The organism is Robertmurraya sp. DFI.2.37 (assembly GCF_029211245.1).
GTDB classification, from domain to species: domain Bacteria; phylum Bacillota; class Bacilli; order Bacillales; family Cytobacillaceae; genus Robertmurraya; species Robertmurraya methanolica_A.
In genome coordinates, this window is the sequence record NZ_JARGEJ010000015.1 from 1 (window position 1) to 102,198 (window position 102,198).

The window sequence follows — 102,198 nt, forward strand, 5'->3', positions numbered from 1 at the left end:
CTTCCCAATGTTGATGATGATCAAAAAAGATCTCTTTTAGAATATTTCTGTCCATAAATAAAAAATACCACAGCCCTAATGACTGCGGTAGACCTTAAATTTTTATACTTTCTTATCTTTTAAAAAAGGACAAGTTTTTCACTTGTCCTTGCAGCACACAGTATGATGAAAGATTTCATTGTAGATACCAGTTGCTTCCTCAAGAAAAAGGAACTAAAAGGACTCATAATTTGTGTGAAATGGCTCAAACTTATAAGACCCCTTCCTATAAAAAGTGCTAAATGGTGTAAAAAAACGCTCTTTTTTGCAAAGAGCGTTTTATATCAAAATTCATCCCGGTGAATTCAGATCAGATTTCTTTATAGCAACATTTTATTTTTTATCCAAAACCTGAAACATCCTCCAGATAATGCAGTACCCGAGTTAAAAACTTCCCATTTAGTTTATTTCTTTTTATTGAAGAAGGTTAAAATTCTATGAGACCTAAGCTTATTTGTAATGCTTCGTCCACTTTTTCCATCATCTCGTCATCAAGATGGGTAATCTTATCGGTTAATCGTTGTTTGTCAATCGTTCGAATTTGTTCCAACAGGATTACAGAATCTCTCTCAAACCCATATCGCTTCGCATCAATTTCAACATGTGTAGGCAGCTTTGCTTTTTGAATTTGTGCGGTAATTGCTGCAATAATGACTGTGGGACTAAAACGATTCCCGATGTCGTTCTGAATGACAAGGACTGGACGGACACCACCTTGTTCTGAGCCAACAACTGGGGAAAGGTCTGCAAAATAAACGTCTCCACGTTTAACAATCAAAGGATTATCCCCCGCTTACTAAACGTTCAACTGTGTGTTCTGCCTCATATTCTGCTTGAAAGCTTTCCGAAGCAATAGATAAATTGATTTTCGCCATTTCCATGTAACCACGTCTCATGGACTCACGAATTTGTCTCTTTTTCCGTTCGCGCAAATACATTTTTGTCGCCTGATAAATAAACTCACTTCTGTTAACATTTTCTTGTTTCACATAGCCATCCAATTCAGTTAAAAGATGCTGCGGTAACTTTACCAAGATTTCTGTTGTTGCGCTGGACTCAGACACAAACATACACCTCCACCATCACTACACACCATTTTTTGTACTGTACTACCTTGTCCGTGAGGTTTCCAGTTTTCTCTAAAAGCTCTAAATGAGAAAGTTGTTTCATTCTATCTATACCATATTTTATAATACCATCAATCCACCTAGATGCAAAGGCAATTCATGAATTCTTCTGTATTATCGACCAAAAAAAGCAATTTTTATGCATAAATCATGATAATTCATCAGCAAAAGGCATGTTAATGAAGAATAGCATTCTTCATATCGACCTGTTTGCCATCCTGTATATACACCCTAGGCACCCGATTAGTGATCATGCAGGGAATTTCATAATTAATCGTTTCTAGTTTTTCTGCAATCTCATCGATGGATATCATCTCCCCTTGGTTTACCCCAATTAATGTAACAATGGTTCCAACTGGTAACTCAAAGGGAAGCTTTATCATACATTGATCCATGCATATTCTGCCCACTATTGGCACTCTCATACCTTCAATGAGCACTTCCTGTCCTTGAAGTTTTCGTAACCACCCATCTGCGTATCCAATCGGAAGGGTGCCAATCCATTCTTCCCCCTTCGCTTCATACGTAGCACCGTAGCTGACCTTCTCACCAGGTAAAAGCTTCTTCACATGAACAAGCTTTGTCCACAACGAAAAAGCCGGCTTAAGCTGAAAAGGTAGCTCTTCCTTAATTTCTGGAGAAGGGGTTAAGCCGTACATTGCAATCCCAAAGCGAATACCCTTCAAATAAGGAGCGATGTTTCGCAGCGCTGCTGCACTATTGCTAACATGAAGCATCTTCGGTCTTGTTTGAAAGGCATTGACTAATTCCTCAAACCGTTGCAGTTGCAGCTTGAAATAATGTAAATCTGGGCTATCGGCCGTCGCAAAGTGGGTGAATACACCTTCTAGCTCCATTCTCTTATCATCCATAATAAGTGTCTCAATCGTTTGTACAGTTGGACATTCTCGAACGCCAATTCGACCCATTCCTGTATCCAATTTAAGATGAAGCTTAATTGTTACATCTTGAGCCAATTGAGCTTGTGCCTCTCTAACCCATTCTTCTTGAAAAAAAGTCAACGTAATATTGTTCTTTCCAGCGATATTAATATATTCAGCTCTTGTGGCGCCTAATACTAAAATCGGATCATTGATTCCTTTTTTTCTTAGTGCTAAAGCTTCATCAAGAAAGGCTACCGCTAAATAGGATGCACCACCCTCAATCGCCGCCTTTGCAATTTGGACATCCCCATGTCCATAGCCATTTGCTTTAACAACCGCCATTAACGCAACATCCTTTGGGAGCAAGGACTTCATTTGTCGCACGTTTTCTTTTATGCAATCTAAATCGATTTCTGCCCATGTATCCCGATAAAATTGATTGTGTTCCTCCACCTGTTCCACTTCCTTCGATTCTCCGTACATGCTATAAGACAAATTATTAAACTGAAAGGACAGAATGTCAAATAAGAAAAGCAATGGACCTTAAAAACGTAAACAAGAAGGAACATTCCTGCAAAACTTCCTTTTTCTTGCCGTAGTAGTGTTCGTTTAAGGAAAAAATGCTGCTCATTTTCAAAATCGACAAGGAGACATTTTCCATATCCTAGCTTATTAAAGTGGAAATGAAAAAGGCCCTTCATCACGGAAGAGCCTTTTCTTGAGAAGATTCTATTATTTCACCATGTCTCCCTGAACTTCAACAGACCGGGCAAGCATTAACATTTCTTCTTCTGATAAATCTTTAGATGCTAATGTATAATCCACACCCTGATAAGTCCAAGTTAATGAATTAGAGGACAATGCTCCAATTGTGAAACCGAGATCAACCGGTTCCCCACTTACCGTCGTAGCAGCCATTGTTGTTGGGACCACTGTTGCTTTTTCTTGAATGAGTGTAAAAGATTTTTCCCCATCATATGTTAAAATAACTCTTTTTCCATTCTCCGTATCCATTGGCTTTTCTTCAATAAGCGATACATCTGGAATTTCCGCAGTTGGATATTTAACAGTGAATTCCTTATCACCAAGGTCTGCCATTACTGGTACTTCTAATTGAGCACCTGTCATGTTTTTCGCCATGTCAAAGTCTTTTTTCTCAAAGGTTGCATTGAAATCAGCATTAGAAAACTCAACTGTGACGAGAGCATTTCGATCAGAGTCCATCACTTTTACGGATACTGGCGTTAAATCCTTTTTATTAAGCGTGATTTCCTGTAATGGGAGCATCTTATTATTTTGATAGCGTGTTTTTGTTTCAAATACATAATGCTCCTTAGTTGAAGTAAACTTCGCTTCCTTGTCCTCAATTATATCCTCAACCAGTGATTCATATAAATAAGCTTGACTACTGTTTTCAGGCCAATCACTTTGGAAACGGAAGCTCTTATTTAACGCTGGCGTCAATACAAAGACTCCATCATCATTGCGAAGAATCATTTGACTTTGATCCTTTTGAGCATTTTTCAAATCCACGCGATAGTAGGTAGGTTCCTTATGCCAAATTTCCACATCATAACTTTGAGGCTCAGTCCCCATCTGCAAAGTCATTTGCGCCTTAACTTTGTACCCTTTTAGTTGTTGAAGCTTTCCATTCAAATCCTTCACAACATCCTCCTGTGATTTTGTTCCACAGGCAGACAATACTAGCATTGCCATCAGCCCAGCGAGAAGCAGTACAACCCATTTCTTCATCCTTTCAACCCCTTTGTCTCATTTAAGCGTAGTTAGCTTCAGTGTTTGGAGAGAAAAAGACAGGCATTAGACATTGTAATGTTCTCGCCTACTTGTCTCCCCTATCGCACTATGAATATATGAGACAACCTTCGGGAATATGACGAGCCTTATGCGATGCTTATTAATTTTTTTCAATAACAACCTGTGCAACCACGTATTCTTCACTATGTGTGATAGATAAATGAACCCCTTCATCAAAAGGTTTTCGTATCATTGGTCTACCATTACCATCAGCAGTAACCTCTATATCAAGAAATGATAAATTTTTACCGATTCCTGTACCAACAGCTTTTGCAAAAGCTTCTTTTGCAGCAAATCTCCCTGCTAAAAACTCAATTTTCCGTTTCCCTTTAAGAGCCTCAAATCGTTCTCTTTCGAATGGCGTCAAAATTCGCTCGGAAAACCGCGGTTGTCTTTCAATTATTTTTCCTATTCTGCTTAATTCCACAATGTCAATTCCAATTCCAGTAATCATCAACATCTTCCTTCTCATTTTTATAACTGGACAAACATATGATGCTTATATAAAACTTTTGTTGAAAAGGAGGTCTACAGCGAGCTTCCTTCTCAGATAACGTATATAATGAACATGTATGTAAACGGGAATGATCAAACTATTTCCTAAAACTAAGGAGGTTTTATTTTGTTTGTCCGAACGGAAAGCTTCAAGGAGTTTATCCGCTACTATCCTGTCGTTTCTGTTATTATTTTCTTACACATTATGATTTACGTGCTCACCTCAATACCGGCTATCTTCCCATCAGCTTCGATCTTCGAAAGCTTAATGGGCGTTAATCTTTATATTGTTCAAGGAGAATATTGGCGACTCGTGACACCTATTTTTGTCCACAGCGGCATTGCTCATATGCTTTTTAACAGCTTTTCACTTGTTTTGTTCGGCCCTGGACTAGAAAGAATCCTCGGAAAAGCTCGTTTCATCCTTCTATATTTAGCAACAGGAGTGTTAGCCAATGTTGCCACGCTCATCTTGAAGCCCCTTACCTATACCCATGTCGGTTCAAGCGGCTCCATCTTCGGCTTATTTGGCATCTACCTTGCTATCGTCTTCTTAAGAAAGGAATTAATGTCACGCGAGAATTCTCAAGTAATTTTAACCATTGCGATCATTGGAGTCATTATGACCTTTCTCCAACCGAATATCAACATTACTGCCCATATTTTCGGTTTACTAACAGGCTTTATTTTAGGAGCCATTCAAATTGGTAGAGGCAGAGCATTGACAGAATCAATTCGAAATATTTCATTTCGGCGTTCCAGTTACTCTGCAGGCAGACGACAATTCAATGTAAAGCATCTAATTTGGATCGCTCTCACTTTACTTGCACTGCTCGGTTTGTTAGGAGGATTCTAGAAAAAAAGCGCCTGTTTATCCGGCGCTTTTTCCATCTCTTGAATACCAATGATAAATCGCTAACACATCTTCTTCCTCTAAGTCAACAACACTACCCCCAGCTCCAGAAAGTCCGGACATGACTGTGGCATTGATAGTAGCCAAGTCACTTTTTCGCTGAAAATAACTTTCCTTCATTGATAATGATTGTATTTTGTTTCTTTGCATAAGAACTGTATTCTTCACAATTGAACGATAAGACAGCTTTAATTGATTTCCTTCCTTGTGCCAGCCAGCGTCCCGATAACATAAGTATCCCCATAATGCCAAAAACGGAAGGAGCACAAGCGTTAATAATCCCCATAGTTGAAAAAAATAAAGACAGATAGGGACTACTGGAATCAATATGAGCGTTCCTCTGATGATATACCTTTTTAACGCCCTTCTTGGTGCTGGTGCTATTTCATTTGAGACAATATAGCCTGGAATATTCTCTTCAATGATGTCACGGATGCTCGCTTTTTTAATAAATGGAAGAATATTAGCTGAAGAACCTTCCGTATCTCCTACTGAACCGCCAGCACTTTCAATATAAACACTTGCATAGCCTAATGGCTGTCTAAGCCAATTTTCACTAATCCTGATCCCTTGGATGCGGTTAAGGGGAATGGTCAGCTGTCGCTTTTCTAACAGCCCTCTAGTTACAATTAAATCATTGTCCACCTTTTTTAATATGAAATTCCCATATTTAAGGATCATTCCTACAACAGCCACGATCCATGCGAAAACAAAACCAAGAAAAACAAGAATACTTACAAAAACAACACCGCTTGAAATAATCTCCTCTATCTCATGAAAAACCGTTTCATACGGAATAATCTCCTCGAACTGGAAGATAAATGCAAAAACAGCAGAAATCACTACCCCTACGCCACCTGATGTAGAAGCGAGCAACAGCAATTCCTTCATCGTAATTCTATATAAGATTTCCTCCTCTAGCTCAGGCGCATCTTCTGCTTCAAGGCTTAAATCTGTTCGTCCATTTGCTCGACTTTTTTGAAGAATATCTTGAATTTCATTTGCTTCGCTCTTTGTAATCGCCGTTAATACTGCCTCAGCCTCTAAACCGTTTGATCCGGCTGTTTCCACTTTAACTTTTACGAGACCGAACGGGCGATGCAGGAGCCCTTCTGAAAAATCCAAACTCTGAATGCGCTCGAAAGGAATGTATCTTTTTTTGCGCACAAATAGACCATACTCAATGCGCAGCTCATTTTCCTCAATTCTATATGTATAACGAAGCCAGCTAATGATTCCTGAAGCAATAATGATCAACAAGACCACCCCCACTCCAATGAGCGGAAGCCATCCCATACCTGAGCCTCTACTTCCAAAAACACCAATAAGTAGAAAAGGAATAATTAATTCTTTAAACATTTTAAGAACATTCAGCATTGCCGTTATCGGGTGCAGTCGTTTCGGCTCAAACATCCTCATCAGCCACCCTTGCCAGTTTAGAAATAAACACTCTTAATTCCTCTGCCTCATCAAGCTCTAATGCAGGGATTTCATGAACGGTTGCAGCGGTTGAAACCGTAACTGTCGCTAAATTATATTTTCTTAAGAGTGGTCCTTGCACAGTATCTACGTGCTGAACACGAATCATTGGTACCAATGTTCTTCGAGTAATGAGAATTCCCTGTTGCAGTTCAATTTCCTGTTCTCTTACTTCATAACGCCAACGGCGCCATCTTAACGTTGGCAATAAGAAGATCATTAAATATACAAAAATAATGAGTACAAGTGCAGCAACTGCGATAATCCATATTGGCCAATCAAAAATGAGGGTTAAACCCGTCGTGCCACCACATAGCAAAAGCATAAAGATGCTGTAGATCGCTCCTGTTATCCGCCAAACAGGTAACGCCCGTTCAGAAATTCGTTTTTGTGGCTCTAATAACATACATTATCCTCCTAAAACATAAATGCCTATACCCAGTTGTACTTAACAAGATGGCATTTTTAATGTAACACAAAAATATGATCATAATCTTTATACGAAGGAAGCAGGAATTTAGTTTCAGTTTTGTAGTGTTCTACCAGCTTGTCTAGAGATCATTGTACCATAGGCTTTTATTCATAGGCATTGTTTCAATTTAAATAAAGGAAAATAGCCAGTCTTTCTTGCCCTCGTCCTCCAATTCGAACAGGCCAGTTGTTAATTTTGAATAAAAACGATTGGACATAAAAAACTCCCCCTTAGGCAAAACAGATTTTTATTTTAATCTGTCAACCTAAGGAGGAGCTTATCGATTTAATTCGCTATTTCATGACTTTTGCCACAGCTTCGCCCGACTTACTTATAACTGTTTGATCTAGATTTATTATTGCTGCTTTGCCGTCTTCCACCTTGACCCTGACCTTGGCCTTGTCTTGGCTTGTAATTGCCACGCTTACGGTCACGCGAGTCAAACTTCCCTCTTCTATCGTTGTTTGGACGCTTATCTCTTCTTGATGGAAGCGGTTTTTCTTCCGTTAGCTTAACAGGTGTTGTATCCGGCTCTTTTGTTAACATTTTTAACACAGCTGCTACTACAGTAGTAGCATCCTGCTGCTCTAACAATTCCTCAGCAGCATGCTTGTAAAATTGAAGATTATTAGAATCGATCGATTGCAGAATTTTCTCCAATACAGCTTTTTGCTGTCCTTCTAAAGCCTCATCCAATGTTGGCGGCTTCATCTTATCCATTTTTCTCTTCGTCGTTCTTTCCACAACAGCTAGATAAGACTTTTCGCGCGGAGTGATGAACGTCATCGCCACGCCTTCTTTACCAGCACGACCTGTACGTCCAATGCGGTGAACATAGCTTTCAGGATCTTGTGGAATATCAAAATTATAAACGTGAGTAACACCGGAAATATCCAATCCACGTGCTGCTACATCAGTGGCAACGAGCACATCAATTGAACCTTCCTTAAACTTTCGCAAAACAGATAGACGCTTCGCCTGACTCAAGTCTCCATGGATTCCTTCAGCCATATATCCACGTAAGTTAAGTGCCTCTGATAATTCATCAACACGTCTTTTTGTCCGTCCAAATACAATCGCAAGCTCAGGTGTTTGAATATCCAAAAGCCTCGTTAAAATATCAAATTTGCTCTTTTCTTGTACTTCTAAATAATATTGTTCAATTAATGGCACTGTTACCTCTTTCGTCTTTACGCGAACTACTTGAGGGTCCTTCATAAACTTCTCAGCCATTCTTTGAATTGGCGCAGGCATCGTTGCAGAGAACAACAGCGTTTGGCGCTCTTCAGGTGTTTTTGAAAGGATCGCTTCAATATCTTCAATGAAGCCCATATTTAACATCTCATCAGCTTCGTCTAGAACAACTGTATGAATGTTTTCTAAGCGGATGGTTTTTCGATTAATATGGTCAAGAATACGTCCTGGTGTTCCTACAATAATATGTGGGTGATTTTTCAACGCTCTAATTTGGCGATTAATATCCTGACCCCCATAGATCGCAAGAACTCGCGCTCTTTTTCCATAGCCAATTTTATAAAGCTCTTCAGATACTTGAACAGCCAATTCACGAGTTGGAGCAATAACAATTCCTTGAATCACATTAGAATCCTTATCAATCTTATCAATCAAAGGAATTCCAAATGCTGCTGTTTTTCCTGTACCAGTTTGTGCTTGCCCGATCAAATCTTTATTTTCTAAACTTAATGGAATGGTTTCTGCCTGTACTGGAGTTGCCTCCTCAAACCCCATTCTTTTTAATGATCTCATCGTTGCCGGGCTAATACCTAAATCTTCAAACTTCGTCAATGTTTTTCATTCTCCTTCTTCTTTAGAAAACTGCTTAGCGCCTTCAAACTATTCTAACATCCTTCACGATAATTAGAAAAAATCAACCAGTCATCCAACTAATCGAGAGAAGCTAGGGACTTACGATGGGATGACAAGCCCTTCCCTTCTGTGGAGAATCTACATTTCACATAAATTTCCCCTTATCTCTCATAAATATCTATCCGAGATTCCAACCTGTTATCTAAATTCATTTAGAAACCAAAATGGAGCTAACAGTTTTCTTTATTTTAAAATTTAATTTTCGAATCAATTTCATCCTGTAAGCAAATGAAAAAGCGAGCTTTATATGATTATATCCAGTGGCACCAATCAATAATCCACCAAATTTTTTCATTCGCCGCCTTAAAAAATTGACCCCTTTTAAAAATTACATCCCGCTCTTATCTTTCACCAATAGAAAAAAACTTATTTCAGTATTCTCCATCAAATTTGTTCATAATCCCCCTATAAAAATTGAAATAGCAGATCTTCATTACGGGGTTTATTCAACATAACCATCTTTACAGTGGAGGCTTTGTTATATGCCGGTGTTGATTTTTGGCTCATTTTCCCCAGCTTTATAGCATAATGAAAGGCGTGCGAAACCAAGGTTTCACAAGAGATGTGCCATAAATCGTTTAATCAACAATCTGATTTAACAAAGCGAAAGTGAAAAAAAGACATTCTCCAAGTGGAGTATGTCCGAAATGAAATTCTCGATGACACTTTGAATCAATTTTAACACTTTAAAGAATTGAATGCAATGAAAGGAGAGGAAATAGAACACTAATATTTTATATTTCCCTTGTAAATAGTAGGAACTAATATGATTTGTTGGCGTCTTGAAGAAAATCAACAATTTCACAAAAGAGCTTATCCCGTTCGCTACAATGACAGATAAGATGCTTTGACTCTTTTAGGAAAATCAGCTTCTTTTCAGGAGTTGCAATGTTTTCATATAAATAATGTGCACTTCTAGGCGGGACGACGCCATCACTCTCCCCTTGAGCAATCAAAGTCGGGATGGTCACCCGATTGATCAAAGGTTTGATTGTAGCGACAAGCTTTCTAAATTGGAGGGTAGCGGCAATAGGCGTTTCCTTTAATTTTCTAGAATACCTAATGAATAGCTCATTCTCCTTTAAGCGCCCCTTTAATGTATCCTTTACCATTTCAGATACATCCACAAGCAATTGCTTTGGATTTACATAATAGGCAGCTGCACTAAGTAGAATTAATTTCTCAATAGGATAATGAACCGCTAAATAACTGGCAATTAAGCCTCCCATTGAAAAGCCTATTACATATACCTTATCACAGATTTTCAAGAGATTTTGCAGTTCTCGCTCCGCATGCTCAATCCATTGGTTATAACTTATCCCTTTAAGAGCTAGATGCTCACCATGTCCCGGTAAAGTCGGGACGACGATATGCCAATCCGTATTTTTTCTAATATGTGTAGCGAGAGGCTCTACCTCAGTAGGATCGCCCGTGAATCCGTGTATACATAAGCAGCCGATCAAGGAAAACACCACCTCATGATTAGAGTATCAATGGGGATCTACCTATATTCTACACCTTATTCAACAGTTGATACTAGTGATACACTTTTAAAGTGGATTTTAACTTTGAAACTTGCCTGTCAGCTCCATATTCAAGTGACTTAATTGTTCCGCCATAACAGCAATTTGATGAGATGACGCCGCTATTTCATCAAACGTCTTCTTAAATTCACGAATAAATCCGCTGAGATGATGAAGCCTACCGTCATTCGCAGTTACATTCTTAACTGAATCTTCCAGCATTTGAACAAGACTTCGATTTGTCTCGCGAAAGAGACTAGCTTCTTCAATCATTTGCAGAAAGCTGGTGTCAAACTTAACGATCGTTTCTTGAACAGTACCGATTTGCCCTTGGATATGATCCAATGCTTGCTCCGTCTCACTCGCCAGTTTCCTCACCTCTTGAGCAACGATCGAAAAACCTTTCCCATGCTCTCCTGCTCTCGCTGCCTCAATCGCTGCATTTAAAGATAAAATATTCGTTTGATTCGATATTCCTCGAATCGTCTTCACAATCTGGCCAATATTTTTCTGACTGTCACTCATTTCTTCGGTCAGTACTTTTGTCTTTTCTATCAAATCCACAACATTATCCATCTTCATTAAAGCTTCTGAAATGTCTTCTCTCCCTTTGTCCACAGTAGAAATAGTCATCTTAGACGATCTATTTATGCTTTCGATCTCCAGCAGCAGTTCATTTACCACTTCTTCTTTGTTAGCTATCGCTGATGTCGTTTCCTCCGCTGTGGTCGCCAAAGTTGCCGACGAGTCGTTCAATCGGTTTTGAAGTTCCTTTATCTCATTTAATTTCATCATCGATGACGTATATGCTTCAATATATGTTTGAATCCCTATTTGCATATCAAAGGAACAGAGTCTTTGAAAGGATAGATAATATTTCATCACCTCTTCCCATGAAGAGCATTCTTTTGTTAACAACAGCAGCATTTCATTTTGGATAAGGGTATAGGCGCCAATATACCATTCTGGAAACAGTCCAATATGATTATGAACCTTTCCTATTATTTTGCGGCGGCGGACATACTCCTCCCCAATTTGACCAGAGACCATGTCCAGCAAGTATTGCACTAAGGTTATTTTCAATTTTTCTATCGTTGAATGTTTATTAATAATCGCCATTAAATTTGGCATTTCCTGAAGCTTTCCGTAAAATGCTTCAACGATTAATGGCGCATACTTTTCTAAAATTGGCTTTAACTCAGCAAGATTTTTAATGTCATCATCACTAAGACCAACAAATTCAATTTGCCCGCCGACAGATTGCCCTTTTAACTTACTCAAACCTTGAGAAAACGTCGAAAATAACGGCTCTGTTGTTTCCTCTGCATAGGGCTTTCCTTTACCAAATAGTCGAATTGCTCCCTCCTGCCCTCCTAATATACGTTTGAATGGACATCCACCCATGTTCTTCCTCCTTACCATTCATAGAACTTTAGACCTACATGAAGCCAGTATATAGGAACAAACACGCCAGTTCACGATTACATCTTACAATATTATGACTATTATTTAGAGAATCTAAATAAAAAGGGACATTGCATCCATTTAAGAACTGCTTACAGAGCTTTTGTTCAATAAGAAAAGCGCAAAAAAGCAAGTGTCGAAAACCGAGCGGTTTGTCTTCACTTGCTTGTTCTGCTTTGGATCAGCTGTGCCAGCCTTCTCCACACTAGCTCTGCCAAAAATTATTGTTTTTGTAGTTTCTGTACGATCTCTTCCAGCTTCATGCCACGGGAGCCTTTTACTAAAATTAACGTTTGAGCATTTATTACTTTTTTTAACTCTTGCAGCAAAAGCTCCTTATCTAAGAAAGAAAGGGCTCGATTCCCAGGAAAGTGTTCTCTCGCTCCCTTTGCAATATACTCACCCAATTTTCCGTAGGTAAACAGATAATCAATTTGGCTAGCATCAATTTCTTGTCCAACACTATAATGAAATGATGTTTCTTCCGGTCCTAATTCAAGCATGTCACCGAGAACAAGAATTTTTTGTTCATATCCTGATAAGCTTGTCACCAATTCGATCGCCGCTTTCATAGAAGTCGGACTTGCATTGTAAGCATCATTAATTATTTTTTCCCCACTGCCGCCTTCTACAAGCTCCATTCGCATATTCGTGACCTTTAATGTTGAAAAAGCATCATTCATCTTTTCATAAGGAATACCGAAGTAATGGGCTACGAGCATAGCAGCTAATGCATTAAGAATATTATGTGTACCTAAAACCGGAAGTTCAAATTCATATGGCAAACCATTGACTTTGAAATAACTGCCCGTATCTGTCTGTTTAATATCCAATGGATACAAAGTATTGTAATCAAAGCGCCCAAATGTACTTTGTTTCGCATCCCCTTCAAAACTCTTCAACCTTTCAAACAGTAACGGCTCATCACCATGATAAACAATCAGACCATTTTCCATTAACCCTTTGACAATTTCTAGCTTGGCATCAGCAATTCTTTCCCGCGAACCTAAATCCTGAAGATGCGCTTCCCCAATGTTTGTAATGATCACAGCGGAAGGTCGTGCTAATTTCGTTAAAAACTCGATTTCACCAACACTGCTCATTCCCATTTCGAGAACAGCAATTTCCGTATCGGCTTCCAAACCAAGGATCGTTAACGGCAATCCAATATGATTGTTAAAATTCCCTTCTGTTTTTTGCACCTTATACTGCAATCCTAAAAGGGACGCTGCAATATCTTTCGTCGTTGTTTTGCCGTTACTACCGGTAATACCTACTACTTTTACATCCAGCTCTGAACGGTACTGGCGCGCCAGCTCTTGCAAAGCCTCGAGAGTGTTCTCGACAACCATTACCGGCAAATGAAAAGGTGGATTCGGTACGTCCTTCTGCCATAATGCTGCCGCCGCTCCTTTTTCTATCGCCTCTTCTACATAGCGGTGCCCATCAACCTGTTCACCTTTAAAAGGGACGAATAAATTTCCCTTTTCAATTTTTCTTGAATCAATCGTAACTCCGCTAATTTCAATATTAGCAAATTGTTCAAGAGCGTGATCTACCTGGATCATTTTGGCTATTTGTTTCATCGTTTTCTTGATCACCAAAGCAACCTCCAATAAGAAAAGCGCAAGCGCATCGCTACACAAACATGAAAGAGTCCGTCCGTTTGATCTTCCCGATAAACCGCCATCTACAAATGCGATCTTTACTAGAGGCTAATGTTTGCTTTGCGGATAGCAGCCTGCGCTAGACCATTCTCAAATTCTCATATTTATTTGTTGTAAAGAATTATAAAACATAAAAAAATATTACCTTAAAACTTAGAAGGAATATTTAATTTTTTGTTTTTCCTCATACCTTTCAAGCCCAAGCTCAACAAGACGTTCAATAAGCTCTGGATAGTCTACACCGGTATGCTTCCATAGTAGTGGAAACATACTAAAAGGAGTGAATCCAGGCATTGTATTTACTTCGTTAATGTACGCCTGCCCATCTTTCGTAAGGAAGAAATCCGCTCTTACCAAGCCAGAACAATCAAGAGCTTTAAACGCTCGCAAAGCCAGTTCCTGAAGGGTCGCATATTCACTTTCCGTAATTTCTGCTGGAATGATTAAAGCAGTATTGCCATCCTCATACTTTGCCTTATAATCATAAAATTCAACCTTTGGAATAATTTCGCCTGCAACCGAACATTGTGGTTTATCATTCCCTAAAACACCAAGCTCTATTTCTCTCGCCTCGATCCCTTGTTCAATAATGATCTTTCGATCGAACTGGAAAGCTTCCTCGAACGCCCCTGCCAGTTCTTCACGATTTGAACATTTACTGATCCCGACACTCGAACCTAGATTGGCTGGCTTCACAAAACAAGGATAGCCTAGCTCCTCTTCAACCACCCCATATGCTTTTTCCCGATTCTGTTCCCATTCACTGCGGATAAACCACACATAATTCACTTGTGGGAGTCCTGCTTGTGCAAAGATGTTCTTCATAATAACCTTATCCATTCCTGCTGAAGAAGCTAAAACACCGTTACCTACATACGGGAGATTTAAGAGCTCCAACAAACCTTGAACCGTTCCATCTTCTCCATTTGGTCCGTGCAGCAGTGGGAAAATAACATCAAATGAGCCTTCGCTTTGCTCAGCTTGAAAAAGCGTTGGTGCCAAAGCCGTTGGGGGTAGAGCTTCTCCGTGGGAAAATTGAAGTGAGGCCACACTCTCAACTTTTCCATTTAATAATGGTCCCTTAACCCACTCTCCATTCTCAGCAATATAGATAGGATGAATATCAAATTTATCATGGTCTAACGCATTTATAACTGCAAGTGCTGTTTGCAAGGAAACCTTATGCTCCGCTGATTTCCCGCCATACAATAACCCTAATTTTCTTTTCATCAGACGTTCCTCCATTTTTCAGCCGAGCACTACAACTCTAGCTATTCTTAACTTATACCTTCTTTCAAACCTTTCTCTATTTTATCACTTAATCAAAAAAGGACGAGGGTAAGAAGCAATATTTTTAAGTATTTTTTATCTTCATTCTCATATGTATGAAAGTAAATGCTTGCTTTACACCTATTATACAACCAATTTTGTTAAGGAAGCGAATAACAACGATAAGGAGGATTTTAAACAAAAGTAAATTATTTGAATAAATAGAATAATTTAATTTTACTGAAATAATTTTTCCCTCTTAACAGATAGAAAAAAAGAATGTATAATCAATCCATCATACAAAAACACCTGTTTTTCTTAGGAGGACATTATGAAAAAGATCGGATTACTTCCTCGCATTATTATTGCGATTGGACTCGGAATCATCATCGGTTATATCTCACCTGAATGGCTTATTAAAATATTTGCAACCTTTAACGGATTATTTGGGAATTTCCTCGGTTTTGCTATCCCATTAATAATAATTGGTTTCATTGCGCCTGGGATCGGTACGATGGGACGCGGGGCTGGAAAACTTCTAGGGGTAACAGCAGGACTTGCTTATGGTTCGACAATTATTGCCGGACTTGTAGCGTTTCTTGCTGCCAGTATACTCTACCCTGCTCTATTGAAAAATCAAAGCTTTGCCTCATTTGCAAATCCGGAAGAAGCTTTATTATCAGGTTATTTTCAAGTTGATATGCCGCCAATCATGGGAGTGATGACAGCTTTACTATTAGCCTTTACTTTAGGACTTGGCATGGCAGCATTAAAGAATAATGCTTTGCTTCACGTCATGAATGACTTTCGGGCCATTGTTGAAAAATTAATTGAAAAAGTGATTATCCCATTGCTTCCCATTCACATTTTCGGGATATTCTCCAATATGACCTTTGGCGGTCAGGTTGGCGACATCATGAGTGTATTTGCTAAAGTGTTCGTCATGATAATTGCACTCCATATTCTCTATTTGGTGCTGCAATATTCCATAGCAGGCACGGTCTCAAAGCGAAACCCTTTTCGCTTATTAAAAGATATGACACCAGCCTATTTTACAGCGCTTGGAACACAATCTTCTGCATCTACGATTCCAGTCACTTTAATGCACACCAAAAAGATAGGAGCACGTACAAAAACGGCGGATTTTTCAGTACCATTACTAGCTACGATTCACCTATCCGGTAGTACAATTACTCTTGTCAGCTGTGCGATTGCCGTGATGATGCTACAGGGGCAAACCATCACTTTCACTGCGATCCTTCCATTTATTTTAATGCTGGGCGTCACAATGATTGCTGCCCCAGGTGTACCTGGAGGTGCGGTGATGGCAGCACTTGGATTATTAGAAACAATGCTAAGCTTCGATTCCACGATGCTATCGCTGATGATCGCTTTATACTTGGCACAAGACAGCTTCGGAACTGCTTGTAACGTCACTGGTGATGGAGCTCTCACAGTCATTGCCGATAAAATATCTGGACAGGACGCTCCGCCAGAGCAAACCGAAATAGCTAGTTAAATAACTGTAGAAACATACTCTAAATGTTTTGCTCAAAAACGCAGGCATAAACGAGAATGATTGATCCTTTTCATCATACTCGTTTTCAAAGCCTGCGTTTTTTATTTGCTAACAACGACTTATGACTCATTCGAGTGAAACGAAGGTTTCACTCGCCTTTTAGTTATGTTGAAAGGGGAGAAAAGGGAATCAAAATCAACATCTACATATAACAAATCTATAGATACGGTCAAAATTCTTGAGAATAATGTTACATAAATATATAATAAAATAAGATTATGTTACATTAGATCAAAGCTATAGATGAGGTAAAAATAGGAATTCTCCACTTAACATACCAAAATTACTCGAAAGCCTGTTCTTCCCATAATGATTAGTGCCGACATCAAAAGCACAGAGTTGACTGTTCTTCGTGTTCGCGATGTTTGACAGATGAAGCATTGTTTGGCGGCTTCCTTTGTCTACTACTTTCGAAATCCCTCTCATCTGCTTTATTTAAACAGTCCGTGAAGCAGGCTTGACTACTTATATAAGACATAAAAAACAGCTTATTCTATTTTGAGGCAGAATAATAAATAAGACTGCGAAGCATTCTGGAATAGAAGAGGCTGTCAGTACGACTGTTAAAACAAGCTTTGATTATCGAAGAAGAACTCTCCCTCATTCATACAACCGTATTCGAGTAACGCTTTGATTAACGAAAAACATTCTATCCGGTGATGTTAAATACAAGCCATTAATGTTCTTCTTTAGTCAAGCAAACGCCCTATCCACATCGATCTTTTTAGAAAGAGAGCTGATTTTATGACAGTAACAGATTCTTTTATTCTTCTAGCAGCCACATTTTTGATAATTGGGGTATTAACAACAAAGTTCTCATCCCGCCTTGGCGTCCCCTCCCTCGTTCTCTTTATTATGGTTGGGATTATTATGGGCAGCGATGTTTTAGGAATTATTTATTTTGATAATGCACAGCTCGCCCAAACGATCGGGATATTAGCCCTCATTATCATCCTCTTTGAGGGTGGGATTCAAACAAGCTGGAAATCTGTTAAAAGTGTTATCGTTCCTTCCTTATCCCTCGCAACATTAGGGGTATTGCTTACATCAGGAGTAGTGGCTGTTGCTGCTAAATTCATTTTAGACATTGGCTGGTTAGAATCGATCCTCTTTGGCGCGATCGTCGGTTCAACCGATGCTGCTGCGGTGTTCGCTGTACTAAAAGGGCAAAATATAAAGCCGAAAATTGCTGCCACTCTAGAGGCAGAATCCGGTTCCAACGATCCGATGGCCGTATTACTAACGATTTCTGCCATTGAACTCATTTTAAATCCAACCGCAAGTATAATTAATATGATCGGCCTCTTTTTAGTGCAAATCATCGTTGGTCTGCTTCTCGGTTTACTTTTTGGAAAATTGGCTGTTTATGCCTTGAACCGAATTAATCTTGATTCAAGTGGGCTTTATCCGGTATTCGCCATTTCTTTTGCCCTGCTCACATATGGGATTACTGCATTTCTAAATGGAAGTGGACTACTTGCCGTTTACATTGCTGCCATCATCATCGGAAACGCGGAAACAATTGCGTACAAACACTCTATTTTTCGTTTTTCAGAGGGATTTGCTTGGATGATGCAAATCTTAATGTTTGTAATCTTAGGATTACTCGTTTTTCCATCACATCTTTTCACATGGGATATCCTCTCTAAAGGCTTAACAATGTCCCTTATTCTCATGCTGATTGCACGTCCGATCGCTGTATATCTTTCTACGTTAAAGATGGGATTCTCTCGAAACGAAATTATATTCCTTTCTTGGGCGGGGTTAAAAGGTGCGGTCCCAATTGTGCTCGCAACGTATCCACTCTTAGCAGAAGTTGAAGGAAGCAACCTCATCTTTAATGTCGTATTCTTCGTCGTGCTAACAAGCTGTCTTGTTCATGGATCGACCATTACGTTATTGGCCAATAAGCTTGGGCTGACTGGACCGAAAAAAACAACTCCGATGCATACATTGGAGCTAGTTTCACTCGGAAAAGCAGATGCCGAAATGTTAGAATATGAAATTGAAGACGATGCTGATGTGGTAGGTAAGACACTCATTGATATTCCTTTCCCAGAAGGAGCATTGGTCAATGCGATAATTCGTAATGAACAGCTTGTTACACCTACCGGGAACACCGTTATTGAAGCTGGAGATTTTCTCTACGTGTTAACTTCAAGAAAAAACACAAGTAAAATCAAAAAGTTATTAGAAAAGAAAAGCACAGCAAAAGTAGTTGATGACGCAGAAGTGATGTAAAATAACAAAAGCACAGTGCGCCTTCGAAGTAATGAAAGCTCGAAGGTGGCCTGCAGCAAGCTTCCTTCATGTCACCTAAGCACAGACAAAGAACGACGACTCTTGACTAAAGGCAGAAAAATCCCACAACCCCAATGCGATTTTTACTCAAATCCGCATTGGTTGTGGGATTTTAATAGTGAAAATTTCCATGACCTTCCTAAAACAAATGCTTCTCCTCTTTATGAGCGAGATCCCCTTCAAGGAGCAGCGTTCGCTTTCCATCCTTTATTGTGATAGTGGTTAAGCTGGTTCCTTCAATAAAAGGTGGCTCCCACACAAATTCCAAAGAACGACCCTTCAAAATCGTCTGGAGAACCTTAATAACAACCCCGTGGGTAACAACTAAGACATTTCCATTCTGATGTGTTTTTTCAAGATCCTTAAGAATAGAATCCACTCTCTGCTTTACATCAACAAAGCTTTCTCCAGTTCCCTTAAAAAGGTGAGGCTTCTCTTCATATAGAAAGTGCAAGTCTGGTTCAGTTTGTTTTATTTCCCCAGTCGTCCGCCCTTCCCATTCACCTAAATGAATTTCCATTAATCTTTCATCTGTTTTCAAAGGTAAAGCCCGATTGCCCATAATGAGCTTTGCTGTTTCTACAGCTCGCTTGCTTGGACTTGCATAGACCATGTCAAAGTCTGTGTTCTTCAGCCTTTCTCCTAACAGTTTTGCATCTCTGACACCGTTTGCTGTTAAATTGGAATTCAGCCGTCCCTGCAGTCTTTTTTCCACATTCCATTCCGTCTCCCCATGCCTTGTTACAAATAGCTTCAGCAACTGTCTCCCTCCTTACTTTAAAAAATGAAAATACTGCCCTGCAATACTAACAAGCTCACTCTCTTTTTCTTTCGGATACATTAATAAAAAGCTAGTCGCCGGACCTCCTGATTTAAAAAAGTCAATCCCATCAGATGTTTTGACGAAATTTAGCTTCTCCAGTTCATAGGCTATCCCTTTCGAACCAATTGGCCATACCGTCACGTCCTCTCTTAAACTAAGCTGATAAAAAAGAGATAGTGGTGCCACTTGATCGGCAAATTCCATTACTTCATTTCCTACTAACGGCAAACCAATAAGAGCAACTTCAGACGACTCTGGTAATCTATTTATTTCTGTTGCCATGCCAATAACATTCAGTCCAACGGCTGACTGCATAAGTGGAAAATTGCTTTCCGTGCTCCCTGTAATTTGTATGTCCCTTATCCCTAACTCTGACAAACCTTTTTCCACCCCCGCAACTAATTCCTCCCACTCGTCTTCACCGCAAAAATTGTGAATGGCCACAGCAAAAGGTTTCGCTCCCGCCGCTAAACACTCCATTACTGCTACTCGAAAAGAAAAATAGCCAACTATGTCGTAGGCTACCTTTACAAGATCATGTCCCTTCATGCCAATTCCACCACTATTATCTGTTGTGATTACGAGGGAATCTTGTTCACCGATGGGAATGACAAGGGCATTTCTCATCCCTTTACCGCCCCTTTATCATACACACCCTTAAAAAAAGAATGTAATCTTGGAATTAAAAGAAGAGCAACAACAGTATTCACTAACGAACCAATCAATAAAGAAGGTAACAGGGCACTATAGAAGGCCAAGCCATAGAAATAAATAAACGGAAGTGGGGCAAGAACCGCGTTTCCGAAAACAAAGAAAACGCTTGCCAGCCACTTTCTTTTCCACAAATACGCAAAACTAAATGCCAGAACTCCCATTTCTACTGCTACAATGAAGTGCAGGGGACCCATAGGCATTCCGCCTAAAAGTGCAGAAACAAAATGACCAAAGGCAGCCACAATTGCTCCTGGAGCACCGCCAAAAAAGACAGCTGCAAGTAAAGCCGGAAATGCATCTAACGCTACACTTCCAATGATCGCTGGAATTTTTATACTCGCACCAACAACAGAAAGGCCAATAAAAACAGCAAGGAGACTAATTTTCCTTCCGTTCATCTTTGCGCTTCCCTCCTCTAAACACATTCGCACTTCTTATATATTCAACGTCCTTGACATTCAAACGGAAATTAATGACACGTGCTAAGGCAAAGAAGTAATCGGAGAGCCGATTTAAATATTGGAGACAGACTGTAGGCGCAGTATCATCCGCTTTTATTAAACTAACCACTAATCGCTCAGCTCTTCTTGTAACCGTTCTGGCAATATGAATGGTCGCAGATGCCTTAGCTCCACCTGGCAGGATAAAGCGCTCTAATTCAGGTGCTTCAGCAATAAGTTCATCAATTTTTTCTTCTAAATAAGCAATTGCTTCTTCCGTTAGTTTTGGTTCGCGTTTTTTCGTAATATTTGCTAAGTCGCCGCCACAATCAAACAACTCATGCTGAATCTTTTCAAGATCCAAAAGAACATCCTTAAACAAGGTTGCATCCAATTCGGTTACAGCCTGACCGACAAAGCAATTCACCTCATCTACTGTTCCATACGCTTCAACACGAATATCATCTTTGTCAACTCTTCCGCCAATAATGCTTGTTTGTCCTTTGTCACCCGTTTTAGTGTACAATCTCATTTTGAATCCTCCTTAATCGTTTGGTTTATGCCATACCAAATCACATCGACCCGCTCACAAAGACCAGTTAAATCTTGATAGATCCAGCCTGTACGATCACGCCAATCTCGATCCGCTTTTTCCATTGGAACAATTCCTTTTGAAATATCTGTTCCAATAAAAATTACCTTACGGGATGCATCTTCTTGCTCCCACCTATGCCATATTGCAAATTGACTCAGCCATTCTTCACGAGAATTCGAGCTTGCCTTCACCCACTGCTCCAACCCCTCTAAAACAACATGAGCAACATGAACATTTTGAATAAACGGTTCTCCCTTATAAGCTGATATCCATTTTGCTTGCGGGAATCGAGCTTTTACCCATTTTGCTTTTCCATTAAAGGCACCTCCCGTAACGAAATGCATCGGTTCCCCCTCCTTAACTGCTCCACATCAAATAACAGCTCATAACCAGTGCCATGAACAATGCGCCAATCCCAAAACGGTTTCTGTATGGGGGCAAATCGACTTAATAAATATTTAATAACTCCACCATGGGTAACGATAAAGGGACGCGCTCCATCTTCCTCATGCACATATCGGCAGATTCGTTCCCAGCCTGCGTCAACTCGATTGGCAAATTGCTCGAAAGATTCTCCATTTGGTGGAGCATGAATAACTGAGTTCTCAAGCCACTTTTGATAGCTTATGTCATCCTTTAATTGTTCATAGGTCTTTCCTTGAAAATCGCCAAAGTGCATTTCTCTAAATTCCATAACGGTTTTCGGCTCCACTTTAGGAAATAACAGCTTTATTGTGTGTAAACAGCGATTTAAGTCGCTGCATACATACAAATCATAGGCTTGCTCATCTAGTTGATAGGAAGAAAGCTGTGTAATCGCCTCCATGCTTAAAGGTGAATCATTCCAGCCCATATATTGCTTCCTTCTATTTCCCTCTGTTAAACCATGGCGAAATAATGTAATAACCACAGTACCATCCATAACATGATTTCAGTCCCTTCCACTGAAGCTCCAAGTACATCCCCTGTAATGCCTCCGAACCATTTCACCACTTTGACACGAATCAAACCATAACAGAGAATGGCAACGCCAACGAGTATAATGAATGGAAGTATGATCCCACTCCAGCCGCTAATAAGGATAGCGGCAATTATGACAAAATAAACTGGATATCCAACTAACGAACGTTTATTTCCCGCTTCCTGAAAAAGAGCAGCCAAACCATCCTTTTTAGCTGAAGGAATCGTCACCAACACAATGCCCATTACACTTTTCCCAAGAAACGGGATAAGCATGATCAAAAAATAACTGGCATACGTCATTGAAGCTAGAATCTCATAAATAAATAAAAATCGACCGCTTAATAAAACAAGAACCGATAAAACGCCAAAAGCACCTGTTCTTGGGTCCTTCATAATCTCTAATCGCTTAGCCTGATCTTGATAGGAGAAGAACGCATCACTAGCATCCATCCACCCATCGAGATGGATGCCACCAGTCATCACGATAATCGCAAGCCAGAGTAAAAATGCAGTTGCTAAAAGCGAAAGTGGTGAATAATTGGTTAAAAAATACAGTAATGCACTATAAAAAATCCCTTGCAGTAAACCGACAAGCGGAAATGTTTTAATACTACTCTTTAAATGTTGATGATCGAGAGGGAGGGCGGTGCGAATCGGTATCGCAGTGAAAAATTGCAAATTCAATAGGAAGCCTTTTACAAATTTCACCCTTCTGTCCCCCAACTGCTTACGATTCTTTTAATTTTGTCCCAATCCATATAGTCCTTTAGCTTGAGAGCTAATTCATCGTATTTCAATTCCTTTAAGTCCTGGCGGTATAATATATTTTTTGTTGGAAGCTGCTTGCTTCGCCGAATTTCATTTAACCAAAAGTTTCTAAACTCATCATTGTGAAAAAGATGATGGACATACGTTCCAATTGTTTTTCCATCTTCACTATAGTAGCCCTCTTCTTTTCCATCCTCTAAAATTAAAAAGGGGCTCCCTTTCTCGATCGGTTCCGTTACGCCAAGATGAATTTCATAGCCTTCAATCGGCCGACTGCCTTTGACTTTTATTGATGGGGCATATCGCCCTTTAAAGCGCACTGTTTTTTTGTCTGCTGTAAATACCGTGGTACTCGGAATCATCTGAAGTCCCTTTAAACGATTGCCAACAACACCTGTGTCAGAACCTGCCACATCAACAATTTCTTGACCCAGCATCTGATATCCGCCACATAAGCCAACGATCCGACCACCATTTTCTACATATTCGGTCAAGCGCCCAGCTAGTCCTGACTCCAGCAAATACGTTAAATCATTGATTGTGCTTTTCGTTCCTGGAATGATAACCGCATCAGGCCGACCAAATTGGGACAGATTCTTAATAAAGCGCACACTCACATCCTCTTCATCATAAAACGGCTCAATATCACTGTAATTAGAGATGTAAGGTAGATGAATAACAGCGATATCAATATCGCCATTCCCATTTCGATTCGTTTGAATCGACAGAGAATCCTCCCCGTCAATCATGTGATTGTGAACATAGGGCAATACCCCTAAAACCGGCACCCCTGTTCTGTCCTCTAGCCACTTCACTCCATCCTCAAAAAGGCTCATATCTCCACGGAATTTATTAATAAAAATTCCTCTTACTCGCTTTCGCTCGTCTGGGGCAAGCAATTCCAATGTTCCAACCACATTCGCAAATACTCCACCTCGATCAATATCCGCAACAAGGATGACTGGGACGTCGGCAAGCTCCGCCACTTTCATATTGACAATTTCCCGATCCTTTAAATTGATTTCAGCCGGACTTCCCGCTCCTTCAATGACCAATACATCAAAGCTTTCCCCTAAGTGCCCGAGAGCCTTTTTAATAACCTTTATTCCTTCTTCGTAAAAATGAGCACGGTACCCTTTGCCCGATAAAGTTTGTACCGCTTTTCCTAGCAAGACAACCTCTGACTGCATATCCGATCTTGGCTTCAGCAAAATGGGATTCATCCATACAGTCGCTTCCGTTTTCGCCGCCTCGGCTTGAATGCCTTGGGCCCGTCCAATTTCTTTACCATCCACTGTCACATATGAGTTATTGGACATATTTTGAGACTTAAAAGGAGCAACCTTTACTCCTTCGAGGGCAAAGAGCCGGCAAAGAGCCGTCACAACAAGACTCTTTCCTACATCCGAAGCTGTACCTTGAATCATCACACCTTTCATACCATTTCCTCCTTCATTACAATAGGAATTCCAGCTTCCACTAAATAAGCCTTTTCGGACCGGGCAACAAGCGTTTGATGCAAATTCCCGATCATTCTACTATATTCCAAAACAAGCTTATTCCCATGGTTAATCCCTTCCCACAATACTTCATTGCTCACTAAAATCAGCTCAGCACAGTGGTCTTGGATCTTTTCTATCCCTTGCAGTAATCTCGTTAATACTTGCGGATTCCATTCTTGTTGAGAAAACAATTCATTGTTTAACAGCGTCGTTACACAATCAAGAAGAACAATATCTTTACTAGTGAAAAATTCAGCTACCACTTCAATCCCTGTTGACTGTTCCCATGTTCTCCACGGCCATTCACTCTCTTCTCTTTCCTGCTGATGCCTTGCAATTCTCTTTGCCATTTCCTGATCACTTGCTACACCAGTCGCAAGATAATGAAGAGTACCACCTAGCTTCCGTGCCTTTTCCTTTGCAAGTTGCTCTGCAAAAGAACTTTTTCCACTTCTGACTCCACCTGTAATAAATATCATTTTCTCCATCCCTTTAACGCCGCAAGTAATTGGTTATTTTCGGCTTTGCTCTTAATGGCAGCCCGAAGCCAATGACCCTCTATTCCCGGAAAATTCATCGTATGCCGAAGAACGATCCCCTCCTGCAATAAATACGCAAACAGCGGCAGCTGTGATTCGATATAGGGCCATCTCAAAAGGTAAAAGTTCGTTTGCGATGGAGAGAACTCATATCCTTCCTTTTGAAAAAAAGCAAAAAGTCTCTTTCTTTCATTCTCAACGTAATCGCGTGTCTGCTCAATAAACACTTCTTCTTTGAGACATGCCTCCCCCGCACGAATGGCAATGCCATTAACACTCCAATGAGATTTATAGTTTTTTAGACTAGCGATTATATGCTTATCAGCCAGTATGTACCCCAGTCGCAAACTAGGAATTGCAAACATTTTCGTCATTGAACGAAGAAGAATAACATTGGCATAGTGCTGCAAAAACGGAACAAGAGAGCGGTATCCTTTGTAAAAATCATAGAATGCTTCATCTATTACTAAATAAGCTTCATGTTCTTTACACCGTTTGGCTAATGACAGCATTTGCTCAAACGAAAAACAAACACCTGTAGGATTATTAGGATTACATAAAAAGACAGCCTCAACTTCATTTAATGGCAACTCGTTCAAAGAAAACTGCCAGTTTTCGTCTAAAAAGTGATAGATAATTTCACAATGATTCGCCCGACAGGCCTGTTCATATTCTGAAAAGGTTGGCTGGATAATGAGGATCTTTTTACGCGCAAATAATCTCCCTAGCAATGCAATAAGCTCTGCTCCACCGTTTGCGACCATAACCATTTCTTCCTCTAGCTTTTCCTTAGAGGCAATCATCTCCCTCAAAGAGGCTGCTTCTGGATCAGGGTACTCAGCAATGTCCGAAAACAAATCAGACCAAATTTCTTTTAAAATTTGCGGTGGTCCTAACGGATTAATATTCGCGCTCAAATCAATGATTTCTTCCGGAATGGGCAGATTCATAGCTTTATAAATATAACGCGGATTTGCTCCATGTGCTGGCCAATTCAATTGCAATTCCTCCAATCCAAAGTAGAAGGATAAATAGTATAGTCGTACTTGTTAAAATGCGATTTGTTAATAGAATATGGGCTTTTTTCAACGGCGTGTAAGCTTCACCCATGCGAGCCCGGTTGGATACCAGCCCCTTATAATAATTCACGCCACCTAGCTGAACTCCCAAAAGAACTGCCACCGCTGCCTCAAGCCACCCGCTGTTCGGACTGGGATGTTTTCTTGCATCCCGCAGAAATATCCGCCAAGCATCCGTTCTTTTTAGCAATAATGGTTTGTGAGCGATTAACATCATATAACCAGAAAGACGACTAGGCAGCCAATTAACGAGATCATCAAGCTTTGCAGAGGCCCAGCCAAATTGGAGAAAGCGTTCATTTTTGTAGCCGACCATGGAATCACATGTGTTAATCGCACGATACACCATCGCTAATGGGGCACCGCCAATAAAAGCCCAAAACAAGGGAGCAGTCACCCCATCACTTGTATTTTCAGCTACGGTCTCTACCGTTCCTCTGACTAATTCGCTTTCATCAAGCCTCTCCGTGTCCCTGCCCACAATATAGGACAACTTTACACGCGCTTCTTGCAAATCACCTTTTTGCAGTGGTTTGTATACTTCAAGAGCAGCTTCCTGCAGGCTTTTTCGAGCAATTGTTGTCGCAATGAATAGACTTTCCACTAAAATCCCTGCAACCACATGTATTTGATAACTCAGCCACACAACACTAGCTGTTGCCAATAATACAGTGAGCACGATCAACAGCACCATTACGGCTCCTTTTACCCGCGGTGAATCCTTTTTATTCAAACGCTTTTCTAGGAAGGAGATAAAAGCGCCCATCCACTTCACAGGGTGGGGCCATTTTGGCGGATCTCCAACAATGGCGTCTATGACAACGGCAATCGTTAACGCAATCAAATGATTGATCATAGCTGTTGCTTCCTTTTGCGACTGTTTTCAACGGCTTCTGTTGTACATTGAAAAACACCTTGACTAATAAGCTTTCCAAGTGGAGTAATCGTTCCAGCAAACTCTAGCTCTTTCCCTGTTTGCGTTGCTGCAATAAGAATACTATCCGTTGACGTTCCAGTGGCGATCGTACCCGTAACCATATCCACTACCTTTTGATTCTCCATTGCCTTTACCTTTGCTTCTGTAGCCGTCATGACGCTTTGGATAAAAGCCTCCTCCGTCAGCTTCCCATTAATAAATATCCATGTATTAATTGTTCCAGGGATGAGTTCAAAAGAGTGCTCAACACTTTTCGAAGCATCGACTGCATTGCCAACTCCTGCCGTCACAATCACAAGTACAGAGAAATCATCTACCTTTAACAATTTATAGGCAACATCCTCAACATGAACCGCCGTCATCATCCCGATTGTCTCCGACGGTTCAAAGCCCCGTTCCCTTAAAAATTGCCCCATTTCTTGACGATGATCGGCGCAATCATAGCTTTTATCCACATGACGATTAACAAAGGTATGGTGCCAGCCCAACCCTGAACCTACCACTCCCGACGACATGGTGCGCAACGGGATTGGCGATTGAAGAGAAATATACTCCTTATTGATTTGCATATAACTTGGTTCAATAACAACATTTGCTTCATTCGCTCCATACTTTGGCAACAATACCATTTGCGGTACAGGAATGCTGGGATGGGGATGCTTTTCAACATCGGTATGATAGACCTCTTTTATTTTTTCCACCTTCACTACTTCATTCGGAATATCATTTGAATGCACACCGCCATTTTCAAGGAGCAAAAGGCGATCACAATAAAGGCTTGCTAGATTCAGGTCATGGAAAATCGAAACTACGGTCAATCCCTTTTCTCTTGTCCATTTCTTTAATAAATCCAGCAATTCCTTTTGGTAGGAAAGATCAAGATGATTCGTCGGTTCATCTAACAGAAGAATTTCTGGCTCCTGAACGAGAGCTTGTGCCAAAAAAACCCGTTGTCTCTCACCCCCGGAAAGGTCTTGAATGCTTTTATGCTGAAATGAGGCTATTCCCGTTTGCCCCATTGCTTCTTGGACGATTCGTTCATCCTCATCACTCCAAGAGCGAAACCACCCATCTTGGTGGGCATAGCGACCGAGGGAGACCGTCTCTTTCACCGTATAGGAAAAAGCTTGTGAAGAATGCTGGGACAAAACCGCAATCATCTTTGCTAGTTCCTTCATCGTGTAGCTTTTAATGGACTGACCCTTTATCGTGATCCTTCCTTGCTGGAAAGGCAATATGCCCGAAATCATTTTCAGCAAAGTCGTCTTACCGCTGCCATTTGGTCCAAGCACTCCAAATAGCTCCCCTTCTCCAACTCGAAATGAGACATTCTTCACTATCAATTCTCTTGCGTATCCACCTGAAAGCTGTTCTACCTTAAGCATCTGATCCACTTCTTTCCGCACTTCGTCTTTTCATTAAAATAATTCCGAAAGCTGGAGCGCCAATTAACGCGGTTATCACTCCGATCGGGAGTTCAATTGGAGAAATGATCGTTCGTGAGACTAAATCAGCCAGTATAAGAAATCCGCTCCCTGTTAAAATGGATAACGGGAGTAAATGGGTATGGTCTGGCCCCCATAACGTTCTTGTTAAATGAGGAATCACAAGACCAACAAAACCAATCGTTCCCGAAACAGCTACCGCTGCACCAGTCAAAATGGAGCCAGCAATTAAAATAATCATCTTCCTTCTCTGTACATTCACACCTAAATGCTGGGCGCGCTCTTCTCCAAAAGACATCGCATTAAGTTCTTTGCTATTGGCAATGAGGATAATGGAGCCTAAAATAAAAAACGGGAGAATAATTTGTATATAACTCCAGCCTCTCATCGACACACTTCCAAGAAGCCAACCAATAATCTGCCGCAGCTCTTCTCCTGTCAAAGCGATTAATAAGGAAATAAATGCCCCTAGGAAAGAACTGAATATAATTCCAGTTAAAATAATCGTTTCAACTTTCATCGCTCTATCAATTTTCCGAGCAAATCCCAACACTACAAATATCGTTAAAAACGCAAAAAGGATACTGAGTAAAGGTAAAGTAAAAGCTCCTACAAACGGGAGCGAAAACTGAAAAAACAAAGTGAGAACAGCACCTACTGAAGCCCCCGAAGAGACTCCTAATGTATAGGGATCTGCCAGTGGATTCCGCAAAAGACCTTGAAAGGCCGCTCCTGCAATTGCGAGAGCCGCCCCCACTAGTCCTGCCAAAATAACTCTTGGTAAACGAATACTTAATACGATATTCGTTTGCATCGGATCAATATGATCAATAGAAATAAAACGGAAAATTTCAGCACCGATGATCTGTATGATATTTCCAATCGGAACAGAAACCGTCCCGATGGAAATACCTAATAATATCGCAATAAGCAAGAAAGCGATCGCGATTATATATGCAAAAGCTCGTTGACCCCTTCTTTTCATGGTTTTCTCTCCAAACTAAGTAGGATTACTCAAATACTTCTGGATAGATCGCTTTTGCCAGCTCCTCAAGCCCCTCTGCAAGCCTTGGACCAGAACGAGTTACAAGATCTGAATGCACATCATACACCTGCTTATTTTTCACCGCAGCTACATCCTGCCAGCCCTCTCTTGAAAGCAATAAATCGACAGCATTTTCTGTATAATATCCATAAGTTGTAATCATGACGTCCGGATTGCGCTCAATGACAGCTTCCTCGTCCAAATTTACCCAGCCTTCTAAATCTCCAGCACCGTTTTCTGCATGAATAAGGGTGAGCATCTCATCCATAAAAGTATTTTTCCCAACAACAAAAATGTCTGGAGCAGGGTTGACCTCAACAATAACTGATTTTGTCTCAGTGATTTCAGCAGCTTTTTCCTCTATTTCTGCAATCTTTGTTTTCATGTCATTGACAATTTCTTCTGCTTTCTCCTGTTCACCTGTAGCAGTTCCAATCATTTCAATCGACTCATATATTTCATTAATCGTGGCAGCATCATTTACAACAAGAACTTTAATGCCTGCATCACGCAATTGCTGTAAGCCCTCCGTCGAATTATGAGCATTTGATGCGTGGGCCAAGACTAAATTCGGTTCAAGGGAAATAATCTTCTCAACATTCATTTCCATACCGCCGATTATTTCCTTTTCATATACTTCCTCAGGAAAGTTATCGTGCTCAGAAACCCCGACAATTTCGTTTCCAAGACCAAGAGCAAAGGCAATTTCCGTATTGCTTGGAATTAACGATACAATTTTCTCTGGCTTAGACTCAATTACGACCTCCTCACCAATCGCATCTGTGATCGTTACAGGAAACGCTTCTTCATTGACATTTTCCGCGCTTCCCTCTGTTTCCTCGACTGCATTGTTTTCCTCTACTGGTGTTTCAGACTCTCCGCAACCTGCTAAGATTCCTATTGATAACATGAGTAATAATAAAATTGAGTACCATTTCTTCATCTGTTTTTCCTCCAAAATTAAGTAGTCTGTTGGTGAGCATAAAAAAACATCTCCACTATAAAGAAATGGAGATGTTGGATTTGCAGCATTGACAATAAATGGCTTCCAAACACCTCCCTATCCTCGTAGGTTTATGGTGCAGTTGAAATAGGCAGGTCTCCTGGCTCATGGTCATAGCAAAACTGCTCCTTCCCATACCGATGTACAGTGGTATTTGCAGCATGCTCCCATTAACAGTGGCGGGACCGCGTTGGATTTTCACCAACTTCCCTTTTAAGTCTAAGAGAAAATTGCCATTTTTCACATCTGGAGTCAAAACTGACACCTAAACAAGCTTTATTTCCCTTAAAGACACCTATTACTGTAAACGAGTTATTTTCAATCTTGTTTAAATGAAAATACACTCAAAAAGTATGAAATTTTCCGTTGCTTAAATTATACACTATTTTGCTTCAAGAAAAGTTAACAAATTGCGAACTATTCCAATACAACCGGAATAGCATTCCCTAATTCAATCCCATTAACAGTGATGTGACAGCAGCGTGCGTAAAGCTTCACTCCAGCAGATTTAGCTTCGTTCAGAGCTTCAGCAAATTTTGGATCAATATGCTTCGCAGCGGTCATATAGGAAAGATCGTTGCGCTGAACGATGAAAAGGATAGCCGTTTCATAATGTTTCGAGAGCTGTGTAAGCTCACGCACATGCTTCGTTCCTCTTGCAGTGACGGCATCCGGAAACATTCCTTTCTCTCCTTCTGCTAACGTTACACTCTTAACCTCTAAAAGAAGTTCTTTTCCTTCTTTACTTTCTAACAGGAAATCCCAGCGAGAATCACTCAGCTTATATTCCGCTCTTTTATAAAACCAGCCGGCAAACTCATTTAACCCCCCCGATTTAAGACCATTCTCAACAAGCTTGTTCGGGAGAGCCGTATGAAGGGAAACAAGGCTTGTATGTGTTTCATTTTCACATAGCATCGCTGTCCACTTCGTTTTTCTCGCAGGATTTTCATGATCCATAAGCCATACTGTTTTCCCTGGTAGTAAAAGTTCCTTCAATCTTCCAGGGTCAGCCAAGTGAGCCACGGCTAGTTCGTCTGTTTCAGGCAATTGGCAGTGGAGAATAAAGCGATTCGGTCTTTCAATAAATGTTGCCTTTGTCAGCGCTCTGGGGAATGGCAGCCATAAGCTTTCTTTTTTCTTTTGCATTTCCTCAGCGCCTCCTAGCTTGCATACATTTTCCATTCACGTGTTTTTTTATCAAAAACAAGCTTTGCATCCGGCTTTCCTTTTGCCATTTTTTCGTACTCTTCGTACATATCATCCATGTTATCAAAATCACCGAGCACCCAGATAGGAATCTCTATCGCCGTTCTTGTTTGAACATTGTCATGAATAGAGATAAGAATTCCCTCTTTCATCATGATCTTCATATTTAGGATTAGCTCCATATGAATCGGAGGAAATGGCCGTTTCTTTTTAATGCCAAGGATACTCTTGGCAAGCTTGCTATCAGTCATTTTCGCTGCTAATACTTCTCCAAGCATATGGTAGAAATCTTTCATATTGCGATAATAGACTTTATTCCACCAACCATCATCGTGGGCTAAATAAACAAAGCGATTGCGCAATTGCTGATAAAAGGGGGTTCGCAAAGCATCTTTCATATGACCAAGGTACAGAAGCTCCGCCAATTCCTGACCTGACAATTCGTTCAGTGCATCTTCTTCCTCAAAATCAACCCAGCAGAAGTCCCCATACCCATAGACATCATCCTTTATTAGCTTTTCCACTTGCTCATGAGGAACATATTCAAATAGCGTATGCAAATTGAACTCTCCATCATCAAAATGATGCTTTAAAAGGAGGACGTTGTTCATGAGGTCTTTAAGCGAGCGGGCAAATTCTCCAAATTCTATCCCATACGATAGGACGTAATGCTTTGTTTCATTCAAATGAACATATACAAGTTCCCGTTGATTGCCATTATGTTTTTTCAAAAGAATAACCTCCGAACCTTTTGATAAGACTGATGATGATTCACGAAACAGACAATGAAGTCCTGTTTATATGGTTTAGAATTATATAACTAGATTTTAACAAACTTTTCGGATAAAATCTTATTTTATCCACGTAATTCTCATTTAGTGAAAATATTCCCTTTTCAACTTAATCATTAGAAAATTATTTGAACGAAGGTTTTAAGCGTTTATTTAGTGGTACAACTAATAAGACAGCCGCTTTAAACGTTCTTGTCGTTTAATTGAACTCAACTTGGCAGGATGCACGAACTCAGGAGAAAAACCCATTTTGTTGAACCACGAAAGACGCAAAAGTATTACCAACTATGTAAATTTTTCACGTTCAATACCTTGACAATAAAAAAATAATTTTACCGTATCAATTCTTCTTATCTTTTTCTATAATAATCACGAGAGTTGATAGCACACTTTGTATTGATAACCTATATCACAAACAAAATTCCTATCAAAAAATGGATCCAAGTAAGTACTATCTTCACTCAGCATTTTCCGGTAAAGGAGCGTGATCTCATGATTCAGAATATGACAGAAGATCAAATCACCCTATATGTAATCAAGGCATTAAAAGAGAATAAACGCAAAGAATTCGAAGCAATCATCGATGAACTTCAACCATATGATATTGCTCAAATTTATGAGGATTTGCCGGAAAAACATCGAACACGCTTTTTATTTTTCCTAAATATTAATGTACTTGCAGATTTAATCCAAGAATTAAACAGTGAAGAACAACTCGACGTCCTCAACCGCCTTGGGATTGAGAAATCTGGTAAGGTACTCGACATGATGGATAATGACGACCTTGCCTCCCTTCTTGAAGATCTCTCTCCTGAAAAAATCGCATCACTGCTATCAGGAATGAAAAAAGAAGAATCGCAAATTGTTCAGGATATTATGAATTATCCGCCGGAAACTGCCGGCCGATTAATGACCAATCGCTTTGTTTGGATTCGCGATTATTATACTGTCAGGGAAGCGGTAGATAAACTGAAGTCTTTTGCCGAACTCGCTGAGACGATTAACTATTTATATGTCATCGACCAAAACCGAAAGCTGGTCGGAGTTGTGTCATATCGCGACTTATTAATTGCTGAAATGCAGGAAAAAATCCGCGATATCATGTATGAGCGCGTTATATATGCATTAGAGGACACCGACCAGGAAGAGGTGGCTCGCCTGATTGAACGCTACGATTTTCTTGCCATTCCCGTCGTTGACAAGGATCATGTCTTAATCGGGATTATTACAGTTGATGATATTATTGATGTCGTCATCCGCGAAGCCAATGAAGATATCGAAAAGCTTTCTGCTTCCGGTAAATCCATTGATTTTGAAACAAAATCGTTTGTTGCTGCTTATCGACGTCTGCCATGGCTTATCCTTCTTTTATTTATCGGCCTCATTTCAGGAAGCATTATAAGCTCCTATGAGGAAACTCTTGAAAAGGTTGTAGCCCTCGCCTTTTTTATGCCGATGATTTCAGGCATGACCGGAAATACAGGAACGCAGTCATTAGCCGTTGTCGTCAGGGGGCTTGTATCAAATGATATTGATAAAAGAGTCATTACAAAGCTTATTTTAAGGGAATTAAGTGTTGGAGTCATTATCGGAATTACATGCGGAATTCTCATTTCAGTTATCGCCCTCATTTGGCAAGGAAACTTTATTCTCGGTCTCGTCGTCGGCAGTTCACTGTTGCTTACCCTTATTATTGGAACATTAGCAGGTACGATTATTCCGTTAATTCTTTATCGTTTAAAGGTTGACCCTGCAATCGCATCAGGTCCACTTATTACAACCTTAAATGACATTTTTTCCTTGATCACTTATTTTGGCATTGCTACCATGTTTCTCAATTATTTATTATAAATCCGTATTGCGGTCGTGCTGAAAATATTAAACGTAGAAACGCTACTTTAACCCTTTTGTAGTACGTATATAGATACTCTGCATCATAGACGTTAGATGGAAAATGCCGATAAAAATCACGAAGATCTCGCTCTTCGTGATTTTTATTGAAAAATTAGAAACCATTCACCCTGTAAATACGTCTTATTACGTGTGGCTATTTCGAGGTTATCTCTGTTAATATTAAAGAATAGATATAGAAGTATAGGGAGATTAAGAGAGACTAGGTGTTGGAACAATGGATAAAAAGAATAAGGTTGCTGAAAAGTTTGACTGGACATTAAGCTTTATTTTGCTATTGTTCTTTCTTACTAGCTGCGCAGCCATTTATAGCGCTCAAACAACGGAACAATATAATGAAAATTATTTTTTGCGGCAAATTATATATTATGCTATCGGGGCCATCATCATCGCAATCGTGATGTTTTTTGATAGCTATCAATATCGAAAGCTAAGCTGGTATTTATACGGATTTGGAATTTTACTATTAGTTGTACTATACCTGTTACCTCCATCAGACTTTACACCGATTAGAAACGGGGCAAAGAGTTGGTTTGTTATACCTGGATTCGGATCAATCCAGCCTTCGGAATTCATGAAAGTCTTTTTAATTCTGACATTAAGTAAGTTGATTGCTGATCACCATGAAAAAAACCCACTTAAAACGACTAGAACCGATTTTATTTTGCTCGTTAAACTTGGGTTGGCGACATTACCGCCACTCGTCCTTATTGCAGAACAAGATTTAGGAACTGCATTAGTAATTATTGCGATTTTCGTAGGAATGATTCTTATTTCTGGAATGACATGGAAAATTCTCTTACCTGTTTTTTCAGCAGGGGCCGCTCTGGTGGCAGCAATTTTTTATATCGTCATCCATTATCCAGAACTATTGGAAAAACATATTGATACCTATCAATATAATCGGATCTACTCTTGGCTTGATCCGGAAAGCTACCAAGGCGGGGCTGGCTACCATCTGTATAAATCACTGCAAGCAATTGGCTCCGGTTTAATTACCGGGAAGGGCTTCGGAGAAAGAGTTGTCTACATTCCCGAAAGCCATACCGATTTCATCTTTAGCGTTATTGGGGAAGAATACGGTTTTGCAGGGGCAAGCATCGTGATCGGACTGTTTTTTATTCTCATTTATCACCTGACTAAGACGGCACTTGATACGAACGATCCCTTTAATACCTATATTTGTGTCGGGATTATCAGTATGATTGCCTTCCATGTTTTTCAAAATATTGGAATGACCATTCAAGTCTTACCAATTACTGGAATCCCACTTCCATTCATAAGCTCTGGAGGTAGCTCCCTTATGGCGAATATGTTTGCGATGGGACTCATTTACAGTATAAGGTATCACCATAAATCATATATGTTTGGCTCAACAAAATGAACTTCATTAGGACGGAATAGAAGCGAAAATTTTAGCCGCTATTTAATTAACAATTAATCACAACATACAACACACTAAAGGAGTTTAATCATGTCAGAATTGATTCATACAATTGAAGAATGGCTTATGGAATATGGGTTATGGGGGCTCGCACTCGTTTCATTTGCAGATTCTTCTTTTTTCCCCATTCCACCCGACGTCTTGCTCATTCCCATGGGGATTGCAAATCCAGACAGCGTTCTATTTTACGCCTTTATTACCACCCTAACATCTGTAATAGGGGCCTTATTAGGATGGTATATTGGTAAAAAACTCGGGAGACCCGTGTTAACTTATCTATTCAAAGAGGATAAAGTTCAAAAGGTAGAACATTATTTTATAAAGTATGGCCCGATGGCGATCCTTATGGCAGCATTAACACCTGTCCCTTATAAGATCTTTACCATTTTTGCTGGGGTCTCTCGTATTCGTCTCCGCACACTCGTCATATGGTCGATAATCGGAAGAGGTGCCCGTTTCTTTGCTGAAGCTTTGCTCATCCTGTTCCTCGGGGCGCAAGCAAAAACCTTCATCGATGAAAATTTTGCCATGATCACGATCGTAGGAGCGCTTGCGATTATAGCCGTGTATTTCATTTTTCTTTACCTCAAAAAACGTAACAATGCAAAAACCCTTAAGTAGACACTTAAGGGTTTTATTTATAATTATTATAATTAAAAAATTATTATAAATAAGTATTGATTTTAATTTAATATTTGTTATAATTAGTTTATAAAAGAAATAGGAGGAATGTTAAAATGAATTTACAAACCGCTTTAAATGTACAAATTTCTAACTGGAGCATCTTATACACAAAGCTTCATCGCTACCACTGGTATGTAAAAGGGCCCCTATTCTTTACACTACATGAAAAATTTGAAGAGCTATACAACGAAGCTGCCTTAACTGTTGATGAAATTGCTGAGCGCTTACTTGCTATCGGCGGACAACCTGTTGCTACGATGAAAGAATACTTAGAAACTGGAACATTACCAGAAACAGGAGATGAAGAAAAGGCAAGTGAAATGGTTGCTGCCCTAGTTTCTGATTACAAAGCGATTAAAGAACAATTAGTCGAACTAGCATCTTTAGCTGAAGCGCAAAATGACGTCAATACAAACGACTTAGCTGTTGGACTAATCGAAAAAATCGACACACATATTTGGATGCTTAACGCTTACTTAGGAGAATAACGCAATCCAGAAAAAGAGTCAGTGAGTTAAATCACCGACTCTTTTATTTTTTCCTCTGTTACACCTTATTGTAGATACAACGATTTTGGACACACTTCTTGCAAAATCAAGGCTTCACAAGCCTTTCCTAGTACTGAAAGGCCTGTGATATGGGAGAAAAGCTTATTTTCCTATCGCTCCATGGATAAAACTAAAAGCAAAAAGACCACCTAGACATTTATATTTAATGGTTTTCCCTTTCCACCCCATTGTAAATCAATCGTTCGTATACTGCGGACATAAGAATCATAAAAACATGAATAATGACATTCAAATATGGAATAGAAAAATTCTTTTTGACCACCCCCGAACGAAAAAGAATGGAATCAACTGTTAGCGAAAACACCAAAATGCCTAATTTCCCCATCCACCTACCTTTACGAATTGACCATGCTGAAAATAAAGAAAGCACGATACTATATAATGGGGCATAGATAAAATGCTCCTCGAGCCGATGTACCCTCCCCTTTCCAAAACGGAAATTCCCCGTCAATGCGGCAAGGTAAATAATATTGGTACCTGTCCCCATAATGGCAAAAAATAAAGAAATAAAAAGGATAAGCGGATTTTGTCGCTGCAGTTGTTCATACCATTTATCACTTAGAAAAAAAAAGATCGGGAGCAAAGAGGACGTATGAAACGGATTCCACCATCTCGTCTTATAAATTTTCAGCCTCATAAACAGCTGCTCAACGAGATGAAAATAGAAAATAAATGCCGATTTTATTTTCCAATTCAGCTTGAATGCCGTTAAGAATACTCCTGTAAACGGAATATAGATCGCTTGTGATAAAATGGCTCCGAAAAAATTATCGAAATAGCGATTTTTTAAGATTTTTGGCTTGTAGCGATAAGCGCGAAATAAATGGAGTACAAAATACTCAAAAATATAGGCCATTCCCATATTCGCCATTAGCAATACACTTAACGTCTTACGATCTTTCTTTTTTATAAAAGAGTAGAGCAGGAGAGATGAATGGATGATAAATAAAAAAATAAACGGATATTTATTTCTGCTGTTTCGTTTCATTCATATCCCTCCTCTTTAGTACTCCTTATTTTTCGAAGAAGACGGGACATTATTCAACATTCACGCCAGATTATACGAACTTTCTTCGTTCAAGCCTTTGTTCTTAAGATAAGCCTTGTTCCTGACGGATCGATTAACTTGATTTCCTCTCCTTCTACCTGAATTGAATCATGTTGATTGCTCAGTCGTGTTATCGTTTGCAACATCTCTTCTTTATTTGGATAAATCAATGTAAAATACTCGAGACCTGCGCTCTTTTCTGAAGGTGGTTGCGCTCCTCTGCCATTCCATGTATTTAAGCCGATATGATGGTGATAGTTTCCACTTGAAATAAAAAGGGCTTGTTCACCATAGCGAGCAACAATATCAAATCCTAGTCCATCACAATAAAACTGTTGGGCAGCGTGCAAATCTGCAACATGCAAATGAATGTGACCAATAATCGTCTCTTTTGGAAGCCCTCGCCAAGCTTCTCCATTCGACTGTTGGAATAACCCCTCCACATCTAAAGGGGCAGTATCCATCTGGACCATTCCCTCCGACCATTGCCACTTATCCGATGGTCGATCTGCATAAACTTCAATTCCGTTTCCATCTGGATCTGCCAAATAGATCGCTTCACTTACGAAATGATCTGAAGCCCCTTGCAGCGGATAACCGCTTTCCAATAAATGTTTTAAACAAGCCGCCAAATCTGCTCGCGATGGAAGTAACAGAGCAAAATGGTATAAACCTGTTCTCCGCGCCTCTTTTGCTGTAACCTGCTCCGGTTCCAAAATCGTCAATATCGGTGTCTTTCCATCAACGGTAAAAACAACCGTTGTTCGGTATTCCTTTAAAACCTGCAGACCTAAAATCTCCTGATAAAACGATGAAGCCCTTTCTTTATTTGTTACTTTTAAATGCACCTGTTCCACATACACATTTGGTGATTGATGAAAATTCATTGTAATTTACCCCTTTAACATTTTTCTTTAACTTCCATTGCTGTAGTTCTTATAAATTTAGTATACTAGGTACTAACAAAAGTAAGGAGTGATCTGTTTTGTCAAAATCAAAAGCCCGTAAATATCGTGAAAAAATTGCTCGCGAGGGACAAAGAAACCCAGAATGGAATAGGAGTCCTTTTGTCTTTGCCGATATGCGTACACGAAAAACAAAAACAAAGAAGGATTATTTGTATAAGACTAAACACAAGAACCAATCATTTATAGATAAAAATGATGGTTCTTTTTATTATTCGCTTTTTAAAAGAAATTGTCTTTGGCTCATTTCGTATGAAAGCAAAAATCAACACTAACATAGAACAAGCTCTATTATTCCTTTTTTGTACTACATAATAAATTTCAGCGCACAAATAAAACAAAATATGATTATGTCCCTTATTTCCTTAGTTTAACTTCCGAATAAATATTATATCAAAATAATTATTTACTCGTATTATTCATCCTACTTGAGGGAAATGAATCGATTAAATATCGCCAAAACCCATATCACTATTTGTATCCGCTTTCATAATAAAAATTCAAAGTTTGTTCAATATTTCACAAACTATTATTTAAATAGTATGGTATTCTACATGTAGATAAACAAATAAGGAGTGAAGACAATGATCATTTGTGAGTGGAGAGCTTTTTCTACAGATACTGAAACCTATACTCAAGCAGATTTTGAAAAGCTGGTTGGTGATGATTTTGAAGCAATGATGTTTAAAGATGACGATCCCATTCCTGCCTATATTTGGACAAAAAATTACGTCTTTCATATCAGAAAAAACTCTAAAATTTTAACTGATATTTCTTTTGAGAAAATTCCAAGAAATCCAGATTGTGTAAAATCATAATCTTTTTTTTAATAAATCTTTGTGAAATATTTCACAATATATCAGGAGGAGATTTAAATGGCTGTTAAAGAAAAGGAGTTACCAAAAGTGCAAACTGTCGCTGAAATGGTTGATCAATTAGTTCAAAACGGGCGCCGTGCTTTACAAGAATTTCGAAATTTCGATCAAGAAATGATTGATGAAATTGTGAAGCAAATGGCACTGGCAGGTTTAGATCATCATATGCCGCTGGCAAAGCTTGCCGTAGAAGAAACAGGACGTGGCGTGTATGAGGATAAAATTATCAAAAATATATTTTCCACAGAATACATTTACCACAATATTAAATACGATAAAACCGTTGGAATTATAAATGAAAACGACCATGAAGGGATCGTGGAGATTGCTGAACCTGTAGGAGTCATCGCTGGCGTGACGCCTGTTACAAACCCGACATCCACTACGATGTTCAAAGCGCTTATTGCGATTAAAACGCGAAATCCAATTATTTTCGCCTTCCACCCTTCAGCTCAAAAGTGCAGCAGTGAAGCCGCAAGAGCTTTGCGTGACGCCGCTGTTCTTGCCGGTGCGCCGGAGCATTGTATTCAATGGATTGAGAAGCCATCTTTAGATGCAACACAGCTATTAATGAACCACTCAGAAGTGTCGCTGATCTTGGCCACTGGCGGATCAGGGATGGTGAAATCAGCTTACAGTTCCGGAAAGCCAGCTCTTGGTGTCGGCCCAGGAAACGTTCCTTGCTATATTGAAAAATCGGCCGATGTCTATCGAGCTGTTAACGACCTCATTTTGTCGAAGACATTTGACAACGGCATGATTTGTGCCTCAGAACAAGCCGTTATTCTTGATCAAGAAATATACGATGCTGCGAAAGAAGAACTACGCGCACACGGCTGCTACTTTTTAAACGAAGCCGAAAAAAATAAAATTGAAAAATTAGTTATTCGCGAGCCACACGGAACGATTAACCCCGATATTGTCGGAAGACCTGCAGCTAAAATTGCCAAAATGGCTGGGGTAAATGTTCCGCTCGATACAAAAATTCTAATTGCCGAGTTAGAAGGTGTCGGTCCACAATACCCACTTTCAAGAGAGAAATTAAGTCCAATTCTCGCCTGCTATAAAGTGCAAAATCTTGAAGAGGGCTTAACTAGATGCGAACAAATGCTAGAATTTGGAGGGCTGGGACACTCCGCCGTTCTCCATTCAACAAATGAAGAAGTCATGAGAAAATTTGGTTTAAGAATGAAGGCTGGACGAATTATCGTTAATGCCCCATCTTCACAGGGAGCAATCGGAGATATTTATAATGCATACATTCCTTCCCTTACGCTTGGATGCGGTACTTATGGAGGAAATTCAGTATCAACTAACGTCGGAACGATGCATTTAATCAACATTAAAAAAGTAGCGAGAAGGAATGTCAATATGCAATGGTTTAAAGTTCCACCAAAAATTTATTTCGAGAAAAACTCCATTCAATATTTAGCAAAAATGCCCAATATTTCAAAGGCTTTAATCGTTACAGATCCAGGAATGGTGAAACTCGGATATGTGGATAAAATTCTCTATTATTTAAGAAAACGACCTGACTATGTTCATTGCGAGATTTTCTCCGATGTCGAGCCAGACCCATCCATTGAAACGGTTATGAAAGGAGCAGAATTGATGGCTTCCTTCCAACCAGATGTCATCATTGCCCTTGGCGGTGGATCTGCAATGGACGCTGCAAAAGGAATGTGGCTATTTTACGAGCACCCTGAAACAGACTTTTTTGGACTAAAACAAAAGTTTCTTGATATTCGCAAGCGGATTGTTAAATATCCAAAGCTCGGTGAAAAAGCACAATTTGTTGCCATTCCAACTACATCTGGGACCGGGTCTGAAGTAACATCTTTCTCCGTTATTACGGATAAAAGAGCAAATATTAAATACCCGCTTGCCGATTATGAATTAACACCGGATGTGGCTATTGTCGATCCACAGTTTGTCATGACTGTTCCAAAGCATGTTACAGCTGATACTGGAATGGATGTGTTAACCCATGCGATTGAGGCATACGTATCCGTTATGGCAAATGATTACACTGACGGTCTCGCCATTAAAGCCATTCAACTAGTTTTTGAATATTTACCGAGAGCATATCGCAATGGCAATGATGCCCTTGCCCGTGAAAAAATGCATAATGCGTCAACGATAGCAGGAATGGCATTTGCCAACGCCTTCCTAGGAATCAATCACAGTCTTGCGCATAAGCTAGGCGGTGAATTCCACATTGCTCACGGTCGAGCTAATGCCATTTTATTGCCGCATGTCATTCGTTATAATGCGACAAAGCCGAAGAAATTTGCATCGTTCCCTAAATATGAAAAGTTTATCGCCGACAAACGCTATGCAGAAATTGCGATGGCACTGGGACTTCCGGCCCGCACTACTGAAGAAGGAGTGGAAAGCTTAATTCAAGCAATTATTAAGCTCGCTGAAGAATTGTACATTCCACTAAAAATAAGAGATAACGGCGTCAATAAGAAGGAGTTCGAGAGCAAAGTCGAATTTCTTGCAGAAAAAGCTTTCGAGGATCAATGTACAACTGCTAATCCTAAGCTGCCATTAGTCTCTGAATTAGCTGAAATATATAAGAAAGCTTGGTAATTCGAAAAAAGGCATACAAGATTGCTACTGACTGAGAGAGGACGCCCATTACATGGGAAAGAGTCCTCTCTTTTTTTCTAATTCTTTGATGCTATTTGCTTCAAGCAAATATTGGGTTATTTTTCAAAAAATTTGTTAAAATGATCGATGAAGAAGATTACAAAAATGAGGATAGCAAACGCTAGAGCATGTTATTCGGCTTAACTAAAACTGAGGAGGAATTCGCAGATGTATGATGTAGTAATTATCGGAGCAGGCCCTGCTGGAGCAAGTGCAGGAATTTTCACAGCAAAAGCCGGCAAGAAAACAATTATTTTGGATAATGAAAAAAGCGTGACAAAGCGTGCGTGGTTAGAAAATCACTATGGTGCTCCTGCCATTTCTGGTCCTGATTTAGTCGAAACGGGTAAAGAACAGGCAAAAAAACACGGTGCTGAACTTGTCGAAGTTGAAGCAACTGAAATTAAAAAGAATGGTTCACAACTAACTGTCGTTACAGAAAGTGGTGAATACGAAGCACAGCATGTAATTTTAGCTACAGGCATGGCAGTTGATCTTGGCGAAAAATCAGGTGTTTCAACAAAACCTGGTACAGAACCGAGAATTAAAGCAATCTTTGATGTTGACCCATCTGGAAAAACAAACGTTGAAGGGATTTGGGCTGCTGGAACATGCGCAGGGGTAAGCATGCATACGATTATCACTGCTGGTGACGGAGCTAAAGTAGCGATTAATATTGTTAGTGAATTAAATGGCGAACGCTACGTAGACCACGATATTATGAAGTAAATCTATAAAAAAGAACATCAGAAAAGAGAAGTAGTTCCGTTACTATGGAGCTAAAAATAGCAGGATAAATTACAGTTTCGTAATGGCCATATCAAATGTTTAAAAAGCTTAGAACGTTTGCTCTAAGCTTTTTAAACATGTCATTTTACTCTATTAAAGCTACTATTGTTAAATAAACCTCTTATCAAATTTCATTTTAAAATAGTAGCGTTCGAGGCTCGCATCCATAAGAAAATGGAATACGTAATTAAAATAGCAATGATGACATAACTAAAGATTGAAGAACCTTGGTCTTGACCCATTAATTGTAAAGAGTTATTTAAACCGTGGAAAGCTATAGCCATGATAATGGATTGATTATTAATAATGAGTAACGATAAGACCATCCCTACAACAAATGCATATATAATTTGTAACAAGGTGTCTTCTAATGATTGCCCTCCGAGAAGCTGTAAAGAATGGGTAATAGCGAACAGGGAACTTGAAATCATAACAGCTTTTTTATACCCTTTCGATAATAGAGTAGCATAAAGCCTCTAAAAAAAATTTCTTCGATAAAAGCAACAACAAAAAGTTGTATCATAAATATTAGGAATACATCCAATAGAGAGGAAGTATTTATTCCTTTATTTCCAATAAAAACAAGCAGTAAAACCAATAGCAATGGAACACCGAAAAGAAACGTCTTTTTTATTGGTTTTAATTTCTTTACTGAAAAATAATTATTCCACTTTCCCTTTATGACTAAATAAATGTAAGTACCTACCGCCAAAGGTAAAAGTCCAATAAACTGTAATGCTGGACTAGTGGGCATTGTTATGGTTACAAACGCTCCGTTTACTGTGAAAAACAAGATTAGTAGCAATTCTAAACCAACTATTTTCAATAAAACTCTTTTGTTGACCTTTAATTTATGCTCTCCCTTCTATGTCTTTATATCTTAGCATAAATTTCCTATTTATTCTTAAGCTTGCTTTTATCAGGCTTAAATCACAAAATGAACTTGCACCTTGCCCACATACAATCACTCTGCTGAGTGCTACGCTATTTGGAGGGCGATTTAAACCTCCCAAAACCCACTTAACCTTATATAAAATAGTCTTTGTTAAATAGAATTGTTGTTAAAATGATTTTGGGCTCATTTCATGTGAAACCAAAGTTTCATATGCCTTTAAGTATAACTGAAAGGTCAGAGAGAGAATGAGCCAAAAATCAACACCGACATATAACAGAGCCATAATAAAAAAATCGAGTACGGAACCTTTGCGATTTCACACTCGATTTTCTAAACTATTAAAATTGTATCTCCTCATTATTCGAGATTCTCAAGAAAAATGCTAGATTATTGCTAACCGTTGCTATCATTCTGTTAGCTAGCTTCTAGCTACTTTATGATCACGTGCTACTAACTGCTTGCTTAACTGTTACAACTTCATATTTCCCGCCTTCTGTACCGACAATATAGTCAGGTTTCGGTTGTCCGAGGTTTGCTTTATGACCAGCAATGTGAGCGTCACTCTTCTCCCAATTCTTCCAATCTTCTTCTGACTCCCAGCGAACTTGCACAAGGACCTCTTCATCACCCCGACGTACTTTTTTAACCATTACCGTTAAATCTATAAAACCTGGTTGTTTTTCAATAATTCCTTCCTTACTGAAACGTTCCACTACTTTATCCGCATTGCCTTCAGTAACGATTGTTTTCCTCATTTGCACAAACATATTTAAGCTCTCCTTTCTACGATCCAACATTAGAAACTATAATTCCATTATAAATGATAATCATTTTCAACTACAACTAATAACACTAGCTACAAAATTGATTGAGACCTGACACAGAAAACATCAAAATTTTAAACCATGCTTTCAGCTATATCCTTCTTTTAGTCAAAAAAGCCTTTATTCTGTATGCTAAGCAATAATAGCGTTCTTCTTAACTTATTTTTATTGGATATATTTAAGAAAAAATACAATGGCATATTTCGGCTAGACAAGCATATGTATCATTTTAGGACAAAAAAATTGGAAAGGGAGTCACCATGACAGGGTTAATTTTCATTTTACTATTAGTGCTTTTTCTTCCTTTTTCGGTAAAAATGATTGAGAAAAATCTTGAGTTTTTTTTATTTTTTATGGGAATCAGTGCCGTGTGGGTAAGCGGAATATGGGAGCCTTCGTTAATCATGAAAGCAATCAAGGATCCAGTAAAAATTACCACCGCTGTTTTTATTGCTGGACTCCTGTTCAAATGGCTAAAGAATCCATTAGAAAAAATGATTAAAAAAGTAAGCGAATCGATGCCCTATCCGTTATTTTTTGCTCTTGTTGTCATTGTACTCGGCCTTCTCTCTAGCATCATTACAGCCATAATCGCTTCTCTCGTACTTGTTATCATCGTGTCTGTGCTCCGTTTACAGAGAACATCTGAAGTGAAACTAGTAATTATTACCTGCTTTTCAATCGGCCTTGGAGCTGCCCTAACGCCAATTGGAGAACCATTATCCACGATTATTGTTAGTAAATTAAATGAGGATATGTTCTTTCTATCGAAATTAATCGGCAGAGAAGTGATTCTCGGTATTATCATGATGGGGATAATTGCCGCTCTTTTTGTCCATCCACAATTTAAAAAAACTCGACTCGTCTCTGACAATCCGGAAACGTATCGAGAAATTTTCATTCGAACTGGAAAGATATACGTATTCGTCATGGGTTTGACCTTGCTAGGTGCAGGGTTTCAACCTTTAATTGATGCCTATATTCTAGGACTTCACGAAAACGTTCTGTATTGGATCAACATCATCTCATCTGTTTTAGATAACGCTACATTAGCCGCAGCAGAAATCAGTCCATCAATGAGTCATCAAACGATTAAAGCCATTCTTCTTGGTCTCATTATTAGCGGTGGGATGCTAATCCCGGGTAATATCCCAAATATCATCTCATCTGGGAAGCTTAAGATTACGAGTTCAGAATGGGCAAAATTTGGCTTGCCTTTCGGGCTTATTACGATGGCGATCTATTTTTTTGCCCTCCTCGGAGACAAGCATTTTTAAACCTTAATAGGGGGAGTTGTTCTCCCCCTATTTTTCATTTCAAGTTCGGAAATCTCCCTGGCCCCGACAGTAATTCCAATCTTAATACCCATTTAAAATAGGCCAACAAAATGAAAAAAAGGATAGGGTCCACTGCTGCCGAATGCCACAATGTCCACCAGCCATTGTAAAAATAACCCCATGGCTCAGGTAATAGCGTCAATGCTTCATAACATAAAATGGCCACTGTCCATAAAAAGATATAACGCACTTGCTCCACTCGTTTCTTCCTAAAAGGAAAAAAGCTAAGAAAGAGCATATTTACTGGGGGAATCAGGATTGTATGCGCCAATACCCCTCTCCATTCAACCTCTTTTGAAAAATACCAGTAACCATGATATTTATACTCAATCAGCATATCAAACAATCCTTGAAAGGCAATCGTGAAACTCCAAATATGCAGCGTTTGATTTTGAGTTAAACGGTTGTACTTAAATCCCAAATAATTAAAAATGACAATTGCTATCAATAATCCGATCACGGTCAACAAAACCTTTACTCTTTATTTACAGTTCTTATCCTTACTGTCTTAATATTGGCAAAGTACAGCAACGAAAAGAGCCTCCAAACTTAATCATTTCCATGAAATCCACTTCAATAACTTCATAACCTCGCAGATTCAGTTCTTTGTTTATATTTTTATTTATCGGAAGGCTAATGATCTTCTTATTTCCTAATGAAAGAATATTTGTTGCAAGCGTCGCCTGCTCCTCCTCTGAAACAGCAATTAAATCATAGCGTTTTTTCAAATCTTTTATCTTCTCCCCATGTATTTCCTCTGGATAAATGATTGCCTCGTTAGAAGAGAGAATATTAAAAACACAGTCTAAGTGGAGATAAGCATCGGAAAACGGCACTTCAATGATGTTAAAATTAGGAAGAAAGCTCTGCAATTGTCTAGCTGCTTCCGTGTTCGTTCGATTGCTTATCCCTACATACACGGTTTCTCCATCTATCATTACATCTCCGCCTTCAATTTTACCTTTCGCAATGGTTTGATAAGGAATAGCTGCTTCTGTAAGCTGCTCCTTTAAATAGTTTTCTTCCCCTTGGCGAATATAATTTTCGATGTTTGCTACAAAAAAGTCTTCTCCTAAAACAAAGCCTGTATCACGTGTAAAAACTTGCTCTGGAAACTGCTTGACTGCCGGCAATGAAATGACTTCTATGCCGCAAGTCTTCAATGTTGACACAAAGTGATGATGCTCCTTTATCGCCAGATCGATACTTACGTTCATTGACTCCGGCTGCATGAGAAACTTTGGCTCGCACACAAGAACTTTTTTTAACGGATCATACTCATTAAAACAGCTAATTTTCGACATAAAAAAACTCCTTTTATCGTTCGTGCTACTAATGTAACCAAACTTCAAAGGAGTTATTAGAAGATTTTAGGTAAAAATTAATTTGAGCTTTCTTTTTGTGACGTGGAAAAAGGTTGACTGCTGCTACTCTCAGAATCAACATACAATTTTCTACTTGGGATTGAAAGCAGTACTGATTCTTCTTCAAGAATTTCCAATATAGAAAAGTTAATTTCTTCTTTAACAGCAAGAAACTCTCCCCAAATAGTCGTGTTTGTAAAGAAATATAAAAATATCCCCAACCCATTTTCAGTAAACTGATCGAATTTCACAAAAATCGTTTCTTTATGAACACCCTTATGGTTTTCCAAATACGCTTCAATTTTGTCAACCACTGCTTGAAGCCTTTCTTTTGGGGTATCATGCATAACCCGTAACTGGAACGTAATTTGCCGTTTCCCCATTTCACTCCAGTTCGTAATATTTTCATTTGCCAACGTAGCATTCGGAACAGTTACTACCGCTTGAGCAAAGGTTCGCACACGAGTGCTTCGAAAAGTAATTTCCTCAACCGTTCCTTCGACACTTGGCGTCATAATCCAATCACCAATCGAAAAGGGCTTCTCTGTAATAATCACGATTCCCCCAAATAGGTTGGCAAGAGCATCTTTGGCCGCTAGTGAGAAGGCTAATCCCCCTAATCCTAAACCAGCCACTAAGCCACTCACCTCGTATTCAAACACTTGAGCAATCATGCTGAAGCTTATAACGACAACTACTACTCGTATTGCTTTCGATAAAAATGGGATTAAAATTTCATCTATTTCCATATTGAATTGTTTATTCATTTTTGTAAGTAACAGGGATGAACTTGAGGAGAGATTATACAATCCCCAGCTAAAGAAAAAAATGATCGATGCTTTAAAAATTTTTAGAAAAAGACCTTGATCCGCTTTTAAATATGGAAAAACATCAATAGCTATATATGCTCCCAAAACGAGAAATAACCACTGTATCGGTTTCTCAAACGAAAGGAATACACGGGAGAGAAATTCTGTTGGTGCCTTTTTACTCATTTTCATTAGAAGAGAAAACACATATTTCGCGAATAGTTTTCTAAAGATTAAAAAGAGCAGAAAGATCCCTATGGAAATGCCTACATCCAATAGAAAATCATATTCCAACAATTGTTTCCAACGTATCATACATCAACTTCCTTGTCATACTTCTGTTCATCCCATTATTTTAACGTAAACCATCATTGTTGTCGAAAAATAGATCACTTCCACTCGTCAATGGAGATCAACTCCGTTGTTGAATCGGCTTCTATCTCAAGATCTGGCGGAATACGTACTAACAAAATCGGACCGTCTATTTGGAATTCAGAATTGTACTTTTTATTTCCAGTAAATTGCTCGATCGTAAATTCATTCATGACAATAGACGTTTTCAATTTTTGATATTCCGGATAGACAATCGTAAGCGTCCCATCTTTCAGTTGAACAGCTGGTAAAACAATTTCTTCTGCAACATCTAGCTTTGCGATCGAAAAGCTACCATACGCAAGAACATCCATTTTCTGATCATCTTCCGTTTTTCTTTCAATATAAACAGAGGAACTTTCATCACCGTAGGAAGAAGTTACTCTTACCTTCTCTCCTTCTATCGGAAAACTATCTTCCTTAAGAAGGAGGTTCGAGCCTTTAGCGTAAATTTCTCCACTGTATAGCATCTCATATAGATCATCTCTCGGTCTGTCCGTTATCTCCGGTTCATCTGATTTAATAAAGAAGGCAGCAACAACAGATAGAAGTAGTACCCCGATATATACAACTAAAAGCCAATGGGTTACTTTCTTTTTAACCCGAACGATAAAAAAGAGCAGCGGTAGTGCAACTATGACAGCCATTGGGATAAGTGCAGCGAAAGTCATCGTCTTACCTCCATTCGATTGAGAATAGCAATTGATGCAAAGAAGAGTACCGCAGTCGTAATCAACGTCTTAATCGCAAACAGGACCATCGATGACTCTAAAAAATAAAATTGAAACAGTATCCAGCAGCATGGCATCTCTTTGCATAAATCCATCATAAAACAAGGAACCAATTACAATAACAGGGATTAATAAAGCGAAGCCTTTATGAATTTGAACTAACGTACCGACGAAATAGCCGATCGAGCTAATCCAAAAAACATAGAGTAAGCTCACTGTTATCCCGATCATCATTTCACTCGTCATAACGGAAGCAATATATAAATCTTCTTTTAAAAGAAAATAGGCGACGGTTTGGATTAAAAAGCGCGATAGAACGGCAGTAAACGCCCCTAACAAGCTCGCAGAGAGTAAAAAAAGGATGTTGGAGAGACTGCTGCTCATACGATTCGTCACAAATGTGAAATCTTGATTTCGATAAGGCTTTGTTGTAATCGTAATCGCCGTTACAAAAATCCAAATAAACGTAAAAATAATCACAAGGTCAGCAGAGTAAAACTTCAATTCAAAGTGATACCCATCTGAGGTCCCCATTGAAGATGAACCACCGCCAAGAGAAAATAAAAACGCAATAAATTGGATGCCAACGAGGGAACTAAATGCATCTATATAAGCTTTCATTTTAAAAGCGTACTGTTTTTTCACCGTTTCCACTAAACTAACGTTCGAAGACATCATCGATTCCCCCTTTCGTATCATTCGTGAGATAGACGCATAGATCGCTAGCCTTTACAGGTATAAATTCTACTCCGCCTCTTAGCGCCTCCTCTTTATTCTCTTTTGTAAAATCATCTCTGACAACAGCGTACAATGTGTCTTTTCCTACTTGGCGCTGAAAGATACAGTTGCGCTCTACAAGCCACTTTTGCACGACAGTAGAAGCTCCTTGAAGAGCAATTGCCCATTCTTTTAAGTCGGAAATAGACTCATGTAGCAGTGTTTTCCCATTTTTAATAAGCAGCACGTCCTCAAGAATATCCTCAATTTCATTTAAATGGTGACTGGAAATTAAAATGGTTCGCGGGTGAGCAAGATAATCCTTCATAAGAGCACGGTAGAAATCCTTTCTTACTGCCTCATCCATTCCTGTTGTAGGCTCATCTAATATCGTCACTGAACATCTGGAAGCCAGGCCAATGATCATATTAAACGTGCTTGTTCTCCCTTTTGAGAGTGTCTGGTGATAATGACTCGGATCAAAACTGAAATATTGTAAAAGACGTTGCGCAAGTTCCATATCCCAATTTGGGTAGAAGCTTTGGGCCACCTCTAGTAATTCATGAAGCTGTAGAGCAGGCGGGAAAAACATTTGGTCGTCAACTAAGATGGTGTTTGCTGACGTGTAAAGATTATTAAATGGATGCTGTTCGAATACTCTCACTTCACCGGATGTTTCTTTAATTAAACCAGCAAGTATTTTCACAAGGGTTGTTTTTCCGACCCCATTTCGACCAATCAGCCCTGTAATCTTATTTTCCTCAATGGTAAATGTAAGTCCGTTAAGGACATTTTTGCGAAAATATGCTTTTGTTAAACCGTTGCATTCAATCACATTCATTGACTTCCCTCCTTCTTTCGTGCGGCCTTAATCATCTCTAGTAATTCAGATTCCTTTATACTCAAGCGTTCAGCTTCGAGAACTAGCTCCTGAATAAGCTGCTTTAGCGTACCACTTCTCCGTTTATGCACAATCGCTTCCTTCGCATTCGTTGCTACAAACATGCCTAACCCCCTCTTTTTATAAAGAATTTGCTCATCTGCTAAAAGGTTGAGCCCTTTTGCTGCCGTAGCTGGATTAATCGTGAACATCTCTGCTAGCTGATATTGAGAATACACCTTCTCATCACTTTGAAAGTGACCGTTTAAGATTTCAGTTTCAATCCATTCGGCAATTTGGACGTATATTGGCTTTGTATCATCTGGGTTTAAAATCATGGCCTCCTCCTTTCTAAATTAGTACATTACTGATGTAATGTACTATATTATAATTAGCTCATTATTTCAAGTGTTTAACGAAAACTAATGATATCTCCTAGTAAGACTGCAAAAATAAACGAGCATCAGATTGGTAAATTTTTTCCTAATGGCTCAATGAATCATTTAATGGTACAGTTAGAGGAATACTTAAAAACAAGTAGGTGGACATATGATCGAAGTTAAAACATCGCCGCTCAGCAATGGAGAATTCAATAGAGGAGTTTTTGCGACAAGAGATATAAAAAAAGGTACGCTTCTTCATGAAGCACCCGTTATTTCATACCCAAATGATCAGCATGAGCATATCGAAAAAACGCTTCTTGCCGATTACGCTTTTGAGTATGGAAAAAACCATTCAGCCATTCTGTTAGGTTATGGAATGCTTTTCAATCATTCTTATGAACCGAATGCCATTTATGAGATTAATTTTGAAAATCACACTTTTGAGTTCTTTGCTTTTAAAGACATCAAAGCTGGAGATGAAATATTAATTAATTACAACGGTGATGTCGATGACAAAGAACGATTATGGTTTGATCAAGGCTAAAATCTAAAGGAGTAAGTATGACTAAACGATGGACAATTACTGAAATTGATAAATTTGTACAAAATCATTCGGAAAGTACACTACTTTCGACCGAGTACCATGGTTTTTCACAAAAGTTGCAATTTAAATGTGCCTGTGGCAGCCATTTCGAAAAAACATTTACAAAGTTTAAAAACAATCATCAGCGGAAATGTGAAATATGCCAACCGCCAAAACCTTCACGCTAACAAAAGAATGGAGTTGATTCTATGAGCAAAGGAAAAGGTGGAACAGGTCGCGGAACAGGGAAAAAGGGCTGGACTCGCTGGCAGGCTAGTGCAAACAAAACAAAAAGTGCGAAGCCTTATAAAAGTAAAGGAACGAAGATTCGAAAGGAAAACTCAGAGTAAACCGTTATCACATAAAAGACAAATTCCGTTTGACATCAATTCAAAAATCAATTATTTTTAAAGTACTAATAACGAGAGGGTGACCCAATAAACATGAAGTTCTAATCCTATTTTTCGAAAAGACGAATTGAAGGTTTCAAAAAACACAGCTGACTCGGCTGCTTTTTGTGTTGTCTTCAATTTAGATTTTCAGAATAGGATTGGTTTTCCTGTTGTTGTCCTCACAACGACAACTTCTTTGCGCAGCCATGCGCCTCCTATTCTGAATATAGGAGGCGTTTTTTGTCTCCTCATACTTTTGCAATGGAGATGATCGTATGCTTTTAGAAGCGATTGGCATAAAGTTTTATATCAAGGATCAACTACTATTAGATATTGAGCGCATTCAAGTTAATCAAGGCGAGCGCATCGGCCTAATTGGCAAAAACGGAACTGGGAAGACCACTTTATTAGAGGTGATCGCAGGAAAAAAACAGGCTGATGAAGGAATGATCCAACTGAATAGCACATGTGAGCTTTTACCTCAGCTCAAACGTTCTAACACCACTAAAAGTGGTGGTGAAGTGACGCAAGAATATATTATTGAGGCACTGGCGAGTAATCCGGAAATATTATTAGCAGATGAACCGACTACCCATTTAGATACAGAGCATATTGAATGGTTAGAAAAAAAGTTGAGAGACTGGCAAGGCGCCATCCTCTTGGTATCCCATGACAGAGCCTTTTTAGATACCCTTTGCACCTCGATTTGGGAGCTTGAAAATGGTCGCATTAAAGTGTATAACGGCAATTACTCTGACTATTTGGAGCAGAAGGAGCTTGAATTGCGGAGCCATGCGGCAGCTTATGAAAAATTTGAACAAAAGAAAAAACAATTGGAAGAAGCATTGATTTTAAAAGAAAAGAAGGCAGCTCGCGCAACAAAAGCACCGAAAAAAGGAATTGAATCGAAAAAGGCAAAGCCGTATTTTGCCAAAAAACAAAAAAAGTTGCAAGCAGTTGCGAAATCAATTGAAACGAGATTGGAAAAACTTGAAAAGGTGGAAAAAATCAAGGAAACTCCCCCCATACAGATGGCATTGCCTAACGAAGAAGCGTTCACTGGCAGAACGATCCTCCGTGTCCTCAATGTAGCAGGAGGGTTTGCCAACCGTGTTCTCTGGAAAAAGGCGAGCTTTGAGGTGCGCGGCGGTGACAAACTAGCCATCGTTGGAGCAAATGGAAGCGGGAAAACGACGTTGCTGAAGAAAATCATTGAACAAGACGTCGGAATCACGCTTTCACCCGCTGTAAAATATGGTTATTTCAGTCAAACAATCGATCTCTTAGATTCTGAAAAGTCGATTTTGGAAAATGTGCAAATTTCATCTGAGCAAACAGAGACCTTCATCCGTATCGTTTTAGCACGGCTCCATTTTTTCCGGGAGGATGTTTACAAGCAAGTTAAAGTTCTTAGTGGCGGGGAACGTGTCAAAGTCGCCCTCGCCAAATTATTCGTCAGTAATATTAATACACTAATTCTGGACGAACCAACTAACTTTCTTGACATCGAGGCCGTTGAAGCTTTGGAGTCTTTGCTGATGGAATATAGAGGAACGATTATTTTCGTCTCCCACGACCGCCGCTTTATTGAAAAAATTGCAACAAGAATATTGACGATAGAAAATGAAGAGCTCCATGTATTCGAAGGCACTTATCAGCAATACAAAAATTATGAGCCACGCTCAGAAGAAGAAGATAATCTTCTCCTTCTGGAAACGAAAATCACTGAGGTATTGAGCAGGTTAAGCATTGAACCGAGCGCTGAACTCGAACAAGAATTTCAAAGATTGCTAGCTATTAAAAGAAAAGCGTTAGAGAAGTAAAAACAACAGCACAGGGCAAAAAACGCCCCTGCGATGATAAGGAAAATCGCTCTCCTTCATGCTCTTCGTTGTCTGAACAATTATTGACTGTCTTTCGGCAACTTACGGTGCAATCCACTTATGGATGCTTCAGGTAATTAATCGATGAATCACCTTAACTTATAACAAAAACAAAGGTGATCGGGAAATCCGTCCGATCACCTTTATTTGACCAAAAGTCTATTATTCATGATATTGCTACCGCTGATTCATCCGTCCAGCCTTTACAGACATCAACCCAATCCTCTGCTCCTGCGTATTCTTGAATTTCTTCACACGAAAGTTCAATCGCTGAATTTATGCTCCCGCATGCTGGAAATAAGGTGTCAAAGCGTTTCATCGAAACATCGAGATAAACATCCAAATTATTCGCTAAACCGAAAGGACAAACTCCACCGATCTTATGTCCAGTTTGTGCAAATACTTCGTCAGGAGAGAGCATCCGAGCCTTAAAACCAAAAGTCTGGCGAAACTTTTTGTTGTCTATTTTCGCATCTCCAGCAGCGACCACAAGAATCGCTTGCTTCCCTTCACCTCGAAAGGAAATGGTTTTGGCAATCCTAGCTGGAATGACTCCAATGGCTTCCGCAGCCATATCAACAGTTGCACTCGATTGTTCAAAAATTTGCACATCTTTGTCCCTATTCCATTTCTTAAAATGTTCTAATACACTTTCTAATGACATCGAGTTCCCTCCCAGCTTTTTACCATATAATAACACGCTTTAACGCAGTGAAGCAATCGTTATCAACCATTATTGCTTAACGGCCAAACAATCTACTCCAAAATCCCCTTTTCACTTGCGTGTCAGCTTTTTCACTTAATAACGGCTCTTGCTCTTCCTCTTTTTCTATTAATACTCCTTTTTCCTTTGCTTCCTTAATCCAACTCGGAAATTCATTCAGAAGCATATCGTAGAGCTGTTCATCAGAGATGGCATCGACATCTTCAATATGAATAAAGTTCGCATTATCCACAAATCGACCTTCGAGTGTATCTATTTTTCGTAAAAAATCAAAATTCCCATTACCAATCCCAACAAATTGCCAAAATAGTGGTTTAATAGATGTCCCTTCAATGATTGGTTTAATCGATCTTTTACATCCACCATCATTAATAAAAACGATAAAGGCAGGGTCATCACTTATCTCTTCCTTCGTATATTTCTTGACAACATCCTTCATCACAGGTGGTTCATCGTTTCTACCAAATTTATGTATCAGCTCATTCTCTAGAATGTACCGATTGACATATCCTTCGAAATCTCTTTCCGTTACCGGGTTCAATCTCGAAAACTCGTTATCATACACCCATACATCCAAAGCACCATCATCATCAAATTGTGACGCAACCGCAAGTATGCGCTCCACCACTTTTTGAACCGTACCATTATTGTATAAAGTTCGCATTGAACCTGTAATATCCAGAACCAATCCGACTCGAGCTCTCACTGTCGTCAGTTTCTTTTTTTCCAAAATGATTTTTACCGTTTTCTTTTGCAAGTCAATTGTCGCCATTTTACTCCTCCTCCCATATTTCTTCTATCATAGCGCAAAGTAAAATAAAGGGATTTAAGTAGTGATAATTTGATGCTTTTTTCCTAGAAAAATTATAACCAGCTTTCTGGAGTTAAAAATACTACGACAACAACACAAATAAATATAAACGCAAGCAAGATTAATAGTTTCATTAGCCCTTTTTTACTCAGGCCATTATTTTCAGTCGATTCTTTTCGCGTGATCATTAGTCCAATGATGATTCCAATGATGACAATCGCTAGCAGAAAGTAACCTCCCATGACATAAATCCCTCCAATCTAGTAGATTCTTGAATAAACAACGAATGAGATAAATATTGTACAGATAATTAATGCCGTTAAAATATGCAGTAATTCATTAGCAGCCAATATAAAAAATTCTATTTGCAAACCTAAATTAAAAATAATTAAGTACACTATTAAAGCAATTACAGAAAAGAACATCCCTTTTTCTCTTATCAGCTTCATCCGCTCATCTTTCTGCAAAAAATGTGGTGAGAGATAGCTTAAGCAAAAGCACATTACTGCGAGCGCAAACATTAATAAAAAGCTTGTATTAAACGGTTCATCTGCCACAAGATTGGTAACTATTAGCAAACCTCCAATGGCAATAAAGAACAGACCGAGAATTAAAAATAAGATTCTATTGTTTCGCATCTTTTTTCCCCCTTTTCTCTTCTTCAAAAACAAATAATTCCTCAATTGTAGTATTAAACGTTTTAGCAAGCAGAAATGCAAGTGGAAGCGAAGGCGAGTATTTCCCCTTTTCAATCGAAATAATCGTCTGTCTTGAAACCCCTAATTTTTCAGCTAAACGATCTTGGGACAAGCCAAATTTTTTTCGATATTCAACTACATGATTTTTCAATAACAACCACCTACCCTACTTTTAGTATAAATGTAAAAGAAACTTTACGTCAAGTTCCCTTTACATTCAATCAAAAAAAAGTTCAGAGCTTTGACAACTCTAAACTCAAGAATATCCGGGGTAATCAAGGTTTTCTTATAACAATTCCTTTATACGTTTCATGACTGAATGAATCGTTAACCGATGAAATGAAATGAGCTCGCCTTTAAATACAACTGCGAAAATCCCATAAGGAGTTGGCGACAGCTCCATTAACTCAGCCCTATCTTTAAAATCGATCATTTCCACATCTAGTCCTAATTTTTGCGCTCCTATTTTTATATTTTCGGTCGCAACCTCAACATAAGGACATTGAAAAGAGCGTAATATCGTAAGATCAGTGAATTTCTTTAACCTCTCATCCCAATTGGTTGGGAAGACTGGCAGTGGTGCGTGATCAGCAAACTGATATACGAGTAACTCAAAGTTATAAGGAGCTGTGTCCACTAATGTGAAACCATTTTTCAAAAAAATGTCCTTGCTTGGTGTCCAGGAAGTGTGGGAGTTGGTCACTACAACTACACCATATTTAGACTCTTTTTTGGCATCTTCAAGGCATCTATGAAGCAATTTACTGCCGTAGCCTTTACCTGTTTTGCTTACCCATAAGCAATGGATCACTAAATAGTTATCAGCATGAACAACTCTGGAAGAATGTTGTGCTTCCGTATATTCAATAAAACCGACTTGTTTCTTATGTTCAAGTAACTGAATATATTTTAATCCTTCTTCAAATTGGGCATTCAACCACTTATTTTTATTTATGTATCCCATTGATTTCTTCTTGCTTCTTAAACAATAGCTCCCCATTCCTTCGAGAAATTCTCCGTCTAATTCTATCAATTCCAAATGGGACTCCTTTTTAGGCAACCGGTGTCCCATTTGGAACCTCCTCATCGATACTCAACAGCACGACATCATCTGCCTCTGGAACTCCCCCAAGTACTAATACTTCTGATTTAAAACCGGCAATTCTCCGCGGAGGAAAATTGACTACCGCTACTATTTGTCGTCCGATGATCTGTTCAGGGGTATACCGTTTCGTAATTTGTGCAGATGAACGTTTGATTCCTAGTTCACCAAAATCGATTTCCAATTTAAGCGCTGGCTTTCGTGCCTCTGGAAACGGCTCCGCTTTTACTATCGTACCAACGCGCAAATCCAACTTCATAAAATCTTCAATCGTTGCCATTTTTATCTCCTCCTATGACTTTCATTTTAATGAAGTGAGCAAAATGAAGCAATATTATGACCATTTTATCGCATAATAGAGATTGAGGTGAAATCATGTACAAGTTATTATCACATAATGATTTAGATGGGGTTGGATGCGGAATCCTTGCGAAACTGGCCTTTGGCAAGGACGTACAGGTTCGTTACAACTCAATTGCTGCATTAAATCGGGAAGTGGAATTATTTTTTGAGAATGATGATCCAGAAACGGTTCTTTTTATAACAGACTTATCTATTAATGAAAAAAATGAAAAAAACATAGAAGCCTTTTTTCAATCAGGGGGAAAAGTGCAGCTTATTGACCACCACAAAACATCCTTAAATTATAATCAGTATGATTGGGGGAACGTTATCGTTGAAGATGACGATGGGAAGCTTACTTCAGCAACCTCCCTTTTTTATCACTATTTGATCGAAAAAGGCCATTTATCGAAAACAGAAGCGTTGGACGAATTTGTTGAACTTGTTCGCCAGTATGATACATGGGAATGGGAAAAGAACGATAATCAGCAAGCTCAACGCCTTAACGCACTCTTCTTCCTTGTTTCAATTGATGAGTTTGAGAAAAAGATGCTTGAGCGCCTTAAATCATTTGATCATTTTCAATTTGATGATTTTGAGAAAAAAATTCTAGATATGGAAGAGGGGAAAATTGAGCGCTACATTCGCCGAAAAAGAAGGGAGATCGTTCAAGCACAAATCAACGATCATTTTGCTGGTGTCGTCTATGCTGAATCCTACCATTCTGAGCTTGGAAACGAACTAGGCAAAGAATATCCACACTTAGATTATATCGCTATTATCAATATGGGTGGCAAACGATTGGGCTTTCGTACGATTCATGATCATATAGACGTTTCGAAGATTGCAGAAAAATTAGGTGGGGGCGGACATGCAAAAGCAGCCGGATGCACGCTGACTGAAAATGCCTATAAGTTGTATGTTAGCAACACCTTTCAACTTGAGCCCCTGCATGAGGATGCAAAAAATAACCGTTATAACGTCAAGGGGGTCTCCTTTGGAACACTGTATTTAAATCGCCGCGAAGATCATTTTTTCATACATTCAAACACAAATTCTGAATGGATAATCGAAAAAAATCGCAGGCAATTAGCTCAAACATTCTCCAGCTTTACAGAAGCTGAGAAATTTCTTAAACGTACTGAAGCTTGCTGGTTAACAGATGACGATCATTTTGTAAACTATTTAAAAAATGAAGTGAAAAAACGAAAATGAGGGTTTTTCTATTGGAAACCCTCATTCTTACGAATATTTGACCCTATTTTTGAACGCAAGCAAGCATAATCATACGGGCTTATTAGTCATTTCTGCCTTTCAAAGGCAAAAATGGCTTTGAATTAAACTTGCAAAATTAGATATATCAGCGATTTTTTTCATATATCGGCGAAAAATGAAATATATCGGCGAAAATCGGAATATATCAGCGAAACACCAAAATCACAACCAAAAGGCCACCAGAAAGACCAATTTTATTTTTTTAACAACAAATACATAAAATACGGTGCACCAATTAACGCAACCATAATACCTGCAGGAACTCCATCCGGGTCAACAAGATTTCTGCCAATCGTATCTGCCAAAGTAAGGAGCCAGCCTCCGAGCAAGATGGCTACTGGGATATAAAGCTGATTTCTAGGACCTACTAATGCTTTAGCGATATGGGGGGCCATTAAACCAATAAAGGCGATCCCACCCGTTACCGAAACAGCAGCTGCGGCCAATGCAACTGCAGCCAACAACAAGGTGACTCTTTCTTTTTCTACTGCTACACCTACACCCACCGCTACCGGCTCACTCACCCCTAATAAATTTAAACGGTTAGCACGATAAAGGGTAAAAGGAACCAACACAATCAACCACGGCAAAATGGCCAAAATAAACGGCCAATCCGCACCCCAAATATTCCCGTTCAGCCACTTAGCAATAAAATCGACCTTAAATGGATCAACCGCTGAGAAAATAATAATCATCACACCGGAAAACGCCATGGAAAAACCGACGCCAATTAATACTAACCTTACAGGCTGTAGACCTGTTTTACGATCATAAGAAAAAAGATAAAGGAGCGCTGCCGTCAACATCGCACCAGCAAAAGCGACAACTGGCAATAGATAGACAAATGAGCCACTGCTTACTGGAATGAACAGATAAAAAATAGCAACCCCTAACCCAGCACCAGCGTTTATCCCAATAATCCCTGGATCCGCTAAATCATTGCGTGTAATTCCCTGTAAAATGGATCCTGATAAAGCGAGGGCCATCCCTGCCAGCAAGGTGACAATCAATCTTGGCATCCGAACGGAGAAAATAACGAACTCTTCTTTAAATGTTCCTTGACCTAATAAAGTGGGGATAAGGCGATCAAAAGAAACAGATGAACTGCCAATTCCCATGCCAATGACCGCAGTTGCTATAATCACAATGGTTAAGAGCAATAATGTCAGCCTTTGTTTTTTAACAACACTTGGATGAATCATGTGAATGCTTTCCCTCCTTTACGAACAATGAAAAGGAAGAATGGTAATCCTAAAATGGACACGATTGCAGCAACCGGCGTTTCATATGGAGCGCTAATCGTCCGCCCAAGCGTATCTGCCAACAGCATAAAGCCTCCGCCGACCATAATCGACATCGGAATAATAAAGCGATAGTCCGTTCCCACGACTGCCCGTACGATATGAGGCACCATGAGTCCAATAAAGGCCATATTCCCAATTAACGCGACTGCAGCTCCAGCAAGAATGATAATAATAAAAAACAAAATTGCTTTCACTTGGGTTGTTTTCTGTCCTAACCCAACCGCCACCTCTTCATTTAAGCTTAAAATCGTCAGTTGTTTAGAAAGGAATAGAGCAAACAATAGGCCGATTACAATAAATGGAACAATAACTTGAAGCTGACTCCAAGTTGTGCCCACCAAACCGCCCGCCGTCCACATTGAGACATTTTTTGAAATCTTAAAATAGAGCCCGATCCCTTCAGCTATCGCTGTTAAAAAAGCAGAAACAGCTGCTCCAGCTAACACGATGCGAAAAGGAGAAAACCCGCCTTTTTTCACTGCTCCAAGACCTATAACCATGGCAGTTCCTACCCCAGCTCCGATAAAGCAAGCAATCATAATGCTAAAATAATTAGCTGTTGGAATAAAGGCCAATGTTACCGCTAAAGCGACGTTTGCCCCCGCTGTTAGACCAAGCAGACCTGGATCTGCTAACGGATTGCGGGTCACCCCCTGCATAATTGCCCCTGAAACAGCAAGCGCAGCCCCAACAAATGCTGCAGCAACTTCACGTGGCAGGCGGATCTCACGGATCATTGCCAGCTTGTCCCCACTTTCATTCGTTGCTATGGCAAACCAAATATCTTTCAATGTTGTATCTGCTGCTCCGAAAACAAGAGCAGCAGCAAATACAGCAATAAAAAGCACAATTCCTATTATTAGCTTGTATGTAAATGGAATGAAAGGTTTATATTGTCTCGTCATCCGTCTCTCTTCTTTCGTAGATTTGAACGTATGCATAAAACAAGGAATTCTCGATAAAAGAATTCCTCGTTTTGTTCGTTCATCATTTGCTATTTAAAAAGCTTTCCGTAAAGAATTCCAATTGAAAGTCTAATGTAATTGGATCATTGAAATAGAATTCTGAGGCGTCTACTTCGAAAACTCGCTCATTTTTTACTGCTGGAATATTTTTATAAGTTTCCGTCTCTTTAAAAGAATTATCCACACCATCTGAGCTTAAAATAATGTAATCACCGGAATACTCTGGAATGACTTCTGTTGATAATGCATAGTATCCTTCTTTTAAAGCCATTTCCTTCACTTTTTCAGGCATCGCTAACTTCATTTCTTGATATAAAATCTCTGTGCCACGGCCCCAGTTATCACCAAACACATAGAGCTGTTTATCATATCTTTCAAATACAGATACAGTTGCATCCTCACCAATTTTTGCTTTAATATCTTCTCCAGCCTGGGCGGCACGCTTTTTGAAATCCTCGACCCATGCTTTTGCCTCTTCTTCTTTATTTAACAACTTTCCAATTTCAATATGCTGGGTTAAGTAATCCACATTTCCATAAGTATATGTTACCGTCGGAGCAATCTCCGCTAATTTATCAAGATTATTGTTTGTTGACGCAGCGATAATTAAATCCGGCTCCAATTCAATAATTTTTTCTAAATTTTCATCCGATACTTCCTCTGCATCAGTTATATAAGATTCATAGCGTTTATTCGCTTTTGACCATGAATCGACACCAACAATATTCACATCGAGCGCCATTACGCTACCTGCATTAGCTAGAGCAACTACACGCTGTGGGTTTGCCGGCACTTCGATTGGACCGTTTTCTGATTCGTACGTTATCATCTCAGATACTTTTTGCTCTTCCCTTGTTTCCTTTTCACTGTCTGCATTAGATTCTTTATTGCCGCAGGCGCTAATAACGAGCACCGCCAACAGCATAAATGGAATGAGTAATTTCTTCATCATTTTCTTCTCCCCTAAGTAGGTTATATGTGATACACATTGGTTTATTTGTTCGCGGATCGCGTCCTATTTCAGCATCAATAGAAAATACTTTCTTCAATACCTCCCGGTTGATCACTTCTTCACAATTTCCTGCTTTGACAATTTCCCCGCCCTTTAATGCGATCATATAATCCGCAAAACGCGCCGCCTGGTTTAAATCATGTAGTACCATAACGATTGTACGACCTTGCTCAACATTTAGCTTCTGGAGTAACTCCAATACTTCTAGTTGATGCGCCATATCAAGGTACGTTGTCGGTTCATCAAGGAAAATAATTTCTGTTTCCTGGGCTAACGCCATCGCAATCCAGACGCGCTGCCTTTGCCCACCTGATAAAGAATCAACTGGTCGATATTTGAAATCCTTTGTTCCAGTCACTTCTAACGCCCAATCGATCGCTTCATAATCTTTTTTTGTAAGACGACCGAATCCTTTTTGATAAGGGAAACGTCCATAGGATACTAGTTCACCTACTGTTAAGCCACTAGCGCTTTCTGGAGTCTGTGGAAGGATAGCCATTTTCTTGGCCAATTCTTTTGTACTTCCTTTAATAATATTTTCTCCATCTAAGATCACTGTTCCAGATTGGTGAGGAATGATCCGTGTAATCGCCTTCAAAAGTGTAGATTTCCCACACCCATTGGAGCCAATAATCGTCGTAATTTGGTGATCTGGGATTTCCACATTGAGCCCGTTAACGATTAAACGTTCACCATAGCCAATGCTTAAGTCCTCCGTTCTTAGGCGAACCATTTCCATACCTCCTTATTTAAGCATTTATTTCCAATTGATAATGATTTTCATTACTGTTATGAGGTAAATATAATGGGATTTGCACCTCACTGTCAATATTTTTGTGACTATTTCAAAAAAAATTCACTTTCATAGAAAGTTTCTTTTTTATCTATTGCTAAAATGAAAAAAGACGTTTATAGTTAAATGAGAATGATAATCAATAACATTTGAGGTGAACGAAATGGATAAACAAGAGCTTTATGATGTTACCATTGTTGGAGGCGGACCCGCAGGACTCTACTCTGCTTTTTACAGCGGTCTTAGAGAAATGAAGACAAAAATTATAGAATTTCAGCCACAGCTTGGTGGAAAGCTTCACGTTTATCCTGAAAAGATGATCTGGGATGTAGGTGGATTAACTCCTACTTCTGGAGAAAATCTCATTAAACAGCTTGTTCAGCAAGGATTAACATTTAATCCAACGGTTGTATTAAATGAAAAAGTGGAAGCTCTTTCACAAGACGAAAACGGTGTTTTTATCTTGCAGGGTTCCTCAGGTCAAACACATTATTCAAAAACAGTCATCATGGCGGTCGGCGGAGGAATTTTAAAACCGCAAAAGCTGCAAATCGAGGGTGCAGAACGATTTGAAATTACAAATTTAAATTATACAGTTAAATCACTTAAAAGGTTTAAAGATAAAACGATTCTTATTTCAGGTGGGGGGAACTCTGCCATCGATTGGGCAAACGAATTAGAACCGATTGCCAAAAAAGTCTATCTCACTTATCGGAAAGACAATTTATCCGCTCATGAGGCACAGGTATCTCAGCTCCTAAATGGGACAGTTGAATGCTTCTTTAACTCAGAAATTACCAAGCTTATTGCCGATAACAGTCATGAGTACATCCATTGCGTGGAATTAACCAACCATGAAACAGGTGAAGTATCTTATGTCGAAGTCGATGACGTCATCATTAACCACGGCTATGAGCGAGATGCAGCCCTATTAAAAGAAAGTCAACTTAAGGTAGAGCTAGTGGATGATTTTTATATCGCAGGAAATTCAACATGTGAATCCTCAATCCCCGGCTTGTTTGCGGCAGGAGATATAGTCTCTTACGAAGGAAAAGTTCATTTAATTGCCGGTGCTTTCCAAGACGCTGTTAATGCTGTCAACAAAGCGAAGCAATTTATTCAGCCTGATGCGGCAAAAGGCGGTATGGTTTCCTCGCATAATGAACTCTTTAAAAAGCGTAATCGAGAGCTCGTTAAACAGCTTGTTCAATAATTTTTTATTAACCAACTTCAAGGATGCATTTTCTCCAACTGAAGGATGTGTGAAACCAAGGTTTACATGAAATGAGCCATAAATCGTTTGTTCAACCTTTTGTTTCCAATGCTATTATCAAAAGTGGAGCTTCTGTAGGCTTCACTTTTTCTATTTTGCTTTTTCAAGCAATCAAATTTTTAGAACTTCCTGAAAGAAATGTGCATAATAGTATTCGTAGTGGTTTAGTTAAATATGATTAGGAGGGTACACAAAATGCCAAAAAATCTGCAAGATACTACCACATTGCATAACGGAGTAAAAATGCCTTGGTTTGGCCTTGGCGTCTTTAAAGTAAAAGAAGGTTCCGAAGTGGTTGAAGCTGTAAAAGCTGCAATCAAAAATGGTTACATAAGCATTGATACGGCTGCCATTTATCAAAATGAAGAAGGCGTAGGACAAGGAATTAGAGAATCTGGAGTTGCCAGAGATTCCTTATTTGTTACTTCAAAAGTTTGGAATTCAGATCAAGGCTATGAATCAACATTGCAAGCATTTGAAACAAGCTTACAAAAGCTTGGTATGGACTATTTAGACCTTTATCTGATTCACTGGCCTGGAAAAGACAGTGCTAAATATAAAGAAACATGGAGAGCGTTAGAGAAGCTTTACAAGGATGGAAGAGTCCGTGCAATCGGTGTTAGTAACTTCCATGTTCACCATCTAGAGGATCTAATTGCTGATGCAGAAATTAAACCGATGGTCAACCAAGTGGAATATCATCCGCATTTAGCTCAATTAGAGCTTCGTGATTATTGCAAAAAGCAAAGAATTCAATTAGAAGCATGGTCACCACTTAAGCAAGGACAGCTTTTAAATGAACCAACCATTGTAGAAATTGCAGAAAAGTATCAAAAATCGCCTGCCCAAATTATTTTACGCTGGGATCTGCAAAACGAAGTGGTCACGATTCCTAAGTCCATTAAAGAACATCGCATCATTGAAAATGCGGACATTTTTGATTTTGAGCTAGCGCCTGAAGATATGGCAAAGTTAGATGGACTCAACAAAAATGAACGTGTTGGTTCAAATCCAGATGAATTTGAGGTTGGATTCCAATAAGGAACCCCTTATCTCATTAGAAGGCCATAGTCTGACTATGGCCTTCTTCACTACTCTATCCACTGTACAATGTCTTCTAGTTTCTTCCTTGTTTTTGGACGGGGTTCCTTCGCACGATAACCAAAGGCGACCATCACAGAAACACCGAGATGACCATTCTCTAATAGACCTTCTTCCTCGAGAACAGCTTGTACCTTATCGAAATCAAACCCTTCTATCGGACAAGAATCTATCCCAATCTGGGCTGCTGCTGTCATCATATTGCCAAGCGCGATGTAGGTTTGCTTGCACGCCCAATCAAAAATCGCTCGATCACTCTCAAGTAAATGTAAATCCTCTTCTTGAAAGCTTTTATACCGAACTTTAATCTGTTCAAATACTTCAGGGGGAAATTTCTTCACATTTAGCATCTGATCTTCGACATACTTACTATCATATTTCGTATCCTTAATCGTTCTTGCGAGAATGACAACGAAATGACTTGCGGTTGGAAGCTGTCCCTGTGCTCCCCAAGAAACCTCACGCAGTTTTTCCCTTAATTGGCGATTTTGCACAACAATAAATTTCCATGGCTCATATCCAACCGAACTGGGCGACAATCTTCCTGCCTCCAAAATAAATTGAAAATCACTATCGGATATTTTTTTCGTTGGGTCAAATTCCTTTGTAGCATGCCTAAACTGAAAGGCTTCTAAAATTTCTTTCTTTTTATCTTCATGGTTGCTCATCATTCACTACTCCTTTAGAAGATTTTTATAATGGCTCATTATACGGTAAAATATAAACCTTCGTACAATAAAAGGCACTAAATCTGCTAAAAAACCAATCAAACGTTTGATCAAAACAAGGAAATTACTTAAAAATCATAAAAATCCTGCTCAAATAAACTCACTTCACCTGATCAAGGCTGACAATTGGCCAATTGTCAGTCTCTTTAAAATCATCATCTCTTTTCAATTGGAATATGAGTAGGAATATCAAAGAGCCATAACCAGAACAAAGCCATCGGGATGCTTAAAAGGAACGTGAGCAAAGGTTTTTTATAGTGCATACGCAAAAACGGAAACATGATACAATCAAAAATGGCGCTCCAGCCTAATGACCATCCGTACTTATAGACAATTGTCCCTTGCGCTTGCATAATGTATTCAAACCCGACATAAATACCAATCCAGCATAAATAATGCCGAATGATTCTCCAGAAGCCCGCACCTTCTGGATAACGGGATAAAAACATTAATGCAGTGGCCGGAAAGACAACGAAGGTATAGCCCATTTCTAATAAAGTAAAGTTATACCAATCGATATCTGGTGACATTCGCCATAACCAATGAGCCGCGCATAAGAAATTATACGTCAAGTTTCCAAGAGCAATATACTGCATCGTCGGATACATTCGCTCCCAATTTCGATAATCTCTTCTAACCCATACTGCAATAAAACTAATAATCGTAAGAAAAATGTGCATAGACAAGACCCTTTGCCTTTTTTCTTTTAGTTTGCACATTTCTATGAACTTTCTTGTATTAAGAACAAAAAAAACTCCATAGATTATTTTGGCTATCTTATCTACAGAGTTTCTTTTTTAGTTTAAGCGATAGATTCTTGCTTCATAGGGGGCCAGTTGTAAAGATTCTTCTTCCCCATGAGCACAAACATCAAGATTTGCTAACATTAAGCTTTCCTTTTTGTATTGCACTCCTTTAATTGGTTCAACTTCAATTGAGCTCGGTGATAAATTACATAAAACTATTACTTTTTCATTGCGATAAGTGCGTGTATACGCATAAAGCGACGGGTGCTCTTCTAGTACTAAATCATAGCGCCCGTAGACAAAAATTGGATTTGACTTACGCAACCGAATCATCGTTTTATAATAATTTAATATAGAGTTTGGATCTTTCTTTTGAACCTCCACATTAAGTTCTTTATAATTAGGATTCACCCCGATCCATGGGATCCCTTCCGTAAAACCAGCATTGTTAGCAGGAGACCATTGCATTGGCGTTCTTGAATTATCGCGACTTGTCGCCCAAATAATTTCCATAATTTCGTTCATCGCCTTGCCCTGCGCTGTCAGTTCCGCAAACAAGCCTCTTGTTGAAACATCGTTATACTCGCTAATGGAAGAAAATTTAACATTTGTCATGCCAATCTCTTGGCCTTGATAAATAAAAGGGGTGCCCTGCATAAAAAAGTACATCGTTGCTAATGAAGTAGCGCTTTCTCTCCAATATTTCTCATCATTTCCCCATGTTGAAACACTTCGCGCTTTATCATGATTCTCAATAAACAAGGCATTCCAGCCGCTCTTTTCTAACGCTTTTTGCCATCTGGTTAACACTCGCTTCAATTCTAATATATCAAGTGTTTTCGTCTCGGAATCCCACAGACCCAAATGTTCGAATTGAAAAATCATATTAAACTTTCCGTTCTCTTCGTCTACCCATTCGTGAATATCTTCGATCCCTACCCCATTTGCTTCAGCAACGGTCATAATATCATATTTAGCAAAGGTCTCATTCTTCAATTCAGTTAAGAAGGGTAAAATTCCATCAACATTCATATACTTGCTCCAAGCAGGAACATATGAAAGTTCATCTCGGTTTTCGACATTTGAAAAGGTCAAATCCTTCTTAATATGACTGATGGCATCCACTCGAAAACCATCGACTCCTTTAGCCAACCACCAATTCACCATAGAATATAAAGCGGAACGAACCTCTTGATTTTCCCAGTTCAAATCAGGCTGTTTTTTTGAGAAAAGATGCAAATAATACTGGTTTCTCTTTTGATCGAATTCCCAGGCGGATCCTCCAAATATACTTCCCCAATTATTCGGTTCCTTCCCATCGACTCCATCTCTCCAAATATACCAATCACGTTTCTTATTCCCTGTAGATGAACGGGATTCTATAAACCAGGGGTGCTCATCGCTCGTATGATTAATAACCAAGTCTATAATCAACTTCATACCCCGTTGATGCACATTTTCAAGTAATTGGTCAAAGTCCTCCATTGTCCCAAAGTCTTCCATAATCTCTTGATAATCACTTATATCATAGCCATTATCATCATTAGGAGACTTGTACATAGGACAAAGCCAAATGACATCAATTCCAAGCTCTTCAATATAATCCAGCCTCGATATTAACCCTTTTAAATCCCCTATTCCATCACCATTTGAATCTTGGAAGCTACGGGGATAAATTTGGTAGGCTACAGCTTCTTTCCACCATTTTTTCTCCATGTTTTCCCTCTATTTCTATCTGGTGTCATTCTCCAGATGTTGTAATCTTTTTACACGATTCACGTTCTATTAACGTAGTTGAAACTAAATGATGTTTAACCGCCTCATTGGGATTCTGTATTTTCTCCAATAAAAAGTTAGTAGCTTCAAGCCCTAATTCAAATATGGAAATATCCACCGAAGTTAATGGCGGCTTAACATAGGCAGATAAAGCATGATTATTAAAACTTATAATGGAGACATCTTCTGGAACTTCATAGGAAAGCTCCTCTAAATAACGAATAACCTCATAAGCAGCTAAATCATCGTGGGCAACAATTGCCGTTGGCGGTTCAACTAAGTCCATTAATTTTTGAATCGCTTCTTTCCCATTCAATTTCATATCGTTATCCCGAAGAAAATATTTTTCCTCATAGGGAAGACCAATTGTGCTCAGTGCCTTTTTATACCCATTTAAACGATCAATTGAAACAACAAAATCCAAATCCCCCCCAATGAATGCGATTCTCTCATGTCCTAAAACTTGGAGATATTTCACCACTTCATGAGCGATTTTTTCATTATCATTATCAATATATGTTATCTCGTGCTCGAATTCATACGGGCGACCTACCATTGTAAAAGGAAATTTGACTTCTTTTAAGTATTTCATTGTCCGGTCATTGACTCTTGAATATAGTAAAATAATTCCATCCACTTTTTTCCCTTGAACCATCGATACAACTTCTTCATAAATTTCATTCTCAGTTCCACCAGTTGAAAAATAAATTCCATATTTACCGGCATGTGCACTGACACAAATACCACGAATAACTTCTGGAAAGAACGGATTTTGGAATGCTAAGGAAGTGGAGTTGGACATAACCACACCAATTGTTTTTGTAGATTTTGCCGCTAAATTTCGAGCTTGAAAGTTAGGATAATAACCAAGCCTGTTCATGACCTCCCTAACCTTTCGCTTTGTTTGCTCACTTATTCTTGGATTGTCTGCAATAACTCGAGAAACTGTTGAAGGAGAAACATTTGCTTCTCTTGCTACATCGATGATGGTTACAGCCATTGAAATTCCCTCCCTAATATGTTTATTTTACCGCTCCCTCAGAGACGCCTTTTATAATTTCTCGTTGGGCAAAGAAATAAAGAATAATCACTGGAATGATTGCTATTGTGAGACCAGCTAACGCTAAATGCCACTGTTTTGTATACTCACCAAAGAAAAAGAACATTTTCAATGGAATCGTCTCCATCCCCTGTTGATTAATAACAAGCGAAGGCAATAAATAATCATTCCAAATCCAAATTGTATTTAGAATTGCCACTGTTACTGTGATCGGCTTAAGAATTGGAAAAATAATATGCCAAAAAATTTGAAACTTATTCGCACCATCTATTGTAGCAGCTTCATCCAGCGATTTGGGGATGGAATTTAGGGCGCCGTGGTACAAAAATATCGATAAACTAGCTCCAAAGCCCAAATACATGAAAATTAATCCACCGCGATTTAGCATTTCAAATTTCCCGAAAATCGTTACAAGCGGAATCATAACCGACTGAAATGGAATAAGCATTGCTGCAACAAAGATGAAGAAAATTATCGTACTTACTTTACTCTTTGTTCGCGATAGTGCGTAAGCAGCCATTGCTGAAAAAATGATGATAATGAGCACGCTCGCTCCCGTGATCAATAAGGAGTTCCCGAATGTTTTTAAAAAGTCCAATTCTTTAAAGGCTGCAATGTAATTATCAAAGGTTAAATGACTTGGAGGTTTTAATGTATCCTCAAAAATCTCCCGCTTTGTTTTAAGAGAATTGACAATCATTAAATAAAAAGGCGCTAACCATAAAAGAGCTAAAAAGATCCCTATCACTTCAAGTGGAATTAAATACTTTTTACGCATTACATTTCCACCTCGCGTTTCTTATTGATATAAACTTGCACTAATGCGATGACCGCTACGATAATGAAAAAGATGACTGCTTTTGACTGGGCATACGCCATGTCATATTGTTTGAAAGCTGTATTGAAGATTTCCATCGCAACCATTTGCGTTGAATCGTATGGTCCCCCACCTGTTAACGATAAGTTCTGGTCATATAATTTAAATGTATTGGAGAGGGTTAAGAACATACTAACGGTAAAAGCCGGTGCGACAAGCGGGAATATAACATGCCAGAATCGTTGGAAAGCATTAGCCCCGTCGATTTCCGCCGCTTCAATTAATTCTTTCGAAATACCTTCTAAATAAGCAATATAAATGACCATAATATATCCTGCCATTTGCCAGCTCATTAGAATCACAAGACCCCAAAAGCCCGTACTAGGTGTCGATAACCATCCCTTTAAACTTTCTAACCCAACAAGGCTTCCAAAGCCAGCAAATGCCTTTGTGAAAATAAACTGCCATATAAAACCGAGAATCAATCCCCCTATTAAATTGGGCATGAAGAAAATGGTACGCATTAATTTATTCGTCTTTAATTTTGCTGTTACTAAAAGGGCTAAAGATAACCCGATAACGTTAATTAACACAATCGATACAATCGAAAATTTGGCTGTGAACCAGAGTGAGTTCAGAAAGCGCTCATCTTGAAATATCGCTTTATAGTTAGCAAGACCAACAAAGCCGGTTGCTTGGATTCCATTCCAATCCGTAAAAGAGTAGTAAATGCCTAATAACAAAGGAGCAATTACAACTAACACCAGTGCAGCTAGCACGGGCATTAGAAATAACCAATAGGACCATTCCCGAATGCGCATTTTCTCACCTTCCATAACTTTAAATCGCCTTTCTTCATTGTATCTGAAGGAAGATCTATATTCCTATTCTAGTAAATTCATATAATCAATACGCCGATAGCAACTTATTTAAACTCTATAAAAATAAAACACTCTATTTACTCTGACAAAACAAAGTAGCACATCGGCTACTTTGTTTTGTCAGGAATGTCGGCTAATTCCAAGAAAAAAACTATTTATTGACGTCCCTTTTCCCAAGCTGCTTTTGAGGTAGCGATAACATCTTCCCAGCTTGATTCACCACTTAAATACTTTTGAATTTGAACGCCAAGCTCATTTTCACCCCATCCAGTAGGATAACCCATGAATGTCCAGCCAATCGTTTTTCCTTTTTGGGAATATTCATATACATCCTTTGAAAGCGGATCTGCTATCTTTTCAGAGTCATAGCCTTCGTATGCAGGAATAAAATTGAATTCGCTTACAACTGCCTCCTTACCGGTTTCAGAGGTATATAACCAATTCAAGAAATCTTTTGCCGTTTCGATCACAGCTTCATCTGCATTACTATTTACGCCCCAATACATTGGAATTCCTACTGGAATGCGATCCCCTTCATACCCTTCTACCGGTATTGGCAAAATGCCGATTCCATTTTGAGCAAATTCCTCATCAATACCTGCAATCGAACCATACACCCAGTTTCCTTGTTGAATAATAGCGACTCTTTCAAGTGAGAAAAGTTCCTCAACTTGTTGAGAATAGTCAAGACTTACAGTTGGTTGTACAGAATAATCATTTTGCAAATCGAGAATTCTTTTAAATGCATCACCATATTTAAACTCAACTGTCGGTGCATCAAACGCGGTTAGAACATTATGTTCGAACTCTGGCGCTAAGAACGTATTGGATAAATGTAAACCAGTCACCCATTTTTCTTTTCCTGGGAGAGCAAATACTGCCTCAAGGCCTAATTCTTCCTTCTTGCTATCTAACTCCTTTACAGCAGCTTCTAAAGAAGAAAAATCAACAATTGAAGCAGGATCAATGCCCGCTTTTTCAAATACATTTTTATTGTAAATAAAGCCATAACCTTCTTGGTTAAACGGAAGCCCTAGAACTTCCCCCTCTACTGTTACTCCCTCAAGGGTACCATCTAAAGCCAAGCCTGCAGCCTCTGTATCAGATAGATCTGCTAATTTATCTTTCCAATCAGCAACGTCTTGGGGCCCACCAATATTGTAGATAGCAGGTTCATTGCCTGAAGCAAACTTGGAGCGTAATGCTGCTCCGTAGTCTTCTCCTCCACCTACGGTAGTGATATTGATTTTGACATTTTCATGCTCATCCTCATATGCTTTTGCCACTTGTTCAAACTGATCCTTGAATTCTACTTTAAACTGAAAAACATCAATCGTGACGACTTCGCCATTAGATTTCCCTTCTGGAGAAGTTGCTGGTTTTTCACCTCCATTACAACCTGCTAAAAAACCTGCGAAGCCTATTGTTGCTGCAAGTAAACCTGCACGCCATTTACCTTTCATTTGTTTCCCCTCCACTTTTAAAATATTAAGTTTGCGAAAACGCTTGCACAACCTTCAAAAAAGAATGCAAAGCTTAGGAAAGCGTTTGCACAACTTTAATGTAAACTCATCCTAACATAGGTTTTTAAAAATGACAAGGACTATTTTATTCCCTTTGAAAAGAAAGAACAAACGCCTCATACGGTCTTACTTCAAGCGCTTTTTTATTTAATTCAAGATGATCATAATTTGCTATTACCACTTGTCCATTCTTTCCCTCCACATCACAATCGGACCATGTCAATGTCTCCGATCTTTTTGAAAAATTGGCTACAACTAACCATTCTTCGTTTTCCAGAACTCTTTTATAAACAAAAAGATAAGGATGCTCCGATAACAGGAGTTGAAAGCTTCCATACGTAATAATATCATGAGTCTTTCTTAGTTTAATTAGTTTTTGATACGTATAAAAAATCGAATTAGGATTAGCAAGGGCACTTTCTGCATTAATCTCGTTTACATTATCATTCATTTGCAGCCATGGTGTACCTGTCGTAAATCCACCATCCGGGGTCCATTGCATTGGGGTACGTGCATTATCACGTCCTTTTGCATAAATACTCTCCATTATCTTTTCATGGGGAATCCCCTGCTCCTGTTTTTCCTTATACATATTAATGGTTTCTATATCTTGATAATCTTCAATGCTAGCAAACTTAACATTCGTCATCCCTAACTCCTCACCTTGATATATATAAGGAGTTCCTTGCAGCATATGCAGACAAATGGCAAGCATTTTTGCAGATTGTTCACGATATTCCCGCTCATCACCAAATCGTGAAACCACTCGCGGTTGGTCATGATTATTCCAATAAAGGCTGTTCCAACCTTTATGATGAAGAGCTTGCTGCCACTTTTCTAGATTTTTTTTCAAATCAACCAGTTGAAGAGACTGAATATCCCATTTTTCATAGGGTCCCCTATCTAAATCCATATGTTCAAACGTAAATACCATATTTAATTCTTGATTCTCAGGATTCGTATAAATTTGAGCATCCTCTGGTGTCGCTCCAGGCATTTCTCCAACAGTTAAAACATCATAATTTTGTAAAACCGTTTCATTCATTTCACGTAAGTAAGTATGAATTTTGGGGCCGTTCATAAAATAGGCACTTCCATCTGCAAATACCTGCTCTGGATGCACAGTGCCATCAGGGAAGCGGACATCCTTTGAAATAAAATTGATCACATCCATACGAAAGCCACCGATGCCCTTATCTAGCCAAAAGGTCATCATTTCATAGATCTCTTTTCTTAAAGGCTGATGCTCCCAATTTAAGTCAGGCTGTTTTTTAGAAAACAGATGCAAATAATACGAGCCTGTTTTTTCATCCTTTTCCCATGCTGATCCAGAAAAAATAGAACCCCAATTATTCGGTGGAGCACCGTCTTTTCCCTCTTTCCAAATATAAAAATCTCGATACTTTGAACTTGTTGATTTTCTCGATTCGACAAACCAGGAATGTTCATCAGAGGTATGATTCACGACAAGATCCATAACAATTCGAATTCCTCTGTCTTTTGCTTCCTCAATTAACCGCTCAAAATCAGCCATTGTTCCAAACTCTCTCATAATCGCTCGATAATCACGAATGTCATAGCCATTATCGTCATTGGGAGAATCATAGATTGGGCTTAACCAAATAACATCAATACCCAGTTTACGTAAATAATCCAACTTCGAAATAATTCCTTGCAGATCACCAATTCCATCCCCATTAGAATCCATAAAACTCCGGGGATATATTTGGTAGACAACACTGCGCTTCCACCAGGGTTCTTTTCCATTTAACGTCTTCTCCACTTCCATTCACCTCATTTCAACCCCATTGTACTCCTTCTTTCACAATTGCGCAATCGTTTGCACAAATGATTGCACAATTTTTAAAAGCGTTAATGGCGAAGAACTCCACGTATGTAAAATTCTTGCCAAACCTCCAAAATATTTAGGGAAACGCTTCATTCAAGTAATACCCGTCGGGAATTATTCCATTCTACTGACTTTTTTAGTAGTCTCAATGGGATGTGTATTCGGACTGAACGGGCGAAACTTGAACGGTTCTTGTCCGAATAAGAGGTGTATTCGGACAGAACGAGCGAAACTTGAACGGTTCTTGTCCGAATAAGAGGTGCATTCGGACCGAACGGGCGAAACTTGAACGGTTCTTGTCCGAATAAGAGGTGTATTCGGACGGAACGAGCGAAACTTGAACGGTTCTTGTCCGAATAAAAGGTGCATTCGGACCGAACGAGCGAAACTTGAACGGTTCTTGTCCGAATAAAAGGTGTATTCGGACGGAACGGGCGAAACTTGAATGGTTCTTGTCCGAATAAGAGGTGTATTCGGACAGAACGAGCGAAACTTGAACGGTTCTTGTCCGAATAAGAGGTGCATTCGGACCGAACGAGCGAAACTTGAATGGTTCTTGTCCGAATAAGAGGTGTATTCGGACGGAACGGGCGAAACTTGAACGGTTCTTGTCCGAATAAGAGGTGTATTCGGACCGAACGAGCGAAACTTGAATGGTTCTTGTCCGAATAAGAGGTGTATTCGGACCGAACGAGCGAAACTTGAATGGTTCTTGTCCGAATAAAAGGTGTATTCGGACCGAACGAGCGAAACTTGAACGGTTCTTGTCCGAATAAAAGGTGTATTCGGACCGAACGGGCGAAACTTGAACGGTTCTTGTCCGAATAAAAGGTGTATTCGGACCGAACGGGCGAAACTTGAACAGTTCAAATAAGCTCCCAATTTAACGGACGGGAACAAATGAGGTCGGCAAGAGTTCAATCCGATTCATAGCGCCAATAAGAAACAAACTGTCGGAATGAACGCCATTTGCTTTCCACCCCGACAGAACGGAGGACAGCAGCTCTAGAAATTCTGCCAAAAAAGACCGCTGAACACTTTTTCAGTGGCCTCATTAAAAACTGAGAGCTATGTTTTTTATAAATTCAATTTTTCTAGTTTTTGATAAGCTTTGTCTCTTATATAGTTTTTCGACTGCCAAGAGTCAGATTTCATAAATGGAAGTTCATCCTTTTTCTGGGCAAGCAATTCTTTTAATCCCGGAATTTCGGGGTCCTGTTCATATAATTCGATTAACCCAATAATTCCTGTGGCAGACATATACCCTAAATAATCGATATCAATTTTTCCAGTTGCTTCATAGCGCTCGATGTTTTGGGCAACGATGATTTGATCGATATGAATCAGATTGATGCCAACATAATAGACGAGTGCTGCAATGAAATAAAAGTGAAATAATGACAGCTTTTTAAGCCAAATTTTCACAAATGTATAAGCAAAGATCACCATTAAAAAGATCATAAAGGAATGAGCCAGAACTCTTGTGATGGTAAATCCATATGCCTCCTCGTACATCATCAATCTCATATAAGCGGAAACAAGCATAATGCCGCTGCACAACACTAACAATGATAAAGAAATATTCACAAGCTTTTCGATGACGCCTCGCAATTGTTTCGTATTCGTAATGACAACAGTTGTCACGCTCAAATTGATAAGCGTCACAAACAGCAATTCAAAAAAGCCACGACGGGCATATTCAGCATAAGTATAACCGTCAGCAAGTGTTCCACTAAAAAAATATTTGAATTGGATGATAATAAAAATGACATAAACGACGTTTAAAAGAGCGAGCACGGTTATGGTGATGATCCCATCAAATGAAACTGTCTGAACCAGCCTTTCTTTTTGCTCTGCCTGTAGATTCTTTACGATCAGAGCCTGCAAAAAACCAAAGATTCCAAAACCAAAAATACAAATAATTAGAAAGCGAACAAGATAATCCGCTCTAAAATTAAGCAATTGAGGCAGTAAATTCATCATCTGTGCAAAATAAGCATCTGCTGAAATAAGCAAATTGAGAACAATAAATAATACTGGAACAGCGATGATGACCCCGATGAATATTTTCTTTCCTATTTCATGACTTGCGCTCTTACTTCCCCTTTTAAAATATGTAGCCAAATAGTTGGCAAATTGAAGATGATAGCGAAGCCCATTGATAAGACGTTTGCCTATATAAACCATAAACATCAAGTTCGTCCAGTCTAACTTTTTCGGAGATGTAATCAAGACAAGGTGAAAAATTACCAACGCAGGTATGAGAACAATATTTAGCAAATGAAAGAAGATCACATCATACAAATAAAAGCTTGCTGCCAACAACCAAATCGCAATTAAAACAAAATATCCGAAACGTTGATGGGTCAAAGCAACAGTACGAAATCTCCAGTAAAATACTGCATAAAAAATCACTATAAACAGTAAATATGATATTCCGATTTGCTCTCTAAAAAAAGCTTCTTCTGCCACCACTCCCACTGCTAAACAGATGATTAAAAAAAGCCAATCCACCTTTTTCATCATTGATTCCATTCTTCTTCACTCCATATCGTTAATCTATATATATAGAATTTCTATGTATATAGGTAAAAAAAAGCTCTTCTTAAACAGAAGCTTTTTTTCCCCATTTATAGCTCAATAAACATACTGGGTAGAGCAAGATCGTTAACGCAACACAAAGCATGATAAAAGTTCTCGTTAACAGCGGGCTAAACCATTCATGTGGAATGACATGAAAGACGGTAAGCACCATAAGTGTTAAATTAGGGAGCAACGCGAGAAGAAATGTTCTCTCCATCAGCTTTCTCCCTTTATGACCGAATCCTTTGCCAATTTCGTAGCCAAGCAAAGCCCAGAAGAACATATAGATAAAGGCAATAAGAACTGGAAAGGCAGTCAATTGTGTCCACACGATAGTTAACCAGTCCCAATCAAACAAATTATGCGCCAATGTGAGGAGTGCTCCTCCTCCAAACAATAAAATATTGAGCGTAAGAAAAAGCCATTTCATATTACTTGGCGTAACAGACAGCTCTTCTCTCCATAGTTCAGCTATTTCTTTAGGCTTGCCAAACCGCAAAAACACTTCGGCACGGATTTCTTCTTCCGTTTTTAAATGGGTGAGATTAGCAAGAAGCTCGTCAAGGTGGGCTTCGTACTCCTGTAAGATCACTTCTTTTTCTTCATGATGTTCAAGATATTTTGCCAATTCTGCTAAAAATTCACTCTTTAGCTGTGCCATGCCTTTTTCTCCCCATCACCCTGTTCATCACAGAAACAAAATCATCCCATTCTTGGGTCCTCTCAAGCAACATTTTTCTCCCAGCTTCCGTAATTCGATAGTACTTGCGTGCTGGGCCCTTTTCCTGTTCCCGCCAATAACATTCAATATATTCTTGCTTCTCAAGTTTATGAAGCGCTGGGTAGAGCGTTCCTTCTTTAAAGGAAAACTCATTTCCACTGCGTTTCTCCAATTCCTTCACAATCTCATACCCATACATATCTTTATCAGCTAATAGTTGCAGTAATAAAAGAGAAGTACTGCCTTTAACCAATTCACGATTAAACATTTTATCACCTACCTAGAATTATTAGGTATATAGAAATCCTACACCCTTTCTATCGATTTGTAAAGTGTAGGATTTCTTTTTCTATTTTATTTCTTCATCTGCTTCCCATTTTGCTATTTCTTCCCGAACAAGCGGTGCTACTTTTGTTCCTAAAAGTTCAATTGCCTTCATGACATCCTCATGCGGCATCGTTCCGACTGGCACATGAAGCATAAAGCGTGTAATTCCAACATTTTTGCGAAGATGAATGATTTTTTGCGCCACTGTATCTGGATCACCTACATATAGTGCCCCTTCAAAACTTCTTGCCGCATCAAAAGCAGCGCGATCATAATAACCCCAACCGCGTTCTCTACCAAGGACATTCATTGCTTGCTGCGTTGGAGGAAAAAATTTCTCACAAGCTACTTCATTGCTTTCTGCTATAAATCCGTGTGAATGAGAAGCAACTGCAAGCTTGGAAATATCGTGGCCAGACTGAGCTGCTGAACGTTTATAAAGTTGAACTAACGGAGCAAACTGCAGTGGACGTCCGCCAATAATAGCTAAAACAAGGGGTAATCCCAGTTGACCAGCACGGGCAACCGATTGTGGCGTGCCACCGCTCCCGATCCATACAGGCAAAGGTTCTTGAACCGGACGAGGATACACTCCTAGATTGTTTAAAGCCGGGCGATGCTTTCCGTTCCATGTGACCTTTTCTGATTCTCTAATTTTTAAAAGTAACTCGAGCTTCTCTTCAAACAGCTCATGATAATCGTTAAGGTCATAACCAAAAAGAGGGAAAGATTCAATAAAAGAGCCTCGTCCTGCCATAATTTCCGCTCTCCCATTCGATATCCCGTCAAGCATCGCGAAATCTTGAAAAACGCGAACCGGATCGTCTGAAGAGAGTACTGATACTGCGCTTGTCAGGCGGATCCGTTTCGTTTGAGGTGCCGCCGCAGCCAGCAATACTGCCGGTGAAGACGCTGCATAGTCTTTACGGTGATGTTCTCCTACCCCAAAAACATCAAGGCCGACTTGATCAGCGAGAATAATTTCTTCGACGACCTCACGCAAGCGCTCAGCATGACTAATAACCTTGCCAGTATGGACATCAGGGGTTGTTTCAACAAATGTGCTAATTCCTATTTCCACTATGTATATCCTCCTTAGTTCAGATATCTTTATTTTGAGACTTTTTTTATCCTATCGCAAGTAATAAGCGTGTCCCGCTCTAAATCATAAGTTCAATAAAAAAAATACAAATTTTTGCTAAACTCCGTTATACTTATTATCTAGAGGGGGTGCTACTGATGGAGAATCGTTTAAGATTGTCTAGTTCTTCTTTCACTCATGCAAAGCCTATTATTGGAAAGGCGATACTTTGCATGGGGCGAAACCTTTAAGTTTATCGCTGCGCTAGCTTTTCTAATATTTTGGCTTTGCACCTTATTTCAAACTCAAAATAAGGAGCGAGCGAAAATTGAAATATACAAACGCCAAGAACGTGTTACCTGAAAAGCTAATTTCAGAAATTCAAAAATATATCCAGGGAGAAACACTCTATATCCCTAAGCAAGAACAAGAGTACCAAAAATGGGGGACGGCAAGTGGCAGCAGAAAAATGCTCGACCGTCGCAATGCTGCAATTAAAGAGTCCTATCGTAATGGCTGCAGCATCGAACAATTAGCTGAGGAATATTTTCTTTCAACAGAAACGATTAAAAAAATTATCTATTCATATAGAACAACTAAACGACACGGATGAAATATGGATTCATCCGTGTTCTTTTAGGTAAAAAATAATTCTCATTCATTCTCTCCATTTTAAAAGACAGTCTTCTTCTTTAAAATAGGTTTTGTTAGATGCTAGTGTTGATTTTGACCTATTTTCAGCATACGTGTGAAATTAAGGATTCATACGGTTTAACCTTTGAAAAAGATTATTTTCAATATAGGAGAGAGACATGATGATTGAGAAATTTATAAAAAATGAACAATTTAATTTTATTAAAAAACAAGTTGCCCTAATTAAAGACAGTATTAAAAAGCATGTACCTCCAACTGTTCTAAATGCAACTATTGATTTGGCCAGTGCTAAAGCCTTGGAGTTGTTTCCACATGCATCTGCGGAACAAATCGCTCTGCTCGACCTTTCTAAACTAAAAACAGAAGAGCAATATGAACAATATCTCCAGCAACTTTCAGCATATGTAATAGACTTTCCTCTTATTACAGAACAACAGCTTAAAAAAATGTTTCCGAAAAGCAAAAAGCTAAAGCTTCCCGATTTAACCGATATAGCCAGAAATAGGCTCACTTATTTAGGCTGGAACGATCTTCGTACCAACAAAAAATATCTTGTTTATGAGCTTGATGGAAAGCTCGTTGGGATTGAATGTAAAATGTCGGCAACCGAAAAAAACAATATTTGTTCCATTTGTAATAGCCATGGTGAGGTTGCCTATTTTTCCACGATCACCAAGTCAAAGAAAACCAAAAATCCTGATTATTATAAGGCAATTGGAAATCTCATTTGCACTGATAGTCAAAAATGTAACGAAAAAATTACCAACGTCGATTATCTTGAAACTTTTTTAAAGGAATCGTTGGGCATATGAAAAAAGGAGCTTGAATAAATCAGGCTCCTTTTTCGCTCAACTAGTATAACGGCACCTTCCATTTTTCATCCAGTTTATGGAAACGTGTCACGGAGATCAAATGGAGAGTAAACTCCTCTGGAACTTCCTTTAAATTATAGATAGTGAGTTCAATCGTTGTTTTGTACCTGCCGTTATCATCCTTTTCATCACTAACCCCACTACCACCATAGGTTTGATAAGCTTTCCCGTCTTGATCGACCAGCACCCATTGTCCAAGTTCGGTGGCAGTCGCTTCTCTTCCACCCTCCATTTCGATTTTTAACATCTTTTCTTTTTTTAGCGGGATAATTGATTTCTGTAATGAATACTCATTCTCCATTTTTACTTTTTTAAGTACTATATGATTGCCTTCATATTCAAATGAAAGCGGGTTTTGTTTTTGCTCCTTTGGCTTGACAGTAATCGAAAAGTCAGCAGGAACTGTTTTTATCACACCATCCAGCACAAAAGTCAACTCTTGATCGCTTTTTTTCGGGACAAAGTATTCATTCCAGGCAACCGCTCCAAATGGAGATAAATTTTCCCCTATTCCTTGTATTAAACCGACACTATTAGGATGCCCTTGGCCATCTAAGAATGAGTTCTGATAGTAGACCGGATTTGAATTTTGATCCTCAAGGTGATATTGAATAGCCGTTCCAAAATTCGTAAACATATGAGCGATCTCTTTCCCAAATCGGCTCTCAAGCTTTTGAACTTCCGTTTCTACACGATTCCTTTCATCATCTGTAAAGGATGTTTCATACACAATTTCATTAGTAGATGGGGCCAAACGAACCTCCTTCAATTTCAACTCAACTCCGTCACTGCTTGTTGCGAAGTCATGGAGCGCTAACTTTTCCGTAAACTTGAGACTTTCCCTTAAATCAATCGGGATTTCTAATTCCCAATTTCCTTTTATTCCACTCAAATCGGTGACTTGAAGCTTTAATGTGAACTGTTCCAGGTCCGTATCCCGTAAGGTAAAGTCCATAATTCCATATTCCTCTTCAGAATAGCCCCAGCTGACATTTTGAACTTCAAGTCGATTGCCGTCTTTATCTAATCCATATATTTCATACTCTGTAAAATCAGGAGCATGAATCTCACCATCTTCGTCCAATACTTGGTAAGATAATGCAATCCGAGAAGCATCCGCCACAACGTCTTCCACTTTAAAAGTCAATCCTTGATCCGTTACCTCAGCGTTAACTCTTTTCGCAAAGCCAGCATTAGAAGCCATTCTTAAACCTTCATCAACCTGTTCAGTTGAAAATAATCCCCCTACCCATTCTGCAAAGCTAGGGTGCAATTTAGTTGTAACTCCAAAAGCTAGAAAAATGGTAGCAGCAGCGATTAAACAACGCTTCCACAATCTTCCTCGCTTTTGCTTTTGCCCTTGTTCATACGGCTCAAGATGACCGAGAACAAGCGCTTCAAAATTATCTGGTAACGTTGGATTCTTTAATGTCTCTTCTAAAAATAACGATTCTTGTTCAAGTGCCGCCACAATTGTGGCACAGTCCCTACACTTTTCTACATGAACCTCTATCTCTTTCATTTCCTCTTCTTCAAGCAGGTTATCAACATACTGGGATAACCTATCTATTACTGGACAGTTCATCGAAATAACCTCCTTCTTGTTTCACCGTTTCTCTCATTTTTTTCTTAGCACGAAACAGCTTATTTCTCACCGTAGAAAGGGGGATGTCAAGCAATTCACTTATCTCTTGATAGCTTAGCTCATTCACATACCTAAGCAGAATAATCATCCTTTCATCTTCTGGTAAAGTCCCCACTAAACGCTCCAATTGTCTATTCTTTTCTTTTTGAAGATAGACGATCTCCGGATGATTCCCGTTTACTACATCATCTTCCTTCACCTCGGAAGACTTCATTTGATGGCTCTTTTTCCGAAATTCATCCATGCAATGGTTGATCGCAATGCGATACAACCAGCTTGAAAACGAGCCTTTTTCTTCATATTTATCTAAGCGGTGATATACCTTTATAAACACTTCTTGAACTAAATCCTGCGCGTCCGCTGGATTTTTTGTCATTCTCAAAACAGTGGCATATAATGGGTTTTTATATTTGCGAATAAGATGAGCATATGCTTGTTTATTTCCTGCAAGAACTTCCTTAATCCAATTCAAATCCTCTTCCATTTTGACCTCCTTACTAAAAACCATGGTTTATAGTCATATGTTATAACGAGTGATGCTCGAAAAAAATTTCGCATGAATAAAATTTTCCTTTTGGTTTTAATAGGAAACGACAAAAAGAACAGAGATGCAAATCAAGTCTCTGTTCCTTTGATTTCTCGACTTATTTACCCTTAATTTCACTTGAGTACCATTCATACAAACATGTTTCCTGATCTGTTGATTTCGCTAGCTCGTACGCTTCTTTTTCGCTTCTTTGATTAGACAATAGTTCGTAAAAAAAGCGAATAATAAAATAAAATGAAGCATCTCCATCTATACAATCCTTTGGACCTATGTATGCTCTACAGCCAATTTTTAAAAATGCATTTGCTAATTCAGGATCTCCTAATGTACAACCATTCCCGATGACCAATTGCTTATTTAATCTGCCGTATTCGAGAATTTCTGTCGCACCAAAATTCTTTTTTGGTTCATTATCCTCATAAACCATTTCTCCAAGCTCCGGCATCACTAATTCACCTTCAACTCCATGAAAAGAAAGAATCAAATAGTCACTTTCATTCTCCGTTATTAATTTAATGAGGTCGTTTGGACGTCCAATCCAGTATGTTATTACACGCACATTGAAAACTTCTAATCCGGAACGTATTGCCTGTGCTTCAAGAGCACTATCAGGACCGACAGCTAGTGTCACATCTATGCTCGGCATACTCATAAAAGCTCCCCCTAATATAATCACTAGTTAAATTTTAACATTAAATTTGTTGTACTTCATTCCCCTCGTTTTTTTGTACATATTTACACCAGCATTTGTATACTATAGAGAAGAATAGGAGTCGAAATACGTAGATGCACACACAAATTGCAATGCTTGGATGGAGGTTTTCTTGTGCTCCTCGAATAAAGAGCCTATTTCATGATAGGCAGCAAACACTTTTGTAATAAAAATCTGTGTACCGTTGGAGTATGTACACTCATAAAAACAGTGAACCACAACTATTTCTGAGCCAACATTAATGAGGGCAACCAAGTTGGTTACCCTCTTTTCTTTAAACCTCGGGCTCAAATGTTTTACAATCCGTTTCCTCACTTGTAGAAGCTTTATTTCCTTTATGGCTCACTACATAGATAGCATCCGCATGACATTTGTTCCCGTGGCCCCAATACGTACAGTTGTTTACTTCACATAGAACATCTTTTGCCAAGCTACTCACCCCCTCTCTTTATCATTCACTGAAAAGAGGAGCTAATACTTCGGTTTGAAGTGTAAGTTTTTCTATTTTAAGACGATAATGACAGATGATCGTAATACTGCTTTTTTCGGTAGAAAGATGCCAGCTTTCCTCGAAATTCTAATTGAAAATCTCTTATATCTTCAAAATCATGCGGTGCCACAAAAGAGGGGGGTTTTCTCAACTGGACAATTCCGCTATTACTTAAAGCAGTCGCGACAAATTCGGAACAAAAATAAGCATTTTTACGATGAAGTTCCTTTTTTAACATAAAAGCAAAAAGTCCGATAAAATTGTAACGATAAAGATGTTCCTGAATTTCAATTTCTTTAAGAAAGGTTTGAATTTGCTGGTACTGCCTTTCTGAAACTGTACAACTATAAATAACACAATCTGCTTCGCGAAGGGGTCCGGTAGTAATATTCTCTTTTACAAACCCACCAATGAAAGGGTTATTTGGACGTTTCCTCCCAAAGCTATATACTTCCGTTAAGTTTGGGTCGAGTGAAAGAGAGGCATGATTATAGGTTTTCTTTGTATAAAGTCGAATCACCCTTGTTAGAACAGTTCCAGTATCAGTTAAAAGAATATATATTTTTCTATCCTTCATTGTAAATTCCCCTTTTAATTTTCGGACTCTGTACTTCCATATTAAAGGGAACTTACCAAACTCAATAAGCGGCTTAAGCAATAGATTACTCTAAGACTTAAGACGGATAACGAGGGTGAACGACGATTTTATCGAAATAATCCTATTGAAAAAGCTTGAACGGGACCACGTCACCTTAAGTTACGTTCAATTTAGGCGAATGACGCTACGGTTCGGACTTTCATTCGGACTTGCCCTCGACCAATGACTTCCACTCTGACCAACTAAAACACGATATCCTTGGATGCAAAATCACAAAAAACCGAAGGGGACAATCCCCTTCGGTTTATCAAATCATTAGTTTTCTTCTATTTCTTTACGATTTTTCTTGAACATTTTTGATAAAATTTCATAGACGATTGGAACGACGATCAATGTCAGTAACGTCGAGCTTGTTAAGCCTCCAATAACTGTAATTGCAAGACCTTTTGAGATAAGGCCCCCGCCGCCTGTTCCAATTGCTAACGGGATTAAGGCACCGATCGTGGCAATAGCTGTCATTAAGATTGGACGCAGACGAGTAGCCCCCGCTTCAAGAATCGCCTCACGCATTGGCATACCATCACGTTCCATATGGATGATCCGATCAACCAATACAATTGCATTGGTGACGACTATCCCAATTAACATTAACAGTCCCATCATAACGGATACTGAAATCGTTTCTCCTGCAATCAGCAATCCGACAAATGAGCCAATAACAGCAAACGGTAATGAGAATAGGATCGCAAATGGCGCCAATCCTTCACCAAAGGTAACAACAAGAATAAAGTATACAATCGCAATCGCTGCAAGCATTGCTACACCAAGCTGCGTGAAAGTTTCCGTCATGTCAGCGGCTACACCAGCAACATCAACACGGACTCCTTTTGGTAAGTCTAATTCATCAATTGCTTTATCAATTTCAGCTGTTGTTTTGGAAATATCCTTATCTAGAATCGTACCAGATACTGACGCATAATATTCTCCTTTGCTTCGCGCAAGGGTGTTGAGAGTGGTTCCTTCCTCAACTGTTACAAGTTCAGAAAGTGGCATCGTTGTTCCAAGTGCTGTTGGAATTTGTTGCTCTAGCATTTCTTCGATTGTTTTAGGCTGGTCTTCTTGCTCATGTTGAACGATCACCTCTAGCGTGTTTCCATCCTTTTCAATCGTTGTTAACACTTCTTTCGTATGATTAGGACTTAACATCATGACAATTTGTCCTGCCGTTAAACCATATTGAAGCAATTCATCTTGCTCCACTTTAAATGTATGTTCAACATATGCATCTTCTGCAGTTGATGATACATCCTCAAGACCGCCATTTTCGTTCATGACATCTTCAACCATTTTCACCGCTTCGTTTAAACGGTCTAAATCTTCACTATAGAAAGTGTAGCTAACTTCATTGGTAGACATATTCATGGATGCGAAATCTTGGCTCTTCCATTCTCCACTTTGGTCGATGTTGAACACATACTCTTCAACTTCTTCTCTAACTTCTGGGAAGTTATCCATATCTGAATCAAAGATGAGATACATTAAAGCACCGCCAGCTCCACCACCCATCATCGCTGTCATCATATCTGCACTATCGCTGTCTGTTACGGACACTTGTAAAATATCTATGTCTTCATGCTTTAATAGTTCTTGCTCTACTTCTTCAACATTGGCTAATGTTTCATCAAGAAGCTCACCAGTTTCCGGTGTGTATGTTAAATACATCACTTTCTCTTCTTCGCTTCCCATAAAGCTAAAGCCGATTAATGGAGTTAATGCTAAGCTTCCTGCTAATAAAACAACCGCAATGATTGAAGTAATAATCTTGTGATTCAGCGATTTTTCGAGAACCTTTTTATACCAATTGGATAATTTCCCGGAATCTTTATGGCTGCTCTCCGTTTTTTCTCCGTATAGCTTCTTCTTAAACAAAAAGTGAGAAAGTGCTGGAACAATCGTAATCGCCACAAGTAATGAAGCACCAAGGGCAAATGACATCGTTAAGGCAAATGGAACAAACAATTCACCGACCATGCCACCAACAAACACAAGTGGTGCAAAGACCGCTACTGTTACTAACGTGGACGATAAAATCGGTTTAAACATCTCTATCGTCGCTTCACGTACTAAAGCACGACCTGTCAATTTCTCCCCTTTTAAATGAAGTCGCCGGTAAATATTTTCAACAACGACAATCGAGTCATCGATGACACGGCCGATTGCTACCGTAATCGCTCCAAGGGTCATAATGTTAAGCGTAATATCCATCCAGTTTAAAATCATTAACGCCATGAAAATCGAAACAGGAATGGACACAATGGAAATAATCGTTGATTTAAAATCTCTTAAGAACAAGAGAATAATTAAAACAGCAATTAAACCACCAAATAACGCCTTCTCTACCATCGTAATGACGGAGTCCTTAATTGGCTCCCCTTGGTCAAGAGAAACATCGATTACAAGTCCATCAATATTTTTCATTTCTTCGTCTGCCAAATCCTTAACGGCATCAACAACATCAACAGTGTTCGCCTGTTGACCTTTTATAATCTGAATGGCAATTGCATCTTCTCCATTTGTACGGGATACAGATTGCACTTTACCCACTAATTCAATAGTAGCAATATCGCTCAATTTCACAAATGGAAGCGGCTGCGATTCTGAAGGTGTAACAGGAATTAACATTTCCTTTAATTCTTTTTCCGTCATAAATTTACCGTCTACGGAAACTGCCTGCTCACCATCTTCAAACTCAAATAAGCCTAATGAAACAGCCATGTCACTTGCTTGAATCATCTGTTTAACATCATCTTCTGTCAAGTCAAACTGAGCCATTTTCTCTTCATTATAGGTAAGCTCTACTTCCTCAATATGCTGACCAGTAATCGTAGCAGAAGCTACTCCATCGATCTTTTCTATTTTTGGAAGTAAAACATCTTCCACAGTGGAAGTTAATTCGACAATATCTTCAGTCTTACTGCTTACACTCAGGGCGACTACAGGCATCATATTCATGCTAATCGCTGTAATCTCCGGCTCTTGCGCACCCTCTGGTAATTCTACTGAGTCAAGAGCAGATTGAAGGGCACGTTTTGCTTCATCCATATCAATGCCATAATCATACTCTACTTGAATATTTGACATGTTAGAATATGAATTGGAGTAAACCGATTTTACATCTTCTAGATTCTCAATCGCCCGCTCCAACGGTATGGACACATCTTCCATAACCTGCTCAGGAGTAGCACCAGGATATACATCCATAACCATTAAATACGGAATAGAAATATCCGGAATCGTTTCCATGTTCATTCGAGTTCCGGAATAAATACCAGAAGCAGTTATAATAATGGTCAACAACCAAACTGCTAGTTTATTTTTCAATACAAAGTTGACTAAATTTTTCACTGTTACACCTGCCCTAAATTGACTTATAAAACTCAATTATTTATAATAATGACTAGACGGTCATTTGTCAACGAATTAATCTAGGAGCGAACTAAAATGGCTAAAAAACAATTGATTATGGAAAAGGCACTTGAACTCTTCGCCAAGCAAGGATTCGAAGCCACATCCGTTCAACAAATAACAGAATACTGCGGAATTTCCAAGGGAGCTTTCTATCTTGCCTACAAATCAAAGGACGAGTTAATACTCGCCTTGCTCGACCATTTTATGGAACAGTACATCTCGAATATTGACTACACGGTCAAAAATTCGGATAATGAAAGCCTTTTATTTTCCTTTTATCATTCCGCTTTTCAAACTGTCCAAGAGCACTCTAATTTTGCCAAGCTTATCATTAAGGAACAGGCACAAACATTTAACGGTGAGCTCTTCATCAAAATGCAATATTACGACCAACTGTTAGAACAGTTGATCCTCGCTTTGATAGAGCGTTTGTTTGGTGACAAAGCGACAAAATATGATTTAATCTACACGATTAGAAGCTTTATGAATGTCTATACAGGTTTGTTACTATTTCACAATATCCCTTTTGATATTGAGCGTTTATCGCAAGCGCTTTCAGAAAAAACAACAGTGCTAGCTGAGCATGCCACCATTCCGTTTATCACCGAAGAAGTGGCCATGTTTATGAGAGAGTATCGGATTGAAAAAGAAGTCTCCAAAGAGGAAGTCCTTGAAATCATGGAGCAGAAAATAAAAGAACTAGAAGAATCCGTCGAAAAAGAGTCCCTGCTATTACTGAAAGAGGAAATGATCAATCCATCGTATCACTCTGCCATTATTGCAGGTTTACTAGAAAACATCCGGAGTCATCCCCATTGCAAATGGGTCGCTTACTTATTAAGAAATTATTTTGGCTATGAAAAAAATTAGGAATCCAAATCATCATAAAGTAAAGCCTTTTTTCGATTAAGAGCGGATATCGTGTACACATAAACATATCCTTTGACATCGTAAATTATTTTATTGATGCACCATAATAACAGCTAATGGTAAAGCTGCAATTTCTGCCATAATCATGATAGACTCTTGCATTATTTTTACACTAATAGTAAAATTCAAAATGAACTGGAAAATTGTAGCTAGGGTTCCGCTAATATTATTAGGACAGCGTCCGAGGGCTACATCTTTTACAATATGTAAAAGGCACCTATTGACATAAAAGGTCCGAGGGGAAAGGTTCAACGTATTTGTTATGCGTTGAATTCCTTCTCTTCAGACCTTTTTTTATTTTAAGGAGGTCTGTATTATGAGAAGAATCGATGAGTTAAAAGCCGGTGTTGCCACTATTGTTTTAAATAAGGAGAAGCAAATTCTGTTACAAAAACGGGCCGATGTAGAACTTTGGGGTATTCCTTCAGGACATATTGAAATAGGTGAGACCGTGTCCGAGGCTGCTATTCGAGAAGTAAAAGAAGAGACCAATTTGGATATACGTATAAAAAAGTTAATTGGTGTATATTCTGATCCTCATTCACAGGTGTTTGAATACCCAAATGGAAAAGTCATACACTTTATTACAACTTGCTTTCTGGCTGAAATTACAGGTGGAGAGCTTAAATGCAATTCAAACGAGTCGCTAGAAATTAAGTTTTTTGAACAGTATAATCTACCGCAAAATTTATTAAACATGCATCCCAGATGGTTGGAGGATGCTTTATCCGATAGGGAACTAGCTTTCATTCGTTAAGAAGAATAGATGTTGAATAAAGAAGCATCCTTCAATCTGAAATTCAAAAAAGCTTGTGGTTTTGAAAACTACCTCAAGCTTTTTTGTCTGTTCATTGCTTTGTGATTAATTTAGTGAATTCATTTTGATTTTGAATTTCTCCATCAAAACAGCTGCTTCAAAAAACTCCCTTACTTCACAATACTCTTTAAAATATTATCAATTATTTGTCCGTTTGCTATTGCTCCTGTATAGAGCCAGCTTTCATCTGGAGTGAATTCGAACACGTTGCCAGCCTTAACAGCAGGGATGTTTTTCCACAACGCCTCATTTAACGCTGAAGAACCGCTCGCTGAATCGCTGTTGATCAAGAATAAATATTCCGCATCAAGTTCGACTAATTTCTCTAATGAAATGGCATTCCAGTTGCTTTCTGCACTAGCTGATATTTCTTGAACAACCTTTGGTACCTGAAGACCTAAATCTTGATACATAACAGCACCGCTTGATAGGGAATCACTCACGACAAAGAAGCTGCCGCCAACGAGCCAAATCGCTGCTGCTGAAGGATTTCCGAGCTTATTTTCAATTTGTTCCTTCGCCTCTTTTGCTTTTGCATCATACTCTTCTAATACCTTTTTCGCTTCGTCCTCTTTGCCAAACACTTCACCTACACGAAGTAATTCATCGCGCCAGTCGTTATTTTCCTCAGTTCCAATTACATATGTCGGAGCAATTTTATTATATTGCTCGTATTTTCCACCCTCAACCATACTTGCTGAGTCCATAATAAGTAAATCTGGAGAAAATTGCTGAACCGCCTCAAACGGTAAATCGTGTGGAATCGTTGGAACATCTTTTAGTTCTCCTTGCAAATACCCTTGAATGCTGGCACCATCATTGACGCTCCATTGGGCAACCGGAATAATTCCTAACGCAACTAAATGGTCTTCAAGATATGTAGCGATCACCCGTTCAGGATTTGCTGGAACCATTACTTCATTGCCCATTGCATCCGTCAACACACGTTCCGTTGAAGACTCTGCATCCGTCTCTTGCCTCGTTTGCTCATTTTCTTTTGGTTCGGATTGACTATTTTCTGTTTCTCCACAAGCAGCTAACGTCGCAAGCAACAATCCAGCTCCAAGTAGTTGCATCAATTTCTGTTTTATCATTGGAATCCTCCTAGGAATATGGTAAAATAGACTCAAAAATACAGGTTAAATGATAATGATTATCGGTTTCAATTAAAATACAAAATTACGATAATGTCAATATCCTATCACAAATAATTTTGTCTATTCTTTGAAGAAAGTAGTTACGAACCATGCCAAAAAATACTCAGAATGAACTGCATAGCAATTATCTTATTGGAACAATTATTTTAATCGGCGGTGGTGTTCTTCTTTTTTTCACCATGATTTCTTCCATCCATTTTGGAGCTGCCGATCTCAGTTTTAAATCGGTATGGGAAGCCATTTTTTCCTATGATGGGGACAAATCTTCCCATGTCATTGTCCGAGAGTTAAGACTGCCTCGTGCCCTTGCTGCTGTTACAGTTGGAGCCGCTCTTGCCGTTGCGGGGGCGATTATGCAAGGAATGACGAGAAATCCATTAGCTTCCCCTTCAATTATGGGAGTGACAGCCGGATCGTCCTTTTTAATTGCCATTGCTTTTGCCATATTTCCCGCTATTTCATATACGGGGTTAATTGCTTTTTCATTTTTAGGAGCTGCTCTTGGAACGATTTTAGTATTTGGTATCTCATCCTTATCTAAGGGCGGCATCACACCTGTTAAGCTTGCTCTTGCCGGCTCAGCGATTACCTCGCTGCTCAGTTCGCTTTCTACTGCGATTGGAATTCGCTTTAACGTATCAAAGGACATTAGCTATTGGTATGCTGGAGGCGTCTCAGCTGTTCAAATGGAGCAACTTATGTATGTGGCCCCTTTTGTACTTGCCGGCCTTATTCTCGCTATTATATTATCCCGTTCCATTTCCATTCTTAGTCTCGGTGAGGACATCGCCAAAGGATTAGGTCAGAATACTGGGGCTATTAAATTTCTCGGAACAATCACCGTCCTTTTTTTAACGGGGGCGGCTGTCTCCATTGCAGGGATGATTGGCTTTGTCGGACTTGTTATCCCACATATCGCCCGTTTTCTAGTTGGAGTGGATTATCGCTGGATTATCCCTTGCTCCGCCGTATTAGGTGGACTATTGTTGCTCGTTGCCGATATTGCAAGCCGCTTGCTTAACGCTCCATTTGAAACACCAGTGGGAGCAGTCACAGCAATTATCGGTGTGCCTTTCTTCCTTTACCTCGCTCGGAAAGAAGGGAGGGAGCTGTAATGAATCATTCTTTATCAAAGGACAAGCGGAAATTTAAAATTTTCATGGTGACGACAAGCATCCTTATCGTGTTCATGTTCTTCCTTAGTATTAACGCAGGATTTATCTCAATTCCATTTAAAGAAGTGATCGATACGTTACTCGGAAAAGGAACAGAACACAATGAACTTACCATTTTCAGCTTTCGTTTACCACGAATCATTCTCGCCCTTTTAGTCGGGATGGGAATATCAATTTCAGGAGCTATCCTTCAAGGGATCTCGCAAAATCCTTTAGCTGATCCGGGGATTTTAGGAATTAATTCAGGAGCCGGCTTTGCTGTCGTCCTTTATATGTTTTTCTTTCAAGGCACGACCTTTCTGACGGGAGCATTATCGATCTTTATTATGCCTGCGGCTGCCCTGATTGGTGCATTTGTAGCGGCAATTTTAATCTATGCGATTTCTTGGAAAAAAGGCCGCGTCACCCCGGTTCGTCTACTCCTAGTTGGGATTGGAATTAATTCCGCCTTTAGTGCCGGGTTGATTGTATTTCAGATGAAGATGGAACCAATTGATTTTATGAAAGCGATCATTTGGCTTTCCGGAACGATTTGGGGAACGAATTGGACATTTGTGCTTGCATTGCTGCCGTGGATATTTATTCTTATTCCACTGGCCATATATAAATCAAGATATTTAGATGTATTACGCCTTAGCGATCCTATCGCAATTAGTGTTGGCGTCGATATTGAAAGGGAGCGAAGAATTCTCCTTCTTATTTCAGTTGCTCTTGCAGGGGCATGTGTTTCCGTTGGAGGAGGAATTACCTTTTTAGGATTAATTGCACCGCATATTGCGAGGCGTTTAATCGGAGCAAGACATGCAAAAATCCTCCCTGCCACCGCATTAATAGGAGGACTCCTCCTTCTAAGTGCAGATACATTAGGAAGAGTGATCATGGCGCCAATGGAACTGCCCGTTGGACTCGTCGTTTCCATTCTTGGCGCTCCATACTTCATTTACTTGTTAGTTAAAACGGTCTAAGAAAAACGAAGAGAAGGTACGCTGCTCATTCATTTCCCAGCAGAACGTACCTTCTCTTTTATTCCATATATCCTTCCACTAACTCATAGCACCTTTTTTCTGTCAAGTTTGCTTGAGTACTGAGATATTGCAAGGACTGCATTGATCCACCTTCATATGGGAGCGACTCTTTAGTTGCTGTTTCGTCCCTATAGATAATCCATTTTCTTTGTTCCTCTCTAAGACTGTTCATTTCTTTTTGCGCCAATGTTTTTTCAAGTTTACGATATATTTCATTTAATGCATCATCCCAGCTTTCAAATATTTCCCCTTGGGCTTTTGTCATATCGACCTGCGTACCCGTTTCAAGGATTTTACGTTGTGATGCTAAACTTTTCTCCACGTCCTCCAGCTTCTTTAAAAAAATGGCCTTCTCGCTCGCAGCACTTAAAGCTTCTTCTTCCACTATATTTTCCTGCTGCTCTTTTTGTAATTCCGCTTCTGCTGTTTCAATCAATTGGTCTAGTTGGTTTTTCACATGATTCTCCAATCCTTCCTCCTGTAAAAGAACAAGAGCTGTCGATAACGCATCTTCCCACTGACGCTCTGTGATCGCTTCTTTCACTTCATTTAAAGCCACCAGCTGTTCATAATACCTTTTCGCTTCAGTATCATCCGGCTTTTCAGCTAATGCTCTTTCAAAGGATGCGGTCGCTTTTTCCGTATCTTCACTTTCCAAGGTTGTTTTGCCTTGTTTCATGGCTGCTTCATAATCACTATTTCCACAGGAGGCTAATAAAAACAGACATGCTATGACTACTAATTTTTTCATGACAAACTCCCCTTCCCTCTTCTTATGAATATTGCAAAACCTTCTCTTTCGTTTCAAACGGAAGCTTTCCTTCCATATAAATTTCATGCCAAATCATAAAAACAATTACTGTCCACAATTTTCTGCTATTATCCTTTTTTCCCTTTTGATGCTCGGATAGAAGAAAAAGAATTAAATTCTTTTCAAATAAGTAATCAGTTCTACTTTCGATAATTAATTGATAAGCCCAATCAAACATTTCCTCTCGTAGCCAATGACGAATAGGAACTGGAAATCCAAGTTTTTTTCTATTCAAAACCGATGTCGGAATCAGCCCTTCCATCGCCTTTCTTAAACTATATTTCGTCTGTCTATTAGTAACCGTAACCGTATGATCAAGCTGAGAAGCTACTGTAAAAACTTCCTTATCTAAAAAAGGCACTCGCAGTTCTAAGGAATGAGCCATCGTCATTCGATCCGCCTTTACGAGAATATCTCCCGGAAGCCATGTATGAAGGTCGATAAACTGCATCTTTTGTATATCGTGCAAATGGGGTACCTGTTGATACAATGCTTTTGTAACATTGTCATACTGCCAATCAGGATGATAGTTTTTTAGTAGTACCTTTTTTTCTGCCTCCTGAAAAATTTTTGCGTTCCCGATATAACGTTTCTCAATGCTCGTTGCCCCCCGTTCAAGAAAACTTTTTCCTTTTACCCAATTTGGCAGTAAGCCCGCAAACGTTTTACATTCTTTTTTCAATAAAGATGGCATGTATCGGAAGTACTTCAAGGCATAAGGTTCGCGGTAAATGTTATAGCCGCCGAACAGTTCATCTGCTCCCTCACCGGAGAGCACGACTTTCACATGCTTGCTGGCCTCACGAGCAAGAAAATATAAAGGTACGAGGGCCGGATCGGCAACCGGATCGTCTAAATGCCAAATAATTCGTGGCAGTTCTTTTATAAACTCATCAGCACTGATCACATAGCTAATATTTTCAACACCTAATTCGTACGCTGTTTCTTGAGCCAAATCAATTTCACTAAAGCCCTCCCTTTCAAACCCAACTGTAAATGTTTTAATATTAGGATTTATCTCCTTGGCCAAAGCAACGATGCTCGTCGAATCAATCCCACCTGAAAGAAATGCTCCAACAGGAACGTCACTTCGCATATGCATAGAAACAGAATCCTTTAAAACATCCTGAATTTTATTTGTCGTTTTTTGAAACGAATCGACTTTAGGACAAAAACTAGGTTTAAAAAACACCTCTATTTCCATAGGCTGTCCAGCTTTTTTCATGAAAAATCGCCCTGGCTCTAACCGTTTAATCTCTTTAGCGAATGTGTGTGGCTCTGGTACATATTGATAAGTTAAATAATGATGCAATGATTGCAAATCTAAATCACTATCATGTTGCAATGCTATAAGAATACTCTTCTTTTCCGAGGCAAAATAAAAATCTTCTTCGTCTTCATAATAATAGAAAGGCTTAATGCCAAAATGATCTCTTGCCCCAAATAACTCCCTTTTCTCCTGATCCCAAATGACAAAACTAAACATTCCCCGCAGTTTATAGACAGCATTTTTGCCAAGATGACTGTATAAGGCTACAATCACTTCAGTATCCGATTCGGTTTGGAAAGTATAGCCAATGGCTATTAATTCATTTCTCAGCTCAATGTAATTGTATATTTCCCCATTAAACGTAATCCAAAAACGATTCGCAAATACAAGAGGCTGATGGCCGCTCTCAATATCAATAATACTCAAGCGTCTAAAGCCAAGATGAACATCATCATCAAAAAAATAGCCAGCGTCATCAGGTCCCCTATGAACGATAACAGATGACATTTTATGGGCAAGCTCATGAATCCCACAATTATTTTCTCCCATATACCCGATAAAACCGCACATATACTTCTCTCCTATTCCCAACCAATTTCTAATTATTCTAAGGGCAACGTCACCTCAACCGTTGTACCTTGCCCGTATTTACTTTTAAAGATGATTGTGCCGCCATGCTTTTCCACAATTTTTCGTGAAATAGCTAGGCCGAGTCCAGCTCCGACTATATTGTTGTTAATCTTGTAAAACGATTCTGCAATAAAAGGTAAATCCTCTTCCTTAATTCCAATTCCTTGATCAGAGATAGAACAAAAGAGGCTCTCGTCTTTAATGATCACGAGTATACGTATCTCTGTTCCTACTTCGGAAAACTTTATGGCATTATCAAGCAGATTTAATAACACTTGTTTCATCTTATTGCGATCGACACAAATATTAACTGGTGTGCACTCGAGCTTTAGTTGGACATTTTTTTCCTCTGCCCTTTTCTCAAGCTGAGCCGCAGCCTCTTGGACAAGGTGGTCAAATTTTATTGGCGCAGGCATTAACACCATTCGATCAGATTCATATCTTGAAAAATCCAACAGATCTTCGACAAGCTCGATAAGTCGCTCTGATTCACCCTCAATCATCTTTAGTCCAAATTTTGCCTCTTCTTTCGTCAAATCATCTGAGGATTGGATTGTCTCTATCCATCCTTTAATACCCGTTAAAGGCGTCCGAAGTTCGTGGGAAATAGAAGAAATAAATTCATTTTTTAACTGGTCCGTTTTGACAATCTCATCAGCCATGTAATTCAACGTTCTAGCCATCTCACCTAATTCATGGGGAAACTCCTCTGCTATTCTTTTCTCAAACTTCCCTTTTGACATTTCTTTCGTAAAGTCAATAATCTTATTTACTGGCTTTACAATTGAATCAGCGAGCCTGAGACTTACTAGAAATACAGTAGCAGCAACGAGTGCACAAACAAGAAACCCATAGGCCATGAGGCGTTCAATCGTTTCATGTACGTTTGCTAGAGAAGAGCCATATCGAAGAACACCAATTGCTTGTCCCTCTAATACGAGTGGGATATAAACGGCAATGAATTCTTGACCAGAAAGCTCGACCTTCTCCTCTTCATAAACAGTCGAAAAGTTAAATATATCTGGATTTAACTCATACTTAATTTGTTCATAAAAACCTGTAGACGATTGCAATAGCTCCCCTTGCAAATTTAGCAGTTCAAGATCTGCACCCTTATACTGATAATCCTTTATAATTTGTTCGCTATAATCTTGAAGCTCTCCGTAAAGTCTTTCATTTCCTTTGTCCCATAATGGCGTTATAGCTTCAACATGGTTCTCAAAGGTATTTGCAATCCCTTGATAATAATACTTCGTTAAAGCAAAGCTCATAATCGCCAGCATTAACCCAAGGGTTAGGGTAATGATGATCATAAAATATAAAATAACTTTTCGTTTCATACCCTATTCCTTCCAGTGATATCCACGTCCCCATTCTGTACATAAATGGACGGGGTTGGATGGATCCTTTTCGATTTTTTGGCGAATACGCCTTATATTGACATCAACTACTTTAATATCACCGACATAGTATTCTCCCCATACTTCGTCAAGAAGCTCATCCCTAGAAAAGACGCGGTTTGGGCGACTCATCATGAACTGCAAAATCGAGTATTCCGTTGGCGTTAGCTTAATCTCTTCATCTTCATGTATGATTTTTTTATGAGCTTGATCTAATCGAAAAGATCCGGAAACAATATTTTTTTTCCCATATTCCTCAGGGCTGTTTAACCTTCTCAACAGTGAATAAATCCTTGCCTCCAGTTCGGCTAGGCTGAACGGTTTGCTTAAATAATCATCCGCTCCCATGATTAAACCTTCCACACGATCTTTTTCCTGAGTCTTTGCAGTAAGCATGATAATACCAACTGTTTGATTTACCTTTCTAATTTGCTGACAAACCTCAAACCCATCTATTCCCGGAAGCATGAGATCAAGAAGGATGATCGCAAATGACTCACGCTGAAAATACATTAAAGCATCTTCACCTGTGACCGCCTCTTTGACGATATATCCTTTCTTTCTAAGATTTAAGCTTAGGAAACTTCTGATCGATAATTCATCTTCAACAACGAGAATATTTGTCATGTATGGTCCTCCTCAAAACTCATCTTGCAATAAGTGAAATTGTGTAAATGGAAAATCCTTCATTTCTGCCATTTCTGTATAAAAAACCATGTCCTTCGTTTCTTCGAGAATCGTGGCAGACGCAGGAGCAAGCATATCATTCTCTTGCCAGCGCACCTCAAAAAGGACGTTTCGGCTTGCAATATCTACTAGCTGGACACCATCATCCAGTTTATTCAGCGTCACTTTTTCAAACCAAGCTGGCGGGATTTCAATATAAAACCTTCTCTCACGATCGGTATAGCGCTCCATCACTTTGTGCGAATCTCCATCAATAGAATAAGTCGAGTAATATTCAATAAATGGAATATCTGCAAATGCCGTCTCTTCCCAGCCTTGTGGAATATACATACTCCCTACCTCTAAAACACCATCATTATTCATATCTCGACTATAGAGTGGTTTAGCCTTAATCATATCTTCTTCCAATTTAATTAAACCTTCATCACCGAAAACAACCATTTCTGTCGTCATGGAATGAGCTCCAATTGCACTATCAATGAACAAAGCTTGATGACCATCACTTAATTTTCCACTTTCTACATTTTCGTGAAAGGCGTAAGGGTCTAGACTAACAGTATCAAGTAATTGTAATTCCTTATTCTCGTATTGAAAGAGATCAGCATTATAAAATTCCCTTTTCTTCCCATCAATAACGAGAAGCTCCTCCACTCCATCACGATTATAATCGGCTACATCCACTACATCATAAGGTCTTTCTAATATTTGTTGAAAACTGCCTTTGTTCCACTCATAAATCAATAACTGCTTTTCTGTTTCAAAATCGGAGAAGTAAAGTCCGATCACAACTTCCAATACACCATCCTCATTTAAGTCGGATAACTTAAAGTAATCCAGCAAATAATAATCTGTCTCCAATTTTGTTAATTGCTCCCACTCCCCATCTTTTTCACGAAGAAAGAGGAGTTGAACATTTCGATCGGTCTTATTTTCCCTATACAAAACGACTGCTTCCAGTTCTCCATTCCCAGTTGTTTCCTCCACGAAAATGGACTCTTTTGTTAATCCATGCTTCGCGGTAACGAATTCCATATTTGCTGGGAGCAATTGCTGAACTTTTTCTCTTAATGCTGTTTTCTGCCTATCTCCACTTGGAGGTGATTCAATTAAATCGCTCGGTCCCTTTACTAGCAGACTCGGCTTTTCAATAATGTCACAAGCCGATAATACGATAAAGACCGCTATGAGTATAAAAAATTTCCATTTCCCCTTCAAAATTCGCTACCTCCAAAATTTTACTCCACTTAAGTAACTTAATTATAATGCTCTTGAATCGAGGATAATTTACAAAGTAGTTACAATTTTGCTCTGTTCCATACATTCCTTAGTATTCCCTTGATAAATTTGGAACAACATCATGTTGCAACGCCCATTTAAATATTTTTCACAAATATTACTTTACCTGTCGTAGTAATTATGATACATTGAAATTACTACGACAGATGAAGTACGACAAATGGAGTAATATCCATAAAAACCTGCAGAAAGGAGACTTCTTTTGATTAGCAGTGATGTTATTCGGGGATACAACGATACGATCATTCTTTATTTATTGTTAGAAAATGAGTCTTATGGCTATGAAATATCCAAGCAAATTAAAGAATTGTCTCATGAGAAATACACGATTAAAGAAACCACTTTATATTCAGCTTTTAATCGCTTATTGAATAACGGTTATATCGAAGCCTTTTATAAAGACGAAACATTTGGCAAAAGGCGCACTTATTACAAAATCACCAAAGCGGGAATTCACTACTACAAAGAAAAATGTCAAGAATGGGAATTAACGAAGGAAGTTATTAACCGATTTATTAGGGAGGATTTTATATGAATACCCTTGTTGATTATTTAGATAACCTATTTGCTACTTTGCCGAAGACAAAGCAATTAGAAGACATACGAGCAGATATGCTGGCAAATATGGAGGACAAATATAATGAGTTAAAAAAATTAGGGAAATCTGAAAATGAAGCGATTGGTATCGTCATTTCAGAATTCGGTAATATTGATGAACTCTTGAATGAACTTGACATTCAATTAGAGCAAAAAGAAACCCACTTCCCTTTATTATTAGAGGAAGAGGCTGAAGACTTTCTTAAAACAAGTAAAAAGGCAAGCATGCTTATAGGACTCGGCGTGACCCTTTGTATGCTTGGAGCAGCGTTACTCATTTTATTTTTTCAGCTTCCAAACTTTTCTGAACTTGCCGCAACAACCATCGGTGTGACCACGTTACTTGTTCTCGTAGCCATTGCCGTTGGACTCTTTATTTACGGAGGCATGCTTAAGGACAAATACAAAACGATTGAAAAAAAAGGAGAATTCTCCCTTTCATTCAACATGAAAAAAATGCTTGAGGACAAGGCGAAAGCCTATCAACCGACATATGCACTATCCGTTATTTTCGGCGTCATATTATGCATTCTTTCTCCCGTATCTCTCTTTATCGCCATGGCCATAAGTGAAGAAGCTGTCAATTACGGTGTTGTTGCCTTGCTTTGTATCATAGCCATCGCGATAAATATTTTTATTTACTATGGAGGCATAAAAGACAGCTACAATAAATTGCTGAAGCTTGAAGAATACTCCGAACGTCAAAAGGAAGAAAACAAAGTAGTTGGGGCAGTTGCAGCCATCATTTGGCCACTAGCTGTTTGTATCTTCCTCATCACCGGCCTAGTTTATCAGCAATGGCATATCAATTGGATTATCTTTCCGATCACAGGTCTTTTGTTTGCGATGTTTAGCGCCGCATATAACATCCTGAAAACAAATGAAACAAAATGAAACGAGGCTGGGACATAAATAGCCTCTAATAAGTACCACCCGTGAGAACGGGTGGTTTTCTCTGCGGCTGAAAGCCTTTGTTACTGACCAAACCCTAAAGGGCTACTGAAAGGTTCGCCAATTGTACTACTTCTACTGGCCAGACCTCAAAGGC

The 102,198-nt window shown here is 39.1% G+C and carries 102 protein-coding genes and 1 riboswitch; of the genes, 27 read left to right on the forward strand and 75 right to left on the reverse strand.

The features are described 5' to 3' along the window. Positions 1-466: 466 nt before the first annotated feature. From ndoA to acpS, 5 genes are all read right to left on the reverse strand, one after another. On the reverse strand, positions 467-817 hold the full coding sequence (gene ndoA / locus PZE06_RS10220; RefSeq protein ID WP_019156408.1) for a type II toxin-antitoxin system endoribonuclease NdoA: 351 nt from the start codon (positions 815-817) through the stop codon (positions 467-469). Positions 818-821: 4 nt separating this feature from the next. Further along, on the reverse strand, positions 822-1,103 hold the full coding sequence (locus PZE06_RS10225) for a CopG family ribbon-helix-helix protein (RefSeq protein ID WP_095311795.1): 282 nt from the start codon (positions 1,101-1,103) through the stop codon (positions 822-824). 239 nt (positions 1,104-1,342) lie between these two features. Then, entirely contained in the window at positions 1,343-2,503 is a 1,161-nt protein-coding gene (alr, locus tag PZE06_RS10230; RefSeq protein ID WP_483314060.1) for an alanine racemase, read from the reverse strand. 279 nt (positions 2,504-2,782) lie between these two features. After that, positions 2,783-3,802, reverse strand: coding sequence for a LolA family protein (locus PZE06_RS10235; RefSeq protein ID WP_150915663.1), 1,020 nt, complete (start codon positions 3,800-3,802; stop codon positions 2,783-2,785). A gap of 163 nt (positions 3,803-3,965) precedes the next feature. Next, positions 3,966-4,319 (reverse strand): holo-ACP synthase, encoded by a 354-nt coding sequence (acpS, locus tag PZE06_RS10240; protein ID WP_150915662.1) that lies wholly within the window; start codon positions 4,317-4,319, stop codon positions 3,966-3,968. Between the two features lie 168 nt (positions 4,320-4,487). Here acpS and PZE06_RS10245 point away from each other — a divergent pair, with 168 nt between their 5' ends. After that, a complete protein-coding gene (locus PZE06_RS10245) occupies positions 4,488-5,216 on the forward strand; it encodes a rhomboid family intramembrane serine protease (RefSeq protein WP_150915661.1) in 729 nt (242 codons plus the stop codon). A gap of 15 nt (positions 5,217-5,231) precedes the next feature. On the opposite strand, the gene PZE06_RS10250 is transcribed toward PZE06_RS10245, so the two are convergent. The 7 genes from PZE06_RS10250 to PZE06_RS10280 form a co-directional block, all read right to left on the reverse strand. Continuing rightward, a complete protein-coding gene (locus tag PZE06_RS10250) occupies positions 5,232-6,686 on the reverse strand; it encodes a PH domain-containing protein (RefSeq protein ID WP_150915660.1) in 1,455 nt (484 codons plus the stop codon). After that, on the reverse strand, positions 6,679-7,158 hold the full coding sequence (locus tag PZE06_RS10255; protein ID WP_150915659.1) for a PH domain-containing protein: 480 nt from the start codon (positions 7,156-7,158) through the stop codon (positions 6,679-6,681). The genes PZE06_RS10250 and PZE06_RS10255 overlap by 8 nt, the downstream gene beginning before the upstream one ends. A 393-nt stretch (positions 7,159-7,551) precedes the next feature. After that, positions 7,552-9,030, reverse strand: a complete 1,479-nt coding sequence (cshA, locus tag PZE06_RS10260) for a degradosome RNA helicase CshA (protein ID WP_150915658.1) — start codon at positions 9,028-9,030, stop codon at positions 7,552-7,554. Between the two features lie 842 nt (positions 9,031-9,872). Then, positions 9,873-10,574, reverse strand: a complete 702-nt coding sequence (locus tag PZE06_RS10265) for an alpha/beta hydrolase (protein WP_150915657.1) — start codon at positions 10,572-10,574, stop codon at positions 9,873-9,875. Between the two features lie 99 nt (positions 10,575-10,673). Next, positions 10,674-12,038, reverse strand: coding sequence for a globin-coupled sensor protein (locus PZE06_RS10270; protein WP_150915656.1), 1,365 nt, complete (start codon positions 12,036-12,038; stop codon positions 10,674-10,676). A gap of 281 nt (positions 12,039-12,319) precedes the next feature. Continuing rightward, positions 12,320-13,699, reverse strand: a complete 1,380-nt coding sequence (locus tag PZE06_RS10275) for a UDP-N-acetylmuramoyl-tripeptide--D-alanyl-D-alanine ligase (protein WP_150915655.1) — start codon at positions 13,697-13,699, stop codon at positions 12,320-12,322. A gap of 219 nt (positions 13,700-13,918) precedes the next feature. After that, positions 13,919-14,995 carry a D-alanine--D-alanine ligase gene (locus PZE06_RS10280; protein ID WP_150915654.1) on the reverse strand — a complete coding sequence of 359 codons (1,077 nt, stop codon included), beginning with the start codon at positions 14,993-14,995 and terminating at the stop codon, positions 13,919-13,921. 370 nt (positions 14,996-15,365) lie between these two features. Here PZE06_RS10280 and PZE06_RS10285 point away from each other — a divergent pair, with 370 nt between their 5' ends. Together PZE06_RS10285 and PZE06_RS10290 are read left to right on the forward strand one after the other, a co-directional pair. Next, on the forward strand, positions 15,366-16,553 hold the full coding sequence (locus PZE06_RS10285; protein WP_150915653.1) for a dicarboxylate/amino acid:cation symporter: 1,188 nt from the start codon (positions 15,366-15,368) through the stop codon (positions 16,551-16,553). Positions 16,554-17,357: 804 nt separating this feature from the next. Continuing rightward, positions 17,358-18,854, forward strand: a complete 1,497-nt coding sequence (locus tag PZE06_RS10290) for a potassium/proton antiporter (RefSeq protein WP_150915652.1) — start codon at positions 17,358-17,360, stop codon at positions 18,852-18,854. A 199-nt stretch (positions 18,855-19,053) separates the two neighbouring features. Here PZE06_RS10290 and PZE06_RS10295 read toward each other — a convergent pair whose 3' ends face one another. From PZE06_RS10295 to PZE06_RS10370, 16 genes are all read right to left on the reverse strand, one after another. Next, positions 19,054-19,674, reverse strand: coding sequence for a histidine phosphatase family protein (locus PZE06_RS10295; protein WP_150915651.1), 621 nt, complete (start codon positions 19,672-19,674; stop codon positions 19,054-19,056). Between the two features lie 12 nt (positions 19,675-19,686). Further along, positions 19,687-20,364: an AIR synthase related protein gene (locus PZE06_RS10300; protein ID WP_150915650.1), complete on the reverse strand. Its 678-nt coding sequence runs from the start codon at positions 20,362-20,364 to the stop codon at positions 19,687-19,689. Continuing rightward, positions 20,361-20,849 carry an ECF transporter S component gene (locus PZE06_RS10305; RefSeq protein ID WP_095311741.1) on the reverse strand — a complete coding sequence of 163 codons (489 nt, stop codon included), beginning with the start codon at positions 20,847-20,849 and terminating at the stop codon, positions 20,361-20,363. Before PZE06_RS10305 ends, PZE06_RS10300 begins: the two co-directional genes overlap by 4 nt. Continuing rightward, the gene (locus PZE06_RS10310) at positions 20,830-21,423 is read right to left on the reverse strand and encodes a cob(I)yrinic acid a,c-diamide adenosyltransferase (RefSeq protein ID WP_095311739.1); all 594 of its coding nucleotides are present in this window, start codon (positions 21,421-21,423) and stop codon (positions 20,830-20,832) included. Before PZE06_RS10310 ends, PZE06_RS10305 begins: the two co-directional genes overlap by 20 nt. Further along, the gene (locus tag PZE06_RS10315; RefSeq protein ID WP_150915649.1) at positions 21,420-21,830 is read right to left on the reverse strand and encodes a bifunctional adenosylcobinamide kinase/adenosylcobinamide-phosphate guanylyltransferase; all 411 of its coding nucleotides are present in this window, start codon (positions 21,828-21,830) and stop codon (positions 21,420-21,422) included. Before PZE06_RS10315 ends, PZE06_RS10310 begins: the two co-directional genes overlap by 4 nt. Continuing rightward, positions 21,782-22,396 carry a histidine phosphatase family protein gene (locus PZE06_RS10320; RefSeq protein ID WP_225310672.1) on the reverse strand — a complete coding sequence of 205 codons (615 nt, stop codon included), beginning with the start codon at positions 22,394-22,396 and terminating at the stop codon, positions 21,782-21,784. Before PZE06_RS10320 ends, PZE06_RS10315 begins: the two co-directional genes overlap by 49 nt. After that, complete coding sequence (gene cobS, locus PZE06_RS10325) at positions 22,366-23,157, reverse strand: adenosylcobinamide-GDP ribazoletransferase (RefSeq protein ID WP_150915647.1); 792 nt, start codon at positions 23,155-23,157, stop codon at positions 22,366-22,368. The genes PZE06_RS10320 and cobS overlap by 31 nt, the downstream gene beginning before the upstream one ends. Beyond that, positions 23,154-24,656 carry a cobyric acid synthase gene (locus PZE06_RS10330; protein ID WP_150915646.1) on the reverse strand — a complete coding sequence of 501 codons (1,503 nt, stop codon included), beginning with the start codon at positions 24,654-24,656 and terminating at the stop codon, positions 23,154-23,156. Before PZE06_RS10330 ends, cobS begins: the two co-directional genes overlap by 4 nt. Beyond that, on the reverse strand, positions 24,653-25,198 hold the full coding sequence (locus tag PZE06_RS10335) for a bifunctional adenosylcobinamide kinase/adenosylcobinamide-phosphate guanylyltransferase (protein ID WP_225310673.1): 546 nt from the start codon (positions 25,196-25,198) through the stop codon (positions 24,653-24,655). The genes PZE06_RS10330 and PZE06_RS10335 overlap by 4 nt, the downstream gene beginning before the upstream one ends. Continuing rightward, positions 25,195-26,256: a threonine-phosphate decarboxylase CobD gene (gene cobD / locus PZE06_RS10340; protein ID WP_150915644.1), complete on the reverse strand. Its 1,062-nt coding sequence runs from the start codon at positions 26,254-26,256 to the stop codon at positions 25,195-25,197. Before cobD ends, PZE06_RS10335 begins: the two co-directional genes overlap by 4 nt. Next, complete coding sequence (gene cbiB / locus PZE06_RS10345) at positions 26,213-27,193, reverse strand: adenosylcobinamide-phosphate synthase CbiB (protein WP_150915643.1); 981 nt, start codon at positions 27,191-27,193, stop codon at positions 26,213-26,215. Before cbiB ends, cobD begins: the two co-directional genes overlap by 44 nt. Beyond that, on the reverse strand, positions 27,190-28,659 hold the full coding sequence (locus PZE06_RS10350) for an adenosylcobinamide amidohydrolase (RefSeq protein ID WP_150915642.1): 1,470 nt from the start codon (positions 28,657-28,659) through the stop codon (positions 27,190-27,192). Before PZE06_RS10350 ends, cbiB begins: the two co-directional genes overlap by 4 nt. Further along, entirely contained in the window at positions 28,652-29,704 is a 1,053-nt protein-coding gene (locus tag PZE06_RS10355; RefSeq protein ID WP_150915641.1) for a FecCD family ABC transporter permease, read from the reverse strand. Before PZE06_RS10355 ends, PZE06_RS10350 begins: the two co-directional genes overlap by 8 nt. A 25-nt stretch (positions 29,705-29,729) precedes the next feature. Beyond that, positions 29,730-30,707 (reverse strand): ABC transporter substrate-binding protein, encoded by a 978-nt coding sequence (locus tag PZE06_RS10360; protein ID WP_150915640.1) that lies wholly within the window; start codon positions 30,705-30,707, stop codon positions 29,730-29,732. A 133-nt stretch (positions 30,708-30,840) separates the two neighbouring features. Beyond that, a riboswitch (cobalamin riboswitch) is annotated at positions 30,841-31,051 on the reverse strand. Between the two features lie 133 nt (positions 31,052-31,184). After that, positions 31,185-31,916, reverse strand: coding sequence for a DNA/RNA nuclease SfsA (gene sfsA, locus PZE06_RS10365; RefSeq protein ID WP_150915639.1), 732 nt, complete (start codon positions 31,914-31,916; stop codon positions 31,185-31,187). Positions 31,917-31,930: 14 nt separating this feature from the next. After that, positions 31,931-32,707, reverse strand: a complete 777-nt coding sequence (locus tag PZE06_RS10370) for a hypothetical protein (protein WP_150915638.1) — start codon at positions 32,705-32,707, stop codon at positions 31,931-31,933. A gap of 552 nt (positions 32,708-33,259) precedes the next feature. On the opposite strand from PZE06_RS10370, the gene mgtE reads away from it, so the two are divergent. The 4 genes from mgtE to PZE06_RS10390 all read left to right on the forward strand — a co-directional run bounded on the left by mgtE (position 33,260) and on the right by PZE06_RS10390 (position 37,294). Then, positions 33,260-34,618 carry a magnesium transporter gene (gene mgtE, locus PZE06_RS10375; RefSeq protein ID WP_150915637.1) on the forward strand — a complete coding sequence of 453 codons (1,359 nt, stop codon included), beginning with the start codon at positions 33,260-33,262 and terminating at the stop codon, positions 34,616-34,618. Positions 34,619-34,895: 277 nt separating this feature from the next. Then, positions 34,896-36,062 carry an FtsW/RodA/SpoVE family cell cycle protein gene (locus tag PZE06_RS10380; protein ID WP_150915636.1) on the forward strand — a complete coding sequence of 389 codons (1,167 nt, stop codon included), beginning with the start codon at positions 34,896-34,898 and terminating at the stop codon, positions 36,060-36,062. Between the two features lie 90 nt (positions 36,063-36,152). Next, positions 36,153-36,743: a YqaA family protein gene (locus PZE06_RS10385; RefSeq protein WP_150915635.1), complete on the forward strand. Its 591-nt coding sequence runs from the start codon at positions 36,153-36,155 to the stop codon at positions 36,741-36,743. Positions 36,744-36,859: 116 nt separating this feature from the next. After that, complete coding sequence (locus tag PZE06_RS10390) at positions 36,860-37,294, forward strand: Dps family protein (protein WP_150915634.1); 435 nt, start codon at positions 36,860-36,862, stop codon at positions 37,292-37,294. A 223-nt stretch (positions 37,295-37,517) separates the two neighbouring features. Here the strand turns inward: PZE06_RS10390 and PZE06_RS10395 are convergent, their stop codons facing one another. Next, positions 37,518-38,363 carry a hypothetical protein gene (locus PZE06_RS10395; RefSeq protein WP_150915633.1) on the reverse strand — a complete coding sequence of 282 codons (846 nt, stop codon included), beginning with the start codon at positions 38,361-38,363 and terminating at the stop codon, positions 37,518-37,520. An 89-nt stretch (positions 38,364-38,452) separates the two neighbouring features. Beyond that, on the reverse strand, positions 38,453-39,310 hold the full coding sequence (locus tag PZE06_RS10400) for a VOC family protein (RefSeq protein ID WP_150915632.1): 858 nt from the start codon (positions 39,308-39,310) through the stop codon (positions 38,453-38,455). Between the two features lie 98 nt (positions 39,311-39,408). Here PZE06_RS10400 and PZE06_RS10405 point away from each other — a divergent pair, with 98 nt between their 5' ends. From PZE06_RS10405 to PZE06_RS10420, 4 genes are all read left to right on the forward strand, one after another. Then, complete coding sequence (locus tag PZE06_RS10405) at positions 39,409-39,663, forward strand: hypothetical protein (RefSeq protein WP_150915631.1); 255 nt, start codon at positions 39,409-39,411, stop codon at positions 39,661-39,663. Between the two features lie 309 nt (positions 39,664-39,972). Next, positions 39,973-40,206, forward strand: a complete 234-nt coding sequence (locus tag PZE06_RS10410) for a hypothetical protein (RefSeq protein WP_150915630.1) — start codon at positions 39,973-39,975, stop codon at positions 40,204-40,206. A gap of 57 nt (positions 40,207-40,263) precedes the next feature. Continuing rightward, positions 40,264-42,858, forward strand: coding sequence for a bifunctional acetaldehyde-CoA/alcohol dehydrogenase (adhE, locus tag PZE06_RS10415; protein ID WP_150915629.1), 2,595 nt, complete (start codon positions 40,264-40,266; stop codon positions 42,856-42,858). Between the two features lie 228 nt (positions 42,859-43,086). Then, positions 43,087-43,647, forward strand: a complete 561-nt coding sequence (locus tag PZE06_RS10420) for an FAD-dependent oxidoreductase (RefSeq protein ID WP_137744413.1) — start codon at positions 43,087-43,089, stop codon at positions 43,645-43,647. 191 nt (positions 43,648-43,838) lie between these two features. Here PZE06_RS10420 and PZE06_RS10425 read toward each other — a convergent pair whose 3' ends face one another. The 3 genes from PZE06_RS10425 to PZE06_RS10435 all read right to left on the reverse strand — a co-directional run bounded on the left by PZE06_RS10425 (position 43,839) and on the right by PZE06_RS10435 (position 45,369). Continuing rightward, positions 43,839-44,138, reverse strand: coding sequence for a CPBP family glutamic-type intramembrane protease (locus tag PZE06_RS10425; protein WP_225310674.1), 300 nt, complete (start codon positions 44,136-44,138; stop codon positions 43,839-43,841). Continuing rightward, positions 44,135-44,533 (reverse strand): hypothetical protein, encoded by a 399-nt coding sequence (locus tag PZE06_RS10430; protein WP_225310675.1) that lies wholly within the window; start codon positions 44,531-44,533, stop codon positions 44,135-44,137. Before PZE06_RS10430 ends, PZE06_RS10425 begins: the two co-directional genes overlap by 4 nt. Before the next feature lie 509 nt (positions 44,534-45,042). Further along, positions 45,043-45,369 (reverse strand): antibiotic biosynthesis monooxygenase, encoded by a 327-nt coding sequence (locus PZE06_RS10435; protein ID WP_137744415.1) that lies wholly within the window; start codon positions 45,367-45,369, stop codon positions 45,043-45,045. A 317-nt stretch (positions 45,370-45,686) separates the two neighbouring features. On the opposite strand from PZE06_RS10435, the gene PZE06_RS10440 reads away from it, so the two are divergent. Beyond that, entirely contained in the window at positions 45,687-46,703 is a 1,017-nt protein-coding gene (locus PZE06_RS10440; RefSeq protein ID WP_137744416.1) for a DUF1646 family protein, read from the forward strand. A gap of 34 nt (positions 46,704-46,737) precedes the next feature. Here PZE06_RS10440 and PZE06_RS10445 read toward each other — a convergent pair whose 3' ends face one another. From PZE06_RS10445 to PZE06_RS10475, 7 genes are all read right to left on the reverse strand, one after another. Further along, on the reverse strand, positions 46,738-47,223 hold the full coding sequence (locus PZE06_RS10445; RefSeq protein WP_095311707.1) for a hypothetical protein: 486 nt from the start codon (positions 47,221-47,223) through the stop codon (positions 46,738-46,740). 40 nt (positions 47,224-47,263) lie between these two features. Continuing rightward, positions 47,264-48,067 (reverse strand): dimethylarginine dimethylaminohydrolase family protein, encoded by an 804-nt coding sequence (locus PZE06_RS10450; RefSeq protein ID WP_150915628.1) that lies wholly within the window; start codon positions 48,065-48,067, stop codon positions 47,264-47,266. A gap of 77 nt (positions 48,068-48,144) precedes the next feature. Further along, entirely contained in the window at positions 48,145-49,248 is a 1,104-nt protein-coding gene (locus PZE06_RS10455) for a mechanosensitive ion channel family protein (RefSeq protein WP_150915667.1), read from the reverse strand. Positions 49,249-49,325: 77 nt separating this feature from the next. Continuing rightward, positions 49,326-49,979 carry a hypothetical protein gene (locus tag PZE06_RS10460; RefSeq protein WP_150915627.1) on the reverse strand — a complete coding sequence of 218 codons (654 nt, stop codon included), beginning with the start codon at positions 49,977-49,979 and terminating at the stop codon, positions 49,326-49,328. A 69-nt stretch (positions 49,980-50,048) separates the two neighbouring features. After that, positions 50,049-50,717, reverse strand: coding sequence for a hypothetical protein (locus PZE06_RS10465; protein WP_150915626.1), 669 nt, complete (start codon positions 50,715-50,717; stop codon positions 50,049-50,051). Further along, positions 50,698-51,597, reverse strand: a complete 900-nt coding sequence (locus PZE06_RS10470) for an ATP-binding cassette domain-containing protein (RefSeq protein WP_150915625.1) — start codon at positions 51,595-51,597, stop codon at positions 50,698-50,700. The genes PZE06_RS10465 and PZE06_RS10470 overlap by 20 nt, the downstream gene beginning before the upstream one ends. Then, the gene (locus PZE06_RS10475) at positions 51,594-51,974 is read right to left on the reverse strand and encodes a GntR family transcriptional regulator (RefSeq protein WP_137744420.1); all 381 of its coding nucleotides are present in this window, start codon (positions 51,972-51,974) and stop codon (positions 51,594-51,596) included. The genes PZE06_RS10470 and PZE06_RS10475 overlap by 4 nt, the downstream gene beginning before the upstream one ends. A 211-nt stretch (positions 51,975-52,185) precedes the next feature. Here PZE06_RS10475 and PZE06_RS10480 point away from each other — a divergent pair, with 211 nt between their 5' ends. From PZE06_RS10480 to PZE06_RS10495, 4 genes are all read left to right on the forward strand, one after another. Then, positions 52,186-52,563: an SET domain-containing protein gene (locus tag PZE06_RS10480; RefSeq protein ID WP_150915624.1), complete on the forward strand. Its 378-nt coding sequence runs from the start codon at positions 52,186-52,188 to the stop codon at positions 52,561-52,563. Positions 52,564-52,580: 17 nt separating this feature from the next. Then, on the forward strand, positions 52,581-52,790 hold the full coding sequence (locus PZE06_RS10485) for a hypothetical protein (RefSeq protein ID WP_150915623.1): 210 nt from the start codon (positions 52,581-52,583) through the stop codon (positions 52,788-52,790). Between the two features lie 21 nt (positions 52,791-52,811). Continuing rightward, on the forward strand, positions 52,812-52,952 hold the full coding sequence (locus PZE06_RS10490) for a DUF3934 family protein (RefSeq protein WP_150915622.1): 141 nt from the start codon (positions 52,812-52,814) through the stop codon (positions 52,950-52,952). Positions 52,953-53,269: 317 nt separating this feature from the next. Then, positions 53,270-54,817: a Vga family ABC-F type ribosomal protection protein gene (locus tag PZE06_RS10495; protein WP_150915621.1), complete on the forward strand. Its 1,548-nt coding sequence runs from the start codon at positions 53,270-53,272 to the stop codon at positions 54,815-54,817. 226 nt (positions 54,818-55,043) lie between these two features. Here PZE06_RS10495 and PZE06_RS10500 read toward each other — a convergent pair whose 3' ends face one another. The 7 genes from PZE06_RS10500 to csaA all read right to left on the reverse strand — a co-directional run bounded on the left by PZE06_RS10500 (position 55,044) and on the right by csaA (position 58,492). Next, positions 55,044-55,541 (reverse strand): YbaK/EbsC family protein, encoded by a 498-nt coding sequence (locus tag PZE06_RS10500; RefSeq protein ID WP_150915620.1) that lies wholly within the window; start codon positions 55,539-55,541, stop codon positions 55,044-55,046. Positions 55,542-55,617: 76 nt separating this feature from the next. Further along, positions 55,618-56,373: a vWA domain-containing protein gene (locus PZE06_RS10505; protein WP_150915619.1), complete on the reverse strand. Its 756-nt coding sequence runs from the start codon at positions 56,371-56,373 to the stop codon at positions 55,618-55,620. Between the two features lie 92 nt (positions 56,374-56,465). Then, positions 56,466-56,654: a hypothetical protein gene (locus PZE06_RS10510; protein WP_095311651.1), complete on the reverse strand. Its 189-nt coding sequence runs from the start codon at positions 56,652-56,654 to the stop codon at positions 56,466-56,468. Positions 56,655-56,672: 18 nt separating this feature from the next. Continuing rightward, entirely contained in the window at positions 56,673-57,050 is a 378-nt protein-coding gene (locus tag PZE06_RS10515; protein ID WP_095311649.1) for a permease, read from the reverse strand. Beyond that, positions 57,037-57,261 (reverse strand): helix-turn-helix transcriptional regulator, encoded by a 225-nt coding sequence (locus PZE06_RS10520; protein WP_095311647.1) that lies wholly within the window; start codon positions 57,259-57,261, stop codon positions 57,037-57,039. The genes PZE06_RS10515 and PZE06_RS10520 overlap by 14 nt, the downstream gene beginning before the upstream one ends. 135 nt (positions 57,262-57,396) lie before the next feature. Next, positions 57,397-58,182, reverse strand: a complete 786-nt coding sequence (locus PZE06_RS10525; RefSeq protein WP_150915618.1) for a GNAT family N-acetyltransferase — start codon at positions 58,180-58,182, stop codon at positions 57,397-57,399. Then, positions 58,163-58,492: a chaperone CsaA gene (csaA, locus tag PZE06_RS10530; protein ID WP_095311642.1), complete on the reverse strand. Its 330-nt coding sequence runs from the start codon at positions 58,490-58,492 to the stop codon at positions 58,163-58,165. The genes PZE06_RS10525 and csaA overlap by 20 nt, the downstream gene beginning before the upstream one ends. Before the next feature lie 95 nt (positions 58,493-58,587). Between csaA and PZE06_RS10535 the strand changes: the two genes are divergently transcribed. Next, positions 58,588-59,769 carry a DHH family phosphoesterase gene (locus PZE06_RS10535; protein ID WP_150915617.1) on the forward strand — a complete coding sequence of 394 codons (1,182 nt, stop codon included), beginning with the start codon at positions 58,588-58,590 and terminating at the stop codon, positions 59,767-59,769. A 254-nt stretch (positions 59,770-60,023) separates the two neighbouring features. On the opposite strand, the gene PZE06_RS10540 is transcribed toward PZE06_RS10535, so the two are convergent. The 4 genes from PZE06_RS10540 to PZE06_RS10555 all read right to left on the reverse strand — a co-directional run bounded on the left by PZE06_RS10540 (position 60,024) and on the right by PZE06_RS10555 (position 63,843). Next, positions 60,024-61,031 carry a FecCD family ABC transporter permease gene (locus tag PZE06_RS10540; RefSeq protein WP_150915616.1) on the reverse strand — a complete coding sequence of 336 codons (1,008 nt, stop codon included), beginning with the start codon at positions 61,029-61,031 and terminating at the stop codon, positions 60,024-60,026. After that, positions 61,028-62,038: a FecCD family ABC transporter permease gene (locus PZE06_RS10545; protein WP_150915615.1), complete on the reverse strand. Its 1,011-nt coding sequence runs from the start codon at positions 62,036-62,038 to the stop codon at positions 61,028-61,030. The genes PZE06_RS10540 and PZE06_RS10545 overlap by 4 nt, the downstream gene beginning before the upstream one ends. Before the next feature lie 82 nt (positions 62,039-62,120). After that, positions 62,121-63,047, reverse strand: a complete 927-nt coding sequence (locus PZE06_RS10550; RefSeq protein ID WP_150915666.1) for an iron-hydroxamate ABC transporter substrate-binding protein — start codon at positions 63,045-63,047, stop codon at positions 62,121-62,123. Then, a complete protein-coding gene (locus PZE06_RS10555; RefSeq protein ID WP_150915614.1) occupies positions 62,998-63,843 on the reverse strand; it encodes an ABC transporter ATP-binding protein in 846 nt (281 codons plus the stop codon). Before PZE06_RS10555 ends, PZE06_RS10550 begins: the two co-directional genes overlap by 50 nt. A 223-nt stretch (positions 63,844-64,066) precedes the next feature. On the opposite strand from PZE06_RS10555, the gene PZE06_RS10560 reads away from it, so the two are divergent. Both PZE06_RS10560 and PZE06_RS10565 read left to right on the forward strand, forming a co-directional pair. After that, the gene (locus PZE06_RS10560; RefSeq protein ID WP_095311629.1) at positions 64,067-65,116 is read left to right on the forward strand and encodes an NAD(P)/FAD-dependent oxidoreductase; all 1,050 of its coding nucleotides are present in this window, start codon (positions 64,067-64,069) and stop codon (positions 65,114-65,116) included. A 255-nt stretch (positions 65,117-65,371) separates the two neighbouring features. Beyond that, entirely contained in the window at positions 65,372-66,217 is an 846-nt protein-coding gene (locus tag PZE06_RS10565) for an aldo/keto reductase (protein WP_150915613.1), read from the forward strand. A 50-nt stretch (positions 66,218-66,267) separates the two neighbouring features. On the opposite strand, the gene PZE06_RS10570 is transcribed toward PZE06_RS10565, so the two are convergent. The 12 genes from PZE06_RS10570 to PZE06_RS10625 all read right to left on the reverse strand — a co-directional run bounded on the left by PZE06_RS10570 (position 66,268) and on the right by PZE06_RS10625 (position 80,369). After that, positions 66,268-66,945: an NAD(P)H-dependent oxidoreductase gene (locus PZE06_RS10570; protein ID WP_150915612.1), complete on the reverse strand. Its 678-nt coding sequence runs from the start codon at positions 66,943-66,945 to the stop codon at positions 66,268-66,270. Positions 66,946-67,160: 215 nt separating this feature from the next. Continuing rightward, positions 67,161-67,685, reverse strand: a complete 525-nt coding sequence (locus tag PZE06_RS10575; protein WP_095311623.1) for a CBO0543 family protein — start codon at positions 67,683-67,685, stop codon at positions 67,161-67,163. A 117-nt stretch (positions 67,686-67,802) separates the two neighbouring features. Continuing rightward, on the reverse strand, positions 67,803-69,467 hold the full coding sequence (locus tag PZE06_RS10580; protein WP_150915611.1) for a glycoside hydrolase family 13 protein: 1,665 nt from the start codon (positions 69,465-69,467) through the stop codon (positions 67,803-67,805). 25 nt (positions 69,468-69,492) lie between these two features. Beyond that, a complete protein-coding gene (locus tag PZE06_RS10585; RefSeq protein WP_095311619.1) occupies positions 69,493-70,527 on the reverse strand; it encodes a LacI family DNA-binding transcriptional regulator in 1,035 nt (344 codons plus the stop codon). A gap of 22 nt (positions 70,528-70,549) precedes the next feature. Continuing rightward, on the reverse strand, positions 70,550-71,365 hold the full coding sequence (locus PZE06_RS10590) for a carbohydrate ABC transporter permease (RefSeq protein WP_095311617.1): 816 nt from the start codon (positions 71,363-71,365) through the stop codon (positions 70,550-70,552). After that, entirely contained in the window at positions 71,365-72,225 is an 861-nt protein-coding gene (locus PZE06_RS10595) for a carbohydrate ABC transporter permease (RefSeq protein WP_095311615.1), read from the reverse strand. The genes PZE06_RS10590 and PZE06_RS10595 overlap by 1 nt, the downstream gene beginning before the upstream one ends. 215 nt (positions 72,226-72,440) lie before the next feature. Beyond that, positions 72,441-73,748, reverse strand: coding sequence for an ABC transporter substrate-binding protein (locus PZE06_RS10600; protein WP_150915610.1), 1,308 nt, complete (start codon positions 73,746-73,748; stop codon positions 72,441-72,443). 145 nt (positions 73,749-73,893) lie between these two features. Further along, on the reverse strand, positions 73,894-75,597 hold the full coding sequence (locus PZE06_RS10605) for a glycoside hydrolase family 13 protein (RefSeq protein WP_150915609.1): 1,704 nt from the start codon (positions 75,595-75,597) through the stop codon (positions 73,894-73,896). 1,137 nt (positions 75,598-76,734) lie between these two features. Further along, entirely contained in the window at positions 76,735-78,192 is a 1,458-nt protein-coding gene (locus PZE06_RS10610) for a DUF4153 domain-containing protein (RefSeq protein ID WP_150915608.1), read from the reverse strand. 70 nt (positions 78,193-78,262) lie between these two features. Next, complete coding sequence (locus PZE06_RS10615; protein ID WP_150915607.1) at positions 78,263-78,901, reverse strand: HAAS signaling domain-containing protein; 639 nt, start codon at positions 78,899-78,901, stop codon at positions 78,263-78,265. Beyond that, entirely contained in the window at positions 78,882-79,229 is a 348-nt protein-coding gene (locus PZE06_RS10620) for a PadR family transcriptional regulator (protein ID WP_150915606.1), read from the reverse strand. Before PZE06_RS10620 ends, PZE06_RS10615 begins: the two co-directional genes overlap by 20 nt. Positions 79,230-79,310: 81 nt before the next feature. Further along, positions 79,311-80,369, reverse strand: coding sequence for an LLM class flavin-dependent oxidoreductase (locus PZE06_RS10625; RefSeq protein ID WP_150915605.1), 1,059 nt, complete (start codon positions 80,367-80,369; stop codon positions 79,311-79,313). 328 nt (positions 80,370-80,697) lie between these two features. On the opposite strand from PZE06_RS10625, the gene PZE06_RS10630 reads away from it, so the two are divergent. Both PZE06_RS10630 and PZE06_RS10635 read left to right on the forward strand, forming a co-directional pair. Continuing rightward, positions 80,698-80,982, forward strand: a complete 285-nt coding sequence (locus tag PZE06_RS10630; RefSeq protein WP_150915604.1) for a CD3324 family protein — start codon at positions 80,698-80,700, stop codon at positions 80,980-80,982. A gap of 199 nt (positions 80,983-81,181) precedes the next feature. Further along, a complete protein-coding gene (locus PZE06_RS10635; RefSeq protein ID WP_306421176.1) occupies positions 81,182-81,835 on the forward strand; it encodes a FusB/FusC family EF-G-binding protein in 654 nt (217 codons plus the stop codon). A gap of 40 nt (positions 81,836-81,875) precedes the next feature. Here PZE06_RS10635 and PZE06_RS10640 read toward each other — a convergent pair whose 3' ends face one another. From PZE06_RS10640 to PZE06_RS10665, 6 genes are all read right to left on the reverse strand, one after another. Then, positions 81,876-83,480, reverse strand: coding sequence for a DUF4179 domain-containing protein (locus PZE06_RS10640; protein WP_150915664.1), 1,605 nt, complete (start codon positions 83,478-83,480; stop codon positions 81,876-81,878). Continuing rightward, complete coding sequence (locus PZE06_RS10645) at positions 83,458-84,024, reverse strand: RNA polymerase sigma factor (RefSeq protein WP_150915603.1); 567 nt, start codon at positions 84,022-84,024, stop codon at positions 83,458-83,460. The genes PZE06_RS10640 and PZE06_RS10645 overlap by 23 nt, the downstream gene beginning before the upstream one ends. A gap of 160 nt (positions 84,025-84,184) precedes the next feature. Then, the gene (locus PZE06_RS10650) at positions 84,185-84,739 is read right to left on the reverse strand and encodes a delta-aminolevulinic acid dehydratase (RefSeq protein WP_150915602.1); all 555 of its coding nucleotides are present in this window, start codon (positions 84,737-84,739) and stop codon (positions 84,185-84,187) included. 334 nt (positions 84,740-85,073) lie between these two features. After that, on the reverse strand, positions 85,074-85,229 hold the full coding sequence (locus PZE06_RS10655) for a DUF1540 domain-containing protein (protein ID WP_095311592.1): 156 nt from the start codon (positions 85,227-85,229) through the stop codon (positions 85,074-85,076). 76 nt (positions 85,230-85,305) lie between these two features. Beyond that, entirely contained in the window at positions 85,306-85,866 is a 561-nt protein-coding gene (locus PZE06_RS10660; protein WP_150915601.1) for a hypothetical protein, read from the reverse strand. Positions 85,867-86,202: 336 nt separating this feature from the next. Further along, positions 86,203-89,292, reverse strand: a complete 3,090-nt coding sequence (locus tag PZE06_RS10665) for an efflux RND transporter permease subunit (RefSeq protein WP_150915600.1) — start codon at positions 89,290-89,292, stop codon at positions 86,203-86,205. A 96-nt stretch (positions 89,293-89,388) separates the two neighbouring features. Between PZE06_RS10665 and PZE06_RS10670 the strand changes: the two genes are divergently transcribed. Together PZE06_RS10670 and PZE06_RS10675 are read left to right on the forward strand one after the other, a co-directional pair. Then, the gene (locus tag PZE06_RS10670; protein WP_150915599.1) at positions 89,389-90,225 is read left to right on the forward strand and encodes a TetR/AcrR family transcriptional regulator; all 837 of its coding nucleotides are present in this window, start codon (positions 89,389-89,391) and stop codon (positions 90,223-90,225) included. A gap of 376 nt (positions 90,226-90,601) precedes the next feature. Next, a complete protein-coding gene (locus PZE06_RS10675) occupies positions 90,602-91,042 on the forward strand; it encodes an NUDIX domain-containing protein (RefSeq protein WP_150915598.1) in 441 nt (146 codons plus the stop codon). Between the two features lie 170 nt (positions 91,043-91,212). Here PZE06_RS10675 and PZE06_RS10680 read toward each other — a convergent pair whose 3' ends face one another. Beyond that, the gene (locus tag PZE06_RS10680; protein ID WP_150915597.1) at positions 91,213-92,196 is read right to left on the reverse strand and encodes an ABC transporter substrate-binding protein; all 984 of its coding nucleotides are present in this window, start codon (positions 92,194-92,196) and stop codon (positions 91,213-91,215) included. A gap of 152 nt (positions 92,197-92,348) precedes the next feature. Between PZE06_RS10680 and PZE06_RS10685 the strand changes: the two genes are divergently transcribed. Next, positions 92,349-93,374 (forward strand): FecCD family ABC transporter permease, encoded by a 1,026-nt coding sequence (locus PZE06_RS10685; RefSeq protein ID WP_150915596.1) that lies wholly within the window; start codon positions 92,349-92,351, stop codon positions 93,372-93,374. Then, on the forward strand, positions 93,374-94,399 hold the full coding sequence (locus PZE06_RS10690) for a FecCD family ABC transporter permease (protein WP_150915595.1): 1,026 nt from the start codon (positions 93,374-93,376) through the stop codon (positions 94,397-94,399). Before PZE06_RS10685 ends, PZE06_RS10690 begins: the two co-directional genes overlap by 1 nt. 58 nt (positions 94,400-94,457) lie before the next feature. Here the strand turns inward: PZE06_RS10690 and PZE06_RS10695 are convergent, their stop codons facing one another. The 5 genes from PZE06_RS10695 to PZE06_RS10715 are packed head-to-tail and all read right to left on the reverse strand — an operon-like array spanning position 94,458 to position 100,472. Beyond that, positions 94,458-95,210, reverse strand: coding sequence for a lysozyme inhibitor LprI family protein (locus PZE06_RS10695; protein ID WP_191963215.1), 753 nt, complete (start codon positions 95,208-95,210; stop codon positions 94,458-94,460). A 22-nt stretch (positions 95,211-95,232) separates the two neighbouring features. Further along, positions 95,233-97,110: an asparagine synthase (glutamine-hydrolyzing) gene (asnB, locus tag PZE06_RS10700; RefSeq protein WP_150915593.1), complete on the reverse strand. Its 1,878-nt coding sequence runs from the start codon at positions 97,108-97,110 to the stop codon at positions 95,233-95,235. Positions 97,111-97,142: 32 nt separating this feature from the next. Next, entirely contained in the window at positions 97,143-98,510 is a 1,368-nt protein-coding gene (locus tag PZE06_RS10705; RefSeq protein WP_150915592.1) for a sensor histidine kinase, read from the reverse strand. A 3-nt stretch (positions 98,511-98,513) separates the two neighbouring features. Beyond that, positions 98,514-99,197, reverse strand: a complete 684-nt coding sequence (locus PZE06_RS10710; RefSeq protein ID WP_150915591.1) for a response regulator transcription factor — start codon at positions 99,195-99,197, stop codon at positions 98,514-98,516. A gap of 12 nt (positions 99,198-99,209) precedes the next feature. Continuing rightward, positions 99,210-100,472 (reverse strand): FG-GAP repeat domain-containing protein, encoded by a 1,263-nt coding sequence (locus tag PZE06_RS10715; RefSeq protein WP_150915590.1) that lies wholly within the window; start codon positions 100,470-100,472, stop codon positions 99,210-99,212. 283 nt (positions 100,473-100,755) lie between these two features. Between PZE06_RS10715 and PZE06_RS10720 the strand changes: the two genes are divergently transcribed. Beyond that, positions 100,756-101,088: a PadR family transcriptional regulator gene (locus tag PZE06_RS10720; RefSeq protein ID WP_150915589.1), complete on the forward strand. Its 333-nt coding sequence runs from the start codon at positions 100,756-100,758 to the stop codon at positions 101,086-101,088. Continuing rightward, positions 101,085-102,044 carry a permease prefix domain 1-containing protein gene (locus PZE06_RS10725; protein WP_150915588.1) on the forward strand — a complete coding sequence of 320 codons (960 nt, stop codon included), beginning with the start codon at positions 101,085-101,087 and terminating at the stop codon, positions 102,042-102,044. The genes PZE06_RS10720 and PZE06_RS10725 overlap by 4 nt, the downstream gene beginning before the upstream one ends. Positions 102,045-102,198: the final 154 nt, after the last annotated feature.

Excerpts from the sequence above, each read along its gene's own strand:
- PZE06_RS10235 (WP_150915663.1), bottom strand. The coding sequence starts at position 3,802 with ATGAAGAAATGGGTTGTACTGCTTCTCGCTGGGCTGATGGCAATGCTA.
- acpS (WP_150915662.1), bottom strand. The coding sequence starts at position 4,319 with ATGATTACTGGAATTGGAATTGACATTGTGGAATTAAGCAGAATAGGA.
- PZE06_RS10250 (WP_150915660.1), bottom strand. The coding sequence starts at position 6,686 with ATGTTTGAGCCGAAACGACTGCACCCGATAACGGCAATGCTGAATGTT.
- PZE06_RS10255 (WP_150915659.1), bottom strand. The coding sequence starts at position 7,158 with ATGTTATTAGAGCCACAAAAACGAATTTCTGAACGGGCGTTACCTGTT.
- PZE06_RS10270 (WP_150915656.1), bottom strand. The coding sequence starts at position 12,038 with ATGGGTGGATGTCCATTCAAACGTATATTAGGAGGGCAGGAGGGAGCA.
- PZE06_RS10280 (WP_150915654.1), bottom strand. The coding sequence starts at position 14,995 with ATGAAAAGAAAATTAGGGTTATTGTATGGCGGGAAATCAGCGGAGCAT.
- PZE06_RS10285 (WP_150915653.1), top strand. The coding sequence starts at position 15,366 with ATGAAAAAGATCGGATTACTTCCTCGCATTATTATTGCGATTGGACTC.
- PZE06_RS10290 (WP_150915652.1), top strand. The coding sequence starts at position 17,358 with ATGACAGTAACAGATTCTTTTATTCTTCTAGCAGCCACATTTTTGATA.
- PZE06_RS10300 (WP_150915650.1), bottom strand. The coding sequence starts at position 20,364 with ATGAGAAATGCCCTTGTCATTCCCATCGGTGAACAAGATTCCCTCGTA.
- PZE06_RS10305 (WP_095311741.1), bottom strand. The coding sequence starts at position 20,849 with ATGAACGGAAGGAAAATTAGTCTCCTTGCTGTTTTTATTGGCCTTTCT.
- PZE06_RS10310 (WP_095311739.1), bottom strand. The coding sequence starts at position 21,423 with ATGAGATTGTACACTAAAACGGGTGACAAAGGACAAACAAGCATTATT.
- PZE06_RS10315 (WP_150915649.1), bottom strand. The coding sequence starts at position 21,830 with ATGCATTTCGTTACGGGAGGTGCCTTTAATGGAAAAGCAAAATGGGTA.
- PZE06_RS10330 (WP_150915646.1), bottom strand. The coding sequence starts at position 24,656 with ATGAAAGGTGTGATGATTCAAGGTACAGCTTCGGATGTAGGAAAGAGT.
- PZE06_RS10335 (WP_225310673.1), bottom strand. The coding sequence starts at position 25,198 with ATGATATTTATTACAGGTGGAGTCAGAAGTGGAAAAAGTTCTTTTGCA.
- cbiB (WP_150915643.1), bottom strand. The coding sequence starts at position 27,193 with ATGATCAATCATTTGATTGCGTTAACGATTGCCGTTGTCATAGACGCC.
- PZE06_RS10350 (WP_150915642.1), bottom strand. The coding sequence starts at position 28,659 with ATGCTTAAGGTAGAACAGCTTTCAGGTGGATACGCAAGAGAATTGATA.
- PZE06_RS10355 (WP_150915641.1), bottom strand. The coding sequence starts at position 29,704 with ATGAAAAGAAGGGGTCAACGAGCTTTTGCATATATAATCGCGATCGCT.
- PZE06_RS10360 (WP_150915640.1), bottom strand. The coding sequence starts at position 30,707 with ATGAAGAAATGGTACTCAATTTTATTATTACTCATGTTATCAATAGGA.
- sfsA (WP_150915639.1), bottom strand. The coding sequence starts at position 31,916 with ATGCAAAAGAAAAAAGAAAGCTTATGGCTGCCATTCCCCAGAGCGCTG.
- mgtE (WP_150915637.1), top strand. The coding sequence starts at position 33,260 with ATGATTCAGAATATGACAGAAGATCAAATCACCCTATATGTAATCAAG.
- PZE06_RS10380 (WP_150915636.1), top strand. The coding sequence starts at position 34,896 with ATGGATAAAAAGAATAAGGTTGCTGAAAAGTTTGACTGGACATTAAGC.
- PZE06_RS10385 (WP_150915635.1), top strand. The coding sequence starts at position 36,153 with ATGTCAGAATTGATTCATACAATTGAAGAATGGCTTATGGAATATGGG.
- PZE06_RS10390 (WP_150915634.1), top strand. The coding sequence starts at position 36,860 with ATGAATTTACAAACCGCTTTAAATGTACAAATTTCTAACTGGAGCATC.
- PZE06_RS10395 (WP_150915633.1), bottom strand. The coding sequence starts at position 38,363 with ATGAAACGAAACAGCAGAAATAAATATCCGTTTATTTTTTTATTTATC.
- PZE06_RS10400 (WP_150915632.1), bottom strand. The coding sequence starts at position 39,310 with ATGAATTTTCATCAATCACCAAATGTGTATGTGGAACAGGTGCATTTA.
- PZE06_RS10410 (WP_150915630.1), top strand. The coding sequence starts at position 39,973 with ATGATCATTTGTGAGTGGAGAGCTTTTTCTACAGATACTGAAACCTAT.
- adhE (WP_150915629.1), top strand. The coding sequence starts at position 40,264 with ATGGCTGTTAAAGAAAAGGAGTTACCAAAAGTGCAAACTGTCGCTGAA.
- PZE06_RS10420 (WP_137744413.1), top strand. The coding sequence starts at position 43,087 with ATGTATGATGTAGTAATTATCGGAGCAGGCCCTGCTGGAGCAAGTGCA.
- PZE06_RS10425 (WP_225310674.1), bottom strand. The coding sequence starts at position 44,138 with ATGATTTCAAGTTCCCTGTTCGCTATTACCCATTCTTTACAGCTTCTC.
- PZE06_RS10435 (WP_137744415.1), bottom strand. The coding sequence starts at position 45,369 with ATGTTTGTGCAAATGAGGAAAACAATCGTTACTGAAGGCAATGCGGAT.
- PZE06_RS10440 (WP_137744416.1), top strand. The coding sequence starts at position 45,687 with ATGACAGGGTTAATTTTCATTTTACTATTAGTGCTTTTTCTTCCTTTT.
- PZE06_RS10450 (WP_150915628.1), bottom strand. The coding sequence starts at position 48,067 with ATGTCGAAAATTAGCTGTTTTAATGAGTATGATCCGTTAAAAAAAGTT.
- PZE06_RS10460 (WP_150915627.1), bottom strand. The coding sequence starts at position 49,979 with ATGACTTTCGCTGCACTTATCCCAATGGCTGTCATAGTTGCACTACCG.
- PZE06_RS10465 (WP_150915626.1), bottom strand. The coding sequence starts at position 50,717 with ATGATGTCTTCGAACGTTAGTTTAGTGGAAACGGTGAAAAAACAGTAC.
- PZE06_RS10470 (WP_150915625.1), bottom strand. The coding sequence starts at position 51,597 with ATGAATGTGATTGAATGCAACGGTTTAACAAAAGCATATTTTCGCAAA.
- PZE06_RS10475 (WP_137744420.1), bottom strand. The coding sequence starts at position 51,974 with ATGATTTTAAACCCAGATGATACAAAGCCAATATACGTCCAAATTGCC.
- PZE06_RS10480 (WP_150915624.1), top strand. The coding sequence starts at position 52,186 with ATGATCGAAGTTAAAACATCGCCGCTCAGCAATGGAGAATTCAATAGA.
- PZE06_RS10485 (WP_150915623.1), top strand. The coding sequence starts at position 52,581 with ATGACTAAACGATGGACAATTACTGAAATTGATAAATTTGTACAAAAT.
- PZE06_RS10490 (WP_150915622.1), top strand. The coding sequence starts at position 52,812 with ATGAGCAAAGGAAAAGGTGGAACAGGTCGCGGAACAGGGAAAAAGGGC.
- PZE06_RS10495 (WP_150915621.1), top strand. The coding sequence starts at position 53,270 with ATGCTTTTAGAAGCGATTGGCATAAAGTTTTATATCAAGGATCAACTA.
- PZE06_RS10500 (WP_150915620.1), bottom strand. The coding sequence starts at position 55,541 with ATGTCATTAGAAAGTGTATTAGAACATTTTAAGAAATGGAATAGGGAC.
- PZE06_RS10505 (WP_150915619.1), bottom strand. The coding sequence starts at position 56,373 with ATGGCGACAATTGACTTGCAAAAGAAAACGGTAAAAATCATTTTGGAA.
- PZE06_RS10510 (WP_095311651.1), bottom strand. The coding sequence starts at position 56,654 with ATGGGAGGTTACTTTCTGCTAGCGATTGTCATCATTGGAATCATCATT.
- PZE06_RS10515 (WP_095311649.1), bottom strand. The coding sequence starts at position 57,050 with ATGCGAAACAATAGAATCTTATTTTTAATTCTCGGTCTGTTCTTTATT.
- PZE06_RS10525 (WP_150915618.1), bottom strand. The coding sequence starts at position 58,182 with ATGGGACACCGGTTGCCTAAAAAGGAGTCCCATTTGGAATTGATAGAA.
- csaA (WP_095311642.1), bottom strand. The coding sequence starts at position 58,492 with ATGGCAACGATTGAAGATTTTATGAAGTTGGATTTGCGCGTTGGTACG.
- PZE06_RS10535 (WP_150915617.1), top strand. The coding sequence starts at position 58,588 with ATGTACAAGTTATTATCACATAATGATTTAGATGGGGTTGGATGCGGA.
- PZE06_RS10540 (WP_150915616.1), bottom strand. The coding sequence starts at position 61,031 with ATGATTCATCCAAGTGTTGTTAAAAAACAAAGGCTGACATTATTGCTC.
- PZE06_RS10545 (WP_150915615.1), bottom strand. The coding sequence starts at position 62,038 with ATGACGAGACAATATAAACCTTTCATTCCATTTACATACAAGCTAATA.
- PZE06_RS10550 (WP_150915666.1), bottom strand. The coding sequence starts at position 63,047 with ATGAAGAAATTACTCATTCCATTTATGCTGTTGGCGGTGCTCGTTATT.
- PZE06_RS10555 (WP_150915614.1), bottom strand. The coding sequence starts at position 63,843 with ATGGTTCGCCTAAGAACGGAGGACTTAAGCATTGGCTATGGTGAACGT.
- PZE06_RS10560 (WP_095311629.1), top strand. The coding sequence starts at position 64,067 with ATGGATAAACAAGAGCTTTATGATGTTACCATTGTTGGAGGCGGACCC.
- PZE06_RS10565 (WP_150915613.1), top strand. The coding sequence starts at position 65,372 with ATGCCAAAAAATCTGCAAGATACTACCACATTGCATAACGGAGTAAAA.
- PZE06_RS10570 (WP_150915612.1), bottom strand. The coding sequence starts at position 66,945 with ATGAGCAACCATGAAGATAAAAAGAAAGAAATTTTAGAAGCCTTTCAG.
- PZE06_RS10575 (WP_095311623.1), bottom strand. The coding sequence starts at position 67,685 with ATGCACATTTTTCTTACGATTATTAGTTTTATTGCAGTATGGGTTAGA.
- PZE06_RS10580 (WP_150915611.1), bottom strand. The coding sequence starts at position 69,467 with ATGGAGAAAAAATGGTGGAAAGAAGCTGTAGCCTACCAAATTTATCCC.
- PZE06_RS10585 (WP_095311619.1), bottom strand. The coding sequence starts at position 70,527 with ATGGCTGTAACCATCATCGATGTAGCAAGAGAAGCAAATGTTTCTCCT.
- PZE06_RS10590 (WP_095311617.1), bottom strand. The coding sequence starts at position 71,365 with ATGCGTAAAAAGTATTTAATTCCACTTGAAGTGATAGGGATCTTTTTA.
- PZE06_RS10595 (WP_095311615.1), bottom strand. The coding sequence starts at position 72,225 with ATGCGCATTCGGGAATGGTCCTATTGGTTATTTCTAATGCCCGTGCTA.
- PZE06_RS10600 (WP_150915610.1), bottom strand. The coding sequence starts at position 73,748 with ATGAAAGGTAAATGGCGTGCAGGTTTACTTGCAGCAACAATAGGCTTC.
- PZE06_RS10605 (WP_150915609.1), bottom strand. The coding sequence starts at position 75,597 with ATGGAAGTGGAGAAGACGTTAAATGGAAAAGAACCCTGGTGGAAGCGC.
- PZE06_RS10610 (WP_150915608.1), bottom strand. The coding sequence starts at position 78,192 with ATGGAATCAATGATGAAAAAGGTGGATTGGCTTTTTTTAATCATCTGT.
- PZE06_RS10615 (WP_150915607.1), bottom strand. The coding sequence starts at position 78,901 with ATGGCACAGCTAAAGAGTGAATTTTTAGCAGAATTGGCAAAATATCTT.
- PZE06_RS10620 (WP_150915606.1), bottom strand. The coding sequence starts at position 79,229 with ATGTTTAATCGTGAATTGGTTAAAGGCAGTACTTCTCTTTTATTACTG.
- PZE06_RS10635 (WP_306421176.1), top strand. The coding sequence starts at position 81,182 with ATGATGATTGAGAAATTTATAAAAAATGAACAATTTAATTTTATTAAA.
- PZE06_RS10640 (WP_150915664.1), bottom strand. The coding sequence starts at position 83,480 with ATGAACTGTCCAGTAATAGATAGGTTATCCCAGTATGTTGATAACCTG.
- PZE06_RS10645 (WP_150915603.1), bottom strand. The coding sequence starts at position 84,024 with ATGGAAGAGGATTTGAATTGGATTAAGGAAGTTCTTGCAGGAAATAAA.
- PZE06_RS10650 (WP_150915602.1), bottom strand. The coding sequence starts at position 84,739 with ATGAGTATGCCGAGCATAGATGTGACACTAGCTGTCGGTCCTGATAGT.
- PZE06_RS10660 (WP_150915601.1), bottom strand. The coding sequence starts at position 85,866 with ATGAAGGATAGAAAAATATATATTCTTTTAACTGATACTGGAACTGTT.
- PZE06_RS10670 (WP_150915599.1), top strand. The coding sequence starts at position 89,389 with ATGGCTAAAAAACAATTGATTATGGAAAAGGCACTTGAACTCTTCGCC.
- PZE06_RS10675 (WP_150915598.1), top strand. The coding sequence starts at position 90,602 with ATGAGAAGAATCGATGAGTTAAAAGCCGGTGTTGCCACTATTGTTTTA.
- PZE06_RS10680 (WP_150915597.1), bottom strand. The coding sequence starts at position 92,196 with ATGATAAAACAGAAATTGATGCAACTACTTGGAGCTGGATTGTTGCTT.
- PZE06_RS10685 (WP_150915596.1), top strand. The coding sequence starts at position 92,349 with ATGCCAAAAAATACTCAGAATGAACTGCATAGCAATTATCTTATTGGA.
- PZE06_RS10690 (WP_150915595.1), top strand. The coding sequence starts at position 93,374 with ATGAATCATTCTTTATCAAAGGACAAGCGGAAATTTAAAATTTTCATG.
- PZE06_RS10695 (WP_191963215.1), bottom strand. The coding sequence starts at position 95,210 with ATGAAAAAATTAGTAGTCATAGCATGTCTGTTTTTATTAGCCTCCTGT.
- asnB (WP_150915593.1), bottom strand. The coding sequence starts at position 97,110 with ATGTGCGGTTTTATCGGGTATATGGGAGAAAATAATTGTGGGATTCAT.
- PZE06_RS10705 (WP_150915592.1), bottom strand. The coding sequence starts at position 98,510 with ATGAAACGAAAAGTTATTTTATATTTTATGATCATCATTACCCTAACC.
- PZE06_RS10710 (WP_150915591.1), bottom strand. The coding sequence starts at position 99,197 with ATGACAAATATTCTCGTTGTTGAAGATGAATTATCGATCAGAAGTTTC.
- PZE06_RS10725 (WP_150915588.1), top strand. The coding sequence starts at position 101,085 with ATGAATACCCTTGTTGATTATTTAGATAACCTATTTGCTACTTTGCCG.